This window comes from Streptomyces sp. NBC_00090 (genome assembly GCF_045160815.1).
Taxonomy (GTDB): Bacteria; Actinomycetota; Actinomycetes; order Streptomycetales; family Streptomycetaceae; genus Streptomyces.
On record NZ_CP108224.1, the window covers coordinates 5530568 to 5643546 of the forward strand.

At 72.3% G+C, this 112979-nt stretch carries 112 protein-coding genes and 1 pseudogene (2 of these 113 running past the window's edge); 55 read left to right on the top strand and 58 right to left on the bottom strand.

The genetic code is table 11. The annotated features are described in order from the left end of the window. Positions 1-392 carry the 3' portion of a leucine efflux protein LeuE gene (gene leuE / locus OG361_RS24885; RefSeq protein WP_405856911.1) on the top strand. 268 nt of this gene lie to the left of the window's left edge, so the window shows 392 of its 660 coding nt (coding positions 269-660); its start codon lies beyond the left edge, outside the window; its stop codon occupies positions 390-392. 63 nt (positions 393-455) lie between these two features. Further along, positions 456-1277, top strand: coding sequence for a MerR family transcriptional regulator (locus tag OG361_RS24890; protein WP_405856913.1), 822 nt, complete (start codon positions 456-458; stop codon positions 1275-1277). Positions 1278-1450: 173 nt separating this feature from the next. Here OG361_RS24890 and OG361_RS24895 read toward each other — a convergent pair whose 3' ends face one another. Together OG361_RS24895 and OG361_RS24900 are read right to left on the bottom strand one after the other, a co-directional pair. Next, complete coding sequence (locus OG361_RS24895) at positions 1451-2794, bottom strand: polysialyltransferase family glycosyltransferase (protein WP_405856915.1); 1344 nt, start codon at positions 2792-2794, stop codon at positions 1451-1453. Beyond that, positions 2791-3903: a glycosyltransferase family 2 protein gene (locus OG361_RS24900; protein WP_405856917.1), complete on the bottom strand. Its 1113-nt coding sequence runs from the start codon at positions 3901-3903 to the stop codon at positions 2791-2793. The genes OG361_RS24895 and OG361_RS24900 overlap by 4 nt, the downstream gene beginning before the upstream one ends. Positions 3904-4133: 230 nt before the next feature. On the opposite strand from OG361_RS24900, the gene OG361_RS24905 reads away from it, so the two are divergent. The 12 genes from OG361_RS24905 (at position 4134) to OG361_RS24960 (ending at position 18463) form a co-directional block, all read left to right on the top strand. Next, entirely contained in the window at positions 4134-5471 is a 1338-nt protein-coding gene (locus tag OG361_RS24905) for a DUF6716 putative glycosyltransferase (protein WP_405856919.1), read from the top strand. Then, positions 5471-6688 carry a cytidylyltransferase domain-containing protein gene (locus tag OG361_RS24910; RefSeq protein WP_405856921.1) on the top strand — a complete coding sequence of 406 codons (1218 nt, stop codon included), beginning with the start codon at positions 5471-5473 and terminating at the stop codon, positions 6686-6688. The genes OG361_RS24905 and OG361_RS24910 overlap by 1 nt, the downstream gene beginning before the upstream one ends. Before the next feature lie 11 nt (positions 6689-6699). Next, positions 6700-7593 carry an N-acetylneuraminate synthase family protein gene (locus OG361_RS24915; RefSeq protein WP_405856924.1) on the top strand — a complete coding sequence of 298 codons (894 nt, stop codon included), beginning with the start codon at positions 6700-6702 and terminating at the stop codon, positions 7591-7593. Continuing rightward, entirely contained in the window at positions 7590-8837 is a 1248-nt protein-coding gene (locus OG361_RS24920) for a hypothetical protein (RefSeq protein ID WP_405856926.1), read from the top strand. Before OG361_RS24915 ends, OG361_RS24920 begins: the two co-directional genes overlap by 4 nt. 116 nt (positions 8838-8953) lie before the next feature. Continuing rightward, positions 8954-10174, top strand: a complete 1221-nt coding sequence (locus tag OG361_RS24925) for an amidohydrolase (RefSeq protein ID WP_405856928.1) — start codon at positions 8954-8956, stop codon at positions 10172-10174. 392 nt (positions 10175-10566) lie between these two features. Continuing rightward, positions 10567-11625, top strand: a complete 1059-nt coding sequence (locus OG361_RS24930) for a BMP family protein (protein WP_384577733.1) — start codon at positions 10567-10569, stop codon at positions 11623-11625. 291 nt (positions 11626-11916) lie between these two features. Beyond that, positions 11917-13629, top strand: coding sequence for an ABC transporter ATP-binding protein (locus OG361_RS24935; RefSeq protein WP_405856930.1), 1713 nt, complete (start codon positions 11917-11919; stop codon positions 13627-13629). Beyond that, positions 13626-14744 (top strand): ABC transporter permease, encoded by a 1119-nt coding sequence (locus OG361_RS24940; protein ID WP_405856932.1) that lies wholly within the window; start codon positions 13626-13628, stop codon positions 14742-14744. Before OG361_RS24935 ends, OG361_RS24940 begins: the two co-directional genes overlap by 4 nt. Continuing rightward, positions 14741-16003: an ABC transporter permease gene (locus OG361_RS24945; protein ID WP_405856934.1), complete on the top strand. Its 1263-nt coding sequence runs from the start codon at positions 14741-14743 to the stop codon at positions 16001-16003. Before OG361_RS24940 ends, OG361_RS24945 begins: the two co-directional genes overlap by 4 nt. Beyond that, positions 16000-16404: a cytidine deaminase gene (locus tag OG361_RS24950; RefSeq protein WP_405856936.1), complete on the top strand. Its 405-nt coding sequence runs from the start codon at positions 16000-16002 to the stop codon at positions 16402-16404. Before OG361_RS24945 ends, OG361_RS24950 begins: the two co-directional genes overlap by 4 nt. Before the next feature lie 81 nt (positions 16405-16485). Continuing rightward, positions 16486-17763 carry a thymidine phosphorylase gene (locus OG361_RS24955; protein WP_405856938.1) on the top strand — a complete coding sequence of 426 codons (1278 nt, stop codon included), beginning with the start codon at positions 16486-16488 and terminating at the stop codon, positions 17761-17763. A 112-nt stretch (positions 17764-17875) separates the two neighbouring features. Continuing rightward, positions 17876-18463 carry a Uma2 family endonuclease gene (locus tag OG361_RS24960; RefSeq protein ID WP_405856940.1) on the top strand — a complete coding sequence of 196 codons (588 nt, stop codon included), beginning with the start codon at positions 17876-17878 and terminating at the stop codon, positions 18461-18463. On the opposite strand, the gene OG361_RS24965 is transcribed toward OG361_RS24960, so the two are convergent. Next, positions 18456-19115 (bottom strand): HAD family hydrolase, encoded by a 660-nt coding sequence (locus OG361_RS24965; RefSeq protein WP_405856942.1) that lies wholly within the window; start codon positions 19113-19115, stop codon positions 18456-18458. The two genes, OG361_RS24960 and OG361_RS24965, sit on opposite strands and share 8 nt — an antisense overlap. 65 nt (positions 19116-19180) lie before the next feature. Between OG361_RS24965 and OG361_RS24970 the strand changes: the two genes are divergently transcribed. After that, positions 19181-19456: an STAS domain-containing protein gene (locus tag OG361_RS24970; protein WP_405856944.1), complete on the top strand. Its 276-nt coding sequence runs from the start codon at positions 19181-19183 to the stop codon at positions 19454-19456. Here the strand turns inward: OG361_RS24970 and OG361_RS24975 are convergent. The 3 genes from OG361_RS24975 to OG361_RS24985 form a co-directional block, all read right to left on the bottom strand. Next, positions 19406-20416 (bottom strand): sigma-70 family RNA polymerase sigma factor, encoded by a 1011-nt coding sequence (locus tag OG361_RS24975; RefSeq protein ID WP_405856946.1) that lies wholly within the window; start codon positions 20414-20416, stop codon positions 19406-19408. The genes OG361_RS24970 and OG361_RS24975 overlap by 51 nt on opposite strands. A gap of 84 nt (positions 20417-20500) precedes the next feature. Beyond that, positions 20501-21196, bottom strand: a complete 696-nt coding sequence (locus OG361_RS24980) for a L,D-transpeptidase family protein (protein ID WP_384577894.1) — start codon at positions 21194-21196, stop codon at positions 20501-20503. 64 nt (positions 21197-21260) lie between these two features. After that, positions 21261-22526 (bottom strand): MFS transporter, encoded by a 1266-nt coding sequence (locus OG361_RS24985; RefSeq protein ID WP_405856948.1) that lies wholly within the window; start codon positions 22524-22526, stop codon positions 21261-21263. Positions 22527-22588: 62 nt separating this feature from the next. Here OG361_RS24985 and OG361_RS24990 point away from each other — a divergent pair, with 62 nt between their 5' ends. Continuing rightward, a complete protein-coding gene (locus OG361_RS24990) occupies positions 22589-23539 on the top strand; it encodes a LysR family transcriptional regulator (protein ID WP_405856950.1) in 951 nt (316 codons plus the stop codon). A 216-nt stretch (positions 23540-23755) separates the two neighbouring features. Here OG361_RS24990 and OG361_RS24995 read toward each other — a convergent pair whose 3' ends face one another. From OG361_RS24995 to OG361_RS25010, 4 genes and pseudogenes are all read right to left on the bottom strand, one after another. Continuing rightward, a complete protein-coding gene (locus OG361_RS24995; protein WP_405856952.1) occupies positions 23756-24532 on the bottom strand; it encodes an alpha/beta hydrolase in 777 nt (258 codons plus the stop codon). Between the two features lie 87 nt (positions 24533-24619). Continuing rightward, positions 24620-25393 (bottom strand): GNAT family N-acetyltransferase, encoded by a 774-nt coding sequence (locus OG361_RS25000; RefSeq protein WP_405856954.1) that lies wholly within the window; start codon positions 25391-25393, stop codon positions 24620-24622. Positions 25394-25496: 103 nt separating this feature from the next. Further along, positions 25497-26029 (bottom strand): annotated as a pseudogene (locus OG361_RS25005) (DUF5819 family protein). Between the two features lie 188 nt (positions 26030-26217). Then, positions 26218-26568, bottom strand: a complete 351-nt coding sequence (locus OG361_RS25010) for a hypothetical protein (protein ID WP_405856956.1) — start codon at positions 26566-26568, stop codon at positions 26218-26220. A gap of 260 nt (positions 26569-26828) precedes the next feature. Here OG361_RS25010 and OG361_RS25015 point away from each other — a divergent pair, with 260 nt between their 5' ends. Both OG361_RS25015 and OG361_RS25020 read left to right on the top strand, forming a co-directional pair. Then, positions 26829-27983, top strand: a complete 1155-nt coding sequence (locus tag OG361_RS25015; RefSeq protein ID WP_405856958.1) for an adenosine deaminase — start codon at positions 26829-26831, stop codon at positions 27981-27983. Between the two features lie 173 nt (positions 27984-28156). Further along, entirely contained in the window at positions 28157-28522 is a 366-nt protein-coding gene (locus OG361_RS25020) for a hypothetical protein (RefSeq protein ID WP_405856960.1), read from the top strand. 102 nt (positions 28523-28624) lie between these two features. On the opposite strand, the gene OG361_RS25025 is transcribed toward OG361_RS25020, so the two are convergent. The 5 genes from OG361_RS25025 to afsQ1 form a co-directional block, all read right to left on the bottom strand. Next, a complete protein-coding gene (locus OG361_RS25025) occupies positions 28625-28825 on the bottom strand; it encodes a PspC domain-containing protein (protein WP_384577884.1) in 201 nt (66 codons plus the stop codon). A 90-nt stretch (positions 28826-28915) separates the two neighbouring features. After that, positions 28916-29506 (bottom strand): VanZ family protein, encoded by a 591-nt coding sequence (locus OG361_RS25030; protein ID WP_405856962.1) that lies wholly within the window; start codon positions 29504-29506, stop codon positions 28916-28918. A gap of 79 nt (positions 29507-29585) precedes the next feature. Then, a complete protein-coding gene (locus OG361_RS25035; RefSeq protein WP_405856964.1) occupies positions 29586-30347 on the bottom strand; it encodes a hypothetical protein in 762 nt (253 codons plus the stop codon). Beyond that, positions 30344-31873 (bottom strand): ATP-binding protein, encoded by a 1530-nt coding sequence (locus OG361_RS25040; protein ID WP_405856966.1) that lies wholly within the window; start codon positions 31871-31873, stop codon positions 30344-30346. Before OG361_RS25040 ends, OG361_RS25035 begins: the two co-directional genes overlap by 4 nt. Then, positions 31870-32547 carry a two-component system response regulator AfsQ1 gene (gene afsQ1 / locus OG361_RS25045; protein ID WP_017239746.1) on the bottom strand — a complete coding sequence of 226 codons (678 nt, stop codon included), beginning with the start codon at positions 32545-32547 and terminating at the stop codon, positions 31870-31872. Before afsQ1 ends, OG361_RS25040 begins: the two co-directional genes overlap by 4 nt. A 169-nt stretch (positions 32548-32716) precedes the next feature. On the opposite strand from afsQ1, the gene OG361_RS25050 reads away from it, so the two are divergent. Beyond that, positions 32717-33439, top strand: coding sequence for a SigE family RNA polymerase sigma factor (locus OG361_RS25050; RefSeq protein ID WP_405856969.1), 723 nt, complete (start codon positions 32717-32719; stop codon positions 33437-33439). Positions 33440-33588: 149 nt separating this feature from the next. On the opposite strand, the gene OG361_RS25055 is transcribed toward OG361_RS25050, so the two are convergent. After that, entirely contained in the window at positions 33589-34284 is a 696-nt protein-coding gene (locus OG361_RS25055) for a uridine kinase (RefSeq protein ID WP_405856971.1), read from the bottom strand. A gap of 52 nt (positions 34285-34336) precedes the next feature. On the opposite strand from OG361_RS25055, the gene OG361_RS25060 reads away from it, so the two are divergent. Continuing rightward, positions 34337-34735: a hypothetical protein gene (locus OG361_RS25060; protein WP_384563197.1), complete on the top strand. Its 399-nt coding sequence runs from the start codon at positions 34337-34339 to the stop codon at positions 34733-34735. Positions 34736-34750: 15 nt separating this feature from the next. Here OG361_RS25060 and OG361_RS25065 read toward each other — a convergent pair whose 3' ends face one another. From OG361_RS25065 to deoC, 4 genes are all read right to left on the bottom strand, one after another. After that, positions 34751-36124, bottom strand: coding sequence for a TerD family protein (locus tag OG361_RS25065; RefSeq protein ID WP_405862420.1), 1374 nt, complete (start codon positions 36122-36124; stop codon positions 34751-34753). A gap of 112 nt (positions 36125-36236) precedes the next feature. Continuing rightward, the gene (locus OG361_RS25070) at positions 36237-37157 is read right to left on the bottom strand and encodes an aldehyde dehydrogenase family protein (RefSeq protein ID WP_405856973.1); all 921 of its coding nucleotides are present in this window, start codon (positions 37155-37157) and stop codon (positions 36237-36239) included. Then, complete coding sequence (locus OG361_RS25075) at positions 37150-38586, bottom strand: aldehyde dehydrogenase family protein (protein ID WP_405856975.1); 1437 nt, start codon at positions 38584-38586, stop codon at positions 37150-37152. The genes OG361_RS25070 and OG361_RS25075 overlap by 8 nt, the downstream gene beginning before the upstream one ends. A 5-nt stretch (positions 38587-38591) precedes the next feature. Continuing rightward, positions 38592-39551, bottom strand: a complete 960-nt coding sequence (gene deoC / locus OG361_RS25080; RefSeq protein WP_056641646.1) for a deoxyribose-phosphate aldolase — start codon at positions 39549-39551, stop codon at positions 38592-38594. A 276-nt stretch (positions 39552-39827) separates the two neighbouring features. Here deoC and OG361_RS25085 point away from each other — a divergent pair, with 276 nt between their 5' ends. The 3 genes from OG361_RS25085 (at position 39828) to OG361_RS25095 (ending at position 42618) form a co-directional block, all read left to right on the top strand. Next, positions 39828-41144 carry a hypothetical protein gene (locus tag OG361_RS25085; RefSeq protein ID WP_405856978.1) on the top strand — a complete coding sequence of 439 codons (1317 nt, stop codon included), beginning with the start codon at positions 39828-39830 and terminating at the stop codon, positions 41142-41144. 114 nt (positions 41145-41258) lie between these two features. Further along, complete coding sequence (locus OG361_RS25090; protein ID WP_405856980.1) at positions 41259-41897, top strand: class F sortase; 639 nt, start codon at positions 41259-41261, stop codon at positions 41895-41897. A gap of 34 nt (positions 41898-41931) precedes the next feature. Beyond that, positions 41932-42618 carry a PH domain-containing protein gene (locus OG361_RS25095; RefSeq protein WP_384563176.1) on the top strand — a complete coding sequence of 229 codons (687 nt, stop codon included), beginning with the start codon at positions 41932-41934 and terminating at the stop codon, positions 42616-42618. A 168-nt stretch (positions 42619-42786) separates the two neighbouring features. On the opposite strand, the gene OG361_RS25100 is transcribed toward OG361_RS25095, so the two are convergent. From OG361_RS25100 to OG361_RS25110, 3 genes are all read right to left on the bottom strand, one after another. Continuing rightward, entirely contained in the window at positions 42787-44439 is a 1653-nt protein-coding gene (locus OG361_RS25100; protein ID WP_405856982.1) for a phospho-sugar mutase, read from the bottom strand. 244 nt (positions 44440-44683) lie between these two features. Next, entirely contained in the window at positions 44684-45487 is an 804-nt protein-coding gene (locus tag OG361_RS25105) for a purine-nucleoside phosphorylase (RefSeq protein ID WP_384563171.1), read from the bottom strand. Between the two features lie 200 nt (positions 45488-45687). Further along, positions 45688-46125 carry a gamma-glutamylcyclotransferase gene (locus tag OG361_RS25110; protein ID WP_384563168.1) on the bottom strand — a complete coding sequence of 146 codons (438 nt, stop codon included), beginning with the start codon at positions 46123-46125 and terminating at the stop codon, positions 45688-45690. A 215-nt stretch (positions 46126-46340) separates the two neighbouring features. Here OG361_RS25110 and OG361_RS25115 point away from each other — a divergent pair, with 215 nt between their 5' ends. Next, complete coding sequence (locus OG361_RS25115) at positions 46341-47780, top strand: NAD(P)H-quinone dehydrogenase (RefSeq protein ID WP_405856985.1); 1440 nt, start codon at positions 46341-46343, stop codon at positions 47778-47780. Positions 47781-47981: 201 nt separating this feature from the next. Beyond that, positions 47982-48944, top strand: a complete 963-nt coding sequence (locus tag OG361_RS25120) for a DeoR/GlpR family DNA-binding transcription regulator (protein WP_405856987.1) — start codon at positions 47982-47984, stop codon at positions 48942-48944. 69 nt (positions 48945-49013) lie between these two features. Here the strand turns inward: OG361_RS25120 and OG361_RS25125 are convergent, their stop codons facing one another. Both OG361_RS25125 and OG361_RS25130 read right to left on the bottom strand, forming a co-directional pair. Further along, positions 49014-49559, bottom strand: a complete 546-nt coding sequence (locus tag OG361_RS25125) for a TetR/AcrR family transcriptional regulator (protein WP_405856989.1) — start codon at positions 49557-49559, stop codon at positions 49014-49016. Positions 49560-49653: 94 nt separating this feature from the next. Then, the gene (locus OG361_RS25130; RefSeq protein ID WP_405856991.1) at positions 49654-51408 is read right to left on the bottom strand and encodes an acetyl/propionyl/methylcrotonyl-CoA carboxylase subunit alpha; all 1755 of its coding nucleotides are present in this window, start codon (positions 51406-51408) and stop codon (positions 49654-49656) included. 373 nt (positions 51409-51781) lie between these two features. On the opposite strand from OG361_RS25130, the gene OG361_RS25135 reads away from it, so the two are divergent. After that, positions 51782-52243 (top strand): hypothetical protein, encoded by a 462-nt coding sequence (locus OG361_RS25135; RefSeq protein ID WP_405856993.1) that lies wholly within the window; start codon positions 51782-51784, stop codon positions 52241-52243. A 13-nt stretch (positions 52244-52256) separates the two neighbouring features. Here OG361_RS25135 and OG361_RS25140 read toward each other — a convergent pair whose 3' ends face one another. The 3 genes from OG361_RS25140 to OG361_RS25150 all read right to left on the bottom strand — a co-directional run bounded on the left by OG361_RS25140 (position 52257) and on the right by OG361_RS25150 (position 53812). Further along, positions 52257-52862: a nucleoside triphosphate pyrophosphatase gene (locus tag OG361_RS25140; RefSeq protein WP_384563151.1), complete on the bottom strand. Its 606-nt coding sequence runs from the start codon at positions 52860-52862 to the stop codon at positions 52257-52259. A gap of 25 nt (positions 52863-52887) precedes the next feature. Continuing rightward, positions 52888-53016 (bottom strand): morphogenic membrane protein MmpB, encoded by a 129-nt coding sequence (gene mmpB / locus OG361_RS25145; protein WP_384563149.1) that lies wholly within the window; start codon positions 53014-53016, stop codon positions 52888-52890. 127 nt (positions 53017-53143) lie between these two features. Further along, entirely contained in the window at positions 53144-53812 is a 669-nt protein-coding gene (locus OG361_RS25150) for a TetR/AcrR family transcriptional regulator (protein WP_405856996.1), read from the bottom strand. Between the two features lie 37 nt (positions 53813-53849). On the opposite strand from OG361_RS25150, the gene OG361_RS25155 reads away from it, so the two are divergent. Then, entirely contained in the window at positions 53850-55265 is a 1416-nt protein-coding gene (locus OG361_RS25155) for an MFS transporter (protein WP_405856998.1), read from the top strand. An 80-nt stretch (positions 55266-55345) separates the two neighbouring features. Here the strand turns inward: OG361_RS25155 and OG361_RS25160 are convergent, their stop codons facing one another. Together OG361_RS25160 and OG361_RS25165 are read right to left on the bottom strand one after the other, a co-directional pair. Then, positions 55346-55558: an acyl-CoA carboxylase epsilon subunit gene (locus OG361_RS25160; RefSeq protein WP_384563140.1), complete on the bottom strand. Its 213-nt coding sequence runs from the start codon at positions 55556-55558 to the stop codon at positions 55346-55348. A 39-nt stretch (positions 55559-55597) separates the two neighbouring features. Next, entirely contained in the window at positions 55598-57199 is a 1602-nt protein-coding gene (locus OG361_RS25165; protein WP_405857000.1) for an acyl-CoA carboxylase subunit beta, read from the bottom strand. Between the two features lie 134 nt (positions 57200-57333). Here OG361_RS25165 and OG361_RS25170 point away from each other — a divergent pair, with 134 nt between their 5' ends. The 5 genes from OG361_RS25170 to hutH all read left to right on the top strand — a co-directional run bounded on the left by OG361_RS25170 (position 57334) and on the right by hutH (position 63682). Further along, positions 57334-58185, top strand: a complete 852-nt coding sequence (locus OG361_RS25170; protein WP_405857002.1) for a biotin--[acetyl-CoA-carboxylase] ligase — start codon at positions 57334-57336, stop codon at positions 58183-58185. A 261-nt stretch (positions 58186-58446) separates the two neighbouring features. Next, positions 58447-59586, top strand: a complete 1140-nt coding sequence (locus OG361_RS25175; RefSeq protein WP_384563131.1) for an adenylate/guanylate cyclase domain-containing protein — start codon at positions 58447-58449, stop codon at positions 59584-59586. 61 nt (positions 59587-59647) lie between these two features. Then, positions 59648-60436, top strand: a complete 789-nt coding sequence (locus OG361_RS25180; RefSeq protein WP_405857004.1) for an enoyl-CoA hydratase/isomerase family protein — start codon at positions 59648-59650, stop codon at positions 60434-60436. A gap of 119 nt (positions 60437-60555) precedes the next feature. After that, positions 60556-61704 carry a diguanylate cyclase domain-containing protein gene (locus tag OG361_RS25185; protein WP_405857006.1) on the top strand — a complete coding sequence of 383 codons (1149 nt, stop codon included), beginning with the start codon at positions 60556-60558 and terminating at the stop codon, positions 61702-61704. Positions 61705-62140: 436 nt separating this feature from the next. Beyond that, complete coding sequence (hutH, locus tag OG361_RS25190) at positions 62141-63682, top strand: histidine ammonia-lyase (protein WP_384563323.1); 1542 nt, start codon at positions 62141-62143, stop codon at positions 63680-63682. Between the two features lie 178 nt (positions 63683-63860). On the opposite strand, the gene OG361_RS25195 is transcribed toward hutH, so the two are convergent. Next, on the bottom strand, positions 63861-64130 hold the full coding sequence (locus OG361_RS25195; protein ID WP_405857008.1) for a hypothetical protein: 270 nt from the start codon (positions 64128-64130) through the stop codon (positions 63861-63863). Between the two features lie 111 nt (positions 64131-64241). On the opposite strand from OG361_RS25195, the gene OG361_RS25200 reads away from it, so the two are divergent. Beyond that, a complete protein-coding gene (locus OG361_RS25200) occupies positions 64242-64622 on the top strand; it encodes a hypothetical protein (RefSeq protein ID WP_405857009.1) in 381 nt (126 codons plus the stop codon). Between the two features lie 201 nt (positions 64623-64823). Beyond that, a complete protein-coding gene (locus OG361_RS25205; RefSeq protein WP_405857011.1) occupies positions 64824-66095 on the top strand; it encodes an Ig-like domain-containing protein in 1272 nt (423 codons plus the stop codon). 98 nt (positions 66096-66193) lie between these two features. Here the strand turns inward: OG361_RS25205 and OG361_RS25210 are convergent, their stop codons facing one another. After that, on the bottom strand, positions 66194-67072 hold the full coding sequence (locus OG361_RS25210; RefSeq protein ID WP_405857013.1) for a helix-turn-helix domain-containing protein: 879 nt from the start codon (positions 67070-67072) through the stop codon (positions 66194-66196). A 129-nt stretch (positions 67073-67201) separates the two neighbouring features. Here OG361_RS25210 and OG361_RS25215 point away from each other — a divergent pair, with 129 nt between their 5' ends. Both OG361_RS25215 and OG361_RS25220 read left to right on the top strand, forming a co-directional pair. Continuing rightward, complete coding sequence (locus tag OG361_RS25215) at positions 67202-68245, top strand: NAD(P)-dependent alcohol dehydrogenase (protein ID WP_405857015.1); 1044 nt, start codon at positions 67202-67204, stop codon at positions 68243-68245. A gap of 83 nt (positions 68246-68328) precedes the next feature. Continuing rightward, positions 68329-68739: a DUF1330 domain-containing protein gene (locus OG361_RS25220; RefSeq protein WP_405857017.1), complete on the top strand. Its 411-nt coding sequence runs from the start codon at positions 68329-68331 to the stop codon at positions 68737-68739. On the opposite strand, the gene msrA is transcribed toward OG361_RS25220, so the two are convergent. Together msrA and OG361_RS25230 are read right to left on the bottom strand one after the other, a co-directional pair. Then, a complete protein-coding gene (gene msrA, locus OG361_RS25225) occupies positions 68736-69395 on the bottom strand; it encodes a peptide-methionine (S)-S-oxide reductase MsrA (RefSeq protein WP_405857019.1) in 660 nt (219 codons plus the stop codon). The genes OG361_RS25220 and msrA overlap by 4 nt on opposite strands. Positions 69396-69547: 152 nt before the next feature. Further along, complete coding sequence (locus OG361_RS25230) at positions 69548-70654, bottom strand: hypothetical protein (RefSeq protein WP_405857021.1); 1107 nt, start codon at positions 70652-70654, stop codon at positions 69548-69550. A 71-nt stretch (positions 70655-70725) separates the two neighbouring features. On the opposite strand from OG361_RS25230, the gene OG361_RS25235 reads away from it, so the two are divergent. Then, complete coding sequence (locus OG361_RS25235) at positions 70726-71880, top strand: cystathionine gamma-synthase (RefSeq protein WP_384563098.1); 1155 nt, start codon at positions 70726-70728, stop codon at positions 71878-71880. A 48-nt stretch (positions 71881-71928) separates the two neighbouring features. Here the strand turns inward: OG361_RS25235 and OG361_RS25240 are convergent, their stop codons facing one another. From OG361_RS25240 to OG361_RS25255, 4 genes are read right to left on the bottom strand one after another with little or no spacing between them, the layout of a single operon-like run. After that, positions 71929-72120, bottom strand: coding sequence for a DUF1059 domain-containing protein (locus tag OG361_RS25240; RefSeq protein WP_405857023.1), 192 nt, complete (start codon positions 72118-72120; stop codon positions 71929-71931). A gap of 41 nt (positions 72121-72161) precedes the next feature. Then, positions 72162-72413, bottom strand: coding sequence for a hypothetical protein (locus OG361_RS25245; protein WP_405857025.1), 252 nt, complete (start codon positions 72411-72413; stop codon positions 72162-72164). Next, positions 72410-72982 (bottom strand): sigma factor-like helix-turn-helix DNA-binding protein, encoded by a 573-nt coding sequence (locus OG361_RS25250; RefSeq protein ID WP_405857026.1) that lies wholly within the window; start codon positions 72980-72982, stop codon positions 72410-72412. The genes OG361_RS25245 and OG361_RS25250 overlap by 4 nt, the downstream gene beginning before the upstream one ends. 31 nt (positions 72983-73013) lie before the next feature. After that, positions 73014-73550, bottom strand: coding sequence for a MarR family winged helix-turn-helix transcriptional regulator (locus tag OG361_RS25255; protein ID WP_405857028.1), 537 nt, complete (start codon positions 73548-73550; stop codon positions 73014-73016). Positions 73551-73699: 149 nt separating this feature from the next. On the opposite strand from OG361_RS25255, the gene ilvA reads away from it, so the two are divergent. The 3 genes from ilvA to OG361_RS25270 all read left to right on the top strand — a co-directional run bounded on the left by ilvA (position 73700) and on the right by OG361_RS25270 (position 76986). Continuing rightward, the gene (gene ilvA, locus OG361_RS25260) at positions 73700-74929 is read left to right on the top strand and encodes a threonine ammonia-lyase (RefSeq protein ID WP_405857030.1); all 1230 of its coding nucleotides are present in this window, start codon (positions 73700-73702) and stop codon (positions 74927-74929) included. A 219-nt stretch (positions 74930-75148) separates the two neighbouring features. Further along, positions 75149-76183, top strand: coding sequence for an ATP-binding cassette domain-containing protein (locus tag OG361_RS25265; protein ID WP_405857032.1), 1035 nt, complete (start codon positions 75149-75151; stop codon positions 76181-76183). Further along, the gene (locus OG361_RS25270; RefSeq protein ID WP_405857034.1) at positions 76180-76986 is read left to right on the top strand and encodes an ABC transporter permease; all 807 of its coding nucleotides are present in this window, start codon (positions 76180-76182) and stop codon (positions 76984-76986) included. The genes OG361_RS25265 and OG361_RS25270 overlap by 4 nt, the downstream gene beginning before the upstream one ends. Positions 76987-77002: 16 nt before the next feature. Here the strand turns inward: OG361_RS25270 and OG361_RS25275 are convergent, their stop codons facing one another. The 4 genes from OG361_RS25275 to OG361_RS25290 form a co-directional block, all read right to left on the bottom strand. Further along, a complete protein-coding gene (locus OG361_RS25275) occupies positions 77003-79300 on the bottom strand; it encodes a protein kinase domain-containing protein (RefSeq protein ID WP_405857036.1) in 2298 nt (765 codons plus the stop codon). A 21-nt stretch (positions 79301-79321) separates the two neighbouring features. Beyond that, positions 79322-81754 (bottom strand): protein kinase domain-containing protein, encoded by a 2433-nt coding sequence (locus OG361_RS25280; RefSeq protein WP_405857038.1) that lies wholly within the window; start codon positions 81752-81754, stop codon positions 79322-79324. 108 nt (positions 81755-81862) lie between these two features. Next, positions 81863-82360: a transcription elongation factor GreA gene (greA, locus tag OG361_RS25285; RefSeq protein WP_405857040.1), complete on the bottom strand. Its 498-nt coding sequence runs from the start codon at positions 82358-82360 to the stop codon at positions 81863-81865. A 189-nt stretch (positions 82361-82549) separates the two neighbouring features. Further along, positions 82550-82951 (bottom strand): DUF4307 domain-containing protein, encoded by a 402-nt coding sequence (locus tag OG361_RS25290; protein WP_405857042.1) that lies wholly within the window; start codon positions 82949-82951, stop codon positions 82550-82552. Positions 82952-83049: 98 nt separating this feature from the next. Here OG361_RS25290 and mca point away from each other — a divergent pair, with 98 nt between their 5' ends. From mca to OG361_RS25305, 3 genes are all read left to right on the top strand, one after another. Beyond that, entirely contained in the window at positions 83050-83931 is an 882-nt protein-coding gene (mca, locus tag OG361_RS25295) for a mycothiol conjugate amidase Mca (protein ID WP_384563063.1), read from the top strand. Next, positions 83924-84169 carry a hypothetical protein gene (locus tag OG361_RS25300; RefSeq protein WP_405857045.1) on the top strand — a complete coding sequence of 82 codons (246 nt, stop codon included), beginning with the start codon at positions 83924-83926 and terminating at the stop codon, positions 84167-84169. The genes mca and OG361_RS25300 overlap by 8 nt, the downstream gene beginning before the upstream one ends. Before the next feature lie 135 nt (positions 84170-84304). Beyond that, complete coding sequence (locus tag OG361_RS25305; RefSeq protein WP_405857047.1) at positions 84305-86332, top strand: thioredoxin domain-containing protein; 2028 nt, start codon at positions 84305-84307, stop codon at positions 86330-86332. A 77-nt stretch (positions 86333-86409) separates the two neighbouring features. Here OG361_RS25305 and OG361_RS25310 read toward each other — a convergent pair whose 3' ends face one another. From OG361_RS25310 to OG361_RS25320, 3 genes are all read right to left on the bottom strand, one after another. Next, complete coding sequence (locus tag OG361_RS25310; RefSeq protein ID WP_024757810.1) at positions 86410-86817, bottom strand: rodlin; 408 nt, start codon at positions 86815-86817, stop codon at positions 86410-86412. A gap of 96 nt (positions 86818-86913) precedes the next feature. Continuing rightward, positions 86914-87954 carry an LCP family protein gene (locus tag OG361_RS25315; protein ID WP_405857049.1) on the bottom strand — a complete coding sequence of 347 codons (1041 nt, stop codon included), beginning with the start codon at positions 87952-87954 and terminating at the stop codon, positions 86914-86916. Between the two features lie 376 nt (positions 87955-88330). Next, complete coding sequence (locus OG361_RS25320) at positions 88331-88741, bottom strand: rodlin (RefSeq protein ID WP_384563052.1); 411 nt, start codon at positions 88739-88741, stop codon at positions 88331-88333. A 218-nt stretch (positions 88742-88959) separates the two neighbouring features. Here OG361_RS25320 and OG361_RS25325 point away from each other — a divergent pair, with 218 nt between their 5' ends. Together OG361_RS25325 and OG361_RS25330 are read left to right on the top strand one after the other, a co-directional pair. Beyond that, a complete protein-coding gene (locus OG361_RS25325) occupies positions 88960-89373 on the top strand; it encodes a rodlin (RefSeq protein ID WP_405857052.1) in 414 nt (137 codons plus the stop codon). Between the two features lie 176 nt (positions 89374-89549). Next, a complete protein-coding gene (locus OG361_RS25330) occupies positions 89550-89783 on the top strand; it encodes a chaplin (RefSeq protein WP_405857054.1) in 234 nt (77 codons plus the stop codon). Between the two features lie 68 nt (positions 89784-89851). Here the strand turns inward: OG361_RS25330 and OG361_RS25335 are convergent, their stop codons facing one another. Further along, a complete protein-coding gene (locus tag OG361_RS25335; RefSeq protein WP_405862423.1) occupies positions 89852-91108 on the bottom strand; it encodes an FAD-dependent oxidoreductase in 1257 nt (418 codons plus the stop codon). A gap of 35 nt (positions 91109-91143) precedes the next feature. Then, positions 91144-92526 carry an ATP-grasp domain-containing protein gene (locus tag OG361_RS25340; protein ID WP_405857055.1) on the bottom strand — a complete coding sequence of 461 codons (1383 nt, stop codon included), beginning with the start codon at positions 92524-92526 and terminating at the stop codon, positions 91144-91146. Positions 92527-92693: 167 nt separating this feature from the next. Here OG361_RS25340 and OG361_RS25345 point away from each other — a divergent pair, with 167 nt between their 5' ends. Next, complete coding sequence (locus tag OG361_RS25345) at positions 92694-94364, top strand: glycoside hydrolase family 26 protein (RefSeq protein ID WP_405857057.1); 1671 nt, start codon at positions 92694-92696, stop codon at positions 94362-94364. A gap of 36 nt (positions 94365-94400) precedes the next feature. On the opposite strand, the gene OG361_RS25350 is transcribed toward OG361_RS25345, so the two are convergent. The 9 genes from OG361_RS25350 to OG361_RS25390 are packed head-to-tail and all read right to left on the bottom strand — an operon-like array spanning position 94401 to position 105271. After that, entirely contained in the window at positions 94401-95540 is a 1140-nt protein-coding gene (locus OG361_RS25350; protein WP_405857059.1) for a GNAT family N-acetyltransferase, read from the bottom strand. Continuing rightward, positions 95537-96259, bottom strand: coding sequence for a lipopolysaccharide biosynthesis protein (locus OG361_RS25355; RefSeq protein WP_405857061.1), 723 nt, complete (start codon positions 96257-96259; stop codon positions 95537-95539). Before OG361_RS25355 ends, OG361_RS25350 begins: the two co-directional genes overlap by 4 nt. A gap of 12 nt (positions 96260-96271) precedes the next feature. Next, a complete protein-coding gene (locus OG361_RS25360) occupies positions 96272-97405 on the bottom strand; it encodes a glycosyltransferase (RefSeq protein WP_405857063.1) in 1134 nt (377 codons plus the stop codon). Then, positions 97402-98211, bottom strand: a complete 810-nt coding sequence (locus OG361_RS25365; RefSeq protein ID WP_384563029.1) for a polysaccharide deacetylase family protein — start codon at positions 98209-98211, stop codon at positions 97402-97404. Before OG361_RS25365 ends, OG361_RS25360 begins: the two co-directional genes overlap by 4 nt. Beyond that, complete coding sequence (locus OG361_RS25370; protein WP_405857065.1) at positions 98108-100297, bottom strand: lipid II flippase MurJ; 2190 nt, start codon at positions 100295-100297, stop codon at positions 98108-98110. The genes OG361_RS25365 and OG361_RS25370 overlap by 104 nt, the downstream gene beginning before the upstream one ends. Next, entirely contained in the window at positions 100290-101627 is a 1338-nt protein-coding gene (locus OG361_RS25375; RefSeq protein ID WP_405857067.1) for an O-antigen ligase family protein, read from the bottom strand. The genes OG361_RS25370 and OG361_RS25375 overlap by 8 nt, the downstream gene beginning before the upstream one ends. 2 nt (positions 101628-101629) lie before the next feature. Next, positions 101630-103078: a sugar transferase gene (locus tag OG361_RS25380; RefSeq protein WP_405857069.1), complete on the bottom strand. Its 1449-nt coding sequence runs from the start codon at positions 103076-103078 to the stop codon at positions 101630-101632. Then, a complete protein-coding gene (locus OG361_RS25385) occupies positions 103075-104211 on the bottom strand; it encodes a glycosyltransferase (RefSeq protein ID WP_405857071.1) in 1137 nt (378 codons plus the stop codon). Before OG361_RS25385 ends, OG361_RS25380 begins: the two co-directional genes overlap by 4 nt. A gap of 1 nt (position 104212) precedes the next feature. Continuing rightward, the gene (locus OG361_RS25390) at positions 104213-105271 is read right to left on the bottom strand and encodes a DUF3344 domain-containing protein (RefSeq protein WP_405857073.1); all 1059 of its coding nucleotides are present in this window, start codon (positions 105269-105271) and stop codon (positions 104213-104215) included. 382 nt (positions 105272-105653) lie between these two features. Between OG361_RS25390 and OG361_RS25395 the strand changes: the two genes are divergently transcribed. The 6 genes from OG361_RS25395 to OG361_RS25420 all read left to right on the top strand — a co-directional run bounded on the left by OG361_RS25395 (position 105654) and on the right by OG361_RS25420 (position 109574). Further along, complete coding sequence (locus OG361_RS25395) at positions 105654-105893, top strand: chaplin (protein ID WP_405862425.1); 240 nt, start codon at positions 105654-105656, stop codon at positions 105891-105893. A gap of 277 nt (positions 105894-106170) precedes the next feature. Next, positions 106171-106992 (top strand): hypothetical protein, encoded by an 822-nt coding sequence (locus OG361_RS25400; protein WP_405857075.1) that lies wholly within the window; start codon positions 106171-106173, stop codon positions 106990-106992. A gap of 237 nt (positions 106993-107229) precedes the next feature. Next, a complete protein-coding gene (locus OG361_RS25405) occupies positions 107230-107508 on the top strand; it encodes a hypothetical protein (protein ID WP_405857077.1) in 279 nt (92 codons plus the stop codon). 159 nt (positions 107509-107667) lie between these two features. Further along, positions 107668-108384, top strand: coding sequence for a hypothetical protein (locus OG361_RS25410; RefSeq protein WP_405857079.1), 717 nt, complete (start codon positions 107668-107670; stop codon positions 108382-108384). A 118-nt stretch (positions 108385-108502) separates the two neighbouring features. Continuing rightward, a complete protein-coding gene (locus tag OG361_RS25415; RefSeq protein WP_405857081.1) occupies positions 108503-109015 on the top strand; it encodes a hypothetical protein in 513 nt (170 codons plus the stop codon). A gap of 277 nt (positions 109016-109292) precedes the next feature. Next, positions 109293-109574, top strand: a complete 282-nt coding sequence (locus OG361_RS25420; RefSeq protein WP_405857083.1) for a chaplin — start codon at positions 109293-109295, stop codon at positions 109572-109574. Between the two features lie 65 nt (positions 109575-109639). On the opposite strand, the gene OG361_RS25425 is transcribed toward OG361_RS25420, so the two are convergent. Continuing rightward, the gene (locus OG361_RS25425; RefSeq protein ID WP_405857085.1) at positions 109640-110506 is read right to left on the bottom strand and encodes a tyrosinase family protein; all 867 of its coding nucleotides are present in this window, start codon (positions 110504-110506) and stop codon (positions 109640-109642) included. Further along, the gene (locus tag OG361_RS25430; protein ID WP_405857087.1) at positions 110490-110930 is read right to left on the bottom strand and encodes a tyrosinase family oxidase copper chaperone; all 441 of its coding nucleotides are present in this window, start codon (positions 110928-110930) and stop codon (positions 110490-110492) included. The genes OG361_RS25425 and OG361_RS25430 overlap by 17 nt, the downstream gene beginning before the upstream one ends. A 149-nt stretch (positions 110931-111079) precedes the next feature. On the opposite strand from OG361_RS25430, the gene OG361_RS25435 reads away from it, so the two are divergent. The 3 genes in view from OG361_RS25435 to OG361_RS25445 are tightly spaced (at most 26 nt apart) and all read left to right on the top strand, a layout consistent with a single transcriptional unit that may run on beyond the window. Further along, a complete protein-coding gene (locus OG361_RS25435) occupies positions 111080-111583 on the top strand; it encodes a DUF5949 family protein (RefSeq protein ID WP_384562994.1) in 504 nt (167 codons plus the stop codon). Positions 111584-111609: 26 nt separating this feature from the next. Continuing rightward, complete coding sequence (locus OG361_RS25440; RefSeq protein WP_405857089.1) at positions 111610-112260, top strand: vitamin K epoxide reductase family protein; 651 nt, start codon at positions 111610-111612, stop codon at positions 112258-112260. A 1-nt stretch (position 112261) separates the two neighbouring features. Next, positions 112262-112979 carry the 5' portion of a glycoside hydrolase family 26 protein gene (locus OG361_RS25445; RefSeq protein WP_405857091.1) on the top strand. Its footprint extends 341 nt past the window's final position, so only the first 718 of its 1059 coding nucleotides appear in the window; the start codon lies at positions 112262-112264; the stop codon falls past the right edge of the window.

The window sequence follows — 112979 nt, forward strand, 5'->3', positions numbered from 1 at the left end:
GCATGCTGCGGGCCGCGTGGGCCATGTGGCGCGGCCGCGGCGAGGCGGCGGGCGAGGAGCCGGAGCAGGCCGCCTCCGCCACCGCACCCGGGGAGAACCCGTACCGCCGCGCGCTGATCATCAGCCTCTTCAACCCGAAGGCGATCCTCTTCCTGATCTCCTTCTTCGTGCAGTTCGTGGACCCGGCCTACGCGTACCCGGCCCTCTCCTTCCTGGTCCTCGGCACGCTGCTCCAGATCGGCAGCTTCCTCTACCTCACGATGCTGATATTCGGCGGGACACGGCTCTCGGCCGCGTTCCGGAGCCGCCGTCGGCTCTCCGCCGGGGCGACCTCGGCTGCGGGCGCGCTCTTCCTCGGCTTCGCCGCGAAGCTCTCGCTGGGCAGCGCCTGACCCTCCGTCCGACCCGGCCCGCTTGACCCTGACACGGTGTGAGGCCGTTCCGTGGGAGTCGTCATGTTCACCATCGGAGACTTCGCCCGGCACGGGCGGGTGTCGGTCCGCATGCTGCGTCACTACGACGCCATCGGACTGCTGCGCCCGGCCCGGGTCGACCCGCACACGGGCTACCGCTTCTACACCGCGGAGCAGCTGGCCCGGCTCAACCGCGTCATCGCGCTCAAGGATCTCGGCTTCACCCTCGAACAGGTGGGGGCGATCCTCGACGAGCGGTTCGACGCGCACGAGCTGCGGGGCATGCTGCGCTTGCGCCAGGCCGAGCTGGAAGCGGCCATGGAGGCGGCGCGGGCCCGGCTCGCCCAGGTCGGCGCGCGGCTCCGAGCCATCGAGACGGAGGGACGCATGTCCACCCAGGACGTCGTCGTCAAGAAGATCCCCGCCGTGCGGATCGCCGAGCTGAGCACGGTCGTCGCGAGCTTCGGCCCGCACGACATCGGCCCGGCCATCGGCCCGCTGTACGAGGAGCTGTGCGGCCGTCTGGAGGCCGCGGGTCTCACCGGCTTCGGCCCGGCGATCGCGTACTACGAGGACGCGGGCAAGGGGGACGGTTCGGTCGTCGTGCACGCCGGCATGACCGTGCCCGAGGGCACGGCCGTGGAAGGCGTCGAGGTGCACGTCCTGCCCGGCATCGAGCAGGCGGCGACCATCGTCCACCGGGGCTCGATGGACACCATCCTGCCGACCGCGCAGACCCTGGCCCGCTGGATGGAGACCAACGGCTACGAGTCGGAGCACTACGCGCGCGAGCTGTACCTGGAGTGCCCCGAGGACCGGTCGCAGTGGGTGACGGAGATCCAGGAGTCGATCGTCCGCGCCTGAGCCGGTGGGAAGGGCCCGGGACCCCCGCACGGGTCCCGGGCCCTGGCTTTTCTGTTGACGGGCACCCTGCGCGAGGGCTCCCTGGGCATGGGCCCCTTACTGGTGGCCCTTTACTGGCGGCCCCTTACTGGCGGGCCACCCCTTACTGGCGGGCCACCCCTTACTTGCGGCCCCTACTTGCGGGTCCCCTGCTTCCGCAGCGCCTTGCGCAGCCGCAGGGCGCGGCGCGCCAGGCGGCGGACCTTCGGGTGCCGGGGGACGGGCAGGCCGCCCGGCAGGTTCAGGACGGTGAGGCGGCGGCGGGTGAAGTGGTGCCGGGTGCGCTCGGCGAGCGGGCCCGACAGGTGCCGTGCCGCCGCCTCCCGCAGGTCCGCCCGGATCTTCGGCTGCATCGCGAAGCCGACGGCCGCGACCAGGTCGTTCAGGCCCGCCACGTCCGGGGCCGGACCGTCCGGCCCGTCCGCGCCGTCCTCCTCCAGGGGCGGGACGACCGCGTCCACGACGGTGAGCGGGATCCGGTTGCTGTTCTGGAACGGGGTGAGCCGCTCCAGGAGGGCGCCCGTCCCGACCCGGGCGGCCGGCAGCCCGTAGAAGGTGTGCGCGGTGAGCAGCGCGGTGGAGAAGCAGCCGACCACGAGGGCGGGCCGCAGCTCGCGGTAGAGCACCTCGGCGAGTACGGGCCGGTCCTCGACGGTCAGCTCGGCGCCGAGCCGCTCCGCCTCGTCCACCAGCGTCCGCGACCAGGCGTCCGGGGCCGTCGGGTGCGGCTTGAAGACGAGCCTGCGGTGGCCCCGGGCGACGGCGCCGCGGACCATCCGCAGGTGCAGTTCCTCCTCCTCGGCGGCGGTGAGGAGGTTCAGGGCGGCCAGGTACTGGCCGAGGAGGAGCGCCGGGCCCTCCGCCGCGGCCGCGGGGGCCGGACCGGCCAGCTCCTCGACGACCTTGGTGAACGCCTCCACCGGTACGGTCTCCGGCACCGCTCCGAACTCCGCGAGCAGCAGGGGTGCGAGCCCGGGGACGAGGTCCAGGTGGAGCAGCCGGCCGACCCGGCCGCCGATCAGCGGGTCGATCTTGTTGCGGGTCGGCCCGTAGCTCATCAGCCCGTCGGCGTACACGGTGATCGAGGCCTCGGGCAGCAGCTGGGCGATGGCGAGAGCGGGGGTCACCTGGATCGATTCCAGGGCCAGTTCGACCCGGTCGTCGCCGAGCCGCCAGAGCCGTCGCAGATGGCGCTGGAGCATCGGCAGGTCGCTCGGGCGCGGAGTCCAGCCGGCCGGGTGGAGCGGGGAGATCGTCTCGTTCCAGGAGACGACGGAGTCGAAACGGTCGCGGAGCCGCTCGAATCCCTCGGCCTGGTCGACGGCGGGGGTCGTCTCGGGGACGGCCGCGTTGTTGGTGACGAGGAGGATCCGGCGCTCGGCCCGGCCGAAGCAGCCGCTGTCCAGCGCGGCGGCCAGCGTCGCCGCCCCGTAGAGGGTGGAGGCGCAGAAGATCTGGGTGGTCCTTCGGGCGCTCATGCCGCCACCTCCGGGGAACCGCTCGCGGCCGCTCCGGACGTCGACACCGGCGCGGGCGCGGGCGTCGACACCGAGCCCGACGCCGACGCCGACGCCGAACCCGACACCGACACGGCGACCGGTGCCGGGTCCGGTGCCGCCGGCGGTGGGGCCGGGCGCCGCCTCCGCAGCCTGCGGAGCATCGTGGCGCGGTCCCCGCCCATCGCCGCCAGGGCCTCGTCGAGCACCCCCTGCGGCATCCGTCGCAGCGCGCCCGCGCTCATCGCCTTCAGCTGCCGCGCCACCTCGGGTTCGAATCGCCCGATCGCGCCGATGTGATGGGAAATCAGTGCGCAATAAGTCCGCACGGCCTTGGGAAGGAGGAGATCCGCGGCCGGATCCTTCGCCGTTTCCTCGATCACCTGGTCGAATGCGCGGATGAAATCCAATTGGCGGACGTCGCCGATCTGGGTGAGCGAGGTCGCGACTCCGCGCCGGTAGAAGACGCCGAGTTCCCCGATCGCCGCGAACGATTCCGCCTCGCGGTGCAGCTTCCAGATCCAGGGCCGGTCCTCGGCCGTCCGCAGCCCGTGCGGGAAGTGGAGGAGTCCGCGCTCCAGGAGCTGCCGGTGGTAGATCCCGGCCCACGCGTACGGGTAGTCGACCGAGGTCGTCCGGTGGGCGGGCAGTATCGCGTCCCGGGGGTCGAGCACCTCGCCGCGGCGGGGGACCGGCGCCCGGTGCACCGCGCGGTCGCGGCCGGAGACGGAGACGTGGTCGGTGCGCAGGAAGTCGCAGCCGAGCCCCTCGGCCGCGGCGACGAGGCGCTCGTAGTAGCCGGGGGCGAGCCAGTCGTCGCCGTCCAGGAAGGTGAGGTACTCGCCGCGGGCGGCGTCCAGGCCGGTGTTACGTGCCGTGGCGAGTCCCTCATTGCGCTCGTGACGGATCAGGACGGCACCCGGGAGCTCCCGCGCGGCCCGCTCGAGGAGCTCCGGGGTCCCGTCCGACGAGCAGTCGTCGACCAGCAGGAACTCGAAGTCCTCGCGGGCGTTGGCACGCAGGCTTGTGAGGGTGTCGGGGGCATATGTCTGCACGTTGAAGAACGGCACGACCACGGAGAGCTTGACCACGCGGCCGACGCTAGGTGCCGACCCGGCATTCCCCCCGACCGGTGGGGAGATATCTGGTGAACACCAAGCGGCGGGCCGCTTAACCACCTTTACCCGAAGGGAAATCCGCCCCTTCTCCGGCCGAATTCCGGCCATGTCCCGGGCCGCTTCAGAAGGCGGAGGTGCGCTGTTCACCCTTTGTTGTGGTCCAGTTGGGCCGGAAAGCGGAATGCCCTTCTAGCGTCCTCGACGTGCCAGCAAGCAGCAGAGAAGCGGTACGGGTCGCCGTACTCGCCGATTCCGACACCCGGTGGAAATGGGGCGCCCTCACCGCGCGCCGCATCACCACGGCGACAGCCGAACCCACCGGTTACGTCCTGCGCGGACGGGCCACGCCCACCGCGCGCCAACTCGCCGAGACCGGGGTGTCCACGACCACCCCGGGCGAGGTGACGGGCGCGGAGTTCCTGCGCGCCGTACGGGACGCGGAGGCGCGCGGCGAAGGGTACGACGTGATCGTCCTCGCCCTTGTCGGCGGCACCGTCCGGGCCGTCCTCCAGGGCCTGGCCGACCTGGCCCTGGAGCGACGCCCGGTGATCGTCACCGGCTACGTCGGCGTCGTCTACGAGAAGCTCACCGACGGGCTCCTCCTGCGCCACGGCGCCGATGTCGTCCTCGCCAACTCCCGCCACGACGCCGAGCGTTTCCGCGGCGTCTACGAGGGCGTCGGCGCCGGCGCCGACTCGGTCGTCGAGGCCGCCCTGCCCTTCCTCGGCGGCGCCCCCTACGCCCCCGAGGCCGGACGCGACAGCCTGGTCTTCGCCGCCCAGCCGTCCGTGCCCGCCACCCGGGCCGAACGGACCTACGTCCTGCGGCGGCTGATCGACCACGCCCGCCTCCACCCGGGCCGCGAGGTGCTCCTCAAGCTCCGCTCCAAGCCGGGCGAACACACCACGCACCTGGAGGAGTTCCCCTTCCAGAAGCTGGTGCGCGAACTCGACCCGCCCGCCAACTTCCGTCTCGTGTACGGGCACATGGGCGAGGTCCTCGACCGCACCGACCTCCTGGTCACCGTCTCCTCCACGGCCGCCCTCGAAGCCCTCCACCGCCGGATCCCCACCGCGATCCTCACCGACCTCGGGGTCCGCGAGGCGCTCGGCAACCACCACTTCGTCGGCTCCGGCCTGCTGACCTCCTTCGACGCGCTCGACAAGGGCCTCGCCCCGACCCCGGACGAGCACTGGCTCGCCCGGCAGGGCGTCGCCGCCGGAGACCACTCCGCCGCCGGCGACTCCTCCGGCAGCGCGTCCGCCGCCGGAGGCTCGTACGAGGCGGCCTTCGACGCGGCCCGCGACCGGGTCGCCGCACTCCTGGCGCTCCCCGCGCTGCCCCCGATCACCCCCTACTACACAGCGGAGACGGCCCCCGGCTACCTGCCCGGGATCCTCGCCCGCCACCGCCTGGACGTCACCGCGCCGGAGCCCCGCGAGAGCGGCCTGCGCCGGATCGTCCGGGAGGCGGCGCGGGGCGCGTACCGGCACGGCGTGCAGCGCGTGGCCCCCGTCATCCGCCGGCTTGGAGAACTCTGATGGCCACCACGACCACGACCACGGCCACCGTGCTCGCCGTGATCCCCGCGAGGGGCGGCTCGAAGGGCGTCCCCGCCAAGAACCTCGCCGCGGTGGCCGGCGTCCCCCTGGTGGCCCGCGCCGTCCGCGCCTGCCTCGGCGCCCGCCCGGTCACCCACGTCCTGGTCTCCACCGACGACGCCGCCATCGCGGCGGCGGCCCGCACCGCCGGAGCCGAGGCCGTGCACCGCCCCGCCGAGATCGCGGGCGACACCGCCACCAGCGAGGCGGCGGTCCTGCACGCGATGGACGCCTTCGAGGCCACCCACGGCCGGTCGGCCGACGTCGTCCTCCTCGTCCAGTGCACAAGCCCCTTCCTCACCTCCGCCGAGGTCGCCGAGACCGCCGAGCGCGTCGCCTCGGGCACCGCCGACACGGCCTTCACCGCCGCCCCGTCCCACGGCTTCCTCTGGCGCGACACCGACCGGGAAGGCGCCACCGGCGTCAACCACGACAAGGCGCACCGCCCCCGCCGCCAGGACCGGGAGCCCGAGTACCTGGAGACCGGCGCCGTCTACGCCATGGACGCGGCCGGCTTCCGTACGCACAAGCACCGCTTCTTCGGCCGTACCGAGTTCGTCGTCACCGACCCCGCCCGGGTCCTGGAGATCGACGACCCGCACGACCTCGCCCGCGCCAAGGCCCTCGCGCCGCTCCTCGACGAGCCCGCCACGCCCGGCTTCGCCGACGTCGACGCCGTCGTCCTCGACTTCGACGGCACCCAGACCGACGACCGGGTCCACCTCGACTCCGAGGGGCGCGAGTTCGTCTCCGCGCACCGCGGCGACGGCCTCGGCATCGCCGCCCTGCGCCGCGCCGGACTCCCCGTCCTCATCCTCTCCACCGAACAGAACGCCGTCGTCGCCGCCCGCGCCCGCAAGCTCAAGATCCCCGTCCTGCACGGCATAGACCGCAAGGACCGGGCCCTCAAGGAGTGGTGCGAGGCCGAGGGCATCGACCCGCAGCGCGTGCTCTACGCCGGCAACGACGTCAACGACCTGCCCTGCTTCCACCTCGTCGGCTGGCCCGTCGCGGTGAGCAGCGCCCACGACTCCGTACGGGCCGCGGCCCGCGCGGTCACCGTCACCCCCGGCGGCTCCGGAGCGATCCGCGAGATCGCCGCCTGGCTCCTCGGACCCGAGCTCGACACCCCCGCACCCCGCATCCCCAACTCTTAAGGAACAGCACCATGAGCACCCGTCTGCGCACCTTCGGCTCCAAGACCGCCGGCCCCGGACAGCCCGTCTACATCACCGGCGAGATCGGCATCAACCACAACGGCGAGCTCGACAACGCCCTCGCCCTGATCGACGTCGCCGCCGAGGCCGGCTGTGACGCCGTCAAGTTCCAGAAGCGCACCCCGGAGATCTGCACCCCGCGCGACCAGTGGGACATCGAGCGCGACACCCCCTGGGGCCGGATGACGTACATCGACTACCGCCACCGCGTGGAGTTCGGCGAGGACGAGTACCGCGCCATCGACGAGCACTGCAAGAAGCGCGGCATCGACTGGTTCGCCTCCCCGTGGGACACCGAGGCCGTCGCCTTCCTGGAGAAGTTCGACGTCCCCGCCCACAAGGTCGCCTCCGCCTCCCTCACCGACGACGAGCTGCTGCGCGAGCTCCGCGCCACCGGCCGTACGGTCATCCTCTCCACGGGCATGTCCACCCCGAAGCAGATCCGCCACGCGGTCGAGGTCCTCGGCTCGGACAACATCCTGCTCTGCCACGCCACCTCGACCTACCCGGCCAAGGCCGAGGAGCTCAACCTCCGCGTGATCAACACGCTCAAGGACGAGTACCCGAACGTCCCGATCGGCTACTCCGGCCACGAGACCGGCCTCCAGACCACCCTCGCCGCCGTCGCCCTCGGCGCCACCTTCGTCGAGCGCCACATCACCCTCGACCGCGCCATGTGGGGCTCCGACCAGGCCGCCTCCGTCGAGCCGCAGGGCCTCCAGCGCCTGGTCCGCGACATCCGCACCATCGAGACGGCCCTCGGTGACGGCGTCAAGAAGGTCTACGAGTCGGAGCTCGGCCCGATGAAGAAGCTCCGCCGGGTCCAGGGGCACGTCGCCGCATGACCGGGCAGCTGGCGTTCGTCGAGAGCCCGGTCCAGCTCCTCAACGTCCTGGAATGGGCGCACACGCAGGCGCCCGACCGGGCCCCCGGCGCGGCGCCCGCACCCGGAGCACCCGTGTCCGGAGCACCCGCACCCGAGGCACCCGCCACGGGCGGGACCGACTCGGGCGAGCCCGCCGGCACGTCCGCCGGCACCCCCGGTGCGGCGCCCCGCTCCACGGACGCCACCCCTCCGGGCGCGGCGCACGCCGCGCCCGCCCCCCTCACGGTCGTCGTCCTCTCGCCGACCGACCCCATGTCGCGGGGCCAGCTGCGCCGGATGGCCCAGCTGGCCCGCGACGAGGGCCTCACCGTCCGCTGGCAGGAGGCCCGCGGCGGCCGGGGCTCGCTCGTCCGCACCCTGCGGCAGCTCGCCGGGCCGCTGCGCTCGGCGGAGCGGGTCATCATCGGCGACCCGTTCTCCCGCTACGTCCAGCTGCTCCTGACGCTCTTCTCGCCCCGGCACCTGACCGTCGTCGACGACGGCACCGCCACCATGGAGTTCGCGGCGCAGCTGGGCCGCGGCGAGCGCCTGGTGCGCTGGCACCGCAAGGGGAACCTGGGCCCGCGCGAGCTGGTCCTCGCCCCGGTGACCTCGCTGGCCCGGCGGCGCCTCGCCCCGGCCCGGGGCCGTACGGTCGAGATCTTCACCTCCCTGCCCGTCGAGGCCCCGGCCGGCATCCAGGTCACGGAGAACTCCTACGCCTGGACCCGGACCCGCTTCGGCCCGCCGCTGCTCACCGGCGGCGCGGACCTGGTGGGCACCTCGCTCGTCGAGACGGGCGTGGTCGACGCCGGACACTACGCCCGGGTCGTCGGCGAACTCGCCCGCGCGCACGGCGCGACCCGCTACTTCGCGCACCGCAGGGAGAGCGCCGAGAAGCTGCACGCCATCGCGGTCGAGACCGGTCTCCAGGTGGTCCGGCCCGATCTGCCCCTGGAGCTGATCGCCCGCCGCGGCCCCATCGGACGGACGGTCGTCAGCTTTCCGTCCACGGTCGTGCACACCCTGCCACTGGCCCTCGCCGGTACGGGGGTGAAGGTCGCCGTCATCGAGATCGCGCCCGAGTGGCTGCGGGCGACCGCCTCGCCGCGCGCCCAGGGCTTCCTGTCCGGAGTGGCGGGGACGGCGGCCCACGAGGTCGACCGGCTCACCGCCCGGGCCGCCGGGGCGGCCTCTCCGGTCGACCGGCTCGAATTCGGCTGAGCGTACCCACACAGAAGGGGCTTCATGCCTGGCAAACCGAGATTCTTTCCCCTAACGGGCTGAACTTTTCGTGATCAACGGGCAGTTGACCTCCGAAGGGGCCTACCCTTCAAAAGGTGAACCAGTTGAAGTCCCGTGAGCCAGGCTCCGTCACCCTGCCCGGAACGCTGTCCGCACCCCTGCGCGCCGAACTGATCGCGTTCCGCAGGGACTTGCACATGCACCCCGAGCTCGGCAACCAGGAGTTCCGTACGACCGCCGCGCTCAAGGCCCGCCTGGAGGCGGCCGGCCTCGCGCCGAAGGTCCTGCCGGGCGGCACCGGACTCATCTGTGACATCGGGACCCCGGACCGTCACCGGCCGATGCTGGCGATCCGCGCCGACCTCGACGCGCTGCCGATCCCCGACGTCAAGACCGTCGCCTACCGCTCCACCGTGGCCAACCGCGCGCACGCCTGCGGACACGACGTCCACACCACCACCGTCCTGGGCGCCGGGCTCGTCCTCGCCGAACTCGACCGGCAGGGCCTCCTCCCGAACGCCGTACGGCTCCTCTTCCAGCCCGCCGAGGAAGTGCTGCCCGGCGGTGCCGCCGACGCGATCGAGGCCGGGGTGCTCGACGGGGTCGGCCGGATCATCGCCGTCCACTGCGACCCCAGGGTGGACGCGGGCCGGATCGGGCTCCGTCCCGGCCCCATCACCTCCGCCTGCGACCGGCTGGAGGTCACCCTCGACGGCCCCGGCGGACACACCGCCCGCCCGCACCTCACCACCGACCTCGTCACCGCCGCCGCCCGGATCGCCACCGACGTCCCCGCCGTCCTGGCCCGCCGCGTCGACGCCCGCTCCGGCCTCTCGGTCACCTGGGGACGCATCGAGGCCGGTCACGCCTGCAACGTCATCCCGCAGCACGCCGAGCTCTCCGGCACCGTCCGCTGCCTCGACCTGCCGACCTGGCGCGAAGCGCCCGACCTGGTCCACGCGGCGATCGACGAGATCGCGACCCTGCACCGGGCGAAGTCGACCGTGAACTACGTCCGGGGCGTCCCGCCGGTCGTCAACGACCCGGCCGTCACCGAACTGCTCGCCGGCGCCATGGCCGCCCGCCGCGGACCGTATGCGATCGAGGACACCGAGCAGAGCCTCGGCGGCGAGGACTTCTCCTGGTACCTGGAGCACGTCCCCGGCGCCATGGCCCGCCTCGGCGTCCGCACCCCCGGCGACACCAGGGTCCGCGACCTGCACGCCGGCGACTTCGACGTGGACGAGAACTGCATCGAGACCGCGGTGGAGCTCTTCACGGCCGCGGCCCTGCTGGACGCCACCGCCAGGCCCTGACGGACGCCACCGCCAGGTCCTGAGGGGCGCCGCCACCAGGCCCCGAGGGACACCGCGCCACGCCCAGGCCCGGTCCGACCCGATCCGTCGGACAGCCCCGGGAACCGGCTTCCGGCCGGACGGAGCCCCGTCATCCGTCCGGCCCACCGCTTTTCCCACCGTCGGCCCACAGCCCGGCGTGTCGCCCGTACGGCCCCTGTCCCGATGCCCTCCTCGGGCGGTATAACCGGCGGTACCGGGCCGAACGCCCCCGGTAGCTTCGGCTGGCCGGTTCGCGACGATCCGATAACGACTCATGAACGGGTCTTTAACTGACATCTACGCGCGTTACGATCGCCGCGAAACCAGCGCCGGAAGAGGCGCTTTCGGTCAGTCTTGAAGGGACCCTCCTCTTGCGCCGGATCACCAGGATCACGACCGTGGGCATCGCCTCCGCGGCGCTCGCTCTCTCCGCCACCGCGTGCGGCAAGTCTTCGACGGACTCCGGCTCCAGCCCGAGCGCGGACGCGAAGGCGACGAAGGCCGCCATCGCGTACGACATCGGTGGCCGCGGCGACCAGTCGTTCAACGACGCCGCCTACGCGGGCCTGAAGAAGGCCGAGGACGAGCTCGGCGTCAAGGGCGCCGAGGCCGAGCCGTCCGAGGGCGAGGGCGACGCCGACAAGGTGCAGCGCCTCACCGCGCTCGCGCGCGCCGGCAACAACCCGGTCATCGGTGTCGGCTTCGCCTACGCGCCGGCGATCGAGAAGGTCGCCAAGGCCTACCCGAAGACCACCTTCGGCCTCATCGACGACACGTCGAAGACCGGCCCGAACATCGCCAACCTGGTCTTCAACGAGGAGCAGGGCTCCTACCTGGCCGGCGTCGCCGCCGCCAAGGCGTCCAAGACCGGCACGGTCGGCTTCATCGGCGGTGTCGAGGTTCCGCTGATCAAGAAGTTCGAGGCGGGCTTCGCGCAGGGCGTCAAGGACACCAACCCCAAGGCGAAGGTGCTCGTCCAGTACCTGACCCAGCCGCCGAACTTCGACGGCTTCTCGAAGCCCGACCTCGGCAAGGCCGCCGCGCAGGGCCAGCTCGACAAGGGCGCCGACGTGATCTACGCCGCCGCCGGTCTGGCCGGCTCCGGCTCGATCGAGGCCGCCGCGACCGCCGGCAAGTGGGCGATCGGTGTCGACTCCGACCAGTACAACCAGGCGGGTCTGGCCTCCTACAAGGACCACATCCTGACCTCGGTCACCAAGGACGTCTCGGACTCCGTCTTCAACGTGATCAAGTCGGTCCAGGACGGCAAGCCGCAGTCCGGTGAGATCCGCTACGGCCTCGCCACGGACGGCGTCGGCCTGGCCGACTCCAACCCGGCGTACAAGAAGATGACCGATGTCACCGCCGCCGTGGACAAGGCGAAGCAGGACATCATCGACGGCAAGATCACGGTCAAGACCGCTCCGTAAGGACCAGCAGGTCACGACCTGAGCCCGGGCCCGGGATCCGGTGGCACCCCCACCGGATCCCGGGCCCTGGGCCTGCCGTCGAGACCCCGCCTGCCGGGCGGGGTCTGGTGCGCGCATCTGCCGCGTTGTCGTCGGTCGCTCATGCTCCGCATGGGCTCCCTCCTCCGCCTTGCAGCTGCACGCACCAGACCCCGCCCGGCCCGCCCTTCGGGCGGACGACGGGACCTCGACGGCGGGCCCCGGCCCCATTCCCCTACGGGTTTTCATTTTTAGGCAGCGCTACGCGTGTAGATGTCTCCCTGGCACGATAACTTCGCCCCGCCCTGCCCTCCCGCTCCCACTCCTTCCGGCCAAGGAGAGTGCGTCATCAACGCGTCCAGCCCCCCTGCCGTAGAACTGCACGGCATCACCAAGCGATTCCCCGGCGTCGTCGCCAACAAGGACATCGCCATCACGGTCCGCAAGGGCACCGTGCACGCCCTCATCGGCGAGAACGGAGCCGGCAAGTCGACCCTCATGAAGATCCTCTACGGCATGCAGAAGCCGGACGAGGGCACCATCGCCGTCGACGGCGAGCAGGTCACCTTCTCCAGCCCCGGTGACGCCATCGCGCGCGGCATCGGCATGGTGCACCAGCACTTCATGCTCGCCGACAACCTCACCGTCCTGGAGAACGTCGTCCTCGGCGGCGAGAAGCTCTACGGCATCGGCGCCAAGGCGCGGAAGAAGATCCTGGAGATCTCCGACGCGTACGGCCTCGGGGTCCGCCCGGACGCCCTGCTCGAGGACCTCGGTGTCGCCGACCGGCAGCGCGTGGAGATCCTCAAGGTCCTCTACCGCGGCGCCAAGATCCTCATCCTCGACGAGCCGACCGCCGTGCTCGTCCCGCAGGAGGTCGACGCGCTCTTCGACAACCTGCGCGAGCTCAAGTCCGAGGGCCTGACCGTCATCTTCATCTCGCACAAGCTGGGCGAGGTCCTGAAGGTCGCCGACGACATCACCGTCATCCGCCGCGGCACCACGGTCGGCACCGCCGACCCGAAGACCGCCACCACCAAGCAGCTCGCCGAGCTGATGGTCGGCAGCGAGCTGCCCTCCCCGGAGACCCGCGAGTCCACGGTCACCGAGGTCCCGATGCTCCAGGTCGAGAACCTGACGCTGCTCGAGAGCGGAGTCGCGGCCGCCCCGCTGACCACCGCCGCACCGGAGGACCCGTCGATCGGGGCGACCTTCCACGAGGAGCCCGCGGCGGGCCGCAAGCTGCTCGACGACATCTCCCTCACGATCCACAAGGGCGAGATCCTCGGCATCGCGGGAGTCGAGGGCAACGGCCAGACCGAGCTCATCGAGGCCCTCATGGGCCTGGCCACCCCCGACGCGGGCGTCATCTCGCTCGACGGCCAGGACATCTCCAAGGTCTCCGTGCGCAAGCGCCGCGAGGGCGGCATCGGCTACATCCCCGAGGACCGGCACCGCCACGGCCTGCTCCTGGAGGCCCCCCTCTGGGAGAACCGCATCCTCGGCCACGTCACCGAGGCGCCCAACTCCAAGCGCGGCGTCCTCGACCCGAAGGCGGCCCGCAAGGACACCGAGCGGATCGTGCGCGAGTACGACGTGCGCACCCCGGGCATCGACGTCACCGCGGCCTCCCTCTCCGGCGGCAACCAGCAGAAGCTGATCGTCGGCCGCGAGATGAGCCACAGCCCCAAGTTCCTGATCGCCGCCCACCCCACCCGTGGTGTGGACGTCGGCGCGCAGGCGCAGATCTGGGACGCCATCCGGGACGCGCGCCGCGAGGGCCTGGCGGTGCTGCTGATCTCCGCCGACCTCGACGAGCTGATCGGTCTCTCCGACACCCTCCGGGTCATGTACCGCGGCAAGCTCGTCGCGGACGCCGACCCCGCCACCATCACGCCCGAGCAGCTCGGCTCCGCCATGACCGGCGCGGCCAGCGGTCAGCTCGAAGGCGACGCAGAGCAGCCCGAAGACGGTGACGCCCGATGATGAAGTTCGACAAGGACAAGCTGATCCTGGGCGCGGCGGGACCGGTGCTCGCCCTGGTCTCCTCGTTCGTGCTCACCGTGCTGGTGCTGCTCGCGACGGGCCTCGACCCGATCGAGCCGATCCGGCTGATGATCGACAACGCCGGCTTCGCCGACATCCAGGTCCTGATCGTCAACCAGACCGGGATCTACTACCTGGCAGCCCTGGCCGTGGCCATCGGCTTCCGGATGAACCTGTTCAACATCGGTGTCGACGGCCAGTACCGGCTCGCGGCGATGGTCTCGGCCCTCGTCGGTGCCTCGATCGAGCTGCCCGGCCCGCTGCACATCCTGGTGATCGTGATCGTCGCGATGCTCACCGGCGCCTTCTGGGCCGGCATCGCCGGCATCCTGAAGACCACCCGCGGTGTCTCCGAGGTCGTCTCGACGATCATGCTGAACGCCATCGCGACCTCGCTGGTGGCCTACCTGATCCTGCCGAAGAACTTCGGCGTCCAGCCCGAGGGCTCGAACAACCTCACCACCGGTGAGATCTCCGAGTCCGGCTGGTTCCCGGGCATCGACATGGGCGAGGGCAACGGAGTCATCTACGGCTTCACCTTCGTCGCGCTCGCCCTCGGCGTCGTCTACTGGTTCGTCCTCAACCGCACCCGGTTCGGCTTCGACCTGCGCGCCACCGGCGCCAGCGAGTCCGCCGCCCAGGCCAGCGGCGTCGACGCCAAGAAGATGGTCCTCACCGCGATGCTGCTCTCGGGCGCGCTGGCCGGTCTCTCCGGCATGCCGACGCTGCTCGGTGAGTCCCACACGTACAGCCTCGACTTCCCCGTCGGTGTCGGCTTCACCGCCATCACCATCGCCCTGCTCGGCCGGAACCACCCGGTCGGCATCCTCTTCGCGGCCCTGCTCTTCGCGTTCCTGGACAAGGCGTCCAGCAACCTCGACGTGTACGGATACCCGAAGGAGATCACCAAGATCATGCAGGGCATCATCGTGATCGCGGTCGTCGTCTCGTACGAGCTCGTCCGCCGTTACGGCCTCCGCCGCCAGCAGCAGAAGGTCGGCGAGGAACTCGCCGCCGGCGGCGCCATCAAGACCGACAAGGAGGTGGCGGCGTGACCACCAGCACCGTTTCCAAGCCGAGCGCCGCGCCCAAGGGCGGCGGACGCCGCAAGCTCACCTGGCCGTGGATCATGCTGATCGTCGCGGCCGGTCTCCTGCTCTTCTCCCTCGTCAGGGCCGTCTCCGGGGCCAACGACCTCACCTCCGTGGGTCAGGTCTCCGGTGCGCTCCAGCTCGCCGTGCCGATCGGCCTCGCCGGTCTCGGCGGTCTGTGGGCCGAGCGCGCGGGCGTCGTCAACATCGGCCTCGAAGGCATGATGGTGCTCGGCACCTGGTTCGGCGCCTGGGCCGGCTACCAGTGGGGCCCCTGGGTGGGTGTCCTCTTCGGTCTCCTCGGCGGCGCCCTCGGTGGTCTGCTGCACGCGATCATCACCGTGACGTTCAACGTGAACCACATCGTCTCCGGTGTGGCGATCAACATCCTCGCGGTCGGCTTCACCCAGTACCTGTCGAACTTCACGTTCGCCGAGGCCGAGGGCGGCTCCTCCAAGCAGTCCCCGCGCATCGATCAGATCACCAAGATCACCATCCCAGGACTCTCCGACTGGCTGGCGGATCTCCAGGGCAAACACTGGTTCCTGATCTCGGACGTCGCCGGCATCCTCGGCGGCCTGGTCACCAACCTGTCGCTGCTGACCGTCGTCGCCGTCCTGCTGATCCCGGCCACCTGGTGGCTGCTCTGGCGCACCGCCTTCGGCCTGCGGCTCCGCTCCTGCGGCGAGAACCCGGTCGCGGCCGAGTCCCTCGGCGTGAACGTGTACAAGTACAAGTACATCGCCGTCACCACCTCCGGCGCCCTCGCCGGCCTCGGCGGCGCGTTCCTCGCGATCGTCGCCACCGGCATCTACCAGGAGGGCCAGACCGGCGGCCGCGGCTACATCGGTCTCGCCGCGATGATCTTCGGCAACTGGATGCCGGGCGGCATGGCGCTCGGCGCGGGCCTCTTCGGCTTCACCGACAGCCTCAAGCTCCGCGGCGGCGCCGAGAACGTCCACGCGCTGCTGCTGCTGGTCGCCGTGCTCCTGCTGATCGCCGCGCTGTGGCAGCTGTACAAGAAGAAGTACGTGGTCGCCGCGGTCTCCGCCGGCTTCTCCGCCACCTTCTTCCTCTGGTACGCGCTGACCGACGAGGTCCCGAGCCAGTTCGTCGACGCGGCCCCGTACATCACCACCCTGCTCGTGCTCGCCCTGTCGGCGCAGCGCCTGCGCATGCCCAAGGCGGACGGTCTGCCGTACCGGAAGGGCGAGGGCAAGTGACGACGGCCCTTCCGGAGGCCGACTGGGAGGCCCTGCGGGTCACGGCCCGCGAGGCCATGTCCCACGCGTACGCCCCGTACTCGGGCTTCCCGGTCGGCGCGGCGGCCCGTGTGGACGACGGACGGACGGTCTCCGGCTGCAACGTGGAGAACGCCTCGTTCGGCCTCGGCCTGTGCGCCGAGTGCGGGCTCGTCTCCGAGCTCCAGGCGACCGGCGGCGGCCGGCTCACGCACTTCGTGTGCGTGGACGGCCGGGGCGAGTCCCTGGTCCCGTGCGGCCGGTGCCGGCAGCTCCTCTACGAGTTCGGGGGCCCCGAGCTCGTCCTGGAGACGCCGCAGGGTTTCCGGACCCTCGACGAGATGCTCCCGCAGGCCTTCGGCCCGGGCCACCTCACCAAGTAGTACTTCGGAGCGACCCTTCCGGCACGATGGGAAGGGTCGCTCCTCCCTTTCCCCTCTATGCGCGTAGAAAGAGGCACCACCATGGACGTCATCTCCGTCATCCGCACGAAGCGGGACAAGGGCGAGCTGAGCCCCGAGCAGATCGACTGGGTCATCGACGCGTACACCCGCGGTGTGGTCGCCGACGAGCAGATGTCCGCCCTGGCCATGGCCATCCTGCTGAACGGCATGAACCGCACGGAGATCGCCCGCTGGACCGCCGCGATGATCGCGAGCGGCGAGCGCATGGACTTCTCCTCGCTCTCCCGCCCCACCTCCGACAAGCACTCCACCGGCGGAGTCGGCGACAAGATCACCCTCCCGCTCGCCCCGCTCGTCGCCGCCTGCGGCGTGGCCGTGCCGCAGCTCTCCGGCCGCGGCCTCGGCCACACCGGCGGCACGCTCGACAAGCTGGAGTCCATCCCGGGCTGGCGCGCGCTGCTCTCCAACGAGGAGATGCTGCACGTCCTGGACACGACCGGCGCGGTGATCTGCGCGGCGGGCGACGGTCTGGCGCCCGCGGACAAGAAGCTCTACGCGCTGCGCGACGTCACCGGCACGGTGGAGGCGATCCCGCTGATCGCCTCCTCGATCATGTCGAAGAAGATCGCCGAGGGCACGGGCTCGCTGGTCCTGGACGTGAAGGTCGGCTCCGGCGCCTTCATGAAGAATCTCGCGGACGCGCAGGAGCTGGCCCACACGATGGTCGGCCTCGGCGCGGACAGCGGTGTGAAGACGGTCGCGCTGATCACCGACATGTCGACCCCGCTCGGCCTGACCGCGGGCAACGCCCTGGAGGTCCGCGAGTCGGTCGAGGTCCTGGCGGGCGGCGGCCCGGCGGACGTCGTCGAGCTGACGATCGCGCTCGCCCGCGAGATGCTCGACGCGGCCGGCATCAAGGACGCCGACCCGGCGAAGGCGCTCGCGGACGGCTCGGCGATGGACGTCTGGCGCCGGATGATCGCGGCCCAGGGCGGCGACCCGGACGCCACCCTCCCGGTCGCCCGCGAGCAGCACGTCGTCACGGCCCCGTCGACCGGCGTCCTCACCCGCCTCGACGCGTACGACATCGGCATCGCCGCCTGGCGCCTGGGCGCGGGCCGCGCCCGCAAGGAGGACCCGGTGCAGGCGGGCGCGGGCGTCGAGCTCCACGCGAAGCCGGGCGACACGGTGACGGCGGGCCAGCCCCTGCTGACCCTCCACACGGACACCCCGGAGAAGTTCGACTACGCCCTGAAGTCCCTGAACGACTCCTGGGACATCGCGGCGGAGGGCACGTCCTTCACCCCGACCCCGATCGTCATGGACCGCATCGCCTGAGGATCGCCCTGGGCATATACCTCTGACACCTTCGGGTGAACGGGACCGGTGGACCAGCGCCGGTCCCGTTCGGCATGCTGGGATCGGTGACGCACCGATAGAGGAGACCGCCATGGGCGCACTCACCGTCGATCACTCGTCTTATGACTACGGGTGGGACGACCTGGTCCGGATCTGGGAGGAGACGGACGCACCCGAGGGCTGCAAGGTGGAGATCATCGAGGGGATCATCACCGTGTCACCGTCACCGGCCAGCCGGCACAACCTCATTGCCTCGCTCGTACATCGTCGTCTGATCCATACGATCCCGGAGGACTGGGCCGTGGTGCAGACACAGGCGATCGCCGTTCCCGCGCGCAGGGGTATGTACATTCCGGACCTGGCCGTTCTTCCAGCAGCAACCCTCGACGAGCCGGGCCAGTACGTGGCGGCAGGCGACGTCGAACTGGTCGCCGAGGTCACCTCACCGTCGAATGGGAACCATGACCGCATCAGCAAAGCCGCCGGGTACGCCGCTGCCGGGATCCCGCTCTATCTCCTCATCGACTCATTCGCGCCAGGCGGCCCAACCGTCACCCTGTATGGCGAGCCGAACGGAGACGTCTACCGCGTGCTGAGCGCGGTCAAGTTCGGAATGGAGATCCACCTCCCCGCCCCCTTCGGCCTCACCCTCGACACCGCCGAGTTCCCCGTCAGCTGAGCGGGGTTCCCAGCAGCACCGACAGCTCCCGCATGTCGTCGAACACCACCGTGCGCGGGCCCATCAGGCGATCGGCACGTGTCAGGCCGCCGCAGTAGCCGAAGGCGCGCATGCCGGCCGCGCGGGCGGCCTGGACGCCGTAGGGGCTGTCCTCGACGACCGCGCAGCGCTCGGGCGGGACGCCCATGCCGGCCGCCGCGTGCAGGAAGAGGTCCGGGGCCGGCTTGCCCCGGGAGACGTCGCGGGCGCTGAACATCCGGCCCTCGAAGCGGTCGAGCAGCCCGGCCCGTCCCAGGTTCTTGCGGATGCTGGTGTGGCTGCCGTTGGAGGCGAGGCAGTACGGGACGGCCAGGGCGTCCAGTACGTCCACGACGCCCTCCACGGCCGTCAGCTCCGCGTCCAGGGCGTCCTCGTACCGCTGCTTGAAGGGGGCCTGCCAGTCGGGCTCCAGCGGACGGCCCCTGCGCTCCTCCACGATCGCGGTGAGCATCTCGTGCGAGGAGCCGACGAACCGGTCGATCACCTCGGCCTCGGTGAACTCGGCTCCGAGGGCGGCGAACACCTCCCGGTCCACGCGGCAGTAGATCCGCTCGCTGTCCACCAGAACACCGTCACAGTCGAAGATCACCAGTTCGACAGGTTCGTGAGTCATGATCGCGAGCCTAGGGGGTAGTCGATCACCGATGAGTTCCGGGTCGAGGCTCGGTCTCAAGGCATGTGGACACCAGCCAACCGTTCGTCGTGACCCTGCCCGCCCGCCCCACCGGGGACGACGTGGCCCTGCTCTGCGCCGAGCTCGGCGCGGCCCCGCCCGGTGACGTCGTCTGCGAGGTCGGCGCGCTCGCGCACGCCGACCTCGCGGCCGTCGACGCCCTCGCCCGGCTGAAGCTCGCGGCCGGCCGCCGGGGCCACCGCATCCGCTTCCACGGAGCAGGACCCGAGCTACGGGCCCTGCTCCTGCTGACCGGGCTGGACGGGCCCCTGGGCCTCTAGCCGGGCCGGCAGGTCGAAGAGCGGGAACCAGCGCTCGGTGTCCAGGAAGAAGTCCATCCCGGCGACCTTGCCCTCGCGGAGCTCCAGGACGATCAGCGCCCACGGGCTGAAGCCGCCCGCCGGGTCCGGGTGGTACTGCGCGAACGCCGGGGAGCCGTTCGCCACGGTCGGCACCAGCTTCGAGCCGGCGCATGCCTCGCCGACGCCCAGCATCCAGCCCACGATGTCGTCGTGGCCGCGCAGCCACAGGTCGTACGGCGGCATGGACATGGTCGCGTCCTCGTGGAGGAGCGCGGTCAGCGCCTTCATGTCGTAGCCCTCGAAGGCGGCGACGTACCGCTCCAGGAGCGCCTTCTGCTCCTCGTCCAGCGGGTTCGCCGGGTCGGAGGCGGCGGGCGCCTGCTCGGCCAGGGTCGCGCGGGCCCGCTGGAGGGCGCTGTTGACCGAGGCGACGGAGGTGTCGAGGAGCTCCGCGACCTCGCTCGCCTTCCAGGCGAGCACCTCGCGGAGGATGAGCACGGCCCGCTGCTTGGGCGGCAGGTGCTGGAGCGCGGCCACGAAGGCGAGCCGCACGGTCTCCCGGTTCACGGCGGTCTCCGCCGGGTCGGCGACCGAGGGCAGGACCCGCCCGTCCGGGATCGGCTCCAGCCAGGTGATCTCCGGCTGCTTGACGAGCTGCGCCTGGGCGACCGGCGTGGGGGAGGTCAGGTCCATGGGCCGCGCCCTCCTGTTGCCCGCGTTCAGCGCGTCCAGGCAGACGTTGGTCGCGATCCGGTAGAGCCAGGACCGCAGCGAGGAGCGGCCCTCGAAGGTCTCGATGGCCTTCCAGGCCCGCACCATCGTGTCCTGTACCGCGTCCTCCGCCTCGAAGGAGGATCCGAGCATCCGGTAGCAGTAACCGGTCAGCTCCCTGCGGTACTTGTCGAGTTCGTCGGTCGTCGCCGCCGCGGCGTCACTCATCGGGTACACACCCCACTCACCCCTCACCGGCACCCGTTCGGTGCCGGTGAGAGGGAAGCTACCGCAGCCGACTGACAGCCGGGGTCAGGTTCCCGGCTTGCGTCCGTAGACGAAGACGTCGTCGCCGTTCCTGAGCAGGTTCCAGTACGCCTTGGCGTCGGCCGACCGCATGTTGACGCAGCCGCCCGAACCCGGCGGGTTCCACATGGACTTGGTCGTCGAGTGGAAGGCCTGGCCGCCGTCGAAGAACTGCGAGTACGGCATGGAGACGTGGTAGATCGTCGACCAGTGGTTGATGTTCCGCCAGTAGATCTTCTTGGAGCCGGTACGGGTCTCGGTGCCGTCCTTGCCCGTACGCACCGGCACCGGGCCGTACTTGAGGCGCGCGCCGTCCTGGATCCAGGACAGCTGGCGCGTCAGGTCGACGCAGGCGATCCGGCCCCGGTTGGTCGGGCAGGCGCCCGAGCGGTTGGGGTTGGTGCCGGCGGCCTTCTGCTGGAGCATCGTGTTCATCGTGCGCCAGGTGAGCGGCCCCGCGTACCCCATGGTCGGGGTGATGCCGTGCTTGCGCTGGAAGGCCTGGATGGCCTGACAGTCGCCGAGCGACTGGCGGCCGTCGACCGTCCTGCCGAGGAACTTCTCCACCTGCTTCTGGTACGGCCCCGTCGTCACGTTGCAGGACGCCGCCTGCGCCGGGGCCGTACCGAGCGCGATCGTCATCGGGACCACCATCGCGGTGAGACCGGTCGCGATTCCCGCTCTCTTCCCTATTCGACCCATGATTCGCTTCATGATCGTCAACTCCCCCTCGAGTCCTATGACTCAGGACGTCCGCGGGAGCGAGTCAGTTGCAGGCCGCGGCGAGCTGTGGCCGCCGCGCCGCGACCCGCGCGCTGTGGCTCCCGTACAGCGTCACGGAGACCACGCCGAGGACCGCGACGAGGCCGATCAGGACCGTACCCGCCCAGCCGCCCGCGTGGAAGGCGATCGCGCCGAGCGTGCCGCCCGCGCTGCTGCCGAGGTAGTACGCGGACTGGTAGAGCGCCGAGGCCTGCGCGCGGCCCGTCTTCGCCGTACGGCTCACCGAGGAGGAGGCGACGGCGTGGCCCGCGAAGAACCCGGCCGTGATGAGGACCAGGCCCGCCAGGACCGCGGCGAGCGAGTCGGCGAGCGAGAGCAGCAGACCCGCGGCGGTGGTGGAGACCGCCAGGTAGAGCGCCCCGCGCCGGCCGAGCCGCCCGACGAGCTTCCCGGCGGCGGCCGAGGCGACCGTACCGACCAGGTAGACCAGGAAGATCGAACCGATCACGCCCTGCGGGAGCGAGAAGGGGGCCTCGACCAGGCGGTAGCCGATCACGGTGTACACCGCGCCGAAGACCGTCATGAACAGCGCGCCGATCACGTACAGCCGGACGAGCAGCGGGTCGGACAGATGCGTCCGCACGGCGCCGGCAAGGGCCTTCGGGTTCAGCGTGCCCGGCGTGAAGTGCCGCGCCTTCGGGAGCAGCGCACGGAACGCGATCACGCAGAGCAGGGAGGTCAGGCCGACGGCGGCCAGACCCGCGCGCCAGCCCCACATCTGGGCGACCCAGCCGGTCACGATCCGGCCGCTCATGCCGCCGATCGAGTTGCCCGCGACGAAGAGGCCGATCGCCGCGATCAGCGCCTTGGGGCGGACCTCCTCCGCGAGGTACGCCATCGCGGAGGCCGGGAGCCCGGCGAGCGCGGCGCCCTGGATGGCGCGGAGCGCGATCAGGGACTCCAGGCTGGGGGCGAACGGCACCAGGAGCGAGATGCCGACGGCGACCGAGAGGGAGGCGGTCATCATCGCGCGCCGCCCGAAGCGCTCCGAGAGGGCGCTGAGCGGCAGGACGCACAGGGCGAGGGCGCCGGTCGCGGCGGAGACCGTCCAGGAGGCGGCGGACGCGGTGGCGCCGAACTCGGCCGAGATGGCCGGGAGAAGGGCCTGCGTGGAGTAGAGGAGGGCGAAGCCGGCCAGTCCGGCGGCGAAGAGCGCGAGGCTCGTGCGGCGGTAGCCGGGGGCTCCGGGGGAGAGGCGGGTGTCGGCGGACGCGTGGGTGGCGGCCGCCTTGGTACTGGCGGGAGGCATGCCACGAACGTAGGACGATCCGTTTCATGCGTCCAATGCACGGAACTGCTGTAATCGTTCCCATGGTGCATGAGTACAGGTCACAGCCTCGGCTGTCACCGAACAGTAACGAAGAAGACATGGGACTGCTGCTCGCCCCGCGGCTCGCGTACTTCGCCGCCGTCGCGCGGCACGAGCACGTGACCCGGGCCGCGGCCGAGATGGGCGTGCCGCAGTCCACGCTCTCCCGGGCGATGGTCCGGCTCGAACAGGACCTCGGCGTCGCCCTCTTCGCCCGCCGCGGCCGCACGGTCTCCCTCACCCCGGCCGGCCGCCGCTTCCTCACCGCTGCCGAGAAGGCGCTCGCCGAGGTGGAGCGGGCCGCCGACACCGTACGGGCCGACGCCGACCCCACCGCCGGCCGGGTCGCCTTCGGCTTCCTCCACACCATGGGCTCCGAGACCGTCCCCGGCCTCATCCGGGCCTTCCGCGTCGACCACCCGCGCGTCCGCTTCACCCTCGTCCAGAACTACGGCGAGGCCATGATCGAGCGGCTCAGGGCCGGCGACCTCGACCTCTGCCTGACCTCCCCGGTGCCGGACGCCCCCGACCTGGTGGCCCGGCGCCTCGACGAGCAGCGGCTGCGGCTCGTCGTCCCGGACGACCACCGGCTCGCGGGCCGCAGGCGCGTCCGCCTCGCCGAGGCCGCCGACGAGACCTTCGTGACCCTGGAGCCGGGGTACGGGCTCCGCCGCATCACCGACGACCTGTGCGCGGAGGCCGGCTTCAAGCCCCGCGTCGCCTTCGAGGGCGAGGAGGCCGAGACCCTGCGCGGCCTGGTCGCCGCGGGCCTCGGCGTCGCCCTGCTGCCCCCGCCGGCGGTCCCGCGCCCCGGCGTCGTCGAACTCACCGTCACCGCCCCGCGCGCGGCCCGCGAGATCGGCGTCGCCTGGCTCGACGGCCACCCGGACACGGCCCCGGTGGCAGCCTTCAAGAAGTTCCTCCTGAGCCGCCGCGGCCACCTGCTCCCCTAAGGGCTGTCCCGTAATCCCCGGCGGGCGCGCGACGACAGCTACGGCGCCTCGCCGCGTTGTCGGAACGTCCGCATACATCCAGTATGCGGACGCCCCTCCGCCTTGCGACGCACCGCATCTGACGCCGCGCGCTGATCCACCGGGAATTACGGGACAGCCCTTAGGGCGTGTCTCGCCGATCGGGCCGGGCTCGCGGCGTGATCGACAAGACACCCCCTAAGACCGGCGGTACGAGTCCCCGAACCCCGCCGCGAGCGGCATCCGCAGGCCCAGCGGCGGGGGCGCGGCCAGCGCGTCCGTCACGGGGCGCGCCACCGGCCGGGCGAAGAGCGCGCCGAGCGCGAAGTCCGCGGTGAGGGCCTGGACCTCGGCCGCGTACTGGCGCAGGGCGTGCCCGTCCGAGTGGACCTCGAAGCGGCAGGTGTCGCGGTTGGCCTTCTTCGCCCGCTCCGCGAAGCGGAACGACAACTCCGGGTCCGTACGGGCGTCGTTCGTGCCGTGCACGATCAGCACCCGCCGCCCCACCAGCTGCCGCACCGGCTCCGGCTCCGCCGCCACGTCGTCCTCCGGCAGCCACGGGGCCAGCGCCAGGACCGCGGCGACCGCCGGGTGTCCGCCCGCCCGCAGTGCCGCCCGCGCCCCCATCCCGTGCCCGACGAGGCAGACCGGGACGTCGCCGTAGCGGCGTACCGCCTCCGCGACCGCCCAGGAGGCGTCCGCCGCCAGCTCCGCGTCCGTGCCGTTCCAGCCGCGCCCCCGGTAGCGGACGACATGGGCGGCGAGCCCGTCCGCCCGGCCCGCCCTGACGAGCCCGCGCCCCAGCGGCAGCATGGCCGCGTGCGCCCGCGCCGAAGCGCGCCGTCCCGACATCGGCTCACCGTCCGGCAGGAGCAGCGCCACGCCGCCCACCGCCGCCGACCGGGAACCTCCAACGGGGCGGCCGAGCCGGGGTCTCCGGGTCTCGGACGGTCCCACGAGTGCGTAGTGCGCCATGGTGGAACAGTCTCAGAAGCCGAGGTGTACGCCAGCGGTACGCGCGGTCACTGTTACGTATCGCCCCGGGAATGAACGCCCTTTCCCCTAACTCCGTTCGAAGCGGGACACGCTCCCGACGACCTCGAAGCCCTTCCGCCCGTACCAGCGGTGCGGCCAGTCGTCCGGTCGCGCGGTCAGGAAGCGGGTGGTGCAGCCCGCGTCGGCGGCCAGGCGCAGCGCCGTGTCGAGGACGGCCCCGGCGTGCCCCTTCCCGAGGTGGGCGCCGGCGGTGACCAGGTCCTCGATCTGCGCGACGCCGGTCGCCGGATCCAGGTACAGGTCCGCCCACGCGGCGACCTCGCCGTCGGCGGGGTACGCGGCGAGGAACCGTACGACCTCGGCGCCGTGCCGCCGGGCCGCGCGCCGTCCCACCATGTCGCGGACGTACTCCGGCGGCGCCTGCGGCGCGAAGCGGCTCCAGGAGGCGGTGGCGGGCTCCCGCAGCACGTCCAGGTCCACTTCCCGCGCCCCGCCGTGGGCGGGCACCGGGCCCCGGTGGCACATGACGAAGGACGTCGAGTGCCCGTACCCGGCCCGCTCCATCGGCTCCCGGCAGGCCGCGGCGAGCTCCTCGTCGAGGACCTGCACGTGGCGGTACGGGAGCGAGTCCTGGAGTTCGTCCGCGAGTCCAGGCAGCGCCTCCGGGTCGGTCCGCTCGTCGACCAGAAGGTGGTTGTTCCCCCGGGACAGCGCGTACGCGTCGTCGAAGGCCGCGAAGCCGCCGGGGAAGTCGACCGTACGGGCCGCCTGCCGCCGGCGGAAGGCGGACAGGAAGCCGTGGACGCGCGGGAGTTCGGGGTCGGTCACCGACGAGGTCATACGGGCAGCCTAAGAGGTCACCCTGACGGTGGTGATCGTGGCCAGGAGACGCGTGAGGCGCGTGAGGCGCTCGGCGGGCCGCGCGGCCGTGGGGGCGGTCATGTCACAGGCTCCTGTGGTCCTGATCGGTCACCGTCCACCAGGGCAGCAGCCGGTAATCGGTCGTGTCGGAGGGCTGCTCGGAACTCCACGCCGGCGGGTCCACCATCGTGAACCGGCCCCCGACCTGGAGCGCCATGATGCGCTCGCCGTTCCAGGTGCGCCCGATGCGCTGGAGCACCACGCGCTCCAGGTAGTCGCGCGGACGGCCTCGATGTCCCGGTCCGTGAGGTTGATCCACTCGCTCAGGTGGTGGCGACCGTCTTCTCCCCGGGTGTTCACCCGGACTCCGACGGCTTCGTTGCGTCGCATCGGGTTCGGTGCGAACAGCTTCCAGTCCTGGCCGAACTCCGGCTGGACGTAGGCGTCGATGGTGTCGTGGTGTTCCACGCTCAGGAAGATCAGGCCCAGATGGGTCACCAGGGCGCAGGCCAGCAGCACGGCGGTCGCGGCCAGCGCGGCGACCGAGGGCCGGGACCACGGGCGCGGCGACCGAGGGCCGGGACCACGGGCGCGGCGACCGAGGGCCGGGACCACGGGCAGGCCTCGTCATGCGTGGGGTGCGCCGGTTCGCCCTCGTCCGGGGGAGGCGGAGACTGCGGCGGAACCGCTGATCGAACGTACAGCGGTGCATTCGCTGGAGGATTCCAACACGTTCCTTTGGCCGGCCGGCCGGCCGCCCGTGCGGCGGGGGGAACGACAACCGCACGGGCGACCGGTCGACTTCAGCGGCGGACGCCGGTGGTGGCCGCCTTGCCGGTGGCTGCGGTCGTGCCCGTGGTGCCGGTCGTGCTCGACGGGCTGGTGGTTTGGTTGGTGATGGTCTGACCGGTCAGGCTGAGGAGTCCGGACGTACCGGTGAGTCCGGAGGTGTTGATGAGTCCGGACGGGCCGATGAGTTCGGACGTGTCGATGAGTGAGATATCGCCCAGGATCTGCGGAGCGAAGCTCGCCTCTGTCGCGCAGGAGCCCGTGCTGCCCTTGCAGTCGGTGTCGAGGGCCTGTGAAGCGCCGCCCATGCCGAGCGTCAGAGCGCCCGCCGAGACCGCGACGAGCAGTCCACGGATGTATCGCATGCCACGTTCCTTCCTGGTACCGGCGGGTTTCGGCCCCCGCCGTGATTGCCCCACGTAACCGCGCGCCGGCGCGACCAGAGATGTCCGGAGGAGGTGGTGTCGTCTCAACGGCTCAATAAGTCGTATGTGCGATGGCCTGAACGGTTCCCTTACCGCGACGCGCTGCTGTCGTGACATCAGGACATCCGCACGCGAGAAGGGTGGACACGGCCAGTGCGCCACGAGGAGCTCTCTACGCGCGTAGGGGCTAGAGTGCGGCAATGACGAGCCAGACCCCCAACGTCCCCACCGCGGACCAGATCCGCCGTGCCCCGAAGGTGCTGCTCCACGACCACCTCGACGGCGGACTGCGCCCCGGCACGGTCATCGAACTCGCCCGAGAACAGGGCTACCGACAGCTCCCCGAGACCGAGCCCGACAAGCTCGGCATCTGGTTCCGCGAGGCCGCCGACTCCGGCTCCCTGGAGCGGTACCTGGAGACCTTCGCGCACACCTGCGCCGTCATGCAGACCCGTGACGCCCTCGTCCGGATCGCCGCCGAGTGCGCCGTCGACCTCGCCGAGGACGGGGTCGTGTACGCGGAGGTGCGCTACGCCCCCGAACAGCACCTGGAGGGCGGTCTCACCCTCGAAGAGGTCGTGGAGGCCGTCAACGAGGGATTCCGGGAGGGCGAACGGCGGGCCAGGGCCAACGGCCACCGCATCCGGGTCGGCGCCCTGCTGACCGCCATGCGGCACGCGGCCCGCGCCCTGGAGATCGCCGAACTCGCCAACCGCTACCGCGACTCCGGCGTCGTCGGCTTCGACATCGCCGGCGCCGAGGCCGGCTACCCGCCCACCCGCCACCTCGACGCCTTCGAGTACCTCAAGCGGGAGAACAACCACTTCACGATCCACGCCGGCGAGGCGTTCGGCCTCCCCTCCATCTGGCAGGCGCTCCAGTGGTGCGGCGCCGACCGGCTCGGCCACGGCGTCCGGATCATCGACGACATCGAGGTCGCCGACGACGGCTCGGTCCGCCTCGGCCGCCTCGCCGCCTACGTCCGCGACAAGCGGATCCCCCTGGAGATGTGCCCCACCTCCAACCTCCAGACCGGCGCCGCCACCTCGTACGCCGAGCACCCGATCGGCCTGCTGCGCAGGCTCCACTTCAGGGCCACGGTCAACACCGACAACCGGCTCATGAGCGGTACGAGCATGAGTCGGGAATTCGAGCTGCTGACCGAGGCGTTCGGATACACGCTCGACGACATGCAGTGGTTCACTGTCAATGCGATGAAATCAGCGTTCATTCCTTTCGATGAACGCCTCGCCATGATCAATGACGTGATCAAGCCCGGTTATGCCGAGCTCAAGTCCGAATGGCTGTTCCAGCAGACCGCTGCGACCAGCGAGCCTTCCCACATGGAGGGCTGAACGCCACCCCCGCGAAGGGGTGCGGAGCGGCTGGGTGCGCGCGACACCCGGCCGCTTTCCGGTGTTTGCGGAGGAACCGTTGGCTGGTTAGGTTGCAGAGCCGCTCTGCATTCCCAGGATTTCCCCTCCCGGCTTTCCCCGAAGCCCCCGGATTCCACAAGGATGATTTTCAGATGAAGCAGTCTGCCGCCAAGAAGCTCGGTGTCGCCGCTCTCGGTGCCGCTTTCGCCGCTGCCGCCGCCGGCACGGCCTCCGCCGCGCCGTCCCTGCCGGTCGGCGCCGACGCGCTGGGCACGGTGACCCAGGCCGTCCCGCTGGGCGACGGTCTCACCGAGCTCCCCGACGGCGCCTCGGAGTCCCTCGGCGCGGGCCAGGGCGCCCTCGGCCAGGGCCTCGACCAGGGAGTGAAGACCCTCCCGGCCGCAGCCGGCCAGGCCACCCAGAACCTTCCGCTCGGCGCCGCGGCCGGCGGCCTCGGCGCCACCCCGCTCGGTGGCCTCCTCGGCGGCCTGCCGCTCCAGGGCCTGCCGCTCGGCTGACCCGAGCCGTACACGCCGAAGGGGCGCGCACCCGGAATCCGGGTACGCGCCCCTTCGGCGTGCGTACGGCCCCTCACTGCCGGGCAGCGGCCCGGGCCGTGACTACCAGGCCGTGCTCGCACTCTTCTCCGCCGGCAGGAACACCCACAGCGCCAGGTAGAGCAGGAACTGCGGGCCGGGCAGCAGGCACGAGACCAGGAAGATCACGCGCATCGTCGTCGAGGAGATGCCGAAGCGCCGTGCCAGCGCCGCGCACACTCCGCCGATCATGCGTCCGTCACGGGGGCGGGCAAGTGCGGCCATGGTGGGCTCCTTCGGAGTCGTTTCCGGGGCCCGTTCCTCGGGCTCCCGATGACTCCATACTGCTGCCGGAAGGGGGCGCGGGGCGTCGGTCTACCGGGCGATCGGGACCCTGGGAATCGTCGGGGTCGAACCCTGAGCCGCCTCGTTCCGCAGCAGGGGAGAACCCTTGCCCGACCCCGTACCCGCGGATGACACGGCCCGCTCCGCCTCCGACCTGCGGCGCAGCCGGGCCCGCCCGACGGGAACGAAGAAGAGATGGGCGAGCGCCACGCCCGCCGTGTTCAGGAGTACGGAGTCCACGTCGACGACCTGCCCCGGCACCGCGGTCTGCAGCAGCTCCACGGCCAGCGACATCAGCGCGCCGGCGGCGGTCGTCCGGGCGAGGGAGGCCCAGCGGGAGACGTCGAGCCGTCCGTCGGCCATCGGGAGCAGCACCCCGAGCGGGGCCAGGAGCAGCAGCCCCTCACCGATCAGCCGTGCCGCCTCGGCGCCGCCGAGGGCGAGATCGGCCCGTAGGCCGGCCAGGGGGATCGTGTTCGGCGCGGTCACCCAGGCCACGTCCCGTGGGCGCAGACTGACCCAGGCGACGAGCAGCAGATGCGCGAGGAGGAGGACGAACCCCACCACGCGGACGACCACGGCGGCACTGCCGCCCGAACCTTGACGCTGCACGCCCCCCAAGACGCCCACCACAGCGGAATCGGTTCCGCCGGACCGAATCCGGCCCGCGGAACCACCGCCGCGCCGGGCGCCGCCGGGCTCAGCCCGAGGGGGAGCCGGACGCCGAGCCGGAGACCTGGCCCGACGCGGAGCCCGAAGGGGAGTCCGCCGGGGAGCCCGAGGGTGAGCCCGCCGGGGAGTCCGAGGCGGAGCCCGAAGGGGAGTCCGCCGGGGAGTCCGCCGGGCCGGTCGGGCCGGCCGTCGGCGGGGCGGACTCCGGGCGTTCCCGCAGTTCGGTCGTGCACTGGTAGCGCTTCGGCGCGTAGGGGCCCGGCCCGCCGAGGAGGACCGTGTGGTCGCCCGCGCCCGCCGAGCTCTCCGCGAAGGTGCAGACGAGCTGCGAGAGCGCGATCGGCGCCAGGTCCTCCGGCTGCCGGCTCAGCCGCAGCGTGCCCGCCGGGTCGCCCCGGCGCCCGCTGCCGACCACCACCAGCGGACCGCGCACCGCGGTCGTGAACCCGGCCAGCCGCTCGTCGTCCGAGGGCTCGGCGAGGAGCTGCGCGAGCAGCCCGGTGGCCGTCCGCACCGGATCGCCGCCCGCCTTCTCCTCCAGCAGCGGAGTCCTGCGGTCCACCGCCTCCAGCTGCGAGCCGCACACCAGGAACACCCGGACGGGCACGCCCTGCACGGCCGTCGCCGAGGCGCTCTCCCCGGTCACGCTGCACGGGACCCGGGACGGGGCCGCGCCCGCGTCCACCGGCACGGACGTGGTCCTGATCCCGCAGCCGGTGACCAGCGCGGTGAGCGCGGCCGCCACCAGGGCGCCCGTGCCGGCCGTACGGCCGAAGGTGCGGCGCCTCACGCTTCCTTCACCTCGCCCTGGCTGCTGCGGGTCTGCACCTCGCGGGTGATCCCCGAGGCGTCCAGGGGCAGCCGCAGCACGAACACCGCGCCGTCCACCGCCCCGTCCTCGCCGACCGAGTTCGCGGCCGTGATCGAACCACCGTGGATCAGCGCGTTCTCCATGGCGATGGAGAGGCCCAGACCGCTGCCGTCCGACCTCGGCCGGGACGCGCTCGCCTTGTAGAAGCGGTCGAAGACGTGCGGCAGCACCTCCTCGGGGATGCCGGGGCCGTGGTCGCGTACCGCGATGACCAGCTCGTCGTCCTCCGTACGGACCGAGACCCGCACCGGCGAACCGCCGTGCTTGAGCGCGTTCCCGATCAGGTTCGCCAGGATCACGTCGAGGCGGCGCGGGTCGAGCGGCGCCACGATCCCGCGCTCGGCGTCGAGATCGACGGCGTCCAGCCAGGCCCGCGCGTCGATGCACGCGGTGATCTGGTCGGCGATGTCCACCTCGTCGAGGACGAGACGGGCGGTGCCCGCGTCGAAGCGGGTCACCTCCATCAGGTTCTCCACCAGGGTGTTGAGGCGATGGGTCTCGCTCACCACCAACGCCACCGCCGGGGCGATCATCGGGTCGAGCGAGTCCTGCTCGTCCTCCAGGACCTCGGTGACGGCGGTCAGCGCGGTCAGCGGGGTCCGCAGCTCGTGCGACATGTCGGCCACGAAGCGCCGGCTGGACTCCTCCCGCGCGCTCATGTCCGTGACCTTCTTCTGCAGGGACTCGGCCGCGCTGTTGAACGTACGTGTCAGATCGGCCAGTTCGTCCGCGCCGGTGACCCGCAGCCGGGTGTCGAGCTTCCCCTCGCCGAGCTGCTTGGCCGCCTCGCCGAGCCGGTGCACAGGGCGCAGCACGGTCGTCGCCGCGACCTGCGCGAGCAGCACCGAGCCGACCACCGCGAGCGCGGTCGCGATCCCCAACGACCAGGCGAGCGAGTTCAGATCGGCCTTCTCCGCGGCCAGCGACTTGTACATGTAGCCGGCGGGTCCGCCGCCGTCGATCCGCGTCCCGCCGACCAGGTACGGCGTCCCGCCCTGCTCCGTACGCTGCCAGAACAGGTGGTACGGATACGGGTTGGCCTCCGTCACCGGCCGCTCGGTGTCCACGGCCTCCCGCAGCGAGCGCGGCACGTCGGCCAGGGTGAAGTCGTCCGGGTCCGAGGCGCCGACGATCGGCTTGCCCGCGTCCCGCTCGCCGAGCAGCAGCACCTGGTAGCCGGCGCTGCCGCTCGCCATCTGCTCGGCGGTCCGCCGCAGATCGTCCTGGGTGGGCCGGAGCGGCAGCGTCGCCGCCCGGTTCTGCATCTCCTGCCGGAAGTCGTTGAGCGCCCCGTCCTGGGTACGGGTGAGCACGGCCTCACGGTTGAGCCAGTACGCGATGCCGGAGGCGGCGACGGCCGCGGTGAGCGCGACCAGGGCGAAGACGACGACGAGCCGCAGCCGCAGGCTGGAGAGCCGCAGCCGCGCGAGGATCCCCTTGCTCACGCAGGAACGTCCAGCCGGTACCCGACGCCACGGACCGTACGGATGAGCGTCGGAGAGGACGGCACGTCCTCCACCTTGGCGCGCAGCCGCTGCACACAGGCGTCGACGAGCCGCGAGTCGCCCAGGTAGTCGTGCTCCCACACGAGCCGCAGCAACTGCTGCCGGGAGAGCGCCTGTCCGGGCCGCCGGCTCAGCTCCAGGAGCAGCCGCAGCTCGGTCGGGGTGAGCTGGAGGTCCTCGCCGTTCTTGGTGACCGTCATCGCGGACCGGTCGATCACGAGGGAGCCGTAGGTCGCGGAGTCCGTCGACTCCCGCTCGCCGCGCCGCAGTACGGCCCGGATGCGGGCGTCGAGGACCCGGCCCTGGACCGGCTTCACGACGTAGTCGTCGGCCCCGGACTCCAGGCCCACGACCACGTCGATGTCGTCGCTCCGCGCGGTCAGCAGGATGATCGGCAACTGGTCGGTGCGGCGGATGCGCCGACAGACCTCGAAGCCGTCGATGCCGGGCAGCATGACGTCGAGCACGACCAGGTCCGGCCGCTGCTCGCGCAGCAGCTGGAGGCCGTCCTCACCGGTCGCGGCGGTGGCCACCCGGTGGCCCTGCCGGGACAGGGAGAGTTCGAGGGCCGTCCGGATGGCGTCGTCGTCCTCGATCAGCAGCAGAAAAGGCACGCCGTCATTCTGTCGCATTCGGCCGTCCGAGTTCGACCGCTCGGGGACTCGCTTCTGTTCCGGCCCCTGTGACACGGCTGTGACAGTCGGCGGACACCTCCATGAAGTCCGGAGGGCAAGCTTCTTGGCACACGGACAGAAACACACTCCAACCGACGGGGGGCGCGAGATGAACGCACTGCACAGCACCACCTCAAGCGCAGTAGTCACGCGTCTCCACGACGTCGTACGGAGCACCGAGAAGTCCGGCGCAGTGAACGGGCGGGGGTGCGTTCGCAGCGTCGGGCGTCAGCGCAAGGCGCCGTACATGGTGGCCGTTGCTGACGGGGGAGCGGCGTACGGGGAGGGCACGGGGGAACGCGTCAGCTGCTCGGAGGCCGAGTTCACGGCCTACGTGCAGGAGCGTCGTGCCTCCCTGTACGCCACCGCCTACCACCTGACCGGGGACCGGTTCGAGGCCGAGGACCTGCTCCAGAGCGCGCTGTTCTCCACGTACCGCGCCTGGGAGCGGATCAGTGACAAGGCCGCGGTCGGCGGGTACCTCCGCCGGACCATGACCAATCTGCACATCAGCGCGTGGCGCCGGCGCAAGCTCAACGAGTACCCGACCGAGGAGCTGCCGGAGACGGTCGGCGAGACGGACGCGATGCGCGGCACCGAGCTGCGTGCGGTGCTGTGGCAGGCGCTGGCCCGGCTGCCCGAGCTCCAGCGGACGATGCTGGTGCTGCGCTACTACGAGGGCCGGACCGATCCGGAGATCGCGGAGATCCTGGACATCAGTGTCGGCACGGTGAAGTCGAGCATCTGGCGCTCGCTGCGGCGACTGCGCGAGGACGAGGTGCTGAGCTTCGGCCGTGACGAGGAGGAGTCCTTCGGCGAGCTGGTGGCCTGAAGGCGGGGGGAAAGACCCACGGGGGCCCACGGGGGAAACGGGGCCTGCGGGGGGAGCACGGGGGACCGTACGGGGGGTACGGGGGAAAACGAAGCGGGTCGTACGAGCCGGGGGGGCTCGCACGACCCGCTTCGTGCGTTCCGGGCGGGTCAGCCGGCGGCCGGGGTGCGGTGGCGGCCCGCCGCCGCGGCGGCGAGGTGGCCCAGGGCCTCGTCCTTGGCACAGGGGTGGGCGCCCAGCTCGGTCTGACGGGCCACGATCGCCCGCTCGGCGCGCATCAGCCGCCAGCCGCGGCGCAGCAGGAAGGGCACGGACTTGCGCCCCTCCTTGAGGTCCCGGGCGAGCCGGCGGCGGAAGGTCGTCGAGGGACGGCCGCGCAGGCAGAGCGCGTCGGCGAGGACGTCCAGCTCACGGCAGCGGGAGACGATCTCGGCGGCGAAGATCCCCTCCGCCACGAAGAGCGGGGTCCGCTCGATGTCGAGCCGCTCGTGGTCCACCCGGGAGCTGGTGGCGATGTCGTACACGGGGACGTCGGTCCGTCCCGTACGGCACAGCTCGACGATGGCGGAGACGGCGGCGTCCGCGTCCCAGGACCGTGGGGAGTCCCAGTCGATGTCCGAACTGCCGTCGACGAGCGGGAGCGACGGGTCGTCGTGCTCCTTGTAGAAGTCGTCGAGGCGCAGGACCGGGAGGCCGGTGACGGCGGCGAGGGACGACTTGCCGGAGCCGGAGGGGCCCGCGAGCAGGACGACACGGGTCGGAATCGGTAGGGAACTCACGGGACACCAGTGTGAACCATTCCCCCGTGCAGGGGACCCCCGAGGAAGGCCGTTGGTATCGAGCATCACACCTCAACTACTGTCGGTGTCCGCCCTGTCACCCCTCGGAAGGAACACCATGGCGCGTCACGCAGAACCCCGGACCCCCCGTCGCAGCGCCCTGCTCAAGGCCGGGCTCACCGTCACGGCGGCGGGTGCGGCGGTGCTCGGCGCGGGTGCGGCGGCCCAGGCGGTCGCCCCGGTGCCGCTGCCCGTCGACTCGCTGAGCCGGACGGACGCCGCCGCGGCCGGGGCGGGCGCGCTGAGCGGGGTCACCCACGGGCTGGGCCCGCTGACCCGGCTCCAGCTCGACCCGCTGGCCAACACCGGCGTCGACCCGCTCGACAACGGCCTCGGCACCCAGGTCGCCGACTTCAAGCCGGTGGGCACGAACCTGGTGACCGACCACCTCACCAAGGGCGGGGCGGTGGCCGATCTGCCGGTGGCGGGGCCGCTGACGCAGGGGCTGCTCCCGTAGTCGGGGGCGGGCGGCTCAGCGTCTGGCGCGTCGCAGCCAGGCCGTCGCCGTACTCGGCTGTTTCAGGCGCGCGCGCCAGGGGCCGTCCGCCCGCCCCAGATGGACGAGGACCGGGCCCTCGGGCAGTGACAGGGACTCCCGGCGCCTGCCGATCTCGTTGATGTACGGCTGCAGGGAGTCCGGGAGGGTCGTGGGGTCGTCGTGCCCCGCCAGGTCGTAGGAGTCGACGATGAAGTTGCTGCTGCCGCGGTAGTGGAAGGCGACGTCGGTCGGCCCTCCCGTGTGCAGCAGGACGTTCGGGCCCCAGGACTCCATCGTGTCCTCCGTCAGGAGCTGGGCCGCCGCCAGCGGCAGGACCCGCCCCTGCCAGGGCCCGTCCGCCCTCAGCTTCAGCCGCAGTCGTCCGGTCTTGGGGACGACGTGGAGCAGGCGGCCCCGGAAGTCCCGCTCCGTGCTGTTGACGAGGAGGTCCACCTCCTTGTTCTCCGGGCTGAGGGTCCACACGCCGGTGTAACCGTCGGTCTTGAGGGCGAGTTCGACCACGACCGGGCCCGGCGGGAGGTCCTCGACGTCGATGACCGCGTTGCCCGGGCCCGAGAGCGTGCGCGGCTCGAAGACGGCCCCGAACGTCCAGCCCGACGGGCCTTGCGCGACGGGCGGGTACGGGTACGCGTACGGGACGGGGGCCGGGGCCTGGGAAGGGACCTGGATCTTGGCGGGGGCCGGGATGGGGGTCGGAACGGGGGCCTGGGCCTGGGTCGGGACCGGATCCGGGTCCGGGATCTGCGGCGTTTCCGGCGTCTGCGTCTGCGTCTGCGTCTCGGCCTCCGCCTCCGCCGGGGTCGCCGGGGAACCCTCCGGCGGGGAATCCTCCTCCGCCTCCTCCTCCGTCACGTCCACGCCGTGGTCCGCCGCCAGGCCGGCGAGGCCGTCCAGGTAACCCTGGCCGACCGCGCGGAACTTCCAGCCGCCCGCTCGCCGGTACAGCTCCGCGAGGACCATCGCCGTCTCGCCGCCTGCGTCCGTCACCTCGTACCCCACGACCGTCGTGCCGTCCGGCGCGAAGGCCTCGACGGACAGGCCGCGTACGTCCCGCAGCGCGCCGTTCTCCGTCGACGCGACCACGAGGACGCGGGAGATCTCCTCCTCGACGCCCGTGAGGTCGGCGTCCACCCAGACCGTGCCGTCCTCGTCGCCGGCCATGCCGCCGGAGAGCCGTACGGCGCCCGACGGGTGGACCGGGGCGCCGTCGAAGACGATGTCCGCGTCCCCCCGGACCCTGCCCCGCTCCGTCACGAGCAGCGCCGCCACGTCGATGTCGTTCCGGACGGCGATGCGCAGCACGGCCGTCGGGACGAAGACGTTGTCTCCCTTGATCAATCCCCTCATCATGAGCGGATCTTGCGGCCGACCGGGGGCGCGGGGCAAGAGCCGACGGCCCCCGGGTGCGTACACCCGGGGGCCGTCGTCGCGCTGTCGGCCGGAGCCGGCGGGAGCGGAGCTAGTACGAGGAGCCGCTCGCGCCCAGCGAACCCGTCGGGTGCCAGACCGTCTTCGTCTCCAGGAAGGCGGTCATGCGGTCCGTGCCCGGGGACTCGGCGAAGTCCTCCTTGCGCGGGCGCAGGACGCGCTTCAGGTTGTCCGCCGCCGCGATCTCCAGGTCGCGGGCGAGGTCGCGCTCGGTCGCGCCCGTCAGGTCGATCCCGTTGACGTCCTGGTGGGCCGCCAGGTGCGGGCCCATCTCGGAGGCCTTGCCGGAGAGGATGTTGACCACACCGCCCGGCAGGTCGGAGGTGGCGAGCACCTCGCCCAGGGAGAGCGCCGGCAGCGGGGACTTCTCGCTCGCGATCACGACGGCCGTGTTGCCCGTCGCGATCACCGGGGCGATCACCGAGACCAGGCCCAGGAAGGACGAGTCCTGCGGGGCCACGACCGTGACGACACCGGTCGGCTCGGGGGAGGACAGGTTGAAGTACGGGCCGGCCACCGGGTTGGCGCCGCCCACGATCTGGGCGATCTTGTCCGTCCAGCCCGCGTACCAGACCCAGCGGTCGATCGCCGCGTCGACGACCGCCGCCGCCTTCGACTTCGACAGGCCCTCCGCGTCCGCGACCTCGCGGACGAACTGCTCCCGGCGGCCCTCCAGCATCTCGGCGACGCGGTAGAGGATCTGGCCTCGGTTGTACGCGGTCGCGCCCGACCAGCCGCCGAAGGCCTTGCGGGCGGCGACGACCGCGTCACGGGCGTCCTTGCGGGAGGAGAGGGGCACGTTCGCCAGCCACTTGCCCTTGCCCGCCGCGTTAGCGGCTGATGTTTTAGCCGACACCTCGTACACCCGGCCGCTCTCGGAGCGGGGGAACTTGCCCCCGACGTACAGCTTGTAGGTCTTGAAGACGCTCAGACGCGTGGTCGATTCAGACATCGAGGTAGGCCTCCAGGCCGTGGCGACCGCCCTCGCGGCCGAAGCCCGACTCCTTGTACCCGCCGAAGGGCGAGGTCGGGTCGAACTTGTTGAACGTGTTGGCCCAGACGACACCGGCGCGGAGCTTGGACGCGACCGCCAGGATGCGGGAGCCCTTCTCCGTCCAGATGCCGGCGGAGAGGCCGTACTGGCTGTTGTTGGCCTTCGCGACGGCCTCGTCCGGCGTACGGAATGTCAGCACCGAAAGGACCGGGCCGAAGATCTCGTCGCGGGCCACCGTGTGCGCCTGCGTGACGCCCGTGAAGAGCGTCGGGGCGAACCAGTAACCGGCCGACGGGATCTCGCAGGCGGCGGTCCAGCGCTCGGCGCCCTCCGCCTCGCCCTGCTCCACCAGCGAGGTGATGCGGGCCAGCTGCTCGGAGGAGTTGATGGCGCCGATGTCGGTGTTCTTGTCCAGCGGGTCGCCGAGGCGGAGCGTGGAGAGGCGGCGCTTCAGGCTGTCGAGCAGCTCGTCCTGGATCGACTCCTGGACCAGCAGGCGGGAGCCCGCGCAGCAGACCTGGCCCTGGTTGAAGAAGATGCCCGTGACGATGCCCTCGACGGCCTGGTCGATGGGGGCGTCGTCGAAGACGATGTTGGCGCCCTTGCCGCCCAGCTCCAGGGTCACCTTCTTGTCCGTGCCGGCGATCGAGCGCGCGATGGCCTTGCCGACGGCGGTCGAACCGGTGAAGGCGACCTTGTTCACGTCCGGGTGCTCGACCAGCGCGGCGCCCGTCTGCCCGTACCCGGGAAGGATGTTGACGACGCCCTTCGGCAGCCCGGCCTGGCGGCAGATGTCCGCGAAGAACAGGGCGGAGAGCGGGGTCGTCTCGGCCGGCTTCAGGACGACGGTGTTGCCCGTCGCGAGCGCCGGGGCGATCTTCCACGCCAGCATGAGCAGCGGGAAGTTCCACGGGATGACCTGGCCGGCCACGCCCAGCGGGCGCGGGTTCGCGCCGTACCCGGCGTGGTCGAGCTTGTCGGCCCAGCCCGCGTAGTAGAAGAAGTGCGCGGCGACCAGGGGGAGGTCCGCGTCGCGGGTCTCCTTGATCGGCTTGCCGTTGTCCAGCGTCTCCAGGACGGCCAGCTCGCGGCTGCGCTCCTGGATGATCCGGGCGATGCGGAAGAGGTACTTGGCGCGCTCGGAGCCGGGCAGCGCCGACCACTTCTCGAAGGCCTTGCGGGCCGCCTTCACCGCGCGGTCCACGTCCTCGGCGCCCGCCTGGGCGACCTCGGAGAGGACCTCCTCGGTTGCGGGGGAGACGGTCTTGAAGACCTTGCCGTCGGCCGCCTCGACGAACTCGCCGTCGATGAACAGGCCGTAGGAGGGGGCGATGTCGACGACGGACCGGGACTCGGGCGCCGGCGCGTACTCGAATGCAGATGCCATGTTGATCAGTCCACCGTCACGTAATCGGGGCCGGAGTAGCGGCCGGTAGCCAGCTTCTGGCGCTGCATCAGCAGGTCGTTGAGCAGGCTGGAGGCGCCGAAGCGGAACCAGTGGTTGTCCAGCCAGTCCTCGCCCACGGTCTCGTTGACGAGCACCAGGAACTTGATCGCTTCCTTGGTGTTGCGGATGCCGCCGGCCGGCTTCACACCGATCTGCACGCCGGTCTGCGCGCGGAAGTCGCGCACGGCCTCCAGCATGAGAAGGGTGTTGGCGGGGGTGGCGTTGACCGCGACCTTGCCGGTCGAGGTCTTGATGAAGTCCGCGCCGGCCATCATGCCGAGCCAGGAGGCGCGGCGGATGTTGTCGTACGTGGACAGCTCGCCGGTCTCGAAGATCACCTTGAGGCGGGCGCGGTCGCCGCACTCCGCCTTGATCGCGGCGATCTGCTCGTAGACCTTCAGGTAGTGGCCGGAGAGGAAGGCGCCACGGTCGATGACCATGTCGATCTCGTCGGCGCCCGCGGCGATGGCGTCGGCCGTGTCGGCCAGCTTCACGGGGAGGGCGGCACGCCCGGCCGGGAAGGCGGTGGCGACGGAGGCGACCTTGACGCCGGAGCCCGCGACGGCGGCCTTCGCGGTGGCCACCATGTCGGGGTAGACGCAGACGGCGGCGGTCGTCGGGGTCGTGCGGTCGGTCGGATCGGGATTGACGGCCTTGGCGGCGAGCGCCCGGACCTTGCCCGGGGTGTCCGCGCCTTCGAGCGTCGTCAGGTCGATCATGGAAATGGCCAGGTCAATGGCGTAGGCCTTGGCCGTGGTCTTGATCGAGCGGGTGCCGAGGGATGCGGCGCGCGCCTCCAGGCCGACGGCGTCGACGCCGGGCAGCCCGTGGAGGAAGCGGCGCAGCGCACTGTCGGACGCGGTCACGTCGGCGAAAGCAGAAGCTGCGGATGCAGTGGTGGGCATGGTCACCAGTCGAGCATATCTACGCGCGTAGCGACCTGTACAGGGGAGAGCCTTCGGGGAGCCCGAGGTCACAGGGGGTCCGGCGGCGTGGTGGCTCTGTCGCGGAGGGGGTGGTGACCCCTGTCACAGGGCCGTGACATGGAGCGGACAAGTCCTGAATACAAGATCAATAGATTTCTTCTTGCAGCCAGCCAGACCTCACCGGAACCAGTCGGACCGAGAAAAAGCGGCATGCGACTCACGCCGGCCACACCTACCTGAATCACAGGAGTCGTTATGCGCACCGCCCTTCGCACCGCCGTCGCCACCGCCCTCGTCGCGGGCGTCGCGATCACCGCTCCGGCCTTCGCCGCCGGTGCCGCCTTCGCCGCCGACGGTCCGGTGGCCGTGAAGCCGGCCGCGACCGCGCCGGCCCCGGCCGGCACCGAGGCTCCCGAGGCAGGGGCGGCGGAAGCGGCAGGCGAGGCTGCGAAGACGACTGCTCCGAAGACGACGGCACCGAAGACCGAGGCTCCGAAGGCCGAGGCTCCGAAGGCCGAGGCCGTGGAGAGCCAGGAGAGCGGCACCTACGTCCGCACCCAGATCCTGCCGAACGGCGGCACGGCCAAGATCTTCAAGGCCGGCACGCTGCACCACATCGCCGAGCTCTACAAGGAGGGCCAGCGGGTCGGCACCCTCGACGCCGACAACCGCCCGGTCGCCGGCAACGACGACGGCACGTTCCTCGTGCTCTTCGAGACCGGCCTGACCTCCACCTGGCAGGGCAACTACGTCCCGGGCGCCCGGCCCGGCCTGTACGAGCTCGCGAACGGCTCCCGCGTGGAGCTCGTGGTGAAGCTCGGGGTCTGGACCCTCCAGACCGTGGAGAACGGCGAGACCCGCGTCCTGACCACCCTGAACGGCACCCGCAAGGTCGTGCAGTACGGCAAGGCCGTCATCGTCGTGGAGCCCGACGGCGGACTCGCCGCCTACATCAACGGCAGCGTGCGGCAGGCCGCCCCGCGGCTCGTCGAGGCCCCGGACACCACCCCCGCCCCCGCGCCCACCGCCGGCCCCGTCGTCACCATCGGCGAGTGCACCGTCCGGCAGGAGATCCCGTCCGTCTTCGCTCTGTTGACCGTGACGCTCACCAACGACCTGGAGAAGGGCCCGAAGGCCGTCCTCAAGGACGAGAACGGCAAGGCCATCGTCACCCTCGACCGCGCGACCGCGGCCGACCGGGGCATGGGCCTCACCATCAAGGGCGCGGACACCGTCACCCCGCAGCTCGGGCAGCGCACCCAGGGCGGCGACACGCCGTACCGGTGGACCGCCTTCCCGAAGCTCCCCAAGGGCTGCGAGAAGGACGCGACCGCCACCCCGGCGCCGACGGTCACCACCCCGGCCACCGGCAGCAACGGCAGCAACGGCACCACCACCAACAACGCCGGGCAGACCTCCGTCATCCCCAGGGGCGGTGTCGCCGCAGGCGCCCAGCTCGGTGCCGAGGGCGACTCCACCGCGCTGATCGCGGCCGGCGCCGGTGCGGCCTCGCTCGCCGCCGCGGGCCTCGGCTTCGTCGTCCTGCGCCGCCGGGCCGCCGCCCGCGTCTGACCCGTCCACACGTCTCCTCGCCCTTGACCCGAGCGGGAGCAGCACCACACCCCAGGCCGGCCGCCGCGCCCCACGCGGCGGCCGGCCACACCCCGTGCCGTCCGGAGCCCTCCCGTGAACCGTCCTCGTACCCGTAACGCCGCCGTCCTCCTCGTGACCGCCCTCGCCGCCCTCACCGGCTGCTCGGCCGGGCCCGGGGACCAGCCCGCCACCCCGCCCGCCCGCATCACCGAGGCCACCGCGCCCGCGCCGAAGGCGAGCGCCGCCCCCGTCCGGCCGCTGGCCCGCTCCGTGCCGGTCCGGGTCCGGGTCCCCGCTGCCGACGTCGACACCGGCGCCACCGGCTCCGTCCTGGAGCTGGGGCTCGCCGCCGACGGCACCGTCGAGGTGCCCTCGGTCGCGGACGCCGACCGCATCGGCTGGTACGACAAGGGCGTGACGCCCGGCGAGACCGGCCCCGCCGTCCTCATCGGCCACTTCGACACCGCCCGCGGCCCGGCGGTCCTGAAGAACGTCTCGCGGGTCCGGATCGGCGACGAGATCACCGTGACGCGGGCGGACGGAAAGGTCGCCGTCTTCCGGGTCGGGGAGCTGGAGCAGGTCGACAAGAAGACCTTCCCGACGGCCAAGGTGTACGGGGACACCGACCGCCCCGAGCTGCGCCTCATCACCTGCGGCGGCGAACTGGTCGACGGACACCGCCCCGACAACATCATTCTGTACGCGGATCTCGTGGCCGTGCGGGCCGCCTGAGCCCGCACGGGCCCGCTGAGGCACAATCGGCGGCATGACGACCCCGGAGCCGACCCCCGAGCCGACCCCCGAGCCGGGCCACGAGCCGACCCCCGAGCAGCCGTCGGCCGAGCAGCCGTTCGCCGACCGCGTGTTCCGTTCGCCCCTCGGGATCGCGAGCGGGGTGTTCCTGCTCGTCCTCGCCTGCCTCTTCGGCGGTGACGCGCTGATCCGCGGCGAGGGCCGGACCCCCTGGATCGCGCTCGCGGGGCTCGTCCTCGCCGTTCCGCTGATCGTCGCCTTCACGATCCGGCCGGCCGTGTACGCCAACGACAACCGGCTCCGGATCCGCAACCCGTTCCGGTCGATCACCCTGCCCTGGGCCTCGGTCGCCGACATCCGCGCCGGGTACTCCAGCGAGGTCTTCACCCAGGACGGCGCCAAGTACCAGCTGTGGGCCGTCCCCGTCTCGCTGCGGCAGCGGAAGAGGGCGGCGCGCAAGGCCGCCCGCGCCTCGCAGGACGACCCCCACGGCCGTACCTCCGTCACCGCCGACGTACGGGACAGCGCCTCCCGTACCGCGCCCACCGACAAGACCGTGGCCGATCTGCGCGAGCTCGCCGAGCACCGCGCCGGGAGCCCCGGCTCGCAGGGCGAGCCGCAGGTGCGCTGGGCGTACGAGATCATCGGCCCCGCGGTGGCCGGGCTGCTGCTCCTCGTCATCCTCCTCGCGACGCGCTGAGCCTCGCCCGCGACGCGCTGAGCCTCGGCGGTCCGCCGGCTCGGCACCGAAGGCAGCGCTCGACGGCAAGCAACCGCCTTTCACCTGTACGAGTGAAAGGGCCGGTGCGGAATCCCTCCCGCACCGGCCCTCCCGGTCCTCCTGGCCCTCCGGAGTACGCCCCTCGGGTCAGAGCCCCGCGGCCGTGCTCAGGTCCCGCTTGATCGCGGCCAGCACGTCCGCGCCCTTCGCGCGTGCCGTCGCCAGCTCGCTCGCGTCGGCGACCGGGACGACGACCTCCAGGTAGCACTTGAGCTTGGGCTCGGTGCCGCTCGGGCGGACGATCACCCGCGCCTTGTAGTCACCCTCCAGGTGGTAGCGCAGCCCGTCCGTCGGCGGCAGCGACTCCGTGCCCTTCGTCAGGTCCTCCGCCGAGACGACCGTCAGACCGGCCAGCGAGACAGGCGGCCGCTCGCGCAGCGCGGCCATCGCGTTCGCGATGATCCCCAGGTCCTCGACCCGCACCGACAGCTGGTCCGTGGCGTGCAGCCCGTGGGCCACCGCCAGGTCGTCGAGGAGGTCCGTCAGCGTCCGGCCCTGCTCCTTGAGCACCGAGGCCAGCTCGGCGACGAGCAGCGCGGCCGTGATGCCGTCCTTGTCGCGGACGCCCTCGGGGTCGACGCAGTAGCCGAGCGCCTCCTCGTAGCCGTACCGCAGACCTTCGACGCGGGCGATCCACTTGAAGCCGGTCAGCGTCTCCTCGTACCCGACCCCGGCCGCCTCGGCGATCCGGCCGAGCAGCGAGGACGACACGATCGACTCCGCGAAGACGCCCGTCGCGCCCTTGTGCACGAGGTGCGCGGCGAGCAGCGCGCCCACCTCGTCGCCGCGGAGCATCCGCCAGCCGCCCTCGACGGTGGCGTCCGGCACGGCCACCGCGCAGCGGTCGGCGTCGGGGTCGTTGGCGATGACGAGGTCGGGGTCCACGGCCCTGGCCGCCTCGAAGGCGAGGTCCATGGCGCCCGGCTCCTCCGGGTTCGGGAAGGCGACCGTCGGGAAGGCCGGGTCGGGCTCGGCCTGCGCGGCGACCAGCGCCGGCGGCGGGAACCCGGCGCGGGCGAACGCGGCCGTCAGGACGGACTTGCCGACGCCGTGCATGGCCGTGTAGACGGTCCGCGCGCTCCGGGGGGACCCGGGGGACAGGACGGCGTCCGTACGCGCCAGGTAGGCCTCCAGGACCTCGTCGCCGAGGGTCTCCCAGCCGGCCTCGGGCCGGGGCACGTCGGCGAGCGCGCGCACCGCGTCGATCTCGGCGGCGATCTCCGCGTCCGCGGGCGGCACGATCTGCGAGCCGTCGCCCAGGTAGACCTTGTAGCCGTTGTCGCGCGGCGGGTTGTGGCTCGCGGTCACCTCGACACCGGCGACGGCGCCCAGATGCCTTATGGCGTACGCGAGGACGGGCGTCGGCAGCGGGCGGGGGAGGACGGCCGCGCGCAGCCCGGCACCGATCATCACGGCGGCGGTGTCGCGGGCGAAGTCGGCGGACTTGTAGCGGGCGTCGTAGCCGACGACGACGAGGCCGCCGGTCTCTCCCTTGGCCTTGAGGTACGCGGCGAGTCCGGCGGCCGCGCGGATGACGACCGAACGGTTCATCCGCATCGGTCCGGCGCCGAGCTCGCCGCGGAGTCCGGCGGTGCCGAACTGCAGCGTGCCGGCGAAGCGGGCGGCGAGCTCGTCGGTGTCGCCGGCCTCGATGAGCCCGGCGAGCTCCTCGCGGGTCTCACGGTCGGGGTCCTCGGAGAGCCAGGCCTTGGCCCGGGCGAGGAGGTCGTCCTGCGTCACGGTGGGTGCCTTTCGGAGGTGCGGGAGTGTGGGACGGGAGCGGGGTGGGCCGCTGCGCGGAGCCTTTCCCCGCCCCGCCCCTTCCCGTAACCGGGGGCTTCGCCCCGGACCCCCGCGCCTCGAACGCCGGCGGGGCCGAAAGCCGGCCCGTCCGGCGTTCGAGGACCGGGGTCCGGGGCGAAGCCCCGGTCACGGGAAGGGGCGGGGTGGGGGAGAAGCCCCGCGCAGCGGCACCCGTCAGCCGTCAGATGCGGTCGAGGACGCGCGTCAGGAGCTCACCCATCCGCGCCGCCGAGTCACGGCCCGCCTGCAGCACCTCTTCGTGGTTCAGCGGCTCGCCCGAGAGCCCCGCCGCCAGGTTGGTGACGAGCGAGATGCCCAGGACCTCGGCGCCGGCCTCGCGGGCCGCGATCGCCTCCAGAGTGGTGGACATGCCGACGAGGTCGCCGCCCAGGACGCGGACCATGTTGATCTCGGCCGGGGTCTCGTAGTGCGGCCCGGGGAACTGGACGTAGACGCCCTCCTCCAGGGTCTCGTCGACCTCCTTGCACAGCGCGCGCAGTCGCGGCGAGTACAGGTCGGTGAGGTCCACGAAGTTCGCGCCGACGATCGGGGAGGCGGCCGTCAGGTTGATGTGGTCGCTGATCAGGACCGGCTGGCCGGGGCGCATGCCCTCGCGCAGACCGCCGCAGCCGTTGGTCAGGACGACGGTCCCGCAGCCGGCGGCGACGGCGGTGCGGACGCCGTGGGCGACGGAGGCGACGCCCCGGCCCTCGTAGAAGTGGGTGCGGCCGAGGAAGACCAGCGCGCGCTTCTCACCGATCTTGTACGAGCGGACCGTGCCGCCGTGGCCCTCGACGGCCGGCGGCGGGAAGCCGGGGAGCTCGGTCACCGGGAACTCGGCCTCGGGGGCGCCGAGGGCGTCGACGGCGGGCGCCCAGCCCGAGCCCATGACCAGGGCGACGTCGTGCTTCTCGACTCCGGTCAGCTCGCGAAGGGCTGCGGCAGCGGCCTCGGCGGCCTCGTACGGGGTGGCAGTTGCGTTCACTGACTCTCTCGCCTCGGGGAGGGGGGTCCGAGGGGAGCCCCGGACGGATTTGGTACGCGCAGAAGCGTAGCCGGAGAATCCCTACGCGCGTAGATGACGATGCTGACGGACATGCGATCGTTGTCTTGTCGTTTCCGACGAATGGCGTGGGGCGGGCCCCCGCACCGTCCGTCGGGCGTTCGCACATCCCCCGCCGGGCATCAGCAGGGACGCTTGCGCAACTCCATCACGTAGTCGTGCGGCGCGCCCGCCGACTCGGCGGCGTCCGCGATCTCGCCCAGGTACCGCGCGGACGGCAGCCCGCCCTCGTACGCGTTGAGGACGTACACCCACGCGGGCTCCTCGCCGTCGAGCGTGTCCACCCGCACCCGCATCCGCCGGTAGATGTCGAGGCCCACGCCCTCCCAGCGGTCCATGGACTCCTCGTCCATCGGCGCGATGTCGTACAGCGCCACGAAGACCTGGGAACGGGGGGCCTCCACGATGGTGGGCAGCGCACCCTCCCAGCCCATCTGCTCTCCGCCGAAGGTCAGCCTCCAGCCGTTCAGCCAGCCGGTGCCGCGCAGCGGGGAGTGCGGTGCGCGGCGGCTCATCAGCCGCGCGTCGAGGTTGCCGGCGAAAGCGGCGTAGAGCGACATGGGACCGAGGGTACGGGAGGGGCGGGGTGCCCGCCGATCCCCGAGGCGGCGACCCCGGGGATCGGCGGGACGCCCCCGGGGAGGCCCCGGCGCGAGGCCGCGCCGGTCGTGCGGGAGAATGGGGTACGCACTTGAAGCGTGCGGGACAATGGCGTACGCACTGCACCCCAGCGGGGGGACCCCCCGGCAGAACGAGACGCGAGGCGTAGATCCCAGTGACCCGGATCGTGATCATCGGTGGCGGACCCGGCGGATACGAGGCGGCCTTGGTGGGCGCCCAACTCGGCGCGGAGGTGACCGTCGTCGACTGCGACGGACTCGGCGGCGCTTCCGTCCTGACCGACTGCGTCCCCTCGAAGACGCTGATCGCCACGGCGGAGGTGATGACCACCTTCGACTCCTCCTACGAGGAACTCGGCATCATCGTCGCGGACGACACCCCCCACGTGGAGCAGGCGGCCCGCGTCGTCGGCGTCGACCTCGGCAAGGTCAACCGACGGGTGAAGCGCCTCGCGCTCGCCCAGTCGCACGACATCACCGCCTCCGTCACCCGGGCGGGCGCCCGGGTGCTGCGCGGTCGCGGCCGGCTCTCCGGCCGGCAGGCCGTGGACGGCTCCCGCCAGGTGATCGTCACCGCCGCCGACGGCACGGAGGAGACGCTCACCGCGGACGCCGTGCTCATCGCGACCGGCGGCCACCCGCGCGAGGTGCCGGACGCCAAGCCGGACGGCGAGCGCATCCTGAACTGGACCCAGGTCTACGACCTCAAGGAGCTCCCCGAGGAGCTCATCGTGGTCGGCTCCGGCGTCACCGGCGCCGAGTTCGCCGGCGCCTACCAGGCGCTCGGCTCCCGGGTCACCCTCGTCTCCTCCCGCGACCGCGTCCTGCCCGGCGAGGACCCGGACGCGGCTGCGGTCCTGGAGGACGTCTTCCGGCGCCGCGGCATGAACGTCATGGCCCGCTCCCGCGCCGAGTCCGCCAAGCGGGTCGGCGACCGGGTCGAGGTCACCCTCGCGGACGGCCGCGTCATCTCCGGCACCCACTGCCTGATGGCGGTCGGCGCGATCCCGAACTCGGCCGGAATGGGACTGGAGGAGGCCGGCGTCAGGCTGAAGGACTCCGGTCACATCTGGACCGACAGGGTCTCCCGTACGAGCGCCCCCGGCGTCTACGCGGCCGGCGACGTCACCGGTGTCTTCGCGCTCGCCTCGGTCGCCGCCATGCAGGGCCGTATCGCGATGTACCACTTCCTCGGCGACGCGGTGGCCCCGCTCAACCTGAAGACGGTCTCCTCGAACGTCTTCACCGACCCCGAGATCGCCACCGTCGGCTACACGCAGGCCGATGTGGACGCGGGCAAGATCGACGCCAAGGTCGTCAAGCTGCCGCTGCTCCGCAACCCCCGCGCGAAGATGCAGGGCATCCGGGACGGCTTCGTCAAGATCTTCTGCCGTCCGGGCACCGGCATCGTGGTCGGCGGCTGCATCGTCGCCCCGAAGGCGAGCGAGCTGATCCACCCGATCTCGATCGCGGTCGACAACAATCTGACGGTCGAACAGATCGCAAACGCTTTCACCGTGTACCCCTCCCTGTCGGGTTCGATCGCGGAAGTGGCACGGCAGTTGCACACCCGAAAGTCGGCGGGCGAGGTCTGACATCCCGTCCCGGCGCCCCTCCCGCCTGCGGGAACGGTTCGCCGACTCGGGCAACCCCCGGCAAGCCGGGGCATAGCCCTGGCACAAAACGGATCAACGGCGGGGTCTCCCATACCACTTGGAGGCCCCGTCTGTGCGCATCTTCTGCAATTCGGCGCATACTGCTGAAAACTATCGGCCGGTCACGTTACTGTCAGTTTCGTGTTCGCTGCAGAACGTCGCCAGTTGATCCTCGAAATGGTGCGAGCCAATGGGGCCGTGTCGCTCCGCGAGCTCGCCCGCGTCGTCCAGACCTCGGAGGTGACCGTACGGAGGGACGTACGGGCACTCGAGGCAGAAGGACTCCTCGACCGCCGCCACGGCGGTGCGGTGTTGCCGGGCGGATTCACGCGAGAATCCGGCTTCCCGCAGAAATCCCATCTCGCCACCGCGGAGAAGACGGCCATCGCCGACGTCGCCGCGAGCCTCGTCGAAGAGGGCGAGGCCATCGTCGTCGGAGCCGGGACGACCACGCAGGAGCTGGCCCGCCGGCTCGCCCGCGTGCCCGGCCTGACCGTGGTCACCAACTCCCTGCTCGTCGCCCAGGCGCTGGCCCATGCCAACCGGGTCGAGGTCGTCATGACCGGCGGCACCCTGCGCGGCTCCAACTACGCCCTCGTGGGCAGCGGGGCCGAGCAGTCGCTCCAGGGGCTGCGGGTCTCCCGGGCCTTCCTCTCCGGGAGCGGACTGACCGCCGAGCGGGGCCTGTCCACGTCCAACATGCTCTCCGCGAGCGTGGACCGGGCCCTCGTGCAGGCGGCGGCGGAGGTCGTGGTCCTCGCCGACCACACCAAGCTCGGCGCCGACACCATGTTCCAGACGGTGCCCACGGACGTGATCACGCGCCTGGTGACCGACGAGCCGCCCGCCCATGACGAGCGGGCCGCCTCCGAGCTCCAGGCCCTCGCCGACCAGGGCGTGCAGATCGCCGTCGCGGGTACGGGCGCGGGTCCCGGCGCGGCCGGCGGTGAGCAGCTCCCCCCGGGCGTCCGGCCCCGCCGTGACATGCCGCTCCCCGTCCAGCGCGGACGGATGGCGGCCGGTCAGTTCCGGGGACCGGGTGGGGGGATGGCCGCGGAGACGTTGGAGCGCACGGCCCGCGTCGCGGACATGCGGCGCCGCTGAGCAGTCACCTCATCGAGCGCCGAGGGACCCTCCCCCAGGGGTCCCACGCCGTCCGTACGCCGGCACACCTCAGCCCTTGAGTCCCCGCAGGGTCAGCGCGAGCAGGCGGTCCGCCAACTCCGCGTCCTCCGGGCACTGTTCCGCCGCCAGCGCGATCGCGTTGGTGAGCTGCATCAGGTCACCGATCGACACGTCGGCGCGTACCTGGCCCGCCTCCTGAGCGCGCCCGAGCAGCGCCTCGCCCGCCGCGCGCAGCGGCACGCTGCACGAGGCGAGCGCCGAACTCCGGTCGTACGAGGCGGACATCAGCGCGTGCGCGAGTCCCCGGTACTCACCCGCGTGGGCGATCAGGGCGCGCAGCCACTCCACGAGCGCCCGGCACGGCTCGTCGGCCCCGGCCAGCTCGTGCGAGCGCCGGAGAAGCGCCGCCAGGGCCTCCTGGAAGACGGCGTTCAGCAGATCGGCCCGGGTGGGGAAGTGGCGGTAGAGGGTGCCGATCCCGACGCCCGCGCGGCGGGCGATCTCCTCCAGGGGCGCGTCCGTGCCCTGTTCGGCGAAGGCGGCCCTGGCCTCCGTGAGCAGCCGCTCGTGGTTGCGGCGCGCGTCGGCTCGCATCGATGAAGGCCCTCCCCTTCCAGCAGGCACCCCCGAGACGAAGGGCCCGCAGGCGGGTGCCTGCGGGCCCTTCGTACCGTACGTGGTGCGACGGTCAGTCCTTGATGTCGCAGATGGTGGCGCCGGAGGTGACCGAGGCGCCGACCTCGGCGCTCAGGCCCTTGACGGTGCCGGAGCGGTGGGCGTTGAGGGGCTGCTCCATCTTCATGGCCTCAAGGACGACGATGAGATCGCCCTCCTTGACCTCCTGGCCCTCCTCGACCGCGACCTTCACGATCGTGCCCTGCATCGGCGAGGCGAGGGTGTCGCCCGAGGCGGTCGGGCCGGACTTCTTCGCCGCCCGGCGCTTCGGCCTGGCACCCGCCGCGAGCCCGGTACGGGCCAGCGTCATGCCGAGGGAGGACGGCAGGGAGACCTCGAGGCGCTTGCCGCCGACCTCGACGACGATCGTCTCGCGGCCCGACTCGTCCTCGTCGGCGTCCGCACCGGCCGGCGCGAACGGCTTGATCTCGTTGACGAACTCCGTCTCGATCCACCGGGTGTGGACCCGGAACGGGTCGGCGGTGAAGGCGGGGTCGACGACGACGGCCTGGTGGAAGGGGATGGCGGTGGCCATGCCCTCGACCTTGAACTCGGCCAGGGCGCGCGCGGCGCGCTGGAGCGCCTGCTCGCGGGTGGCGCCGGTGACGATCAGCTTGGCCAGGAGCGAGTCCCAGGCCGGGCCGATGACGGAGCCGGACTCGACGCCCGCGTCCAGACGGACACCGGGGCCCGAGGGCGCGTCGAAGACGGTGACCGTGCCGGGGGCGGGCAGGAAGCCGCGGCCCGGGTCCTCGCCGTTGATGCGGAACTCGAAGGAGTGACCGCGTACCGCCGGGTCGCCGTAACCGAGCTCCTCGCCGTCGGCGATCCGGAACATCTCACGGACCAGGTCGATGCCGGTGACCTCCTCGGTCACCGGGTGCTCGACCTGGAGGCGGGTGTTGACCTCCAGGAAGGAGATCGTGCCGTCCGTACCGACGAGGAACTCGACCGTGCCCGCGCCGACGTAGCCGGCCTCCTTCAGGATCGCCTTCGACGCCGCGTACAGCTCGGCGTTCTGCGCCTCCGTCAGGAACGGGGCCGGGGCCTCCTCGACGAGCTTCTGGTGGCGGCGCTGGAGCGAGCAGTCACGGGTGGAGACGACGACCACGTTGCCGTGGGTGTCGGCCAGGCACTGGGTCTCCACGTGACGCGGCCTGTCCAGGTAGCGCTCCACGAAGCACTCACCGCGACCGAAGGCGGCCACGGCCTCGCGCACGGCGGAGTCGTACAGCTCGGGGACCTCTTCCAGGGTCCGCGCGACCTTCAGACCACGACCGCCGCCACCGAACGCGGCCTTGATCGCGATCGGCAGCCCGTGCTCCTCCGCGAACGCCACGACCTCGTCCGCGCCGGAGACCGGGTCGGGGGTGCCGGCGACCAGCGGGGCGCCCGCGCGCTGCGCGATGTGACGAGCCGCCACCTTGTCGCCCAGGTCGCGGATCGCCTGCGGCGGCGGACCGATCCAGATCAGACCCGCGTCCAGGACCGCCTGCGCGAACTCCGCGTTCTCGGAGAGGAACCCGTAACCGGGGTGGACGGCGTCCGCGTCCGAGTCCTTCGCGGCCTGCAACACCTTGGCCATGTCCAGATAACTGGTCGCCGGAGTGTCACCGCCCAGAGCGAACGCCTCGTCAGCCGCCCGGACATGCAGAGCGTCCCGGTCCGGATCGGCGTACACGGCCACGCTGCCGATACCCGCGTCCCGGCACGCCCGGGCCACACGGACAGCGATTTCGCCACGGTTGGCGATGAGCACCTTGCGCACGATGGCTCCCTCCTTGAAACAAGCTGAGTTTAGGGACTGCCGACACGGCCTTTCGACCCGTCCCCAGTGGTGAGCTTGCCCACACGGAGCGTGACCCCGGGCCCGCTCGGGTCGTGAATTCCCTTGTCGCACCACGGTACGCAGGGTTCCTTTACGGCACAGTAGCTCCGAGGTGTGGCGCAGGTCTCTGTTCGTCCGGCCAGTCGCCATTCGGGTTTCTTTGTCGGGTCCCTACGAATGGGTCGATGATTCTTTGCCGAGCGGTGCGCCACCGCCCCCCGTGCGCGAACTCTTGTCCGGAGGTTTACCGGCCAGTAGCCTTCGCGCTGTCGATCGTACTGTCGGTAACAGTCGAATCCAGGGGGTGGCCGAGGTGGCCCGCAGACCGATAGCCCTCGTGACGGCGGCGGTGCTCCTCCTCGAGGCACCCGGAATCGTCGCGATCAACGCCGTCATGGCGCGCTTCCTGGAAATCCAGTCGATGTCCCTCGACGGCATGGACCCGGACGCGATGGTCGCCGGCACCTGGGGCCTCGGCATCGGCTCCGGCGTCGCCCTCCTCCTCTGCGGCCTCGTCGCCCTCCTCGCGGGCCTCCGCGACCGCCGCCCGGGCCGCTTCGGCCGGGGGCTGCTCATCGGCTGCGCCGTCGTGCACGGCATCCTCGGCGCGGTCGCCGTCGGCCTGATCGGCTGGGGCGCGTTCGCCTTCCTGATGGCGGTGGTCGGACTCGTCGTCCTCACCCTGGTGGCGTACGGGAAGGACGGCGGGAAGGCGGACGGGGAGGGGAGCGGGGCGGACGCCGACGCCCCCGACGGGGTGCCGACGCCCGCCTGACGCGCCCGGCGGCTCAGGTCCAGAGGTCGGTGATCCCCACGTCCAGCTTCCGGAGCAGCGTGCGCAGCAGCGGCAGCGACAGGCCGATCACATTGCCCGGGTCCCCGTCGATGCCGTCGATGAACGGCGCCGAGCGCCCGTCCAGGGTGAACGCGCCCGCCACGTGCAGCGGTTCGCCGCTCGCCACGTACGCCGCGATCTCCTCGTCCGTCGGCGAGCCGAAGCGGACCACGGTGGAGGCCGTCGCCGACTCGTAGCGCTTGGCGGCCGTGTCGTACACGCAGTGACCGGTCTGGAGGATGCCGACCCGGCCGCGCATCGTCTTCCAGCGGGCGGTGGCCTCCTCCGCGTCGGCCGGCTTGCCGAGGGCCTGCCCGTCGAGCTCCAGGACCGAGTCGCAGCCGATGACGAGCGCCCCGAACACCTCGGGCCGGGCGGCCACATGGGCGGCCTTCGCCTCCGCGAGGGCGAGCGCGAGCTCGGCCGGGGTCGGGGCGTGGACCTTGTCCTCGTCGACACCGCTCACGATCACCTCGGGAGCGATGCCGGCCTGCCGGAGCAGCCCGAGCCGGGCGGGGGAGGCGGAGGCGAGCACGACACGGCGCGGATCAGCAGTCATGGGGGCAGCGTAGCCAAGACGCCGTCTAGCGCGCGCTGACCACGATCATCTCCACCACCATCGCCAGCGCGAGGATCACGCCCGCACGGCGGAGCATCGCCTGCATCTCGCGCATGAACTTCGGCGGCTCGTTCTTCGGGTCGGACCACAACATGCTCCGATCCTCCGGGTGGGGCGCGCGTGGCGCCTGAGTACGGATACTCAAGCGCCCCCGTTCCGAAGGACTATTCGCGGAGACCGGAAGGCCGCTCGCGGACCGGCGGCCGCTCGTGGACCGGCGGTTACGCGCTGCGGAACACCCCGGCGCGCGCCGCCGCGAGCGCCGCCGCCGCGGCCCGTTCGGCCACATCCCCGCCGAGCTCCTCGTGGGTGACGGCGAAGCGGTAGTAGAGCGGCGCGGAGACGGCGCGGAGCAGCTCCACCGGGTCCGTGTCCGCCGGGATCTCGCCGCGTGCCGCGCCCCGGGCGACGACCGGCGCCCATTCGGCGAGCCGGGTCCGGTAGAAGCCGGCGAGCGCGCGGGCGCACTCCTCGTCGCAGGCGGCCGCGGCGATGACCGCGCGGAAGACGGCTCCCATCCGCGGCTCGGTGAGGGTGGACCTTACGAGCTCGGCGTTGGCCCGGAGGTCGCCCGCGAGGCAGCCGGTGTCGGCGGCGGGCAGGGACTGCTCCGCCATGTCGTGCAGGAGGTCGGTGACGAGGCCGACGGGGGAGCCCCAGCGGCGGTAGACGGTGGTCTTGCCGACGCCGGCGCTCGCGGCGATCCGGTCCATGTTCAGGGCGTGGAAGCCGGTGTCCGCGAGGGCGTCCCGCGTGGCGTCGAGTACGGCCCCGCGGACCTTCGCGGTGCGGCCGCCGGGGCGCAGGGTGCCGGGCGAGGCCGGCTGGCTCTCAGTCAAACGGGTCTCCTGTTCCATTAAGGCCTTCGACTCTGCTACGGTACGGGACATCTTAACGGAACTTGCTTCCCATTAAGGGGTCGTACGCATGGTCTCCCTCGATCTCCCCACCGCCACGGACCGCACCTCCGGCACGCCCCGTCACACCCCCGACCGTATGACCGGCCGGATGCGACTCGTCCTCGTCGTCCTCCTCCTCGCCCAGTTCATGCTGGCCGTCGACTTCTCGATCCTGAACGTCGCCCTGCCCGTCATCGGCCAGGGACTCGGCTTCACCCTCGGCGGCCTCCAGTGGATCGCCACCGCCTTCGCCCTCGCCGCCGCCGGCTTCACCCTCCTCTTCGGGCGCGTCGCCGACCTCGTCGGCCGCCGCCGCCTCTTCCTCGGCGGCATGGCGCTCCTCGGTGTCTCCTCCCTCGTCGGCGGACTCGCCACCGGCCCCGAGATGCTCATGGCCGCCCGGGTCGCCCAGGGACTCGCCACCGCCGCCGTCACCCCCGCCGGGCTCTCCCTGCTCACCGCCTCCTTCCCGGAGGGCCCGCTGCGCGCCAAGGCGCTCGGACTCAACGGCGCCCTCATGTCCGCCGGCTTCACCACCGGCGCGATCCTCGGCGGAGTCCTCACCGACCTGCTCTCCTGGCGCTGGGCCTTCCTCGTCAACGTGCCGGTGGCCCTCGCCGTCCTCCTCGTCGCCCCGGCCGTCCTCACGGAGAGCCGCCCGGCCGTCCGCCCCCGCCTCGACGTGCCCGGCGCGATCACCGTCACCGGAGGACTCCTCGCCCTCGTCTACGGCCTCACGGTCGCCGGCGAACACGGCTGGACCGACCCCGCCGCGCTCACCGCCCTCGCCGCGGGCGCCGCGCTCCTCGCCGCCTTCGTCCTCGTCGAACGGCGGGCCGCCTCACCGCTCGTCCCCGTGCACGTCCTGCGGCGCCGCACCGTCGTCTGGGGCAACCTCGCCGGGCTCGTCGCCTTCGTCACCGAGACCTCCCTGGTCTTCCTGATGACCCTGTACCTCCAGGACGTCCTCGGCTTCTCGCCGCTCGCCGCCGGCCTCTCCTTCGGCGTCCTCGGCGCCGGCACGATCCTCGGCGGTGTGTTCGCCTCCCGCTTCATCGGCCGCTTCGGCGCCCGCTCCGCCCTCGTCACCGGCGGACTCCTCCAGGCGGCCGCCACCCTCTCCCTGTACGGGCTCGGCGACGACCGGGGCAGCCTCTGGCTCCTGCTCGCCGCGACCTTCGCCGGCGGCGTCGGCAACATGCTCGCGATCGTCGGCTTCATGGTCACCGCCACCTCGGGCATCCCCGACACCGAACAGGGCATGGCGACCGGACTCGCGACCATGACCCAGCAGGTCGGCATCACCATGGGCACGCCGATCATGAGCGCCGTCGTCGTCACCGCGCCCGTGCTCCTCGACGGCATCGGCCTCGCGGTCCTCGTCAACGCCGCGATCGTCGCCGCCGGAGCCGTACTCGCCGGCCTCTTCCTCCGCCGTGCGTGAGCCCCTCGCACCGGGCACGCGAAAGGCCGGACCCCCCGCACACGGGGTCCGGCCTTTCACCGTCGACGACGGCTGGAGTGCTACACGGGCCAGTACGACCTGGCCCAGGCCCGCGGGCCCGGCCGGGCACGTACCGCCCGTGCGATGCGGGAGGGATCGGACCACCCCTCCGGTATCGCCGGGCCGCCACCCTCGGCGGACGCCGCCGCCGTGGCCGCGGCCCGGGCCTGGACCACCGCCAGTGCGGCGGCCAGCTCCTCCGGTGTCGGGTTTCCTCGTACGACCTTGATCACAGCGGCTCCTTCGGCGCGCGTACGGGGCTACAGCGGGATCTACAGCGGGATGTTGCCGTGCTTCTTCGGAGGAAGGGATTCCCGCTTCGTGCGGAGCTGACGCAGCCCCTTCACGATCTGCGGACGCGTGTCCGACGGCATGACCACACCGTCGATGTAGCCGCGCTCGGCCGCCGTGTACGGGTTGAGCAGGGTGTCCTCGTACTCCTGGATCAGCCGCGCCCGCTCCACCGCTGCCTTGTCTGCGTCTCCCGCCTCTTCGATCGTCCTGCGGTGAAGGATGTTCACCGCGCCCTGCGCGCCCATCACCGCGATCTGCGCGGTCGGCCACGCCAGGTTCAGGTCCGCGCCCAGGTGCTTGGAGCCCATGACGTCGTACGCGCCGCCGAACGCCTTCCGCGTGATGATCGTGATCAGCGGGACCGTGGCCTCCGCGTACGCGTAGATCAGCTTCGCGCCGCGCCGGATGATGCCGCCGTACTCCTGGTCCACGCCCGGCAGGAAGCCGGGCACGTCGACGAAGGTCAGCACCGGGATGTTGAAGGCGTCGCACGTCCGGACGAACCTCGCGGCCTTCTCGGACGCGTTGATGTCGAGACAGCCCGCGAACTGCATCGGCTGGTTGGCGACGACACCGACGGGGAAGCCCTCGACCCGGCCGAAGCCGGTCACGATGTTCGGGGCGAACAGCGCCTGCGTCTCCAGGAACTCGCCGTCGTCGAGGACGTGCTCGATGACCTTGTGCATGTCGTACGGCTGGTTGGCCGAGTCCGGGATCAGCGTGTCGAGCTCGCGGTCCTCGTCCGTCACCTCGGTGTCGGCGGACTCGGGGAAGGCCGGCGGCTCGGAGAGGTTGTTCGACGGCAGGTAGGACAGCAGGGACTTCACGTACTCGATGGCGTCCTTCTCGTCCCCCGCCATGTGGTGGGCCACGCCCGAGGTCGAGTTGTGCGTCCGCGCGCCGCCCAGCTCCTCGAAGCCCACGTCCTCGCCGGTCACCGTCTTGATGACGTCGGGGCCCGTGATGAACATGTGCGAGGTCTGGTCCACCATCACCGTGAAGTCGGTGATCGCGGGGGAGTACACCGCGCCGCCCGCGCACGGGCCGACGACCAGGGAGATCTGCGGGATCACCCCGGAGGCGTGGGTGTTGCGGCGGAAGATCTCGCCGTACATGCCGAGCGCGCTCACGCCCTCCTGGATGCGGGCGCCACCGGAGTCGTTGATGCCGATGACCGGGCAGCCCGTCTTCAGCGCGAAGTCCATCACCTTGATGATCTTCTGGCCGTACGTCTCGCCGAGCGCACCGCCGAAGACCGTGAAGTCCTGCGAGAAGACGGCCACCGGGCGCCCGTCGACCGTGCCGTAGCCGGTGACGACGCCGTCCCCGTACGGGCGGTTCTTCTCCAGGCCGAAGTTGGTCGACCGGTGCCGGGCGAGCTCGTCCAGCTCGACGAACGACCCTTCGTCGAGGAGCAGGGCGATCCGCTCGCGCGCGGTCAGCTTCCCCTTCGCGTGCTGCTTCTCCACCGCGCGCTCCGAGCCGGCGTGCGTGGCCTCGTCGATGCGGCGCTTGAGGTCCGCGATCTTGCCTGCGGTCGTGTGAATGTCGATCTCGTGCTGCTCTGCCGGCTCGGACATCGGGATGCGGCTCCCTGCCTGGTCACGGGGGGTTCGTTGACTACGAATGGGCTACTGCTGAGCTACTGACCCGTAGCGTATCGGCGCGGATACGGCCGCGCAGTGCGGTCTTTGCCACACCTAGTCTGACTTGCATGACGTCCTCTCAGGCCTCCGGCGGACCCTGGTCCGACCTCGACCGGCCCCCGCTCAACGCCCCCGCACTGCGTCGCGCGCTGGTGCAGCCCGACGGGCTGTGGACCTCGCTCGACGTGGTCACCACCACCGGCTCCACCAACAGCGACCTCGCCGCCCGCGCCGACGAGCTGCCCGAGGGCGCGGTGCTCGTCGCCGAGGAGCAGACCTCCGGCCGCGGCCGCCTCGACCGCAGCTGGACGGCGCCCGCCCGCTCCGGGCTCTTCCTCTCCGTCCTCCTCAAGCCCGACGTGCCGGTGCACCGCTGGGGCTGGCTGCCGCTGCTCACGGGCGTGGCCGCCGCGACCGGGCTCGCGAAGTCCGCCGGGGTCGACCTCTCCCTCAAGTGGCCCAACGACCTGCTGGTTTCCATCGGCGGCGAGGAGCGCAAGACCGGCGGCATCCTCGCCGAGCGGGCCGGCGAGGACGGCATCGTCGTCGGCCTCGGCATCAACGTCACGCTCCGTGAGGAGGAGCTCCCCGTCCCGGCGGCCGGCTCCCTCCTCCTCGCCGGCGCGGTCTCCACCGACCGCGACACCCTCCTGCGGGCCGTCCTGCGCTCCCTCGACCAGTGGTACGGGGACTGGGTACGGGCCGACGGCGACCCCGAGGCCTCCGGCCTCCAGGCGGCCTACACGGCCGACTGCGCGACCCTCGGCCGCCGCGTGCGGGCCGACCTGCCGGGCGAGCGGATGCTGGAGGGCGAGGCGGTCGCCCTGGACGGCGACGGACGCCTCGTGGTGGCCACGGAGGGCGGCGGCACCGAGGCGGTCGGCGCCGGCGACATCGTCCACCTGCGGACACCCGCCTGACTTCCACCTGCGGACACCCGCCCGACGGAGTAGGAAGGGCGGAGGAGTACCGGCAGGCCCCGGGCACGGCCAGGACACCGGCCGTGTCCGGGGCGGCCCGGCACGGCCCGGACACGGGCCACGTACGGGTCAAACAGCGGCAATGGGACGGAATGGCTCGCCGTTCAGGCGTGAGCCATTCCACACCTGTCGTATCGTGGAGCGCGATCCAGGCGACAGATCGGCAGGACAAGTGGGCAGGGAACGGGCAGGAGGCGGCCGGTGACCGTCGACGACGCGAACGCGGGTGGCGGAACGGAGCCGCCCACGTACCCCACCCCCCACCACGAGGTCGATCACACGGCGGAGCCGAGCGACGACCCCCTCGCCATCCGCCTCGAACAGCTCATCCTCGGCGCGGACCGCCGCTACACCCCCTTCCAGGCCGCCCGCACGGCCGGCGTCTCCATGGAGCTCGCCTCCCGCTTCTGGCGTGCGATGGGCTTCGCCGACATCGGCCAGGCCAAGGCGCTCACCGAGGCCGACGTCCTCGCGCTGCGCCGCCTCGCCGGCCTCGTCGAGGCCGGGCTGCTCAGCGAGCCGATGGCCGTACAGGTCGCCCGCTCCACCGGACAGACCACCGCCCGGCTCGCCGAGTGGCAGATCGACTCCTTCCTGGAGGGCCTCACCGAGCCGCCCGAGCCGGGTATGACCCGCACCGAGGTCACGTACCCCCTCGTCGAGCTGCTCCTGCCCGAGCTGGAGGAGTTCCTCATCTACGTGTGGCGCCGGCAGCTCGCCGCCGCCACCGGCCGGGTCGTCCAGGCGGCCGATGACGAGGAGATGGTCGACCGCCGGCTCGCCGTCGGCTTCGCGGACCTCGTCGGCTTCACCCGCCTCACCCGTCGCCTGGAGGAGGAGGAGCTCGGCGAGCTCGTCGAGGCCTTCGAGACGACCTGCGCCGACCTCGTCGCCGCGCACGGCGGCCGGCTCATCAAGACCCTCGGCGACGAGGTGCTCTACTGCGCCGACGACCCCGGCACCGCCGCCGAGATCGCGCTCCGGCTCATCGACACCCTCAGCAACGACGAGACGATGCCCGCCCTGCGCGTCGGCATCGCCTTCGGCACGGTGACGACCCGCATGGGCGACGTCTTCGGTACGACGGTGAACCTCGCGAGCCGCCTCACCTCCATAGCCCCGAAGGACGCCGTCCTCGTCGACGGCGCCCTCGCGAAGGAGCTGTCCAGGGCCGGGGACGCGCCCGTCTCGGAGGCGGAGGCGGCCGAGGAGGCGTCCCGCGCCGAGAAGGAGGGCCGCCCGGTCGCCACGTACCGCTTCGCCCTCCAGCCGATGTGGCAGAGGCCGGTACGAGGCCTCGGTGTCGTGGAGCCCTGGCTCCTGAGCCGCCGCCCCACCTAGGATTCCCCCGTGAACGCCTGTTAACAGCCGTTAACAGGCCCGGATCGGGAGGGTGTGCGGCATGTCCGAGCAGCGTTTTGGCGAGTTCGTGGTGGTCCGGCGGGAGGGGCACGTCGCGGAGCTGGTCCTCGACCGCCCCAAGGCGATGAACGCGGTCTCCTCCGAGATGGCCCGCTCCCTCGGCGCGGCCTGCGAGGCGCTCGCCGCCGACCCCGCCGTCCGCGTCACCGTGCTGACCTCCTCGAACGACCGGGCCTTCTGCGTCGGCGCCGACCTGAAGGAGCGCAACTCCTTCACCGACGCCGAGCTCGTCCGCCAGCGCCCGACCGCCCGCGCCGCCTACACCGGCGTCCTCGAACTGCCGATGCCGACCGTCGCCGCCGTGCACGGCTTCGCCCTCGGCGGCGGCTTCGAGCTCGCCCTCGCCTGCGACGTGATCGTGGCCGACGCGACCGCCGTCGTCGGCCTCCCCGAGGTCTCGGTGGGCGTCATCCCCGGCGGTGGCGGTACGCAGCTCCTCCCGCGCCGGGTGGGCGCGGCACGCGCCGCCGAGCTGGTCTTCACGGCCCGCCGGGTCGAGGCGACGGAGGCCCGCGAGCTCGGGCTCGTCGACCTCCTGGAGGAGGACGCGCGGACGGCCGCCCTGGAGCTGGCCGGGCGGATCGCGGCCAACTCGCCGGTCGGGCTGCGCGCCGCCAAGAAGGCCATGCGGCTCGGCCAGGGCCTGGACCTGCGGGCCGGTCTGGAGGTCGAGGACGCGGCGTGGCGGTCGGTGGCCTTCTCGGGCGACCGGGCGGAGGGCGTGGCGGCCTTCAACGAGAAGCGGAAGCCGGAGTGGCCGGGGGAGTGACCCCGTGAGTTTGTGACGCGCCCCCTCCCGGTTCCTGTTTCCGTCCCTATTTGCGCGAGATGTCACTTTCTGTGACGTCTCGCAGGGGAAAACGTGTCAAACCTCCCTAAGCTGGAGGAATGGGTGAGGACGTGCGGCTGCGGGCCGTAGTGGCGCTGGCGCAGGGGATGGCGGCGGCGCACACTCCACGTGAGTTCTGGCGGGCGGCGGCGCTCGGGTCCTGTGAGGGGCTCGACGGGAGCTTCGCGGCCCTGTCCGTCTGGGAGCGGGACCACGGCCGGCTGAAGGTCCTGGTCAACGCGGGGGAGCGGGCCGCGGGCGAGGAGGAGTTCCCGGACTCGGAGACGTACCCGGTGCACCAGTTCCCCGAGATCACCGAGTTCCTGCACGAGCAGTGGGCGGGCGGCGGCGAGCCGGACGCCTGGGTGGAGACCGCGACCGACCGGGTCCCGACCGGCCGCGTGGTCGGCCTCCGCAGGCGGGGGCGGGGCTGCTGCGTGGTCGCCCCGATCGTGCTGCACGGGCGGGCCTGGGGTGAGCTGTACGTGGCCAGGCCGCCCGAGGAGAAACCTTTCACCCGCGCGGACGCCGACTTCGCGACCGTCCTCGCGGCGGTCGTCGCGGCCGGCATCGCCCAGGCGGAGCGTCTGGAGGAGGTCCGCAAACTGGCCTTCACCGACCCGCTCACCGGGCTCGCCAACCGGCGGGCCGTGGACACCCGGCTCGACGAGGCCATCGAGCGCTACCGGCTCGACGCCTCCGTCGTGAGCCTGCTGGTCTGCGACCTCAACGGCCTCAAGCGGGTCAACGACACCCACGGCCACGCGGTCGGCGACCGGCTCCTCGAACGCTTCGGCTCCGTGCTCTCCCGCTGCGGGGCGCGGCTCCCCGGCGCCCTCGCGGCCCGCCTCGGCGGCGACGAGTTCTGCCTCCTCACGGTCGGCCCGACGGCGGACGAGGTGGTCGCGGTCGCCGAGGAGCTCTGCGTACGGGCGGCGGAGCTGGAGCTCGGCGAGGGCGTGGCCTGCGGGGTGGCGTCCACCGGTGACCCCATCGGCCCGCTCAGGTCGGCGCGCCGCCTCTTCCGGCTGGCCGACGCGGCCCAGTACCAGGCGAAGGCCGCGCGCTCGGCGAAGCCGGTCGTGGCGGGCCGGGACGGCACGGTCATCCGCCTCGCCGACGCCCCGCCGGGCGCCCGCGACCGCCGCCGCTTCCGCGACGCGCCGCCGGTGGTGCCGCCGCCGGAGGGTCCGCCTCGTGAGCCGTGAGACGGGGTGTGCGGGGCGTGCGAGGGCAGTGTGGGGAGTGCGGGGCCGTTGCGGGGCGTGCGAGGGAAGTGCGGGGCGTGCGAGGGCAGTGTGGAGCTCCGTGGGGCTCCGCTGTGGCGTTGTGCGGGGCCGTGCGGGCCTCTGCGGGGTCGGTGGGGCCGTGCGGAAGCCCGGCGGACCCCCGGGGGCCACCCGGCCCGCCCCCGAAGCGCCCTGCGCCGCCCTCACCTCCCTCACCGCCCCCGCCGCCCCACTCCGCCCCCGCCGCGCGGCGCGCGTCCTGCGCCGTCGGCGCCCCCGGGCGGCAGACTGGAACCCCGCCGACGATCACCGATTCGCCCAGGGTCACCCGGTAAGGGGTCGTCCCCCGTCGAGCCGGTGACGAAATCGCCTAGTGACAGGTCGGTCTTCAATCCGTAGGGTGCTGAATATGGATATGCAGACAGTCGTCCTCGGCACGTCCGGCACGACCCCGCAGGACGTCATCGACGTCGCCCGCCACGGCGCCCGCGTCGAGCTGTCGACCGAGGCCGTGCGCGCCCTCGCCGCCGCCCGGGACGTGATCGACGCGCTCGCCGCCAAGCCCGAACCCGTCTACGGGGTCTCCACCGGCTTCGGCGCGCTCGCCACCCGCCACATCAGCCAGGAGCTCCGCGCCCAGCTCCAGCGCAACATCGTCCGCTCGCACGCCGCCGGCATGGGCCCGCGCGTCGAGCGCGAGGTCGTGCGCGCGCTGATGTTCCTGCGGCTGAAGACCGTCGCCTCGGGCCACACCGGCGTCCGCCCCGAGGTCGCGCAGACCATGGCCGACGTCCTCAACGCCGGCATCACCCCGGTCGTGCACGAGTACGGCTCCCTCGGCTGCTCCGGCGACCTCGCCCCGCTCTCCCACTGCGCGCTCGCCCTGATGGGCGAAGGAGACGCCGAAGGCCCCGACGGCGTCCTGAAGCCCGCCGGCGAGCTCCTCGCCGCGCACGGCATCGCCCCCGTAGAGCTCAAGGAGAAGGAGGGCCTCGCCCTCCTCAACGGCACCGACGGCATGCTCGGCATGCTGGTCATGGCCCTCGCCGACCTCGACACCCTCTACAAGTCGGCCGACATCACCGCCGCGCTCTCCCTCGAAGCCCTCCTCGGCACCGAGAAGGTCCTCGAACCCGAGCTCCACGCCATCCGCCCGCACCCCGGCCAGGCCGCCGCCGCCGCCAACATGCTGGCCGTGCTCAAGGGCTCCGGCCTCACCGGCCACGCCCAGGCGGGCGAGGCCCCCCGCGTGCAGGACGCCTACTCGGTGCGCTGCGCCCCGCAGGTCGCCGGCGCCGGCCGCGACACGATGGCCCACGCCCGGCTCGTCGCCGAGCGCGAGCTCGCCGCCGCCGTCGACAACCCCGTCGTCCTCTCCGACGGCCGTGTCGCCTCCAACGGCAACTTCCACGGCGCCCCCGTCGCGTACGTCCTCGACTTCCTCGCGATCGCCGCCGCCGACCTCGGCTCGATCGCCGAGCGCCGCACCGACCGGCTCCTCGACAAGAACCGCTCGCACGGCCTGCCGCCGTTCCTCGCCGAGGACGCCGGCGTCGACTCGGGCCTGATGATCGCTCAGTACACGCAGGCCGCCCTGGTCAGCGAGATGAAGCGGCTCGCCGTCCCGGCCTCCGCCGACTCCATCCCGTCCTCCGCGATGCAGGAGGACCACGTCTCCATGGGCTGGTCCGCCGCCCGCAAGCTGCGCACCGCGATCGACAACCTCAACCGGATCATCGCGGTCGAGCTGTACGCGGCGACCCGGGGCATCGAGCTCCGTGAGGGTCTCACCCCGGCGCCCGCCTCCAAGGCGGCCATCGACGCGCTGCGCGCGGCCGGCGTCGAGGGTCCCGGCCCGGACCGCTTCCTCGCCCCCGACCTGGCGGCCGCCGACACCTTCGTCCGCGAGGGGAAGCTGCTCGCCGCGGTGGAGCCGGTCACCGGCCCGCTGGCGTAAGCACCGCACGAGGTACGCGACGAGGGCCCGCCCCCGGCTTCCGGGAGCGGGCCCTCCGTCACGTTCGGGGGCGTCGGTGTGTGCCCGTACGTGAGGGTGCCGCGTGCGCGAGCATCAAGAGGCGCGAGCCCCAGGAGGCGCGAGCCCCAGGAGGCGCGAGCCCCAGGAGGCGCGAGCCTCAGGAAGCGCGGCCCTGCCGGCGCATCGCCAGCGCCACGAATCCGGCACCGACGCCGAGGAATCCCGTCCCGCCGAGCAGATACGGCGTGGTGTCCAGGTTCCCGGTCTCCGCGAGGCGGTCGGTGAGTGCGGACGGGTCGTTCTGGGTCACCCCGACCCGTACCCCGCCCGGCTCGTCGGTGGCGTTGGCGGACGGCACGAACCACAGGGCACAGAGCAGCGTCCCCGCCGCGGTGGCGGTCAGGAGGGGGCGTCGGGCGGAGGACACGGAAATTTCGATCTCCCTTGCGGAAACCGCGCATTGGGTCGGTGCGTCGATGCTAATGAAAACAGCGGGTCGCGGGAAAGCCGGGAGCCCCCGGACCCTACGCTCCGACACATGAGCAATTCCGAGACAGCACGCTATGTACGGCTTCGCGTCGATGTCGTCCTGGAGGTCGACGGCCCGGCAGAGCTGACCGAGGCCGCCGAGCGCCGGATCGACACCGACGAGTTCATGCCGGAGGAGGAGCGCGTCCAGGCCCGCGCCGCCGCCCGCGAGGACAGCGCCGAGGCCCTCGCCCATCTCGTCGAGCCCTTCGACCTGATCCGCGACCTCCCCGGGATCGAGATGGTCCAGGCCTCCTGGAGCACCGAGGAGGTCGTGTACGACCCCGATGCCCTGGAGTGGGACCTGGGCGAGGAAGATGAGTACACCGAGGACACCGAGGACACCGAGGACACCGAAGACGGTGACCAGGGGGACGACGACCGGCCGTAGGGGCGAGAACCGGCCGCAAGGCCGGAAGACACCCTGATCACAGGCCCCGGGACGGCGTCCCGGGGCCTTTCGTACGGCTCCGGGAACCGGACGCACCACCCGTGCGTGTCGATCAGTGGCGTTCCCCACAAAGCGTCCGGTTCCGGAACCGGACGGGGTGTCATGGGTATGCAGGTAAGTGTTGGCAGGGAATCGGCGACGATGGAGATGCGTGTGATGACGGACGGCAAGCGCCGCAAGAGCCTGGCGGTCGCGGCCGCGGTGCTCGGCGGCGTATTGGTGCTCTCGGCGTGCAACGACGGCGACACGGGCGGCAGCGCCTCCGGTTCCGCGACGCCACCGTCACAGTCCCAGGTCGACGAGGCGGCGGAAGCGGCGAAGACGTCCAAGGCGCAGATCACCATCGCGCCCAAGACCGGCACGCAGAACGCGTCCATCAACAACGACGCCAAGGTCACCGTCGCCGAGGGCAAGCTCACCGACGTGACCATGACCTCCGCCGAGGGCGGCGCGGTCAAGGGCGAGATAGCGGCCGACGGCCTCAGCTGGAAGCCGACCGAGCAGCTCAAGCGCGCCACGGTCTACAAGATCGCGGCCACCGCCACGGACGCGGCCGGCCTGGAGGCGCACGAGAACTCCTCCTTCACGACGGTCTCGCAGGCCAACAGCTTCATCGGGAACTTCACCCCCGAGGACGGCTCGACCGTCGGCGTCGGCATGCCCGTCTCGGTCAACTTCAACAAGGCGATCACCGACAAGGCGGCCGTCCAGGGCGGCATCACCGTCACCTCCAGCTCCGGCCAGGAGGTCGTCGGGCACTGGTTCAACTCCCAGCGCCTCGACTTCCGCCCCGACGACTACTGGACCGAGGGCTCGACCGTCACGCTGAAGCTGGAACTCGACGGCGTCGAGGGCGCCGACGGCGTCTTCGGCGTCCAGCAGAAGACCGTCACCTTCAAGATCGGCCGCAACCAGGTCTCCACCGTCGACGTCGCCACCAAGACCATGACGGTCACCCAGGACGGCAAGACGATCAAGACCATCCCGATCTCCGCCGGCTCCCCGGAGAACCCGACCTACAACGGTCAGATGGTGATCTCCGAGAAGTTCAAGGAGACCCGGATGAACGGCGCGACGGTCGGCTTCACCGACGACGACGGCAAGGGCGAGTACGACATCAAGGACGTGCCGCACGCCATGCGTCTGTCGACGTCCGGCACCTTCATCCACGGCAACTACTGGGGCCCGGACTCGATCTTCGGCTCGGCCAACACCAGCCACGGCTGCGTCGGCCTGAACGACGCCAAGGGCGCCGGCGACCCGAACCAGCAGGCCGCCTGGCTCTTCGACCACTCGATCGTCGGTGACGTCGTGATCGTCAAGAACTCCAAGGACAAGACGATCGCCCCCGACAACGGCCTCAACGGCTGGAACCTGAGCTGGGCGGACTGGAAGGCCGGCTCGGCGGTCTGACCCCCCGCCGGCAGGCAGTAGGCAGTAGCCAGTAGGCGTACGGACGAGGCCCCCTCCACACGGAGGGGGCCTCGTCCCGTCTCTTCCCTGCTCCCGCACTACTCCCGTACGTCGGCGGGCTCGTCCACACCCCACTGCGCGAGCAGCCGCAGCGCGTCCGCCGAGGCCGACCCCGGCTCCGCGTGGTACGTCACGAGCACCAGGTCCGGATCGTCCCCGGCCACCTTCAGCGACTCGTACGACAGGGTCAACTCGCCCACCAGCGGATGCCGCAAGCGCTTCGTGCCGTGCCCCTTGTCGGTCACCGTGTGCGCCGCCCACAGCGAGCGGAACTCCTCGCTCTTCACCGACAGCTCGCCCACGAGCGCGAGCAGCTGCGGATCGTCCGGGTAGCAGCCCGCGTACAGCCGCAGCACGCTCACGACCTCGATCGCCTTGCACTCCCAGTCGATGTACAGGTCGCGCGCGTTCGGATCACGGAAGATCATCCGCGCCATGTTGCGCTCGTCCGGCTCCCACGCGGCGAAGTCGCCGAGCAGCGCCCGCGCCATCCGGTTCCAGGCCAGGATGTCGAGGCGGCGGCCCAGGACGAAGGCGGGCACCCCGTCCATCGAGTCGAGAAGGTGCGCGAGCCCCGGGCGGATCCGCTGCGGACGGGCGATCGCCGCCCGCTGCCGCTTCTTCACCGTCGGCTTCGCCAGATGCGTCAGATGCGCCCGCTCGGTGTCGCTCAGCCGCAGCGCCCGCGCGATCGCGTCCAGGACCTCCATGGAGACATTGCGCCCGTTGCCCTGTTCGAGCCGGGTGTAGTACGCCACCGACACGCCCGCCAGTTGCGCCAGCTCCTCCCGGCGCAGCCCGGGGACGCGCCGGTGCCGCCCGAACTCGGGCAGGCCCACGTCCTGCGGCTTCAGCCGGGCCCGCCGGGAGCGCAGGAATTCGCTGAGTTCGGCACTGAGGTCCACACGACGGTCCATACGACCCCATTATCGGCGCAGGGGCGGACGGACGGACGTCTGTTCCTGACCCTGCCAGTGGTAGGCACGCCGGTCGTAGGCAGAACAGGTGGCTGGGTGATGTCGTACGGCTCCGGCAGGCTTGCCACCATGACCACGCACGTTTCCGCATACGCCGCACCCGCCGCCAACGCCCCGCTGGAGCGCACCACCGTGCCGCGCCGCCCCGTCGGGGAGCACGACGTCCTCATCGAGATCAAGTACGCCGGCATCTGCCACTCCGACATCCACCAGGCGCGCGACGGCTGGGGCGAGGGCATCTTCCCGATGGTCCCCGGCCACGAGATCGCCGGAATCGTCACCGAGGTCGGCGCCGGGGTCACCCGGCACCAGGTGGGGGACCGGGTCGGCGTCGGCTGCTTCGTCGACTCCTGCCGGGAGTGCGCCTACTGCCGCCAGGGCCTGGAGCAGTACTGCACCCAGGGCATGACCGGCACGTACAACGCGCTCGACAAGAGCGGCGAGCCGACCTACGGCGGCTACTCCACCCACATCGTCGTCGACGAGAACTACACGCTGCGCATCCCCGAGGGCATCGCCCTCGACGAGGCCGCGCCGCTGCTCTGCGCGGGCATCACGCTCTACTCGCCGCTCGCCCACTGGCAGGCCGGCCCCGGCAAGAAGGTCGCGATCGTCGGCCTGGGCGGCCTCGGCCACATGGGCGTCAAGATCGCCCACGCGCTCGGCGCCGAGGTGACCGTGCTCAGCCAGTCGCTGAAGAAGCGGGAGGACGGCCTCAAGCTGGGCGCCGACCACTACTACGCGACGAGCGACCCGGAGACCTTCACCGCGCTCGCCGGCACCTTCGACCTGATCATCTCCACCGTCTCGGCGCCGCTGGACTTCAGCGCCTACCTGGGCCTGGTGAAGACGGACGGCGCCCTGATCAACGTCGGCGCCCCCGAGGAGCCCGTCGCGCTCAACCTCTTCTCCCTCATCGGCGGCCGCAAGACCCTCGCCGGCTCGATGATCGGCGGCATCGCCGAGACCCAGGAGATGCTCGACTTCTGCGCCGAGCACGGCCTGGGCGCCGAGATCGAGGTGATCGGCGCGGAGCAGATCAACGAGGCGTACGAGCGGGTCGTCGCGAGCGACGTCCGCTACCGCTTCGTGATCGACACGTCGACGATCTGACCCCCGGCGCCCCCCGCCCGGCGCTCCGGGGCATGACGTCAGGGGTAATCGACCTGTGCGCCATGCCCCGGCAGGCTGGTCCCATGACCGCATACGCGATGGCCAACCTGCACCCGAAGCCCGTCCTCGACGAGGAGGTCTTCACCTACATGGAGCGCATCCAGGCCACCCTGGACCCCTTCGGCGGCCGCTTCCTCGTCCACGGCGCCCCCGACCGCGAGGTCATGGAGGGCAGCTGGCCCGGCGCCGTCGTCCTCCTCGCCTTCCCGACGTACGAGAACGCCAGGGCCTGGTACGCCTCCGAGGCCTACCAGGCCCTCATCCCGCTCCGCGCCCGCCACATCCCCGGGGACATCCTCCTGATCGACGGCGTCCCCGAGAACTACGACCCGGCGACGACGGCGGCCCGGCTGCGCGGGGCGGCGAACGATCAGGCCCGGGCGCAGGAACAGGCCCAAGCCCAAGCCCGAACCCAGGCCCAAGCCCAGGCCTAGGCCTTCGCGACGCCGATCGGGCAGGAGACGCCCGTGCCGCCGATGCCGCAGTAGCCCGCCGGGTTCTTGTCCAGGTACTGCTGGTGATACGCCTCCGCAACATAGAACGGGCGCTCCCCGTCGGCCGGCAGGACGTGCGTGGTGATCTCGCCGTAGCCGGAGCCCGTCAGGACCTTCTGGTAGGCCTCGCGGGAGGCCTCGGCCGTCGCGGCCTGGGCCGGGGTGTGGGTGTAGACCGCCGAGCGGTACTGGGTGCCCACGTCGTTGCCCTGGCGGAAGCCCTGCGTCGGGTCGTGGGACTCCCAGAAGAGCTTGAGGAGCGACTCGTACGAGACCTTCGACGGGTCGAAGACGACCCGGACGGCCTCGGTGTGGCCGGTCAGGCCCGAGCACACCTCCTCGTACACCGGATTCGGCGTGTAGCCGCCCTGGTAGCCGACGAGGGTCGTCCAGACGCCCTCGGTCTGCCAGAACTTGCGCTCGGCGCCCCAGAAGCAGCCCAGCGCGAAGTCGGCGACCTCCAGGCCCTCCGGGTACGGCCCGAGGAGCGGGTTGCCGAGGACGGTGTGGCGCTCCGGGACGGAGAACTCCGGCTCGGGGCGGCCGCGCAGGGCCTGCTCGGGGGTGGGGAGGACGGGGGTGCGGGACAGGAACATGCGGCATCTCTCCTCGACGAGTCGGCAGTCCGCACAACAAGGGAGGGCCGGAAGGGATTCCCCTCCCGGCCCTCACCGGCGTCCCCGGCCCTCACCGGCGTCCCCGGCCCTCACTGGCGTCCGCCCGGGCCCGGGTGTCCGCCGCGCCCGCCTCAGCGCGGCAGCGTCACCGGCGAGCCGCCGTTCGACTCGTACCCCGCCACCGCCAGGTTCCGGAAGACCGTGTACTCCGCCGCCGGGTCCGCGCTCAGCGTCCACGGCACCGCGCCCACGTGTCCGTCGACCCGCACCAGCTGGTGCATGGCCTCCGCCCAGCGCTCCGACCGCACCAGGAACCAGACGAGCAGATGACGGACGTGCGCGAGCATCGGGTCGTCGGCCCGGGCCGAGTGGACCGCGTACAGCGCGCCCTCCACCGCCTTGCTCACCACGGCCGTACGGAAGAAGTCCTGCACGAGCACCACGTCCGGCACGTGCTCGTACACCGCGAACAGCGGCAGCGCCGCGAGCAGCGAGCCCCGCGGGGCGCGCGCCGCGGCCGTCGTCGCGAAGTGGTCGGCCTCCTGACGCGAACCGTGCCACTTCTCGCACCAGTAGTGCAGGGCCGCCAGATGCGCCCCCATGTGCTGCGGCGCCCGGTCGATCACCTTCGCCCACACCTGGTCGAACTGCTCGTGGCTGTAGCCGAGGCCGCGCGCCACGGCCAGCTGCGTGATGTACGGGACGGGGTCGCCGGGGGCTAGCAGCGCCGCCTCCTCGGTGACCTTCCGCGCCTCCTCCAGGATGATCCGGAAGTCGTCGGTGCCGGCGGCCGAGGAGCGCCACGCCTGCTGCACCAGGAACTCGGCGTGCACGGCCGCGCCGCCCGGGTCCTTCGGCGAGTCCGCCCGCCAGGCCCGCAGCCACGCCCCGCCCGCGCCGGGCTTCTCCTGGAGTTCGAGGGAGGCGGCGCCGGCGAAGGCCTGGACGCGCTGCCAGCGCGTCTCGCTCTCCTTGTCGGTGGTGGCGAGCAGCCGCGAGGCCGCCCGCCAGTCCTGGGTGGCCTGGACGACGTCGAGGACGTGGAGGAGCTCGTCGTCGGCGCCCGGCAGCCGCACGTCCTGTTCCTCCTGGCGCATGAAGCCGTACGCCTCCGGGTCCGCCGCGTCCGGCGCGCCGGGCGCGACCTGCCGGATGCCGCCGCCCCGGCGGCGCAGCAGGTAGGGGCCGAGGATGCCGAACAGCAGCCCCAGCGCGATCAGGAACCAGAGAATGTCCATGTGTCCATTGTCCAGGACACCCGCTGAGACGATCGAGGCGCCGGGGGGTGGTCGGCACTACGCTCCTGACCATGAGCGACCAGCACTCTCACCAGAGCTTCGAGACCCGCGCGATCCACGCGGGCAACACCGCCGACCCGCTGACCGGCGCGGTCGTCCCGCCCATCTACCAGGTGTCCACCTACAAGCAGGACGGCGTGGGCGGGCTGCGCGGCGGTTACGAGTACAGCCGCAGTGCCAACCCGACCCGTACCGCGCTTGAGGAGAACCTGGCGGCCCTGGAGGGCGGCCGGCGCGGTCTCGCCTTCGCCTCGGGCCTGGCCGCCGAGGACTGCCTGCTCCGCACGCTCCTCGCGCCCGGCGACCACGTGGTCATCCCGAACGACGCCTACGGCGGCACCTTCCGGCTCTTCGCCAAGGTCGTGCAGCGCTGGGGCGTGGACTTCTCGGTGGCGAACACCTCCGACATCGCCTCGGTGCGGGCCGCCGTCAACGACCGTACGAAGCTGATCTGGGTCGAGACCCCGTCGAACCCGCTTCTCGGCATCACCGACATCGAGGCGATCGCGGGCGTCGCCCGCCAGGCAGGCGTGAAGCTCGTCGTCGACAACACCTTCGCCTCGCCCTACCTCCAGCAGCCGCTGGCGCTCGGCGCGGACGTCGTCGTGCACTCGCTCACCAAGTACATGGGCGGGCACTCGGACGTCGTCGGCGGCGCCCTGGTGACGGCCGACGAGGCGCTCGGCGAGGAGCTCGCCTACCACCAGAACGCGATGGGCGCGGTCGCCGGGCCCTTCGACTCGTGGATCGTGCTGCGCGGCATCAAGACCCTCGCGGTGCGCATGGACCGGCACAGCGAGAACGCGACGAAGATCGTCGAGATGCTGACCCAGCACCCGAAGGTCGTCCAGGTCCTCTACCCGGGTCTGCCGGAGCACCCGGGCCACGAGGTCGCGGCCAAGCAGATGCGCTCCTTCGGCGGCATGATCTCGTTCCGCGTGGAGGGCGGCGAGGAGGCGGCGGTCGAGGTCTGCAACCGCGCGCAGCTCTTCACCCTCGGTGAGTCGCTGGGCGGCGTCGAGTCCCTCATCGAGCACCCGGGCCGCATGACGCACGCGAGCGTCGCCGGCTCCGCCCTGGAGGTGCCGGCCGACCTGGTCCGGCTGTCCGTGGGCATCGAGAACGTCGAGGACCTTCTGGCGGACCTCCGCCAGGCCCTGGGCTAGCCGGTGCGGAGGGCCCGGGCTTCCGTGGGGGCCCGGGCCCTTCCTCGCTCAGGTCCCGGGCAGCGGGTCCTTCATGGAGGCCCGGATCTCCTCGCGGAGTTCGGGTGTGTCCGTGTGCTCGTGCACGTCGACCGCGTGCGCGGTGGCGGCCCGAAGAACCTCGTCCTCCTCGCCCGAAATGTAGAGCGAACAGCCGGAGACGCTCGGGGTGTCCCGGCAGTCGGTTGCTTTCCTGGCCATGGCGACCTCCAGTCGGCCCCTTCTCCAGGCTAGGCCGGTCTTCACCACCCTTCGAGCGGTGGCGTCGTCGCCGCGGGCGGGACCTCCCACGGCCGTTCCACCGAGGCCCACACCGTGAACGCGAGCGCGGCGAGGACGAACAGCCCCCACAGCACCCGGCGCGCCACCCGTTCCCGGCGGGCCCGCCGGGACCCGCGCGACACGGCCCGTACGGCGAGGTCCGCCGGAACCGGCGGGTGCGGGGTGTCGAGGAGCCGCCGGACCGCCGCCTCCTTGTCCTCGTGCCGGGTCACGCGGCGGTCTCCCGGCCGGGGCCGGAGCCGCCTTCCCGGCCGGCGCCCGAATCGATCTCCGGACCGGCGCCCGGGCCGACCTCCCGACCGCCGCCCGGGGTGGCTCCCCGCCGTGCGGCCCCCTGCCGCGCGGCGGCCCGCAGCGCGGCGACCGAGCGGGCGCAGACGGCGCGGACGCGTGCCTCGGAAAGCCCGAGCAGGGCCGCGACCTGCTCCTCGGCCACCCCCTCGTACAGCCGCAGGACGACGACGAGCCGCTCCTGGGGGCCCAGCGCGGCCAGCGGACCCTGCCCGCCGTGGTGCCGCCAGGCGGTGCGGCCGAAGCGGGCGGCGAGATCGCGGCGGGCCAGGTCGTACGGGTCCTCGTCGGGCGACCGCGTCCACACCGCGTACGTATGGGCAAGGGAGGCGGTCAGCAGGGCCCTGGCATGGGGGTTGGCGGTACGGGACTCGGCGGTGAGCAGGGTCGCCGCATGCAGCAGCCGCCCCGCCGCCCCGGCCACGAACGCCTCGAACTCCCGGGTGCGGCGGGCCTGTTCACCGCCAGGTCCGATCCGATGCTCGCGCACCCCCTCATAGGAGGGCAGCGGGCGGCGGGGGTCAAGAGGTCGGCGCGGACTCCGTCGCCGAACCCCCGGAGGTGGTGCCCGGGTGGCCCGCGTGCGCCGACTGCCGTGCGGACAGGGCGGTGTTGAAGCGCGTGAGCAGGGTGCAGAAGGACTCGCGCTCGGTCTGCGTCCAGCCGTCCGTCACCTCGGCCATCAGCTGGCGGCGCGAGGAGCGGACCTCCTCCAGGCGGGCGAGGCCGCGCGGCGACAGCTGGAGCACGACCGCGCGCCCGTCCTCGGGGTGCGAGGTGCGCTTGACCAGGCCGGTGTCCACGAGCGGGGCGACCTGGCGCGTGACCGTGGAGGAGTCGATGCCCATGCCCGCGGCGAGCGCCTTCACGCCCATCGGGCCTTCCTGGTCCAGCCGGTTGAGAAGGAGGTAGGCGGCGCGGTCCATGGAGTTGCGGAGCTGCCCCGTGCCGCCGAGGCGCGTCTGCTCGGCCCGGCGCGCGAAGACGGCCACCTGGTGCTGGAGGGCATCGAGGAGACCGGGGTCGAGCTCAGTCGTCATGTCCTGAGATGTGGGCATGGCTGTGGGTCTCTCTCGTGCGGGGGTGGTCGGTTGGTGGGGGACAGAGTACGCGGCCCGCAGGGGGTCCGTACCGGGGCTTCGCAAACCCGGTTCGACGCCTGCCCGCCGAGCGGCCACGAGGCCGGTGAGCTGCGAGACTTGCTGTCATGAGCTTCCGTACGCGAGACCCCTTGCACGGCCTGATGCTGGACGATGTGCGCGGTGCGCAGAAGATGCTGTCCGGGGTGGCCCGGGTGACCGCGATAGAGGGCAGCCGCCACCTGTCGTCGCTGGTGGGGGCGCCGGTCCACTTCAAGTGCGAGAACCTCCAGCGGACCGGTTCGTTCAAACTGCGCGGGGCCTACGTGCGGATCGCCGGGCTGCGGCCCGAGGAGCGGGCGGCCGGGGTCGTCGCCGCCTCGGCGGGCAACCACGCGCAGGGTGTCGCGCTCGCCTCGCAACTGCTCGGTGTGCGCGCGACGGTCTTCATGCCGGTCGGCGCCCCGCTGCCGAAGGTCGCGGCCACCCGGGAGTACGGCGCCGATGTCCGGCTGCACGGCCACGTCGTCGACCAGACGCTGGCGGCGGCGGAGGAGTACGCGCGGGAGACGGGCGCGGTCTTCATCCACCCCTTCGACCACCCCGACGTCATCGCGGGCCAGGGCACGGTCGGCCTGGAGATCCTGGAGCAGTGCCCGGAGGTGCGCACCGTCCTCGTGGGCGTCGGCGGCGGCGGTCTGGCGGCCGGCGTGGGGCTCGCGGTGAAGTCGCTGCGCCCCGACGTGAAGGTGATCGGCGTGCAGGCGGAGGGCGCGGCGGCCTATCCGCCCTCGCTGGCCGCCGGGCATCCGGTGGTGATCGAGTCGCCGGTGACGATGGCGGACGGGATCAAGGTGGGGCGTCCGGGCGACGTCCCGTTCGCGCTGGTCCAGGAGTACGTGGACGAGGTCCGTACCGTCTCCGAGGACGAGCTGTCCTCGGCGCTGCTGCTCTGCCTGGAGCGGGCGAAGCTGCTCGTCGAACCGGCGGGGGCGAGCCCGGTGGCGGCCCTCCTCGGCGACCCGAAGGCCTTCCGGGGCCCGGTCGTGGCGATCCTTTCGGGCGGGAACGTCGACCCGCTGCTCCTCCAGCGGATCCTGCGGCACGGCATGGCGGCCGGGGGCCGCTATCTGAGCCTGCGGCTGCGGGTGACGGACCGGCCGGGGGCGCTCGCGACCCTGCTCGCGGTGCTCACGGTGGTCGACGCGAACGTCCTCGACGTGAGCCACGTGCGGACGGATCCCCGTCTGGGGCTCACGGAGGCGGAGGTCGAGCTGCACCTGGAGACGAAGGGCCCGGAGCACTGCCGGGAGGTCGGGGACGCGCTGCGGGACGCGGGGTACACGGTCCTGGGCTGAGCGGGCCGAGGCAGGTACGCGGCCCGGTCCCGAGGCAGGTACGCAGTCCGGTCCCGAGGCGCGGTGCGCGGTCCGGTCCCGAGGCAAGGTACACGGCCAGGGCCCGAGGCGTACGGGCTTCCGAAAACCCCGGAAAACAAGGCGCGGGGGCCAAGATCCTGCCCTAAACTCGGACGGAAACGCCCGAAATCTCCCCAGGTGAACTCCAGGAGAAGCCTTATGCCAGGCGCGATCTACGCCGAGGGTCTGGTGAAGACCTTCGGTGACGTACGAGCTCTGGACGGCGTCGACCTCGACGTACCCGAGGGCACGGTCCTGGGCCTGCTCGGCCCCAACGGTGCCGGGAAGACCACCGCCGTGCGCGTGCTGACGACCCTCCTCCAGCCCGACAGCGGACGGGCCCTCGTCGCCGGAGTCGACGTCCTGAAGCATCCCGAGGAGGTCCGCCGCTCGATCGGCCTCTCCGGCCAGTTCGCCGCCGTCGACGAGTACCTCACCGGCCGCGAGAACCTCCAGATGGTCGGTCAGCTCTACCAGATGAAGGCGAAGGCGGCGAAGGTACGGGCCGACGAACTCCTCGACCGGTTCAACCTCGCCGACGCCGCCGACCGCACCGCCAAGACGTACTCCGGCGGTATGCGCCGGCGCCTCGACCTCGCGGCGGCCCTGGTCGTCTCCCCGCCGGTCATGTTCATGGACGAGCCGACCACCGGCCTCGACCCCCGCAACCGGCAGGCGCTGTGGGAGGTCATCAAGGAGCTCGTCGCGGGGGGTACCACCCTGCTCCTCACCACCCAGTACCTGGAGGAGGCCGACCACCTCGCCCACGACATCTGCGTCGTCGACCAGGGCAAGGTCATCGCGCGCGGCACCTCCGACCAGCTGAAGGCCCAGACGGGCGGCGAGCGCGTCGAAGTCGTCGTCCACGAGCCGGAGATGATCGCGGGCGCCCGTGACGTCCTCGCCCGCTACGGCATCGCGGGCCTCGGCCACGGCGAGGTCTCCGTGGAGGACCACACCCGCATGCTGACCGTCCCGGTCTCCGGCGGCGCCAAACTGCTCGCCGAGGTCATCCGCGACCTGGACGCCGTCGGCGTCGAGATCGACGACATCGGCCTGCGCCGCCCCACCCTCGACGACGTCTTCATCTCCCTGACCGGCCACGCGGCCGCGCTGACGGAGGAGGAGAACGGCGTACCGGCACAGCAGGGCGGCGGCCCCGCCCGCAAGCAGGCGAAGGAGGCGGACCGATGAGCACCATGAACGACTCCCTCGTCATCGCCCGACGGAACCTGATCCGCATGACCAGGATTCCCGAGATGATCCTTTTCGGGCTGATCCAGCCGGTGATGTTCGTGATCCTCTTCACGTACGTCTTCGGCGGCTCCATGAGCATCGGCGGCAGCACCGATCCGGACGTCTACAAGAACTTCCTGATGGCGGGCATCTTCGCGCAGACGGTCACCTTCGCCACGGCCGGCGCGGGCGCGGGCATCGCCGACGACATGCACAAGGGCCTCATCGACCGCTTCCGCTCCCTGCCGATGGCCCGGGGCGCGGTCCTCACCGGCCGTACCCTCGCCGACCTCGTCCAGACCGCGCTGACCCTGCTGGTCCTCGCGATCGTCGCGCTCCTCATCGGCTGGCGCCCGGGGTACGCGGAGCCGACCAACTTCGGCAGGGTCATGGCCGGCTTCGGCCTGCTCCTCCTCCTCGGTTACGCCTTCACCTGGATCGGCGCCCTCATCGGCCTCTCGGTCCGCACCCCGGAGGCGGCGACGTCCGGCGGCCTGATCTGGCTCTTCCCGGTCACGTTCATCTCGAACGCCTTCGTGGACTCCAGCCAGATGCCGTCCTGGCTCCAGCCCATCGCGGAGTGGAACCCCTTCAGCGCCACCGTCCAGGCCTGCCGCAAGCTCTTCGGCGACCCGGGCCTGTCCCCGTCGGACGCCTGGCCGATGCAGTACCCGATCTGGGCGTCGCTGATCTACTCGGTCCTGATCGTCATCATCTTCCGCACGCTCTCGGTACGGAAGTACCGACGGGCGGACGGCTGACGGCACACGGCACCGATCACGGCAGATAGCCGGAGACGACGAGGCCGTCGGGGAGGGTGACGAAGACCGCCCCTCCGGCGGCCAGCGCGTCTCCGGACGCCTGTGGATTGAAGTCGTCCGGGAGCTCCGCGTAGAACTCCCCGTGGTCGTTCTCGTTCGCGGGACCGGACACGGCGTAGGACCGGATCTCGGCCTTCCCCACGGTCAGGACCCGATCGCCCACGAAGTAGATGTCGTCCGTCGCCTCCCGGAACACCGGGGCCGCCGCCCGCCACCGCTCCCGTCCGTCGGCCAGGTCGTACAGGACGAGACTCCCGCCCTCGTCCACGGCCACCAGACCGTCGGCGCGGACCGTGGGCCTGGCCGAAACCGCGGTGCCCAGGGTCCGCCGCAGCTTCAGCGTCGCCGCGTCGAGCACCGCCACGGACCCGGTGCCCGTGCAGAGCACGCTGCCGCTCTCCTCGTGCACGGTGAACTCCTGGCAGCCCTCCTCCCCGCGCGCCGCCTCCTTGCCCGTACGGGCGTCCAGGGCCACCGGCACGATGCCGAGCGGTACGAAGACCCGCCCGGCCGCCGCGACCGGCTGCTCCGGCAGGGCGTCGAGCGGGGTCCGCCACAGCTCCTTGCCGTCGGCGAGGTGCACGGCGGTGACCAGGCCGGTCCGCTCGTCCCGCATGTTGACGTACGTGGAGTAGAGGACCCCGTCCAACAGGTCGGTGCCCTTCACGGCCCAGTCGGCCCCAGGCCCCGGGACACGGCTCCGCTCCTTGCCGTCGAGGACTCCGTACGCGACGACCCCGTCCGGCCCCGTCACGTACGCGGTGTCGCCGACGACCGCCGGGTACTGGGCTCCGCTGCGCAGCCCCTCGCCCCGCCCCGGCACCTTCCACAGCTCCTTGCCGTCCGCCGCGTTCAGGCCGGTCACCGCGCCGCCGGAGCCGGGGCAGACCAGGACCTTCGGGGAGAGCGCGCAGGGGCCGACGCCCGCCTCCACCTCGGCCATCCAGGGCGACCAGCCACTCGGGCGGTACGCGCGGTCCGTGCCGGCCTTGCCGAAGTCGTTGGTGCGGCCGGTCCCGCCGTACGGCAGGACGACCTGGCTCAGGGTCTGTGGACCCGGGCTCCCCGACGCGCCGGGCACCGCACTCGCGCTCGGCGCCCCCGCGGCCCCACCGCCGGACCCGCCGGAGCCGTCGGCCCGGTTCAGCAGCACCACACCCACCGTCGCGAGCACGGCCACGGCCACAGTTCCCGCCACGACCGCGCCCCACGGCCGCCGGCGCGGCTCCACGGGAGCGGCTGTCGGCGTCACCGGCCGGTCCGTCACGGCGGTGGGGGAGTACGGAACGACCGGGCCGAGCGTCGGCAGATCGGCCACGCCCGCACCCGACGAGGCCGCCTCCCCGACGCTCCGCGCCGCCTCCCCGTACTCGGCGAGCAGCGACAGCACCCCACCGGGCCACGGGAAGACCTCGGGCGCACCACCGCCCCCGCCGCCGAGGAGCGACGCCAGCTCCCCGGCCGAGGGCCGCTCCGCCGGGTCGAGCCGCAGACAGCGCTCCACCACCGGCCGCAACTCCTCCGGCACCCCGGACAGTTCGGCGTCGGCCCGGGTGATCCGGTAGATCACCGCGGCCATCTCCTCGTCGTGGAACGGCCCCTGGCCGCTCGCCGCGTACGCGAGGACCGCGCCCAGACAGAACACGTCCGACGCGGGCACCACCGCCCGGCTCCCGACCAGGTGCTCCGGCGACATGAACCCGGGGGAGCCGATGACCAGCCCGGTCGAGGTCAGCGCCGTCGCCTCGAAGGCCTGGGCGATGCCGAAGTCGATCAGTTTCGGCCCGGCCGCGCCGAGCAGGACGTTGGCGGGCTTGAGGTCCCGGTGCAGCACCTTCACCCCGTGTACGGCCGCCAGCGCCGTGGCGAGCGCGACCCCCAGGGCCCGTACGGCCGCGACCGGCAGCGCCCCCGACCGCGCCACGGCCTCCGCGAGCGAGGGCCCCGGCACGTACTCCGTCGCCAGCCACGGCGAGGGCGCGTCGGCATCGGCGTCCACGAGCCGCGCCACGCCCGGCCCGTCCACGGTCCGCGCCGCCGCGATCTCCCGCCGGAAACGGGTCCGGAAGTCCCCGTCGACCTCCAGGTCCTCCCGCACGGTCTTCACCGCGACCATCCGGTGCGGATCGGCCGTCGGCGCGTCGGCCCGGCAGGCGAGGTGCACCTCGCCCATGCCGCCCGCGCCGAGCCGGGCGAGCAGCCGGTAGGGCCCGATGAGCCGCGCGGGCTGCCCCGGGGGCAGAGCTTCCAGCACCGAACAGGTCCTTTCAGAAGGTCACTTGGGGAGTTCGACGGAGGAGACGACGCCCTTGTCGAACACGACGTACGCGATTCCGCCCAGTGGCAGGACCTCCGGCTGCCGGATCTGCTTGAAGACCGAGATGCCGGTGGCCAGATCGAACTCCTCCTCCGGCGCGCGCGGCCCCGGAGCCCCGGGCACGGGTGTCACCGTGAGCCCGCCCGGTTTGCCGTCGGTGCCGATCCGGACGGTGTGGAGAGAGGAGTAGTCGGCGTACACGACCCGGTCGCCGGCGAGCAGCGGCGACGACCAGCTCTGGCTGAGCCCGGCGGGCACGGCCTTGGCCGGGAAGGAGGTGAGCGTCTTCCCGGTGCGCGGGTCGAGGATCCGCAGGCCCTTGTCGAAGGTCACGACGGAGTGCGGACCGACTGCCGTGGGGCTGGCCGAGCCGAGCGCGCCGGGCAGCGAGGCCTTCGAGGCGAGAGTGCGGGCGTCGAGCAGGTGCAGCGAGGTGTCGGTGTCGTCGCCGGACCCGGCGCCGGCGCAGTACGCCGACGTGGCGAGCACCTTGAGCTCGCGGCATGCCTTGGCGTCTGGGGCGGCCTGTCCGAGGAGGGTTCCCTTGCTGCCGTCGTACGCCACGAGCCCGCCCTGACTGAGGGCGTAGACGATCCCCTTCGCGTAGGCCACCGGCTCGTACGCCTTGCTGTCGGCGTGGGAGATGTCGCCGTTGGAGAGACCGTGTGACCAGAGTTGCCGGCCGTCGGCCAGGGAGAAAGCCGTCAGGGCGACCAGGCTTCCGGTGCTGTCCTCCGCGAGTTCCGTCGCGGCGAAGACGATTCCGTCGGCGACGAGGGGCCGGGTGTCCCAGAAGTTCTGCGGTCCCAGGGCCGGTTTCTCCCAGCGCACCACTCCCGTGTGCGCGTCGCGGACCTGGAGCGAGTACCCGGTGACGAGGACCACGGTCCCGTCGTGGACCGTGGGACGTGTGGCGGCCCCGCCCACGAAGGGTCGCCCGCTGGGGCTGATGTAGGTCTCGCCCGGGGTGTCCTTCGCGCGCGGCACATCCCACAGCTTCTTCCCGCTCGCCGGGTCCAGCGCCTCATACCGCCCGTCCGTCGTCCGGCACACCAGCACCTTCTCGCCGGCCGAGCAGCCGAACGCGGCCGCCGTCAGCTTCGACGTCCACGGCTTCCAGCCGGCCGGCCGCTGGGCGGCGTTCTGCGGGACGACCCCCGAGGCGTCGGCGAGGCCCCGGTCGTCCACGCCCGGGATGCGGGGCGCGGCGGGCGGGGCGGCCTTCGGCGGGGCCTGCTGCTTCTTCGCCTCGCCCTCCGGCCACAGCAGGTACGTACCCACACCACCGGCCACGACCGCGAGCGCCAGGACGGCGGCGAGCAGCCGCCCCCGGCGCCCGCGCGAGGGCGCGGCGCCCGGCGGGGCCGGGATCGGCGAGACCGGCGCCTGCGTCGGTACGGAGTGCAGCCCCGGCACCGCAGGGGTGACCACGGGCCCCCGGGGACCGGCCGCCGGGGCCACCTCCAGGAGCGGCCCGCCCGAGGCCACGAGCTGGGCGAGCTCCGTCCCGTACTCGCCGATGTGGTCCCGTACGCCCTCCGTCCACGGGAAGCGACTCCCCGCGTCCGCGCCGAGCAGCTCCGCGAGCTCGCCCGGCGTGGGCCGGTCCGCCGGGTCCAGGGCCAGGCAGGCGGCGACGACCTCGCGCAGCTCCTCCGGCACCCGGCTCAGATCGGCCTCGGCCTGCGAGACCCGGTACAGGACGGCGGCGAGCGGCCCGTCGCCGAAGGGGTCCTCGCCGGTCGCCGCGTAACAGAGGAGCGACCCGAGGCAGAAGACGTCGGAGGCGGCGGTCACGCGCCGGGCGCCCGCCACGTGCTCGGGCGACATGAAGGAGGGCGTGCCGACCATCACGCCGGTGGCGGTCATGGTGGTGGCGGTGCTGCTGCGGGCGATGCCGAAGTCGATGAGCCGGGGGCCGTCGACGGAGAGCATGACGTTGCCGGGCTTGAGGTCCCGGTGCAGGACCCCGGCCCCGTGCAGGTCGGCGAGGGCGCGGGCGATCCCGGCGCCGACCGCGCGCACGGTGGCGACGGGCAGCGCTCCGCCGCGCCGCACGGCCTGGGAGAGGCTGGGCCCGGGGACGTACGCGGTGGCCAGCCAGGGCACCTCGGCGTCGGCGTCGCCGCCGACGGGCGCGGCGGCGTACGGGCTGGCGACGAGCGCGGCGACCCGGATCTCGCGCCGGAAACGGTCCCGGAAGGCGGGATCGCCCGCGATGTCGCGCCGGACGGTCTTCACGGCGACGAAGACGCCGTCCTCCGCGCCGGTACCGGTGCCGCGCCCGAGGAAGACCTCGCCCATGCCGCCGGCGCCGAGCCGGGCCAGCACCTCGTACGGTCCGATCTGCCGTGGCGAGCCCTCGCGCAGCGGTCCCAGCACCTCGTCCACCCCCTTGTGACGCGTCGTCAGAGCCGCATCATTGCATGTGCATGCAAGGCAAAGGGCCGGACCCCCGAGGGGTCCGGCCCTTCACGCGGAGGCGCGGAAGACGGCGGCTCAGCCGGTGTACGGCTTGGCGCTGAGGATCTTCACCGTGGCCTTCTTGCCGTTCGGCAGCTCGTACTCGGCGTCGTCACCGGCCTTCTTGCCGTTGACACCGACACCGAGCGGCGACTGCGGAGAGTAGATCTCGATGTCACCGCTCGCGTACTCGCGGGAGGCGAGCAGGAAGGTCAGCGTGTCGTCCGGGTCGCCGTCGAACGCGATCGTGACGACCATGCCGGGCTCGACGACGCCGTCGTCCGCCGGGGCCTCGCCGACCTTGGCGTGCTCGAGCAGCTGGGTGAGCTGGCGGACCCGGAGCTCCTGCTTGCCCTGCTCCTCCTTGGCCGCGTGGTACCCGCCGTTCTCGCGCAGATCGCCCTCTTCACGTGCGGCGGCGATCTTGGTGGCGATCTCGGTACGCGCGGGACCAGACAGGTACTCAAGCTCTCCCTTGAGCTTGTCGTACGCCTCCTGGGTGAGCCAGGTGACGTTGTCGCTGGTCTGGGTCACAGGTGCTCCTCGTAGGTACTGGGAATACAAAGCATCGCCCTACACGGGCAGCAGGCGCTTTCCGGGTGGGCGAAACCACGAGCCTAACAATGAGTGGCGAAAAGCGGGAGGACATAGCCATCAAAGATGGCGTCACCCCAGGTCACGGTCGCGACCCGCCGGGACTCGTCACCCGGTCCCTACCCACCGCTACCGGGCCGTACACCCCACGAGCTCGGCACTGGTGGCGAGGGCGGTCGTACGGAGCTTGAAGACGCTGTCGACCCGGCCGGCGGGGTCGTCGATCCGGACGTCCTTGCGGGCCACCTCGGTGCCGTCCTCGGCGCGGGAGCGCAGCGTGCAGACGCCCTCGACGCCCTCGTCCTTGCGGATCTCCAGGTGCACCTGCACCTCGGTGGGGCCGACCACGTCGAACTTGATCATCTCGGCGCTGATCCTGCTGTCGACGACGTAGTGCCAGCCGAACCAGCCCATCAGGCCGAGGAAGAGGACCCCGAGTACCGCTCCGGTGACCCTGAGCTTGCGGTCGGCCCGCTCGTCCGCCGAGCGCCCGTAGCGCCCCTCGGGCAGCTGCTCGCGCACCGCGCTCATGGTGGATCCTCTCGAAGCCGGGGGTGGCGGAATTTTCACTCCCCCGATTCCGTCACTATAGAAGCCTCCCTCCGCGTCGAATCACTGAGGATCGAGTCTTGACTGAGCAGCTGCGACTGATGGCCGTTCACGCCCACCCCGACGACGAGTCGAGCAAGGGTGCGGCCACGATGGCCAAGTACGTGTCCGAGGGGGTGGACGTCATCGTGGTGACGTGCACGGGCGGCGAGCGCGGCTCGGTCCTCAACCCCCGGCTTCAGGGTGACCCCTACATCGAGGCGAACATCCACGAGGTGCGCCGCAAGGAGATGGACGAGGCCCGCGAGATCCTCGGCGTCTCCCAGGAGTGGCTGGGATTCGTCGACTCGGGCCTGCCCGAGGGCGACCCGCTGCCCCCGCTCCCCGAGGGCTGCTTCGCCCTGGAGGACGTGGACACGGCCGCCGGAGAGCTGGTCCGCAAGATCCGCTCCTTCCGTCCGCAGGTCATCACGACCTACGACGAGAACGGCGGCTACCCACACCCCGACCACATCATGACCCACAAGATCACGATGGTGGCCTTCGACGGCGCGACGGATGCCGAGAAGTACCCGGAGGCCGAGTTCGGCCCGGTCTGGCAGCCCCTGAAGCTCTACTACAACCAGGGCTTCAACCGTCCCCGCACCACCGCCCTTCACGAGGCGCTCCTCGCCCGCGGCCTTGAGTCCCCCTACGGGGAGTGGCTGGAGCGCTGGTCGGAGTTCGAGCGCAAGGAGCGGACGCTGACCACCTTCGTGCCCTGCGCCGACTTCTTCGAGACCCGCGACAAGGCCCTGATCGCCCACCGCACCCAGATCGACCCCGACGGCGGCTGGTTCCGGGTCCCGATGGAGATCCAGAAGGAGGTCTGGCCGACGGAGGAGTACGAGCTCAGCAAGGCGCTGGTCCCGACCTCCCTCCCCGAGGAAGATCTCTTCGCGGGCATCCGCGACAATGCCTGATATGAGCGCACACCTGGCACTGACCCAGCTTGTCCCCTTCGCCGCCGAAGAGCTGGACAAGAACAAGGTGACCCCCGGCGTCCTCGGCTTCGTCGTCTTCGCGGTCCTGGCCCTCGCGGTCTGGCAGCTGATGAAGTCGATGAACCGCCACATGGGCAAGGTCTCCTTCGAGGAGGCCCCGGACCCGGACGCCACCCCGGACACCCCGGCGGCCAAGGCCGCCGCGACCAGGAAGTAGCCGAAGCAGGCGAAGCAGCCGAAGCAGGCGGAAGACGACCGGAAGGCTGCCGGAAGGCGGCCGGACCGGCGGTCACGCGGCGCCCCGACGGCCCGTACCCCCGTGGTGCGGGCCGTCTGCGGCAGGATGGGCCCCATGGCGAACCGACTGGCCCATGAGACCTCTCCGTACCTCCTTCAGCACGCCGACAACCCGGTCGACTGGTGGCCCTGGTCGGCCGAGGCCTTCGAGGAGGCCCGCCGCCGCGACGTCCCGGTGCTGCTCAGCGTCGGCTACAGCTCCTGCCACTGGTGCCACGTGATGGCGCACGAGTCCTTCGAGGACGACGCCACCGCCGCCCTGGTCAACGAGCACTTCGTCGCGGTGAAGGTCGACCGCGAGGAGCGCCCCGACGTCGACGCCGTCTACATGGAGGCCGTCCAGGCCGCCACCGGCCAGGGCGGCTGGCCGATGACCGTCTTCCTCACCCCGGACGCCGCCCCCTTCTACTTCGGCACGTACTTCCCGCCCGAGCCCCGCCACGGCATGCCCTCCTTCCCCGACGTCCTGGAAGGCGTCCGGGACGCCTGGGCCGACCGCCGCGACGAGGTCGGCGAGGTCGCCGACCGGATCGTCAAGGACCTCGCGGGCCGCTCCCTCGCCTACGGCGGCGACGGCGTCCCCGGCCAGGAGGAGCTCGCGCAGGCGCTCCTCGGCCTCGTCCGCGAGTACGACGCCACCCGCGGCGGCTTCGGCGGCGCCCCCAAGTTCCCGCCGTCGATGTCCCTGGAGTTCCTCCTCCGCCACCACGCCCGCACGGGCTCCGAGGGCGCCCTCCAGATGGCCGCCGACACCTGCGAGGCCATGGCCCGCGGCGGCATCTACGACCAGCTCGGCGGCGGCTTCGCCCGCTACGCAGTCAACCGCGCCTGGGTCGTGCCCCACTTCGAGAAGATGCTGTACGACAACGCCCTGCTGTGCCGCGTCTACGCCCACCTGTGGAAGGCCACCGGCAGCGACCTGGCCCGCCGGGTCGCCCTGGAGACCGCCGACTTCATGGTCCGCGAGCTGCGCACCCCCGAGGGCGGCTTCGCCTCGGCCCTCGACGCCGACAGCGACGACGGGACGGGCAAGCACGTCGAGGGCGCCTACTACGCCTGGACCCCGGAGCAGCTCGCCGCCGTCCTCGGCGAGGAGGACGCCGCCCTCGCCGCCGCCCACTACGGCGTCACCGAGGACGGCACCTTCGAGCACGGCAGCTCGGTCCTCCAGCTCCCGCAGGAAGCCGGAGTCGCCGACGCCGACCGCATCGCCTCGATCGCGGCCCGCCTCCTCGCCGCCCGCGAGGAGCGCGAGCGCCCCGGCCGCGACGACAAGATCGTCGCCGCCTGGAACGGCCTCGCGATCGCCGCCCTCGCCGAGACCGGGGCGCTCCTCGACCGCCCCGACCTCGTCGAGCGCGCGACCGAGGCCGCCGACCTGCTCGTACGGGTCCACATGGACGAGTCGGCCCGGCTCACCCGTACGTCCAAGGACGGCCGGGCCGGCACCAACGCGGGGGTCCTGGAGGACTACGCCGACGTCGCCGAGGGCTTCCTCGCCCTCGCCGCCGTCACCGGCGAGGGCGCCTGGCTCGAGTTCGCCGGCTTCCTCCTGGACATCGTCCTCGACCGCTTCACCGGCGAGGGCGGCGCGCTCTACGACACCGCCCACGACGCCGAGGCCCTCATCCGCCGCCCCCAGGACCCCACCGACAACGCCACCCCCTCGGGGTGGACCGCCGCCGCCGGCGCGCTCCTCTCGTACGCCGCCCACACCGGCTCCGAGGCCCACCGCGCCGCCGCCGAGGGAGCCCTCGGCGTCGTCAAGGCCCTCGGCCCGCGCGCGCCCCGCTTCATCGGCTGGGGCCTGGCGGTCGCCGAGGCCCTCCTCGACGGGCCCCGCGAGATCGCCGTCGTGGGCGCCCCCGGCGACGCCGCCTTCCAGGAGCTGCGCCGTACCGCGCTCCTGGCCACCGCCCCCGGAGCGGTGCTCGCCTTCGGTGCCTCCGACAGCGAGGAGTTCCCGCTCCTGGGGGACCGGCCGCTGGTGGGCGGCGGGGCCGCCGCGTACGTCTGCCGTCACTTCGTGTGCGCGGCCCCGGTCACCGACCCGGGCGAGCTCGCGGAGCAGCTCCGGGGCTGAGACCCGGGTGGAACGGGGACGGCCCCGTCACCCCTCCGAGGAGGGGCGGCGGGGCCGCCGTCGCCGAGCGTCGTCGCTCAGCTGTTGCCGGCGCCGTTGCCGGACAGCACGGGGATGTCGCTGAGGATGTGCGACAGCGGCTCGTCACCCTTGGCCTGGGTGGAGTTCTCGGTGCACTGCTGGTTCTGCGGGGAGGACAGGACGTTGACGTCCTGGACCGCGATCGGGATGAGGCCGATCAGCGAACCGGCGTTGACCTTGGCCGGGAGGCCGACGCACGGCTTGTTCAGGGAACCCTGGACGAGCGCGAACTGCGGGCTCATGTTGCCGTAGGTGGCGGAGTTGCCGAACTCCTGGTGGGCACCGTTGCCGCTCAGCGAGGTGGTGCCACCGTCGTCGGCGATCGCGAGCGCCTGTCCGGCACCCGCCGCCGTCGCGCCGAGGACCGACGCGGCCACAGCAGCCGTAGCCAAGAGCTTCTTCATTGTTCAGGCCTTTCGGATTCTGGCTCGCGCTGAGTGCCGAGCCGTGCTGATCAACTGGTCAGAAGTCCGGAGGTTCCGGTAAGTCCACCGGACGGACTACGGGCAGATGAGCGAGGACCCCTTCGCGGGCCGGTACGTGGCCGCCGAGATCGCGCTGGGGGCGACGTCCCCGGCGGCCGGCAGCGGCCGGTCCTCGCGCAGCCGCCCGAAGACCTCCGCCGCCCCCTCCTCGTTCCAGGCGATCGTGGAACCGACGCCCGCGACGGTCGGGTTGAAGTCCCGTACGGGCACGGTCGCGAACTCCGTACGGTCCGGGGGCAGGTCCCGGAGCCGGGCGGCGAGCGTCAGCAGCTCCGCCGTCGAGATCCCGCGCTCCGCCGCCGCCGTCCCGCGCAGCGTCGCGGCGAAGGCCTTCAACTGCTCCGGGTCGTAGAGGATCCCGTCGCGGAGCCCTTCCAGGGTGTTGACGACGAACTGCTGCTGTTTGCGGATCCGGCCGAAGTCCATCTGCCCGTCCGCCTTCCGCGAGCGGACGTACTGGAGCGCCTCGCCGCCCCCGACGCGCTTGGTCCCGGGCTGGAGGTCGATGCCGGTGGCGGGGTCGTTGAGCGGCTCCGCCGTACAGACGGGCACCCCGCCGTCGACCTTGTCCACGGTGTCCATGAAGCGCCGGAAGTCGATCTCCAGGTACCGGTGGACGTCGAGCCCGGTCATCGACTCGACGATCTCCACCGCGAACGGGGAACCACCCTCCGCCCAGGCGCCGTTGATCTTCGCCGGGTGGGCGGCGTGCACCTTGCCGGTCCGCCGGTCGTGGTGGTCGGCGGGGAAGGCGGTGAGCGAGTCGCGCGGCAGGCCCACGACGTCGACCCGGTCGTTCTCCGCCGAGACGTGCACGAGCATCATCACGTCCGTGCAGTCGCACTCCTTCCCGCCGAGCCGGTAGCGCTCCTTCTCCGCCTCGGTGACGCCCCGCCGGGTGTCGAGGCCGACCACCAGGATGTTCAGCCCCTGCTCGGGGGAGGGGAGTTCGGTCGGGGCGGCGGCGAGAGCGCCGGGAACGAGGGCGGCGAGAGCGGTGAGTGCCGCGGGGGCGAGCAGCAGACGCCGGGGCCGCTTCGGGCGCGGGAAATTCATGCCCGCACGCTAATTCGACCCTGCTCGTACACAGGTACGCGACGCGACATGGACAGAGCCAATCACTCTTCTGCGGAGCCTGTGTAATGATGCGTGAATCGCAGCGGAAGGAGCGAAGATGGCGCCGGATCCCGGGAAATGGGAACGGATGGCCTTCATTCCGAAGAGCCGATATGTGAGTGACCCTCCCCCAGCCGACCGCACACCATTCCCGGTCTATTCCGCACTGGTGACGCAGTGGGTGCAGGCGGGGCGCACGGTGCCGGGAATGCCGGACCGGGAGTGGGAGCGGCTCATGTCCACCCCCGTCTGGCCGCACAGGTAGGACCCAAACGAAAGGGGCCGCCCCGGAGGGCGGCCCCTGACGTACGGAACGTCAGTTGTTGCCGACGCCGTTGCCCGAGAGGACCGGGATGTCGTCCAGGATGTGCGACAGAGCCTCGTCACCCTTGGCCTGGGTGGAGTTCTCGGTGCACTGCTGGTTCTGCGGGGAGGACAGGACGTTGATGTCCTGGACGGCGATCGGGATCGCGCCGATGAGCGAGCCGGCGTTGACCTTGGCCGGGAGGCCGATGCACGGCTTGTTCAGGGAGCCCTGGACGAGCGCGAACTGCGGGCTCATGTTGCCGTAGGTGGCGGAGTTTCCGTACTCCTGGTGAGCGTGGTTGCCGCTCAGCGAGGTGGTGCCACCGTCGTTGGCGATCGCGAGCGCCGGGGTCGCCACCGCGGCGGACGCGCCGACGATGGAGACGGCTGCGGCCGCAGTGGCCATAACCTTCTTGATCACGGGAGTTCCCTTCTAGAACCGGCTCCGTGCAGGGAGCGCCCTGATCAACTGGTTCCGGACGTTTGGGTTCCGCCGTGTCACCCCCTTGGCGGAGCGCACTCGACAGCGCGAAACGAGGTCCCAGTCGAACGAGTGAAGGGCCGGAACCAAAGCCCCCGGGCGCAGTTGATCCCGTCGCATCAATCAGGTCGATTGGTGGGAACAGGAACGGAATCACCGTGATCAAGAAGATTATGGCGGCTGCGGCTGTTACGGCCTCTGTTGTCGGCGCTTCCGCTGCGGCGGCCTCCCCGGCCCTCGCCATCGCCAACGACGGCGGCACCACCTCGCTGAGCGGCAACGGCGCCCACCAGTCGTTCGGCAACTCCAAGACCGCCGGTGACTTGAGCCCGCAGTTCTCGGCGGTCCAGGGCTCGCTGAACAAGGTCTGCCTCGGCGCCCCGGTCAAGGGCAACGTGGGCTCCGTCGTCGGCGTCCTCGTCCCGGTCGCCGTCCAGGACATCAACGTCCTGTCCTCCCCGCAGAACCAGCAGTGCACCGAGAACTCCACCCAGGCCAAGGGTGACGAGCCGCTGTCGCACATCCTGGAGGACATTCCGGTCCTCTCCGGGAACGGCGCCTACAACGGCTGATCCGCACCGCGCACGACAGGGCCGGAGGGAACGTCCACGTTCCCTCCGGCCCTGTTTCGTGCGGGCAATGGAGTGAAAGAGGAGAGGCCGTCGTTGTTTCGGTTTCCTTTGTGAGGCGTGTTCGTTGTGTGGTGTGCAGCGGAAACGTATTCCGCCGAGGAAAGGATCCAGACGCAATGAACTGTAAGAAGGCCGCGGCCGTCATCGCCGGAATCGTCATGGCCATGGGTGCGGCGTCGCCCGCCTTCGCGGACGCGGACGCGTACGGCGCGGCCATCGGTTCGCCGGGCGTTCTCTCCGGCAACGTGGTCCAGGTCCCGATCCACGCGCCGATCAACGTCTGCGGCAACAGCGTGAACGTCATCGGTGTGCTGAACCCGGCCGTCGGCAACTTCTGCGGCAACTTCTGAGTCCACAGCGGCACTCAGGCACAGGGGCCGGCCCCGGAGAGCACCCGCTCCCCGGGGCCGGCCCTCCCCTAGGTACCGACGGTGGCCTTCTCGCCCGTACGGGGCCGGCCGACCGTGCCGCCCCGGGCGCCCGACCGCAGCCGCTGCCGTACACCCCGCGCCAGCCGGCCCGCCGTGTACTCGGCGCCGAGGACGAACCGCATCGACGGTCCGTACGAAGGGGCCGTGAGCAGCCCGGCCAGGAAGAGGCCCGGCCACGAGGACTCGAAGAGGCCGCCGACCTGCGGAGCGCCGATCGCGCCGACCGTCCGCAGCGCACCGAGCAGCGCCGGGTCGAGCATCCCGGCCCGCTCCAGGCTCGGGGTGAAGCCCGTCGCGGCCACGACATGGTCGGTCTCCAGGACCGTCGTCCCCCCGGGGCCGGCGACGTCGAGCCGGAGCCGCTCGTCCCCGGTGACCTTCGCCGAGGTGATCCGCTGCCCGAGCCGTACGTCCCCGACGGCCGCGAACCGTTCCCGCAGCCACCACGCGCCCGCCGGACCCAGCGCCGAATCGAAGATCCGCTCGCGGGTGGCGGGCGGCAGCCGCCGGAAGATCCCCGGGGTGTCCGCGTAGAGCTTGTTGTGCCAGCCGCAGCCGAGGCCCGTGTGCGGGGCGCGCAGCGAGCGCCAGAGGCCGCGATCGAGGGCCGGGGGCAGGGTGTTCCAGTTCAGCCGGTCCGCGCGCGCGACGATCCGCACGGTGCCGGCTCCCCCTTCGGTGAGGAGCGCGGCCGTCTCCAGGGCGGCCTGACCGGCGCCGACGACGGTCACGTCCTGCCCGGCGAAGCGGTCGAGTTCGCCGTGGTGGCTGGAGTGGGTGACGTACCGCCGGGGCAGCCCCCGCAGCGGCCCCGGGATCTCCATGAAGGGCAGCACGCCGACGGCGAGGGCCACGGTCCGCGTACGGATCGACTCGCCGTCCTCCGTCCGCAGTTCGAAGCCCTCCGCCGCGGGGGCGACCGAGGCGATCAGACGTCCGTCGAGGGCGGGCACGGCCTGGCGGGCGAACCAGTCGCCGTACGAGGCGAAGAAGCCGACCGGCAGGGGCACGCCGTGCTCGGCCCGGACGCCCCGCGTCACGGCGTAGGCGTCGAGCCCGTACGCCCCCTCCGGGTCGGAGAGATGGGACGCCCACGGCTCCGACTTCAGGAACATGCCCGAGGGCATGGCGTGCCAGGACTCCATCGAGCGGCCGAAGGTCCGCAGGTCCAGCCCGCGGGCCGCCGCGTGCGCGGCCACGGACAGACCGTAGGGTCCGGCTCCGACGACCACCAGGTCGTACATCGACTTCGACATCGTGCCTTCCGTCCTCATCGTTCTCATCGTTGGGTGAGCTGGTCGGAGGGGGTGCGGGCCGACGGCGCCGGCAGGGTGGCCGGATGCGGCGCCCGGCCGGTCCCGAGCCGCCGGGCGAGCGCGCCGACGGCCCTGCGCAGGAGGTGCGTGAGCCAGGCGCGGCCCATCGCGAGCGCGGGTGCCGGGTCGTCGGCAGCGAACCACGCGCACTCGGTCCGCCGCGCGGTGCCGGGCTCGGCCGCGTACCGGCGGCGCGGGGAGGTGAGGAGCGAGAGCGCCGCGTAGTTCTCGACGACGAAGCGGCGGCCGTACGCGGGGAAGTGCGGCGGCACGGGCCGGCCGGTGAGGTCCAGGTGCATCGCCCGGACGACGTCCAGGCCGTCGGGGTCGGCGAAGAGCCGGAACTGCGCGCCGGGCCGGGGGTTGAAGTCGAGCAGGTGGTACGCGCCGGTGGACCGGTCGAGCCGGAAGTCCAGGTCGCAGACGCCCCGGTAGCCGAGCGCGTCGAGCAGCTCGCGGGCCGTCCGGTCCACGGCCGGGTTCACCGTCCAGCGGCCGACGGCCGTGAGCCCGGCCCCGTCGGGCCAGGACCGCTCCTTGCGGCCGGTGGCCCCCGCCGTGCAGTGGCCGGCGGAGTCCACGTACCCGTGGAAGAACCAGTCCAGGTCCCGGCCCGCCGGCAGGAGTTCCTGGAGCAGCAGCCGGCTGCCGGCCTCCGGGGTGCGCGCGTACAGCTCCCGCACCTCGGCGAGCGACCGCACGATCGACGTACTGCGCAGACCGCGGCCGGCCTGCAGCAGCCAGGGCCTGCTCCACTTGGCGACCACCGGGAGACCGACCGCCCAGGCCATGGCGGCGGCCTCGTCGGCGCAGGTGGGGAGTTCGGTACGGGGATGGGGCAGGCCGAGGGCCGCGCAGGTCCTGGCGAGCGCGGCCTTGTCCGCGACCCGCAGCAACTGCTCCTCGGTCTGCTCGGGCAGCAGGAAGCGGGGGGAGAGCTCGGCGCGCCGACGCGCCAGGGCGAGAGCGCTGATGTCGTCCAGGGGGAGGACCAGGACGGGATGTGACGGAGCGTCGGCCGTGGTGCCGCCGGGCTCGCCGGGATGGGTGCGATCGCCGGGATCGCCGAGATCGCTGAGCCCGCCGAGCCCGCCGATCTCGTCGGCGATGGTGGTCAGCAGGGCCACGAGCTCGACGGAGGAGGACGTGGCCGGGCGGGCGCGGACCGAGCGGAGATATCGGGAGCGGGCGACCGGACTGGTGCTCGATTCGATGACGGCATGGACCGGAATTCCGGCCCTTCCCAGCGAGCGCGCGGCGCCGAGAGTGCCGTGATGGAAGGGGTTCCGGTCGAGCCGCACAAGGACGGTGGGAACGCGGGTGTCGAAACTCTGACGGCGCGGCACGGCATGCCCCTTCATCTCGGGTGCCCCAACTGGGCGATGAAATCCTCTAATGGACTATTGATCAGAGGGGAGCCGAGTTCACGGTCGGCTCATTAGGAATACTTTCGGAGTATCGGATTGACGGATCATCAAAACGCGAGCGACGCGAACGACGTGAAGGAGCGGCCATGGCAGCTGCACATCGGAGAACATCGAAAGTGTGGCTGGGGGTGTTCACCGCCGGTCTCCTCGCCTCGGGCTCAGTCGTGCTGTCGTCTCCCGCCCACGCCACCGACTCCGTAACGACGAAAGACCCCGGACCGACTCTCTCCAGCGCCATGGGCGCCTTCCTCGACTCGGGCGCGCTCGGGGTCGCCCGCATCGGGGAGCTTCAGCGGTGGCTCGGCGGGCGCGAACTCCGCGTCGGCCACACCTACCTCCCGGGCGACCTCTGGAAGAACATCGAGGGCCCGCCCGGCTTCCTCGACGCCTGGGCGGACTGGCGCAACGAGCAGGCCGACCGGCTGTTCGTCCTCAACGTCCCCATGCTGGAGCGGAACGAGGCCGGCGTCTCCGACTACGAGGTCCGCCGCCAGCTCCAGCTGGGCGCGGCCGGGTACTACGACCACCACTTCAGGACCCTCGCCCAACGGCTCGTCGAGCTCCGGGCGACCGACACCGTCATCGTCCTCGGCTGGGAGATGAACGGCACGACGTACACCCACCGGTGCGCGCCGGACCCCACGGCCTGGAAGAAGTACTGGAACCGCATCGTCACGGCGATGCGTTCCGTGCCCGGCCAGGAGTTCCGCTTCGACTTCAATCCCAGCCGCGGCCGGGACGCCGTCCCGTGGACCGAGTGCTACCCGGGCGACGACGTCGTCGACATCATCGGCATGGACTCGTACGACCAGCCGCCGGGAGCGAGTTTCGACCAGCACGTGAGCGAGCCGTACGGGCTCCAGAAGCAGGTCGATTTCGCCGCCGAGCACGGAAAGCAGATCTCCTATCCCGAATGGGGGCTCTTCCGGAACGGCGACAACCCGGTCTACATGCGGCGCATGCTGGAATGGATGAAGCTGCACAAGCCGCTCTACCACACGATCACGGACTACTGTCCGCACGGCGTTTGGCAGTGCGACGACAATCCGCGCTCTTCGCTGGTGTTCCGTCAGATGCTGTACGGGACGGAACCGGAACTCCCGGAAGTCCCGGAACTCCCGGAAGTCCCGACGGATCCGGTGGACCCGGTTGATCCCGTGGATCCGGTCGATCCGGTGGACCCGGTTGATCCCGTCGATCCGGTCGATCCCGTCGATCCGGTCGATCCCGTGGATCCGGTCGATCCGGTCGATCCGGTTGATCCCACAGATCCGGTGGACCCTGTGGACCCGGTCGATCCGACGGACCCGACGGACCCGACGGACCCGACGGACCCGACGGTCCCGGTTCCGAAGCCCGAGCCCAAGCCCGAGCCGAAGCCTGAGCCGAAGCCCGAGCCGAAGCCGGAACCGAAGCCGGAACCGAAGCCCGAGCCGAAGCCGGAACCGAAGCCGGAACCGAAGCCGGAACCGAAGCCGGAACCGAAGCCCGAGCCGAAGCCTGAGCCCAAGCCCGAGCCGAAGCCGGAACCGAAGCCGGAACCGAAGCCTGAGCCCAAGCCGGAACCCAAGCCTGAGCCCAAGCCGGAACCCAAGCCCGAGCCGAAGCCCGAGCCCAAGCCCGACTGTTGGACCGTGAACCTCGGTTCGTGGGTCGAGAGTTGGATCGGCGGGCCCGTCTGTGTCCCGAAGGACTCCTGGAAGGACGAGGTCGACCTCGACTGGAAGGACGCGCTGAAGGGCGTCTGGCCCTTCTGACCGGACGGTGCCGGATCCTCGCGGCGGCGGCTGAGATCAGCCGCCGCCGTTCGGCGTCCGTCCGGGGAGCCGGGCGAGCGCCCGCCCCACCCAGGCCCGCTCCCGGGCCTGCCGGGCCGCCCAGCGGCGCCCGTCGGCGGCGCCCGCGCGCAGCCAGAGGAGCGGGGCCGTACCCCGCCCGGCGAGCATCAGCCGCTGGTTGCGGACGGCCTCGGGCCGCCAGTGGTGCTTGTACGCCTCGGTGCCGCGCAGCATGCTGAGCGTGGCCCGCCCACCGGTGCTGGTCTCGCGGGCCCCGTGGCGCAGCAGCATCGTCGCCACGTCGACCTTGCGGGCCCGCAGGGTCGGGTCGGCGCCGTACAGGTAGCCGCCGGCGAGCCGCGGGGACATCAGGGTCAGGTCGGCGGCCACCACGTCCCCGGCGAGCCGGAACTCGGTGACCATCGCGTCCCCGCGCTCCACCATGGGCCGGACGGCCCGCGCGAGGTGCTGGGCGAACCGCCGGCTCGTGTGCTCGGCGGTCACCCCCCGCCCCTGCCACTGGAGCTGATGGAGTCTCAGGAGCCGTTCGAGGGCGGCCGGGACCTCGTCGCCGGTGACGATGTGCGAGTCGATGCCGAGGGCGTCCAGCTTGCGCAGCTTGGCGCGGACCCGCTGGGCCTTCCCGGACGGGATCCGTTCGAGCAGCCCTTCCATGGGTACGGCGGGCAGCTCCAGGCAGAGCGAGTCGGGCAGCCGTCGGCGCGGCCCCCGCCAGCGGGCGAAGACCCGCTCGCTGGCCGCCCCGGGCCGCACCTCCCGCAGGTCGACCACCGCACCCCGGGCCGCCCTGGCGAGGGCCCCGGCCAGGGCTTCGGCCGCCTCGGGGCAGTCGTCGTCGAGGAGCACGTCCGTGAAGTCGGTGATCCTGCCGCCGAGCTGGGTGAGGACGGGCAGCGGGCCGCCGGCCCGCATCAGGGGTGCGGCGGCGACGAGTTCGCCGCCGTCCCGTCGTACGAGCACCACCCGCAGCGCACCCGGCCGGCCGTACGAGAGCCACCAGGAGTGCAGCCAGGAGTGGGACTGGAAGGGGGTCGCGGAGGAGCAGCGCCCGTACAGCGCCGTCCACTCGGCCGCCAGCCGCCCGAACCGCTCCTCGTCACGGCAGATCTCGGTCCGCAGGGCTCTCGGGGTCACACCGCCTCCGGTTCCGGCTGGTGCGAGGCGACCGCGGGGGCGGGCACCGCGGCGGGCGTGGAGGCGGGCACCGCGGTGCCTCCGGTGCCGGGGGCGCCGGGAGCGGCGGCGGTCTGCCGGGAGTGGCGGGCCTCGCCGCGCGCGGCGGAGCGCTTCGGGCGGACGAGCAGGACCAGGCCGCCGAGGAGCCCGCCCGCGCAGCCGCCGACGAGGGCGGAGAGCGGCGCGGAGGGGGAGACCGGGGCGACCGGCTTGGTGGCGCGGGAGAACTGGACGACCTTCACGCCCGTGCTGCCGGCGACGTGCGTGCTGTTGAGGACGAGCGCGCGGGCCACCCCGTCGGCCATGGACACGGCCTTCGCGGGCTGCTGGGCCCGGGCGGTGATCGAGATCATCGGCGCGTCCGGGGAGGTCGCCGCCTGGACGCTTCTGCGCAGGGTGTCGGCGGTGACCCCCGCCCACACCTGGGCGTCGCCGGTCACCGCGATGTCGGTGGCGACCCGCCCGTAGGCCTGGGCGAAGCCGAGCGCCGCCGCCGGGTCGGACTTCTCGGCCGGTACGACGATGACGTAGCTGGTCGCCGCGTACTGCGGGGTCTTGAGTGCTCCGTATCCGCCGCCGAGCACCGCTCCGGCGAGGACGGCGGCGGGGAGCACCGCCCAGCGGCCGGGGCGGCGCAGGCCGGCGGACGGGAAGGCGCGGGGTGGGGTGGTCTTCATGGTGCGGCTCTCTCACTTCGCGGGGGAGGGGGTGGCGTGGACGGCCTGGTCGTAGAGGGACATCAACTGCCCTGCGCTGCGCGTGATGTCGTAGCGGCGGGCGGCCGCCGGCTGTGGGAGCCGGGTGAGCCGGGCGTCCCGGATGCCGCGCAGCGCGGAGATCAGCTCGGACACGGACTCGCCGATCCGGCGGGCGCCGGGGGCCGCGTCCGGTGGCAGGTCGTCGATCGCGGGGCAGGTCACGTACAGCACGGGCAGGCCCGCGGCCAGCGCCTCGACGACCGCGAGCCCGAAGGTCTCGTCGGGGGAGGTGGACACGAAGACGTCCATGGCGGAGAGCAGTTCGGGCAGCGAGGGCCCCAGCGACGTGACGGACGGCGGGTCCTCGCAGGCCCCGACGAGCAGCACCCGGTCGGCGGCCCCGCACTCCCGGGCCACCCGCAGCAGTGCCTCGCGGTGCTCGCCCTCGCCGACGAGCAGCAGCCGGGCGTCCGGCACCGAGGCCACGGCCCGGACGAGCCGGTCGAATCGTTTCCCGGGGGTCAGCCGGCCCACCCCGCCGACGACGTGGGCGTCCTCGGGGATGCCGAGGACGCCCCTGGTGAGGCGGCGGGCACGGGCGTCGAAGGCGAAGCGGCCGGTCTCGATGCCGTTGGGCACGACCCGGATACGGGCCGGGGGCACGCCCCAGTCGGCGAGGCGGCGGGCCACGCTGGGCGAGACGGCGACCGTGGAGGTGCCGAGCCGCTCGGACGCCAGGTACAGGGCGCGGGTCCCCGCGGAGAGCGGACGGCCCTCGATCTGGACCTCGCCGAGCGAGTGCTCGGTGGCGATGACCCGGCGGACCCCGGCGAGTCGGGCCGCCAGCCTGCCGTACACGCACGCCCGGTAGAGGTGGGTGTGTACGAGGTCGTAGCGGCCCTGGCGGACGATCCGCGCGAGGCGGGGCAGCGCGCCGAGGTCGCGGTTGCCGGCCATGCCCAGATGGGTGACGGGGGTGCCGTCGGCCTCGATGCCCGCGGCGACCGCGCCGGGGTTGGTGAGGGTGACCACCCCGTGCTGGACGGGGAGGTGGCGCAGCAGGAGCCGCAGTTGCTGCTCGGCGCCGCCGATGCCGAGCCCGGTGATGACGTGCAGGACCTTCACGGCGCACCCACCACGGCGGGTCCGGCCTGCGCCCGGGAGGGGAACACGTCGACGGGATGGCGGCGGCGCAGCGGGTGCAGCACGCGCTTGGCGGTGAGCCGCCAGGGGGTGTCGTTCTCGCCGATGTGGACGCGGGGCAGGGCGTACGCGCCGGTGTGCGGGCCCGGATCGATCGCGCAGGCGTGGCGGTAGCCGGCCTTCCGTACGGCGTGGATCACGCGCGGGTCGACCTTCCCGTACGGGTAGCAGAAGCCGTCCACGGTCTCGCCGGTCATCTCCTCCAGGAGCTCGCGGCTGCGCCGGGTCTCGTCCGCGAGCGCCGAGTCGTCGGCCTCGGTGAGGGGGACGTGGGTGAGGCCGTGGGAGCCGATCTCCATGCCGGCCTCCGCGATCCGCAGGATGCCGTCCTCGTCGAGGAGCCGTTTGCGCGGGCCGTTGCCGTCCCAGGCGTTCTCCCCGCCCAGCCGGCCGGGCAGGACGTAGACGGTGGCCGTGAATCCGTGGCGGCGCAGCAGCGGCAGCGCCGAGTCGAGGAAGTCGGCGTAGCCGTCGTCGAAGGTGAGGCCGACGAGCCCCTTGGCGCGTCCGGCGGCGGTGGCGGCGAGCAGCTCCCGCACCGAGACACCGCGCAGTCCCCGGTCGCCGAGCCAGTGCAGCTGCCGGGCGAAGCGCACGGGGGAGACGGTCACGTGGTACGGGTCGTCACCGGGGTCCGTGATCGAGTGGTACATCGCCACCCACAGGGGCGGTTTCACCCACAGGGGCGGCTTCGGCAGCAGTCGGCGCAGCGCGGTGGGGGCGGGCATGGTCGGTCCTCCGTGAGGCGGAGCGGGGCAGGGGCGGAATCTCCGGCGCGTTGGCGGCGCAGGCGATGAAGAGCAGGAAGACGCCGATGACGACGAGGCTCGCGACGGCGACGGCGAGGGCGGCGGAGTGGACGGCGACCGAGCAGAGCCAGCCGGCGCCGGTGGCCCACGCGCCGGCGGTGGCGAGCCGGAGGAGCCCCTCGCCGAGCCGGTCGACCTGGACGGGCACGGCCTGGCGGTGCGCGCCGCGCAGCAGCAGGACGGCGGTGCACGTGATGCCGAGCGCGTTGGCGGCGGCGATGCCGACGGCGCCCCAGTAGTGGGCGCCGGGGATGCCGGCGACGGTGGTCGTGGCGAGTCCGGCGGCCATGGCGGCGGCCGGGTACCAGAGCGGGCGGGCGGCGGAGAAGTAGCAGCGGACCAGGGCGCCGACCATGGTCTGGCCCAGCAGGCCGAGGGCGTAGACCCGCATGACGGCGGCGGTGGCGACCGTGTCCGTACGTGCGAACTCGCCACGCTCGAAGAGGAGTTCGACGATCTTGGGGGCGGCGGCGATCACCGTGGAGGCGCCGACCAGGACGACGACGGCGGCGAGCAGCAGATCCCGCTCGACACGGCGGCGGGCCGCCTCGGTGTCGCCCGCCGCGAGGGCGCGGGCGACCACCGGGAAGCTGACCGTGCACAGCATCAGGGAGAGGATCATCGGCATCTGCGCGACCTTCTGCGCGTAGTTCAGATGCGAGATGGCCCCGGCGGGCAGCGGCGAGGCGAGGAACCGCTCGATGAGCGTCTGGGACTGGCGGCAGAGCGAGAAGGCGACGACGGGCGCGATCAGGCCGAGGACCAGGATGCGCCCCTCCTGCCCGACCCTGCCGCCGAGACCGCCCCGCCCGACCGCCCCGTCTCCGGGTGCGAGCGAGGTCGGCTCCTCCCTCGGCACCGGGCGGACGCGCAGCTCGCGGAGGAGCGAGGGGGCCTGGACGAGGACCATGAGGACCCCGCCGACCGCGACCCCGGCGGCGGCGGACCGCACCCCCCACGGCTCGCGCAGCACCAGGATGGTGCCGATGATGCCGACGTTGTACGCCACGTAGATCGCGGCCGGGGGCAGGAAGCAGCCGTGCGCGCGCAGCGCGGCCGAGCAGTAGCCCACCAGCGCGAAGGACAGCACACAGGTCGCGGTCAGCCGGGTGCAGTCGACGGCGAGCTGCGGGTCGGGCAGACCCGGGGCGAGGGCGGAGACGATCAGCGGCGCGGCGATGACGAGTACGGCGGCGGCGACGCCGACGCCGAGGGTGAGCCTGGGGAGCGTGCCGCGTACGAGGGCACGCACCGGATCCCCGAACAGGCTGCCGGAGCGGCGGGCGAGGGCCCGGGAGAAGGCGGGTACGAGGATCAGCGCGAGCGCGTCCTCGATGAGCAGCGTCGAGGCGAACTCCGGCACGGTCCACGCCACCAGGAACGCGTCCGTCTCGGCCCCGGCCCCGAAGTACCCGGCCAGGATCTGGTCCCGTACGAGCCCGAGCAGGGCCCCGACGGCGGTGAGCGCGGCGGTCACGGCGGCGGCCTTCGCGAGGAACCCCCGTCCCTCGGACGCGCCGGTGCGCGCCGTCCGGCCCCGGGCGTGCGCCCGGCGGCCACTGCGCGGCGCCTGCCCGGTGGCGCGGTGGCCGGTGGCGCGGTGGCTGGTGGCGCGGTGGCCGGTGGCGGGCGGCGGGCCCGGCGTCCGGCGCGCTCCGCCGGGCGTTCGGGGCCCGCCTTTGACTGCTCTTCCGACCGCTCCTCCGGGTGTGGCGCCGCACCCGAGCGCCACCGCCACCGGTGCCCGTACCGCCGGCTCCGGCACCGAGCCGGGGAGCACTCCGGTTCCCGCTCCCGCCCCCGCTCTCGCCCCGGCTCCCACCTCCGAATCGGCCCCCGGCAGCACGGCGGCCTCCGGGGCCCACGGGGAGTCCGTGGGCCCCGGAGGCGCGGTCGGCCAGGGGTCGGTCAGCGGGGCGCCGCAGGGCGGCCGGGGCGCGGAGCGCGGGGCGCCGGCCCACGGGGTGTCCGTGGGCTCCGGTTCCCCGGCCCAGGGGTCACGCACGCCGCACCCCAGCCAGCGACCACCAGGCCGCCAGACCGAACACGACCGACATCAGCACCGTCGAGGGGCCGCCGATGTCCGCGTAGAAGAAGTCGATGAGCTGCCAGGCCAGCAGGCCCGTCGCGACGAGCGCGCAGTCCGCGCCGATGCGCCGCCGCCGCAGCGCGCCGACGAGCAGCGCCACCCAGCTGCCCGCCAGGGCGAGCAGCCCCAGGAGGCCCTGCTCGCTGAGGACCAGGAGGTACATGTTGTGCGGGGAGAGCAGCGGCTGCCGCTGGAAGGCGGCGCCCGCGCCGGCCGTGTCGCTGCCGGAGGACAGGGCCAGCGAGGCGTTCGAGTCGCGGTAGGCGGGGAAGCCCTTGAGGCCGACGCCCGTGACCGGCTCCGTGCTCCACATCCGGCCGGCCGCCGCCCACATCGTGTACCGGTCCGTCACCGACTGGTCCGGCGCGGCCGCCACCTGCGTGATGCTCGCGACCCGCTCCTTCACCATCGCCGAACCGATCCCCAGGCCCCCGACGAGGACCACCGCCAGCGCCCCCGCCGCGAGCGCCACCCGGGCCGCCCGGCGCGGCCCCGAGAGCAGCAGCTGGATGCCGCAGGCGAGCACGGTCGCGATCCACGCGCCCCGGCTGAAGGACAGCACCAGCGGCAGGAAGAGCAGCCCCGCGCAGACCAGCGCCGCCGTCCGGGCCCGGCCCGGCCCGCTGCCGAGCGCGATCCCGGTGACGACGACGAGCCCGTACGACACGACCGTCGCCATGCCCATCACGTCGGTGGGACCGAAGGTGCCGACGGCCCGGATGTCCTCACCCATGTACGAGGCGCCCGTACCGGTCAGGTACTGGAGCACGCCCACCGCGCCCTGGAGTAGCGCGAGCCCGACGAGACCCCAGGCGACCACGGCGAAGTCCCGCCGGTCGCGGATCATCAGGAGCACGGCCGCCGGGACGAGGACGAAGATCTGCAGGTAGCGGGCGACGCCGGGCAGGCTCGCCGCCGGGTCGTTCGAGGTGATCGCCGCCAGACAGATCCCGAGCACGGGCAGGCCGAGGACGACGGCCGCCGCCCGGGTCAGCGGCCGGACCCCGCCGCGCAGCACCCGCACGAGACAGATCAGGACGAGGAGCCCGGAGGCCGCGTCCGCGATCGTGCCCGTACCGCCGGTGCCGCCCTGCGCGCCGCCACCGCCCGGGACGAGCAGCAGCGCGATCACGGCGAGGACCGGGGACAGCGCCCCGGCCCTGCGGACCCAGTCCCGTACGTCCTCGCGGGAACGGTCCCGTACCTCCGGGTCGACCGCCGGCACATGCGTCACGGCCGTGGCCATCCTCAGCTCCCTGTGGGTCGGACGAGCCCGGCCGCCGTACGCAGCAGGATGCAGACGTCCTGCCAGAGCGACCAGTGGTCGATGTAGTGGTTGTCGAAGCGGCAGCGGTCCTCGATCGAGGTGTCACCGCGCAGTCCGTGCACCTGCGCCAGTCCGGTGAGCCCCACCGGCATCCGGTGGCGCGCCGCGTAACCGGCGTGGATCTTGCTGAACTGGGCGACGAAGTAAGGGCGTTCGGGCCGGGGCCCGACCAGGCTCATGTCGCCGCGCAGGACGTTCCACAGCTGCGGCAGCTCGTCGAGCGAGCTCTTGCGCAGGAAGCTGCCGGCCGCGCTCATCCGCCGGTCGCCCGCCACGTTCCAGCGGGTCGCCGACTCGGTGTCGTCGGACGGCCGCAGCGTACGGAACTTGAGCAGCGTGAAGTGGCGGCCGTGCTGGCCCACCCGCTCCTGCCGGAAGAGGACCCCCGGACCGTCCGAGAGCCGTACGGCGAGCGCGCAGAGCAGCAGCACCGGCAGCGCGAGGGCGAGCGCGGGCGCGGCGAGCACGATGTCGAGCGCCCGCTTGGCGGTCAGCCCGCGCCGCTCGCCCGGCGGGACGATCCGGTGCCGGGCGTACCCCCACAGGTGGTCGCCCATCGGCCCGGTCTGCCGCTCGCCGCCGACCCGCCAGGTGGTGCAGCCGTAGTGCTGGAAGAGCGTCACCAGGCCCGGGTCGTCGTCGAGGAACACCGCGTCGCACACGCTGTTCTGGATGACCGCCCGGTGGATCTCCTCGGTCGTGGTGAGCACCGGAAGCCCGGCCTCCCCGGCCGTCCGGGGAGCGCCGCCCTGCTCCGGCACGCCGACGATCCCGACCGGCCGCACCCCGTACTCGGGATGCTGGGCCGCCGCGGCGGCGAACCGGCGCGCGGCCCCCGCCCCGCCGACGACCAGCGCCGAGCGCGGACGCTCCCGGGCCACCCGCCGGCGGCGGGCCAGCAGCACCGCGCGGACCAGGCACACCACGGCGACGTGCGTGGCGTAGGCGGCGCAGAGCCGCAGCGGCCCGATCGTCAGGGCGGGGGAGTACGCGGCGACACCGGCCGCCGCCAGACACCAGGCGACCCCGGCGCGGGAGGCCAGCGCGGGCAGCTCGTCGAGCGCCCGGGTGTGCGCGGCCGGCCGGTGGAGACCCCCGTGCCCGTCGAGGACGAGGACGAGCGCCGCGATCGGCAGCAGCAGCCGGGCGTCGTGGTGCGCCGTGCTCAGCAGCGCGGCGGCGGCCAGGACGGCGAGGCAGTCGACCGCCACGAGCGGCCCGACGCCGGACCGCCGTCGGGCGGGGCGGCGCGGCGGCGCGAGCCGGCCGGTCGTGCCGCGGCGCGGCGCGAGGGAGGCGAGGCCGAAGGCCTGGCCCGCCGTGGGCCAGGGGCCCGGCGAGGAGGGAACGCTGGTGCTTTCCGTGGTCACTGCGCAATCGGCTCTCTGTGCTCGGCCCCCCGCACGCCGGCCAGCTCGCGGTAGACGTCCGCGACGGCCGCGCCGGTGCGCCGGACATCGAAACTGCTGAGTACGTGTTCGTGGGCCTCGCGGCCCAGACGGTGCCGCAGCTCCGGCCGGCCGAGGAGGCGGCCGAGAGCGGCGGCGAGCGCGGCCGGGTCCTCGGGCGGGACCAGGCACAGGGGTTCGTGGGCGGGCGGCAGGCTCTCGCGCGCCCCGTCCACATCGCTGACGACGACCGGCCGGCCGCTCGCCATGGCCTCCAGGGGCGCGAGCGCCATGCCCTCCCAGCGGGACGGCAGGACGACCACGTCCGCCGCCCGGTACCAGGGGACGGTGTCCTCGACGGCGCCGGTGAAGCGCACCGAGGGGCCGGCCGCCGCCCGCAGGCGGTCGCCGTCCGGGCCGTCGCCGACCAGGACGAGGCGGGCCGTGGGCACCTCCGCGAGGACGGCGGGCCAAGCGGCGAGCAGCACGTCCTGCCCCTTCTGACGGCAGAGCCGGCCCACGCAGACGACGGTGGGTACGGGGTTGCCGGGCGGGCCCCCGGTCGCGAACCGGGCCACGTCCACACCGTTGTGGACGACGGACCAGTCGGCCACGACCCCGGCCGCCTCGCCGGTACGGCGCTCGGCCTCGCTCACACAGAGGATCCGGTCCGCCCACCGGGCGCCGAACCGCTCCCAGCGGCGGGCGAGCGAGGCGGTCGTCCCGGACACCGCCTCGAAGGACCAGGCGTGCGGCTGGTACACCGTCGGAACCCGTCCCCGCAGGGCGAGTCGGGCGCACAGTCCGGCCTTGGCGCTGTGCGCGTGCACGAGATCCGGCCGGACGGAACGGATCACTCCGGCCAACTCCCGTGTCTCGCGGACCAGTTGCGGACCGGGGTCCCGGCCGGCTCGCCAGTCGTGGGTCTCCGCGCCCTCGGCGCGGACGGCGGCGGAGAGGGAGGTGTCGGGTGGGCAGGCCACGACGACCCGCAGGCCGGCGGCGCGTTGCGTGCGGACCAGGTCGACGACGACACGGGCGACCCCGCCGTCACCCGGCTGGACGGCGTGCAGGACGGTGACGGACGCGGGGTCCGCTGCTCTTGGAGGCCGCACGTCAGCGCCGGACGTCCGCCTGGAGGAAGAGCGCACCGAGCCAGACGGTGTCCTTCCGGCTGCCGAACCGGACGTCGACACGGTCGGCCCCCTCGCGCAGTGCCCCCCGCAGATCGAAGACGTCGGAGTCGTACCCCAGGGTGTTCGTATCATCGGGAGAACGGACCGTCCGGCCGGTGCCGAATTCGGTGATGCTGGAGTTCATCACGTCGTCCGCGGAATTGGCGGAATCAGCGAGCCGGGTGGTCTTCGAGCGGCTCGTTCCGACTGCCAGGTAATCACCGGAAGTGCCCCGGTCACCGTCATAGGCGATCACCCCGAGCCGTCCGTCCGCACCCTTCGGATAACGCTTTCCGTCGACCGGGACACGCAGCTCGACGTCCCCCGGTCCGACCGTTTCGAAACCGTCCCAGACGGCCAGTCGGCGCAGCGGTTCGGAGGCCTTCTCGTACGCGGCGACGAGCGTCCAGCCGCCCCAGCCGCCGACCTTCGACCGCCCCATGGCCACATTGACCTGGGCGACGGTCCACTGGCCCGACCGGGAGGAGCGGACCAGCTCCGTGACGTCGGCGGAGGCCTGGAAGGCGTCGGCGCCCCCGGCCGTGCGGTGGCCGATCAGGGTGTCCGCGAGCAGCGCCTTGTACCGGCCGCCGGGCTCGGCGATCAGGACGCGGCCGTTGTCCTTGGGCGGCTTCTGCTCACCCACGCGCAGGTTGCCGCCCCAGTAGAGACGCGCCCAGCTCACCCGGGCACCCGAGGGAACCCGCAGCTCGGCGCGGCTCGAGTTGTACGTGTTCGGGTCGCTGTCGACGTCGACGTAGGTGATCGAGGCGCCGTCGTTGACCGACTCGCTGCCCTTCACGCCCTTCGCCGAGGTGTTGGCCGCGCGCACGATCCCGCCGTGCTGCTCCGCCTGGTAGCGCGGGGCGAAGGGGACGCGGGTGGCCTCACCGGGCTGGGGTGCGGCGGCGGAGGCGGCCGGCAGCGCGACGGACAGAGCCGCACACGACAGGGCGCACAACACGCTGCGACGCACAGCAGGAAACGCTGAATTCCGCATACAGGTTCTCCGCTTTGATGAGAGGAGGAAGGGAAGACCCGAGAAGGCCGGGAGAGGGGAAGGTGTCGTCCGCACGAAATGGGTGAACGCGCGGCCTGCCCGGAAGCAACGTTCGGGAACGTTATAACCCCGATGCGGGGCGATAGTAAGCATTAGATGCTCGGAAACGCTAACTCCCGTATCTACGAGGCAGGTTCCTCGTTGAGCGTGTTGCGCCATTCCACGCCCAGTCCCTCGAATGGCCCTCTTATGGCCCAAAGATCGGTTGAACGTCACCCGTTCGGGAGAGCAACCGATGAAAGGCCGATGCGTTGTTGTGAGAGCCGGGCCGAACAGTCCGCGCAGTCCGTGTTGGATGAATTCGATCGAGGAGCACTTCCCCATGTCCCGTATCGCCAAGGCCGTTGTCCTGACCGTGGGTGCCGCCGCCGCGGTCGCCGGTGCCGCCGGTGTCGCCGCCGCCGACTCCATCGCCGAGGGCGCGGCTGTGAAGTCCCCGGGCGTCGGCTCCGGCAACGTCGTCCAGGTCCCGGTCCACATCCCGGTCAACCTCTGCGGAAACACCGTGAGCGTCATCGGCGCGCTGAACCCCGCCTTCGGCAACGCCTGCGTCAACGCCTGATCTCGCACGGCGGATCGGTCCTTCCGAAGCCGGTGCGCCCACCCCCGACGGGGTGGGCGCACCGGCTTTTTCCTTGCTGGGACTGGATCGGTACTCGTTCGGCCGCACCCTCGTGCGCCGTTCGGTGCAACGGCGTACGCCCCTTCGAGGGTCAGGTCGGGAGGGTGGATTCACTCGAACGGAGACGTGGCGCTCCGTAGTTCTCCGATTGCGGAGGGCTATACCCGCAGGCACGGTGGGAGGGAAGTTGTCCGACGCATAAGGAAAAGGAACACATATGCGTCCCCTGGCTACACGCCGCCTCACCGCCCTGGCGATATCCGCCGCCATCACCCTCGGCTCGGCGGGACCCGCCGTCGCCGGCGAACACCACCCGTCCACCGCGGCCGACCGTGCCGACCGTGCCGCCCATGCGTCCCTCCCCGATGCCGCCGCCCTGCTGACCCAGGCCGAGGCGCTCGGCGAGCTCGGCGCGGTGACGACCCCCGTGACCGAACTCGTCACGGCCGCCCTCAAGGCCGACGAGGGCCAGCTGCCCGTCGCCGACGCCGACGCCCTCAAGGCCAAGATCGCGGCCGCCGTCGACCAGGCCAAGGACACGGCCCCGGCCCCGCTGCCGGAGACGCCCGCGCCCGACGTCCCCGTGACCCCACCGCCCGTCGAGACCCCGGTGGACCTGCCGGTGACGCCACCCGCTGTCGAGACGCCGGTGGACCTGCCCGTGAAGCCGCCGGTGGGCCTGCCCGTCACCGCCGGGGCGAAGGCGGCCGCCGGCAGTGCCGCACCCGCGGACGTCGTGGCCGACGCCCTCGCCACGGTCGAGAAGGCGGTCGCCGGTCTGCTCGCCGCCGTCACCTCGGGCGATGCCGGCGGAGTCGTACCGCAGGTGACCGCGACCCTGACCTCGCTGGTCAACCTGGCCGTGGCCACCGTGCTCGGCAGCGGCCTGCCCGCGCCGAACCTGGCCGGCCTGCCCGCTCTCCCGGTCGCCGCGCCGGAGCTGCCGGTCGACCCGCCCGAGCTGCCCGTCGACCCGCCGGTTAAGCCGCCGGTCGACGTCCCCGAGCTGCCGGTCAAGCCCCCGCTGCCCGTCAGGTAGTCGACGACACGAAGGCCCGTACCGGTCCGGCGTCCGCCGCACCGGTACGGGCCTTCGCGCGTATCGACGCGACAAATAGCACCGGTCGGCATCGATCGGGTGCAGTGTCGAGAAATCCTTCCTCCCGGAGTTTCCGGGGAGCAGACCTCTCGTTACAGAAGGCAGAGGAACACATGGGATTCGGCCAAGAAGCCTGTGTGGAAAGTGACTTGAAAGAACAGCGGAAGGATTCTCCCCATGAAGCCCACCAAGGTTGCCGCGCTCGTCGCCGGTTCGCTCGTGGCGCTGGGTGCCGCCGGGCCCGCCATGGCCACCGAGGCGCTGACCCCCACCAGCCTGAACGGTGGCCTGGAGGCGATCGCCGCCAATGGGCTCAAGTCGGACATGCTGAGCAGCACCACGGACGGCTCCCCGGTCAAGACCGTCACGGACGCGGTCGGCCAGGTCAACGAGGCGGGCAAGGGCGCCCCCGGGCTGCTCGGCGGCCTCCCGGCCGGTGTTCCGCTGGGCGGCTGATCGAATGATTTTCTGATCGGCCGCCGTGTGGCCCCCGCTCGGCGGGGGACGCCGCTCCCTACCCTCTGGTCAATCCCACGCGAACGTCGACGTGGACTGGCCGGTCGGAGCGAGGGGGGATCCTCGCCGGTCTCTCCCTTTCTCCGGAGGAAGAGCGGTATGCGGTCCATCATCAGCAGGAAAGTACTCACCGCAGCGGCAGCGACCGGCATTCTGTCCCTGACGGGCGGGTTCGCCCTTGCCGCCGACTCCCATGCCGGTACGGGCGATTCCCCCGGTCCCGGTACGGCGGGCCAGGTCCAGGCCCCGCTGCCGGCGGACGTCTGCGGCGAGAGTATGGAGCTCGGCGGCTTCGTCGCGGCGGCCGTCGGCGACCTCTGCGCCCAGGCGGGGGAACCCGACGGCTACGGCGACGAGCCGGGCGAGCCGACGCACCCTCCGACTCACCCTCCGACCTACCCTCCGACGTCTCCGCCGCATACGGAGCCTCCGTCGTCTCCGCCGCATACCGAGCCTCCGACGTCTCCGCCGCACACCGAGCCTCCGACGTCTCCGCCGCACACCGAGCCTCCGACGTCTCCGCCGCACACCGAGCCCCCGACGTCCCCGCCGCACACCGAGCCTCCGAAGCACACCACGCCCCCGCCGACCAACCCGGAAGAGCCGGGTGAGTGCGAGGAGCCCGCTCCCGGTGAGGAGCCGGAGCCCGGTTGCGAGGAGCCGACGGAGCCCCCGACGACCCCGCCGGGCGGCCCCGAGCTTCCCGACACCGGCAGCGACCCCGCGCTCATGGGAGCGGCCGCCATCAGCGCCGCGCTGATCATCGGCGGCTCCGTCCTCTACCTCCGGGGCGGACGGATCTCCCGCCGTCACTGACCCCGCGGGCTGACGTCACGTCAATCCAGGCCCTCGCCTTCACCGGTGAGGGCCTCCGGCGTTGCTGCACACGGGGGTATTCCGCCACGTTTCCCCCGAACGCCTCGTTCTCCAGGGCATGACTCTGCGCTCTCACGCCGGCATGGGAATCCTCATGACCGCACTCGCCTCCGCCGCCCTGGCCGCCCCGGCCGCCGCCGTCGAGGCACCGGTGATCGTCCCGCTCCAGGGCCTGGAGCCGGTGCTCCCGATGGACGCCCCCACGGTGGCCACCGGCGTACCCGTCCCGGTGCCCGGCGCGCCCACCGGCTTCCAGAAGGGCCTGGGCGCCCTGCCGGACGTCGCCCTGCCCAGCGTGCCGCTCACCGGCACCCTCCCGAAGACCGTGGTGGACGCGCCGCTGCCCGAGCTCCTGGAAGGCAGCGACCCCGGCCGTGCCCTCCTCAGCAGCCCGCACTCGGAGATGAGGGCGGCCACTCCCGGCGCCGTCGTCGGCAATCCGGTGGAGGCCCCGCGCGGCAACGGGCTCGGCGGCCTTCCGGACCTGGCGAAGCCTCAGGTGGGGCTCCTCACCCCCGTGCTGAGCGGAGCCCTCGACCCCCAGCTGGGTCTGGCGCCGACCGCGCACTGACGTCACCGCGTTCCCCGGGCGGGTGAAGACACGATTCTTCCCCGCCACCTCGGGGGTCGTTGATCGTTACAAGAGAAGGCTTGTCGCATGGCCGCGGCCCGTGGATCGAGGCCCGTCCCGTCGTAACCGGCGGCGGGCGCCCTCGGTCCGCGGGTCAATCTTTTCGGATTTCCCACGTCCCGTTCGGCCCAATGACCGTGACCAGCTCGGGACACCGGCGTTGAAGGGGAGTCGGCCGTGATTCCTGCGGTCGCTTTCCACGTCCAAGGAGTTCTTGATGTCTCGCATCGCGAAGGCTGCCGCTGTTCTCGCCGGCACGGGTGCCGTTGCCCTCAGCGGAGCCGGCCTGGCCGTCGCCGACTCGGGCGCCGAGGCCGTCGCCGCCCACTCGCCCGGTGTCGCCTCCGGCAACGTCGTCCAGGTCCCGGTCCACGTCCCGGTCAACCTCTGCGGCAACACCGTCAACGTCATCGGCCTGCTCAACCCGGCCTTCGGCAACACCTGCATCAACGCCGACGGCCACGGTCACGGCCACGGTGACGGGGGCTACGGCGGCTGATCCCCCCGCTTCGAGCGCGTGTCCCCCCGGCCCGGTGGGCCGGGGGGACACGCGTGTGTGCGGGGTCAGGCGTACCGGTAGATCCGGCTGTGGTCGAACAGCTCCGCCGGGGTGACCCCCCAGGGCGCCATCGGCTGGTGGCGGGCGACGACCTTGCGGTACTGGGCGTCCCCGAGCGGCGGCGGCTCCGCCGGGAGGTACGCCGCTCCGGGGTTGCGCTGCTGCCACCGCGACCAGACCAGGTCGACGAAGGAGTGGTGCAGCCAGAAGACCGGGTCGTTGACGGAGCCGCCGCCGAGCATCAGTCCGCCGACCCACCGGTGCACCCGGTTGTGGATCCGGAACCGCTCGTTGCCCCGGCCCGGAGCCCAGCCCTCCAGCCGGTTGCGGAAGCCGGAGGCGCTCGTCGAGTTCCAGGGCGCCACGTCGTACACCCGCTCCCGCATCACCTCGTCCAGCTGGGCCTTCGTGGGGAGCGCGATCGGATCGCGTGGGCGGCCGAAGTCCCGGGTCAGGAAGCGGGTTTCGGTCATGCTGTGCGTGACGTTCCACTGTCCGGTGGAGTGGGCGAAGGGGCCGGCCATGACCTGGAGGTCGGCGCGGCGCCCGTTCCCGCCCAGGAAGTCCTCGCCCCAGATCGAGGAGGCCGGGCTGTTGTCCCGGGTCCAGTCCCAGTACGGGACGGAGATCGTCGCGTCGAGCCGGCGCAGGGCTTTCTCGAACTCCAGCAGGAACAGGCGGTGCCAGGGCAGGAAGCTCGGCGCCATGTGGGCGGTCCGGAGCCGCCCCTCCCCGTCGGCCGTGTAGTGGTCGATATGGGTGCGGACGAACTCGTCGTACGTGCCGGTCCGCTTGAGCTCCAGGACGGCGGCGACGAACCTGCGGCGCTCGGCGCCGGTCAGATCGCGCTGGTTCTTACGCGTGTACACCACGCGGGCTCCCTCCCGTCGGGTCGGTGTGGACGCCGTGGGCGGCGGCGAACCGGGACAGCCGGGCCGCCCCCAGCTCGTCCACGGCGGCACGGGTGGCCGCCAGCGGCGTCGGGCAGGACTCGTAGTGGTCGATCGGCGAGACGTAACCGCCGTCGGCGCACCGCATCAGATGCAGCGGCCGGCCGTCGACGAGGGCCACCGGCTCGCCGGCGGGCCCGGAGAAGCCGCGGATGCGACGCCCCCCGTACATCTCGTCGAAGGCGAGCGGGTCGCGCGGATCGCGTGGATCGCGTGGATCGCGTGGCGCCCCGGACGGCTCTCCCGACGGGGTGCGGGTCGCGATACGGCCGAGCGCGCCGCCGGTGAAGGCGGTGACGGCCAGTGCGAAGAGGGACCGCAGTGCGACGCGGCGCGGGACGATCATGAGTGATCTCCTCGGGTCGGCAATTGCCCTCTGGGCACAACGATGAAAACCCGGGTTCGTTGCGGCGGAAATGCCGGCGGCGTGAATATCGGCCGTTCGAGTGAAAACGGCGCGGGGAAAGGGTGGTTGGGCCACTAGCATCCGGATTCATGACCACTTCCAATGTCGTTTCCTCGGCGCGCAGCGCCTCTCCGCTGGGAACTCTCACGGTGATTCCGTGGTCCAGCGAGCCCTCCGCCGATTCGGCCGGCACGCCGTTCCTCATGGCGTATTCGCTCGGCGACGGCCGGGACGGCCCGGAGGCCGGTCAGCAGGCGATGCGGACGGCCCTGGAGTCCATGGGTCTCTCGGTCGGCGACCGGCTCTTCGACCTGGAGAAGGACGCCGGGATCAACGCCACGCTGCTCGTCGAGGGCGGCTCCGCCGTGCTCAACCTGCCCTTCCTGAAGGTGCAGTGCCCGGTGCCGGACGAGTGGCAGGCGGCCGCCCGCGAGAGCGGACAGGTCTACCTCATCTGTTCCGTACGCCCCTGGCCCGAGGCGGTCCCCGGGCAGCCGGTCGACGAGGCGCGGCTGCGTTCCTTCGTCTCCGACGAGGAGATGCTCGCGGAGAGTGCCCACGTCCTGATGCCGGTCCGGCGCCTGCAGGGCTGAGCGGGAGAACGGAAGGGGGTCGCGGCATGGCGACGGTGAACGTACGGGGCGGGGTGCCGGGGCAGCGGCAGGAGGAGTCCGAGCGGGAGACCGCGGGGGAGGGGATCGGCGCGAGCCGGGCCTTCGCCTGGATGCTGATGATCACCGGGGCGGCCGGCGTGCTGGCCGGCTGGGTGATCACGATCGACAAGTTCAAGCTCCTGGAGGACCCCGGCTTCCAGCCCGGGTGCAGCCTGAACCCGGTCGTCTCCTGCGGCAACATCATGAAGAGCGAGCAGGCGGGGGTCTTCGGCTTCCCCAACCCGATGCTCGGTCTCGTGACGTACGCCGTCGTCGTCGCCGTCGGCGCCGGGCTGCTCGCCGGGGCCCGCTACCGGGGGTGGCTCTGGCTCGGCCTCAACGCCGGGATGCTCTTCGGGGTCGGCTTCTGCACCTGGCTCATGTACCAGTCGCTGTACGAGATCAACTCGCTCTGCCTGTGGTGCTGCCTCGCCTGGGTCGCCACCATCGTCATGTTCTGGTACGTGACCGCGCACAACGTCCGGGCCGGTCTGCTGCCCGCCCCGGCCGGGCTGCGGAGCTTCCTCGGCGAGTTCGCCTTCGCCCCGCCCGTCCTGCACATCGGGATCATCGGGATGCTGATCCTGACCCGCTGGTGGGACTTCTGGACGAGCTGACGTGAGCCGTCCTCCCACGGGGATTCCCCGGCCCTCCTGGCCGCGGGCCGCACTGACCGTGCTGCTCGCGGCCGTTCTGGTGTTCCTGCTGCCGTACGAGCGGCTCGCGCCCGGCGGGCGGCACACCGGGGGCCGGGGAACGCCCGAGCACGAGCCGCCGCCGGGGCCGCTGCCCGGGGTGCCCTCGGGCTTCTTCACCGGCTCCGACGAGGCCGGGGTGCGGCGGATCGCCCAGGTGCAGGCCTGGCTCGGCGGCGAGACGCTGACCGTCGGGCACACGTACCTGCCCGGCGACCGCTGGTCCAACATCGAGGGGCATCCGGCGCTCTTCGGGCCCTGGGCGCGCTGGTTGGAGGAGCGGCCCGGACGGCTCTTCGTCCTGAACGTGCCGCTCCTCGACCGCAACGAGGAGGGGCTGCCGGACGCGGAGGTGCGCACGGGGCTGCGGCGCGGCGCGGCCGGCGCCTTCGACGCCCACTTCCGGGTCCTGGGGGAGCGGCTCGTGGAGCACGGGCTCGGGGACGCGGTGCTGGTGCTCGGCTGGGAGATGAACGGCACCACGTACAGCCACCGCTGCGGTCCGGACCCGACGGCCTGGAAGGCGTACTGGCGGCGGGTAGTGGGGGTGCTGCGGGGGGTGGAGGGGCAGCGGTTCCGCTTCGACTTCACCCCGAGCCGGGGGCTCGACGCCGTGGCGTGGCCGCGCTGCTACCCGGGTG

Coding starts and splice junctions, on each gene's coding strand:
- OG361_RS25265 (WP_405857032.1), top strand. CDS start 75,149: ATGCCAGGCGCGATCTACGCCGAGGGTCTGGTGAAGACCTTCGGTGAC.
- mmpB (WP_384563149.1), bottom strand. CDS start 53,016: ATGTTGTGGTCCGACCCGAAGAACGAGCCGCCGAAGTTCATGCGCGAG.
- OG361_RS25060 (WP_384563197.1), top strand. CDS start 34,337: ATGGCGCGTCACGCAGAACCCCGGACCCCCCGTCGCAGCGCCCTGCTC.
- OG361_RS25430 (WP_405857087.1), bottom strand. CDS start 110,930: ATGATCGTCCCGCGCCGCGTCGCACTGCGGTCCCTCTTCGCACTGGCC.
- OG361_RS25125 (WP_405856989.1), bottom strand. CDS start 49,559: ATGCGAGCCGACGCGCGCCGCAACCACGAGCGGCTGCTCACGGAGGCC.
- OG361_RS25435 (WP_384562994.1), top strand. CDS start 111,080: ATGACCACTTCCAATGTCGTTTCCTCGGCGCGCAGCGCCTCTCCGCTG.
- OG361_RS25230 (WP_405857021.1), bottom strand. CDS start 70,654: ATGGACATTCTCTGGTTCCTGATCGCGCTGGGGCTGCTGTTCGGCATC.
- OG361_RS25270 (WP_405857034.1), top strand. CDS start 76,180: ATGAGCACCATGAACGACTCCCTCGTCATCGCCCGACGGAACCTGATC.
- OG361_RS24915 (WP_405856924.1), top strand. CDS start 6,700: ATGAGCACCCGTCTGCGCACCTTCGGCTCCAAGACCGCCGGCCCCGGA.
- OG361_RS25300 (WP_405857045.1), top strand. CDS start 83,924: ATGCCTGATATGAGCGCACACCTGGCACTGACCCAGCTTGTCCCCTTC.
- OG361_RS24955 (WP_405856938.1), top strand. CDS start 16,486: ATGGACGTCATCTCCGTCATCCGCACGAAGCGGGACAAGGGCGAGCTG.
- OG361_RS24890 (WP_405856913.1), top strand. CDS start 456: ATGTTCACCATCGGAGACTTCGCCCGGCACGGGCGGGTGTCGGTCCGC.
- deoC (WP_056641646.1), bottom strand. CDS start 39,551: ATGCCCACCACTGCATCCGCAGCTTCTGCTTTCGCCGACGTGACCGCG.
- OG361_RS25395 (WP_405862425.1), top strand. CDS start 105,654: ATGTCCCGTATCGCCAAGGCCGTTGTCCTGACCGTGGGTGCCGCCGCC.
- OG361_RS25315 (WP_405857049.1), bottom strand. CDS start 87,954: ATGAATTTCCCGCGCCCGAAGCGGCCCCGGCGTCTGCTGCTCGCCCCC.
- OG361_RS24980 (WP_384577894.1), bottom strand. CDS start 21,196: ATGGGTCGAATAGGGAAGAGAGCGGGAATCGCGACCGGTCTCACCGCG.
- OG361_RS25420 (WP_405857083.1), top strand. CDS start 109,293: ATGTCTCGCATCGCGAAGGCTGCCGCTGTTCTCGCCGGCACGGGTGCC.
- OG361_RS25110 (WP_384563168.1), bottom strand. CDS start 46,125: ATGTCGCTCTACGCCGCTTTCGCCGGCAACCTCGACGCGCGGCTGATG.
- OG361_RS24995 (WP_405856952.1), bottom strand. CDS start 24,532: ATGGCGCACTACGCACTCGTGGGACCGTCCGAGACCCGGAGACCCCGG.
- OG361_RS24935 (WP_405856930.1), top strand. CDS start 11,917: ATGTCTCCCTGGCACGATAACTTCGCCCCGCCCTGCCCTCCCGCTCCC.
- OG361_RS25050 (WP_405856969.1), top strand. CDS start 32,717: ATGAACGCACTGCACAGCACCACCTCAAGCGCAGTAGTCACGCGTCTC.
- OG361_RS25070 (WP_405856973.1), bottom strand. CDS start 37,157: ATGTCTGAATCGACCACGCGTCTGAGCGTCTTCAAGACCTACAAGCTG.
- OG361_RS25205 (WP_405857011.1), top strand. CDS start 64,824: ATGGAGATGCGTGTGATGACGGACGGCAAGCGCCGCAAGAGCCTGGCG.
- OG361_RS25200 (WP_405857009.1), top strand. CDS start 64,242: ATGAGCAATTCCGAGACAGCACGCTATGTACGGCTTCGCGTCGATGTC.
- OG361_RS25220 (WP_405857017.1), top strand. CDS start 68,329: ATGACCGCATACGCGATGGCCAACCTGCACCCGAAGCCCGTCCTCGAC.
- OG361_RS25170 (WP_405857002.1), top strand. CDS start 57,334: ATGACGTCCTCTCAGGCCTCCGGCGGACCCTGGTCCGACCTCGACCGG.
- OG361_RS25140 (WP_384563151.1), bottom strand. CDS start 52,862: ATGACTGCTGATCCGCGCCGTGTCGTGCTCGCCTCCGCCTCCCCCGCC.
- OG361_RS24965 (WP_405856942.1), bottom strand. CDS start 19,115: ATGACTCACGAACCTGTCGAACTGGTGATCTTCGACTGTGACGGTGTT.
- ilvA (WP_405857030.1), top strand. CDS start 73,700: ATGAGCTTCCGTACGCGAGACCCCTTGCACGGCCTGATGCTGGACGAT.
- OG361_RS25085 (WP_405856978.1), top strand. CDS start 39,828: ATGCGCACCGCCCTTCGCACCGCCGTCGCCACCGCCCTCGTCGCGGGC.
- OG361_RS25010 (WP_405856956.1), bottom strand. CDS start 26,568: ATGCGATACATCCGTGGACTGCTCGTCGCGGTCTCGGCGGGCGCTCTG.
- OG361_RS25415 (WP_405857081.1), top strand. CDS start 108,503: ATGACTCTGCGCTCTCACGCCGGCATGGGAATCCTCATGACCGCACTC.
- OG361_RS25330 (WP_405857054.1), top strand. CDS start 89,550: ATGAACTGTAAGAAGGCCGCGGCCGTCATCGCCGGAATCGTCATGGCC.
- OG361_RS25165 (WP_405857000.1), bottom strand. CDS start 57,199: ATGTCCGAGCCGGCAGAGCAGCACGAGATCGACATTCACACGACCGCA.
- OG361_RS25390 (WP_405857073.1), bottom strand. CDS start 105,271: ATGCGGAATTCAGCGTTTCCTGCTGTGCGTCGCAGCGTGTTGTGCGCC.
- OG361_RS25335 (WP_405862423.1), bottom strand. CDS start 91,108: ATGTACGACCTGGTGGTCGTCGGAGCCGGACCCTACGGTCTGTCCGTG.
- OG361_RS25240 (WP_405857023.1), bottom strand. CDS start 72,120: ATGGCCAGGAAAGCAACCGACTGCCGGGACACCCCGAGCGTCTCCGGC.
- OG361_RS25290 (WP_405857042.1), bottom strand. CDS start 82,951: ATGAGCGCGGTGCGCGAGCAGCTGCCCGAGGGGCGCTACGGGCGCTCG.
- OG361_RS25440 (WP_405857089.1), top strand. CDS start 111,610: ATGGCGACGGTGAACGTACGGGGCGGGGTGCCGGGGCAGCGGCAGGAG.
- msrA (WP_405857019.1), bottom strand. CDS start 69,395: ATGTTCCTGTCCCGCACCCCCGTCCTCCCCACCCCCGAGCAGGCCCTG.
- OG361_RS25020 (WP_405856960.1), top strand. CDS start 28,157: ATGAAGCAGTCTGCCGCCAAGAAGCTCGGTGTCGCCGCTCTCGGTGCC.
- OG361_RS25365 (WP_384563029.1), bottom strand. CDS start 98,211: ATGCCCGCCCCCACCGCGCTGCGCCGACTGCTGCCGAAGCCGCCCCTG.
- OG361_RS25185 (WP_405857006.1), top strand. CDS start 60,556: ATGGGTGAGGACGTGCGGCTGCGGGCCGTAGTGGCGCTGGCGCAGGGG.
- OG361_RS25065 (WP_405862420.1), bottom strand. CDS start 36,124: ATGAGGGGATTGATCAAGGGAGACAACGTCTTCGTCCCGACGGCCGTG.
- OG361_RS25055 (WP_405856971.1), bottom strand. CDS start 34,284: ATGCTCGATACCAACGGCCTTCCTCGGGGGTCCCCTGCACGGGGGAAT.
- OG361_RS24960 (WP_405856940.1), top strand. CDS start 17,876: ATGGGCGCACTCACCGTCGATCACTCGTCTTATGACTACGGGTGGGAC.
- OG361_RS24975 (WP_405856946.1), bottom strand. CDS start 20,416: ATGAGTGACGCCGCGGCGGCGACGACCGACGAACTCGACAAGTACCGC.
- OG361_RS25095 (WP_384563176.1), top strand. CDS start 41,932: ATGACGACCCCGGAGCCGACCCCCGAGCCGACCCCCGAGCCGGGCCAC.
- OG361_RS25305 (WP_405857047.1), top strand. CDS start 84,305: ATGGCGAACCGACTGGCCCATGAGACCTCTCCGTACCTCCTTCAGCAC.
- OG361_RS24985 (WP_405856948.1), bottom strand. CDS start 22,526: ATGCCTCCCGCCAGTACCAAGGCGGCCGCCACCCACGCGTCCGCCGAC.
- OG361_RS24910 (WP_405856921.1), top strand. CDS start 5,471: ATGGCCACCACGACCACGACCACGGCCACCGTGCTCGCCGTGATCCCC.
- OG361_RS25345 (WP_405857057.1), top strand. CDS start 92,694: ATGGCAGCTGCACATCGGAGAACATCGAAAGTGTGGCTGGGGGTGTTC.
- OG361_RS25405 (WP_405857077.1), top strand. CDS start 107,230: ATGAAGCCCACCAAGGTTGCCGCGCTCGTCGCCGGTTCGCTCGTGGCG.
- OG361_RS25310 (WP_024757810.1), bottom strand. CDS start 86,817: ATGAAGAAGCTCTTGGCTACGGCTGCTGTGGCCGCGTCGGTCCTCGGC.
- OG361_RS25210 (WP_405857013.1), bottom strand. CDS start 67,072: ATGGACCGTCGTGTGGACCTCAGTGCCGAACTCAGCGAATTCCTGCGC.
- OG361_RS25075 (WP_405856975.1), bottom strand. CDS start 38,586: ATGGCATCTGCATTCGAGTACGCGCCGGCGCCCGAGTCCCGGTCCGTC.
- OG361_RS25025 (WP_384577884.1), bottom strand. CDS start 28,825: ATGGCCGCACTTGCCCGCCCCCGTGACGGACGCATGATCGGCGGAGTG.
- OG361_RS25000 (WP_405856954.1), bottom strand. CDS start 25,393: ATGACCTCGTCGGTGACCGACCCCGAACTCCCGCGCGTCCACGGCTTC.
- OG361_RS25180 (WP_405857004.1), top strand. CDS start 59,648: ATGTCCGAGCAGCGTTTTGGCGAGTTCGTGGTGGTCCGGCGGGAGGGG.
- OG361_RS24990 (WP_405856950.1), top strand. CDS start 22,589: ATGGTGCATGAGTACAGGTCACAGCCTCGGCTGTCACCGAACAGTAAC.
- OG361_RS24940 (WP_405856932.1), top strand. CDS start 13,626: ATGATGAAGTTCGACAAGGACAAGCTGATCCTGGGCGCGGCGGGACCG.
- OG361_RS24895 (WP_405856915.1), bottom strand. CDS start 2,794: ATGAGCGCCCGAAGGACCACCCAGATCTTCTGCGCCTCCACCCTCTAC.
- OG361_RS25375 (WP_405857067.1), bottom strand. CDS start 101,627: ATGGCCACGGCCGTGACGCATGTGCCGGCGGTCGACCCGGAGGTACGG.
- OG361_RS25235 (WP_384563098.1), top strand. CDS start 70,726: ATGAGCGACCAGCACTCTCACCAGAGCTTCGAGACCCGCGCGATCCAC.
- OG361_RS24920 (WP_405856926.1), top strand. CDS start 7,590: ATGACCGGGCAGCTGGCGTTCGTCGAGAGCCCGGTCCAGCTCCTCAAC.
- OG361_RS25410 (WP_405857079.1), top strand. CDS start 107,668: ATGCGGTCCATCATCAGCAGGAAAGTACTCACCGCAGCGGCAGCGACC.
- OG361_RS25355 (WP_405857061.1), bottom strand. CDS start 96,259: ATGAAGACCACCCCACCCCGCGCCTTCCCGTCCGCCGGCCTGCGCCGC.
- hutH (WP_384563323.1), top strand. CDS start 62,141: ATGCAGACAGTCGTCCTCGGCACGTCCGGCACGACCCCGCAGGACGTC.
- OG361_RS25155 (WP_405856998.1), top strand. CDS start 53,850: ATGGTCTCCCTCGATCTCCCCACCGCCACGGACCGCACCTCCGGCACG.
- OG361_RS25150 (WP_405856996.1), bottom strand. CDS start 53,812: ATGTCCCGTACCGTAGCAGAGTCGAAGGCCTTAATGGAACAGGAGACC.
- OG361_RS25400 (WP_405857075.1), top strand. CDS start 106,171: ATGCGTCCCCTGGCTACACGCCGCCTCACCGCCCTGGCGATATCCGCC.
- OG361_RS25255 (WP_405857028.1), bottom strand. CDS start 73,550: ATGCCCACATCTCAGGACATGACGACTGAGCTCGACCCCGGTCTCCTC.
- OG361_RS25215 (WP_405857015.1), top strand. CDS start 67,202: ATGACCACGCACGTTTCCGCATACGCCGCACCCGCCGCCAACGCCCCG.
- OG361_RS25015 (WP_405856958.1), top strand. CDS start 26,829: ATGACGAGCCAGACCCCCAACGTCCCCACCGCGGACCAGATCCGCCGT.